Origin of the sequence: Actinoplanes italicus, assembly GCF_003001815.1 — a bacterium.
Classification (GTDB): Bacteria; Actinomycetota; Actinomycetes; order Mycobacteriales; family Micromonosporaceae; genus Actinoplanes; species Actinoplanes italicus.
In genome coordinates this window covers 227,907-310,033 of the sequence record NZ_PVMZ01000013.1, presented here as the reverse complement: position 1 = coordinate 310,033, position 82,127 = coordinate 227,907, and the positions used below count along the sequence as shown (strand labels likewise).

At 69.4% G+C, this 82,127-nt stretch carries 77 protein-coding genes, 3 pseudogenes and 3 riboswitches (1 of these 83 only partly in view); of the genes and pseudogenes, 36 read left to right on the top strand and 44 right to left on the bottom strand.

All coding sequences use genetic code 11. The features are described from left to right. Positions 1-473: 473 nt before the first annotated feature. The 3 genes from CLV67_RS29780 to CLV67_RS54585 form a co-directional block, all read right to left on the bottom strand. The gene (locus CLV67_RS29780; protein ID WP_146169347.1) at positions 474-713 is read right to left on the bottom strand and encodes a hypothetical protein; all 240 of its coding nucleotides are present in this window, start codon (positions 711-713) and stop codon (positions 474-476) included. Positions 714-792: 79 nt separating this feature from the next. After that, entirely contained in the window at positions 793-2,016 is a 1,224-nt protein-coding gene (locus CLV67_RS29775) for a methyl-accepting chemotaxis protein (RefSeq protein ID WP_307833880.1), read from the bottom strand. Beyond that, complete coding sequence (locus CLV67_RS54585; RefSeq protein ID WP_307833879.1) at positions 1,911-2,429, bottom strand: MCP four helix bundle domain-containing protein; 519 nt, start codon at positions 2,427-2,429, stop codon at positions 1,911-1,913. Before CLV67_RS54585 ends, CLV67_RS29775 begins: the two co-directional genes overlap by 106 nt. Positions 2,430-2,702: 273 nt before the next feature. Here CLV67_RS54585 and CLV67_RS29770 point away from each other — a divergent pair, with 273 nt between their 5' ends. Together CLV67_RS29770 and CLV67_RS29765 are read left to right on the top strand one after the other, a co-directional pair. After that, positions 2,703-5,786 carry a hybrid sensor histidine kinase/response regulator gene (locus CLV67_RS29770; RefSeq protein WP_239166573.1) on the top strand — a complete coding sequence of 1,028 codons (3,084 nt, stop codon included), beginning with the start codon at positions 2,703-2,705 and terminating at the stop codon, positions 5,784-5,786. 370 nt (positions 5,787-6,156) lie between these two features. After that, positions 6,157-6,510 (top strand): hypothetical protein, encoded by a 354-nt coding sequence (locus CLV67_RS29765; RefSeq protein WP_106324211.1) that lies wholly within the window; start codon positions 6,157-6,159, stop codon positions 6,508-6,510. Here CLV67_RS29765 and CLV67_RS29760 read toward each other — a convergent pair. The 4 genes and pseudogenes from CLV67_RS29760 to CLV67_RS29745 form a co-directional block, all read right to left on the bottom strand. Beyond that, entirely contained in the window at positions 6,493-7,122 is a 630-nt protein-coding gene (locus CLV67_RS29760) for a hypothetical protein (protein WP_106324209.1), read from the bottom strand. The two genes, CLV67_RS29765 and CLV67_RS29760, sit on opposite strands and share 18 nt — an antisense overlap. Further along, on the bottom strand, positions 7,119-7,631 hold the full coding sequence (locus tag CLV67_RS51245; RefSeq protein WP_146169346.1) for a hypothetical protein: 513 nt from the start codon (positions 7,629-7,631) through the stop codon (positions 7,119-7,121). The genes CLV67_RS29760 and CLV67_RS51245 overlap by 4 nt, the downstream gene beginning before the upstream one ends. A 248-nt stretch (positions 7,632-7,879) precedes the next feature. Further along, positions 7,880-8,239 (bottom strand): AAA family ATPase, encoded by a 360-nt coding sequence (locus CLV67_RS29750; RefSeq protein ID WP_203737371.1) that lies wholly within the window; start codon positions 8,237-8,239, stop codon positions 7,880-7,882. Between the two features lie 512 nt (positions 8,240-8,751). After that, a pseudogene (locus CLV67_RS29745) lies at positions 8,752-9,246 on the bottom strand (transposase); the annotation flags it as partial. A 460-nt stretch (positions 9,247-9,706) separates the two neighbouring features. On the opposite strand from CLV67_RS29745, the gene CLV67_RS29740 reads away from it, so the two are divergent. Both CLV67_RS29740 and CLV67_RS29735 read left to right on the top strand, forming a co-directional pair. Further along, positions 9,707-12,190 (top strand): ATP-binding protein, encoded by a 2,484-nt coding sequence (locus CLV67_RS29740; protein ID WP_106324205.1) that lies wholly within the window; start codon positions 9,707-9,709, stop codon positions 12,188-12,190. Between the two features lie 13 nt (positions 12,191-12,203). Beyond that, a complete protein-coding gene (locus tag CLV67_RS29735) occupies positions 12,204-12,668 on the top strand; it encodes a response regulator (protein WP_106324203.1) in 465 nt (154 codons plus the stop codon). 220 nt (positions 12,669-12,888) lie between these two features. On the opposite strand, the gene CLV67_RS29730 is transcribed toward CLV67_RS29735, so the two are convergent. From CLV67_RS29730 to CLV67_RS54340, 10 genes and pseudogenes are all read right to left on the bottom strand, one after another. Further along, positions 12,889-13,341, bottom strand: coding sequence for a transposase (locus CLV67_RS29730; protein ID WP_170154059.1), 453 nt, complete (start codon positions 13,339-13,341; stop codon positions 12,889-12,891). A 49-nt stretch (positions 13,342-13,390) separates the two neighbouring features. Then, positions 13,391-14,284, bottom strand: coding sequence for an IS5 family transposase (locus CLV67_RS29725; RefSeq protein WP_170154058.1), 894 nt, complete (start codon positions 14,282-14,284; stop codon positions 13,391-13,393). 247 nt (positions 14,285-14,531) lie between these two features. Further along, positions 14,532-14,645, bottom strand: a pseudogene (locus CLV67_RS54810) (IS701 family transposase); the annotation flags it as partial. A gap of 166 nt (positions 14,646-14,811) precedes the next feature. Beyond that, positions 14,812-16,818: a putative bifunctional diguanylate cyclase/phosphodiesterase gene (locus tag CLV67_RS29715; RefSeq protein ID WP_170154057.1), complete on the bottom strand. Its 2,007-nt coding sequence runs from the start codon at positions 16,816-16,818 to the stop codon at positions 14,812-14,814. 331 nt (positions 16,819-17,149) lie between these two features. Then, complete coding sequence (locus CLV67_RS29710; protein WP_106324195.1) at positions 17,150-18,772, bottom strand: S8 family serine peptidase; 1,623 nt, start codon at positions 18,770-18,772, stop codon at positions 17,150-17,152. 470 nt (positions 18,773-19,242) lie between these two features. Next, positions 19,243-19,548: pseudogene (locus CLV67_RS29705) on the bottom strand (transposase); the annotation flags it as partial. After that, positions 19,538-19,738 carry a hypothetical protein gene (locus CLV67_RS29700; RefSeq protein WP_106324191.1) on the bottom strand — a complete coding sequence of 67 codons (201 nt, stop codon included), beginning with the start codon at positions 19,736-19,738 and terminating at the stop codon, positions 19,538-19,540. The pseudogene CLV67_RS29705 and the gene CLV67_RS29700, both read right to left, overlap by 11 nt. Beyond that, positions 19,735-20,007, bottom strand: a complete 273-nt coding sequence (locus CLV67_RS29695) for a hypothetical protein (RefSeq protein WP_203737367.1) — start codon at positions 20,005-20,007, stop codon at positions 19,735-19,737. Before CLV67_RS29695 ends, CLV67_RS29700 begins: the two co-directional genes overlap by 4 nt. Before the next feature lie 79 nt (positions 20,008-20,086). Further along, positions 20,087-20,569: a DUF6192 family protein gene (locus CLV67_RS54345; protein ID WP_146169345.1), complete on the bottom strand. Its 483-nt coding sequence runs from the start codon at positions 20,567-20,569 to the stop codon at positions 20,087-20,089. Continuing rightward, positions 20,544-20,993: a DUF6192 family protein gene (locus CLV67_RS54340; protein WP_146169344.1), complete on the bottom strand. Its 450-nt coding sequence runs from the start codon at positions 20,991-20,993 to the stop codon at positions 20,544-20,546. Before CLV67_RS54340 ends, CLV67_RS54345 begins: the two co-directional genes overlap by 26 nt. Positions 20,994-21,532: 539 nt before the next feature. On the opposite strand from CLV67_RS54340, the gene CLV67_RS29685 reads away from it, so the two are divergent. Then, positions 21,533-22,042, top strand: a complete 510-nt coding sequence (locus CLV67_RS29685; protein WP_239166571.1) for a hypothetical protein — start codon at positions 21,533-21,535, stop codon at positions 22,040-22,042. A 370-nt stretch (positions 22,043-22,412) separates the two neighbouring features. Next, positions 22,413-23,531 (top strand): TetR-like C-terminal domain-containing protein, encoded by a 1,119-nt coding sequence (locus tag CLV67_RS29680; protein ID WP_146169343.1) that lies wholly within the window; start codon positions 22,413-22,415, stop codon positions 23,529-23,531. A gap of 100 nt (positions 23,532-23,631) precedes the next feature. Here CLV67_RS29680 and CLV67_RS29675 read toward each other — a convergent pair whose 3' ends face one another. Further along, positions 23,632-24,318 (bottom strand): SMI1/KNR4 family protein, encoded by a 687-nt coding sequence (locus tag CLV67_RS29675; protein ID WP_239166570.1) that lies wholly within the window; start codon positions 24,316-24,318, stop codon positions 23,632-23,634. A 340-nt stretch (positions 24,319-24,658) separates the two neighbouring features. Between CLV67_RS29675 and CLV67_RS29670 the strand changes: the two genes are divergently transcribed. From CLV67_RS29670 to CLV67_RS51235, 3 genes are all read left to right on the top strand, one after another. After that, entirely contained in the window at positions 24,659-25,222 is a 564-nt protein-coding gene (locus CLV67_RS29670; RefSeq protein ID WP_106324183.1) for a hypothetical protein, read from the top strand. A gap of 250 nt (positions 25,223-25,472) precedes the next feature. Next, complete coding sequence (locus tag CLV67_RS29665; RefSeq protein WP_106324181.1) at positions 25,473-25,715, top strand: hypothetical protein; 243 nt, start codon at positions 25,473-25,475, stop codon at positions 25,713-25,715. A gap of 409 nt (positions 25,716-26,124) precedes the next feature. Further along, on the top strand, positions 26,125-26,463 hold the full coding sequence (locus CLV67_RS51235; RefSeq protein WP_146169342.1) for a hypothetical protein: 339 nt from the start codon (positions 26,125-26,127) through the stop codon (positions 26,461-26,463). A gap of 417 nt (positions 26,464-26,880) precedes the next feature. Here the strand turns inward: CLV67_RS51235 and CLV67_RS29660 are convergent, their stop codons facing one another. Next, positions 26,881-27,594, bottom strand: coding sequence for a hypothetical protein (locus CLV67_RS29660; RefSeq protein ID WP_106324179.1), 714 nt, complete (start codon positions 27,592-27,594; stop codon positions 26,881-26,883). Then, complete coding sequence (locus CLV67_RS29655; RefSeq protein WP_106324177.1) at positions 27,591-28,130, bottom strand: SigE family RNA polymerase sigma factor; 540 nt, start codon at positions 28,128-28,130, stop codon at positions 27,591-27,593. Before CLV67_RS29655 ends, CLV67_RS29660 begins: the two co-directional genes overlap by 4 nt. Before the next feature lie 156 nt (positions 28,131-28,286). On the opposite strand from CLV67_RS29655, the gene CLV67_RS29650 reads away from it, so the two are divergent. Further along, positions 28,287-29,030 (top strand): hypothetical protein, encoded by a 744-nt coding sequence (locus tag CLV67_RS29650; protein ID WP_106324175.1) that lies wholly within the window; start codon positions 28,287-28,289, stop codon positions 29,028-29,030. Between the two features lie 143 nt (positions 29,031-29,173). On the opposite strand, the gene CLV67_RS29645 is transcribed toward CLV67_RS29650, so the two are convergent. Continuing rightward, positions 29,174-29,515, bottom strand: a complete 342-nt coding sequence (locus CLV67_RS29645; RefSeq protein WP_146169341.1) for a hypothetical protein — start codon at positions 29,513-29,515, stop codon at positions 29,174-29,176. Between CLV67_RS29645 and CLV67_RS51230 the strand changes: the two genes are divergently transcribed. From CLV67_RS51230 to CLV67_RS29625, 4 genes are all read left to right on the top strand, one after another. Continuing rightward, positions 29,503-30,021: a hypothetical protein gene (locus CLV67_RS51230; protein ID WP_146169340.1), complete on the top strand. Its 519-nt coding sequence runs from the start codon at positions 29,503-29,505 to the stop codon at positions 30,019-30,021. The genes CLV67_RS29645 and CLV67_RS51230 overlap by 13 nt on opposite strands. A 583-nt stretch (positions 30,022-30,604) precedes the next feature. Further along, the gene (locus CLV67_RS29630; protein ID WP_106324168.1) at positions 30,605-31,261 is read left to right on the top strand and encodes a hypothetical protein; all 657 of its coding nucleotides are present in this window, start codon (positions 30,605-30,607) and stop codon (positions 31,259-31,261) included. Between the two features lie 95 nt (positions 31,262-31,356). Further along, positions 31,357-31,533, top strand: coding sequence for a hypothetical protein (locus CLV67_RS52125; RefSeq protein WP_170154056.1), 177 nt, complete (start codon positions 31,357-31,359; stop codon positions 31,531-31,533). Positions 31,534-31,589: 56 nt separating this feature from the next. Further along, complete coding sequence (locus CLV67_RS29625) at positions 31,590-32,150, top strand: hypothetical protein (protein WP_106324166.1); 561 nt, start codon at positions 31,590-31,592, stop codon at positions 32,148-32,150. Positions 32,151-32,374: 224 nt separating this feature from the next. Here the strand turns inward: CLV67_RS29625 and CLV67_RS29620 are convergent, their stop codons facing one another. The 4 genes from CLV67_RS29620 to CLV67_RS29605 form a co-directional block, all read right to left on the bottom strand. Continuing rightward, on the bottom strand, positions 32,375-32,635 hold the full coding sequence (locus CLV67_RS29620; RefSeq protein ID WP_239166569.1) for a tetratricopeptide repeat protein: 261 nt from the start codon (positions 32,633-32,635) through the stop codon (positions 32,375-32,377). A 27-nt stretch (positions 32,636-32,662) separates the two neighbouring features. Then, on the bottom strand, positions 32,663-32,908 hold the full coding sequence (locus tag CLV67_RS29615) for a hypothetical protein (RefSeq protein ID WP_106324162.1): 246 nt from the start codon (positions 32,906-32,908) through the stop codon (positions 32,663-32,665). Positions 32,909-33,593: 685 nt separating this feature from the next. Further along, on the bottom strand, positions 33,594-35,558 hold the full coding sequence (locus CLV67_RS29610) for a cellulase family glycosylhydrolase (RefSeq protein ID WP_203737365.1): 1,965 nt from the start codon (positions 35,556-35,558) through the stop codon (positions 33,594-33,596). A 314-nt stretch (positions 35,559-35,872) separates the two neighbouring features. Beyond that, the gene (locus CLV67_RS29605) at positions 35,873-37,084 is read right to left on the bottom strand and encodes an FAD-dependent monooxygenase (RefSeq protein ID WP_146169339.1); all 1,212 of its coding nucleotides are present in this window, start codon (positions 37,082-37,084) and stop codon (positions 35,873-35,875) included. 81 nt (positions 37,085-37,165) lie between these two features. On the opposite strand from CLV67_RS29605, the gene CLV67_RS29600 reads away from it, so the two are divergent. Continuing rightward, positions 37,166-37,657, top strand: coding sequence for a MarR family winged helix-turn-helix transcriptional regulator (locus tag CLV67_RS29600; protein ID WP_106324158.1), 492 nt, complete (start codon positions 37,166-37,168; stop codon positions 37,655-37,657). 61 nt (positions 37,658-37,718) lie between these two features. On the opposite strand, the gene CLV67_RS29595 is transcribed toward CLV67_RS29600, so the two are convergent. Continuing rightward, positions 37,719-39,161: a glycoside hydrolase family 76 protein gene (locus CLV67_RS29595; RefSeq protein WP_106324156.1), complete on the bottom strand. Its 1,443-nt coding sequence runs from the start codon at positions 39,159-39,161 to the stop codon at positions 37,719-37,721. Positions 39,162-39,296: 135 nt separating this feature from the next. Between CLV67_RS29595 and CLV67_RS29590 the strand changes: the two genes are divergently transcribed. The 6 genes from CLV67_RS29590 to CLV67_RS29565 all read left to right on the top strand — a co-directional run bounded on the left by CLV67_RS29590 (position 39,297) and on the right by CLV67_RS29565 (position 46,236). Next, positions 39,297-39,620, top strand: coding sequence for a metalloregulator ArsR/SmtB family transcription factor (locus CLV67_RS29590; protein ID WP_106324154.1), 324 nt, complete (start codon positions 39,297-39,299; stop codon positions 39,618-39,620). A 37-nt stretch (positions 39,621-39,657) separates the two neighbouring features. Next, the gene (locus CLV67_RS29585; RefSeq protein WP_106324152.1) at positions 39,658-40,332 is read left to right on the top strand and encodes a hypothetical protein; all 675 of its coding nucleotides are present in this window, start codon (positions 39,658-39,660) and stop codon (positions 40,330-40,332) included. Between the two features lie 97 nt (positions 40,333-40,429). Further along, on the top strand, positions 40,430-41,410 hold the full coding sequence (locus CLV67_RS29580) for a hypothetical protein (protein WP_106324150.1): 981 nt from the start codon (positions 40,430-40,432) through the stop codon (positions 41,408-41,410). A 259-nt stretch (positions 41,411-41,669) separates the two neighbouring features. Beyond that, positions 41,670-44,882, top strand: coding sequence for a fused isobutyryl-CoA mutase/GTPase IcmF (icmF, locus tag CLV67_RS29575; protein WP_106324148.1), 3,213 nt, complete (start codon positions 41,670-41,672; stop codon positions 44,880-44,882). 92 nt (positions 44,883-44,974) lie between these two features. Beyond that, on the top strand, positions 44,975-45,481 hold the full coding sequence (locus CLV67_RS29570) for a MarR family transcriptional regulator (protein WP_106324146.1): 507 nt from the start codon (positions 44,975-44,977) through the stop codon (positions 45,479-45,481). Between the two features lie 29 nt (positions 45,482-45,510). Then, positions 45,511-46,236 carry a helical backbone metal receptor gene (locus CLV67_RS29565; protein ID WP_106324267.1) on the top strand — a complete coding sequence of 242 codons (726 nt, stop codon included), beginning with the start codon at positions 45,511-45,513 and terminating at the stop codon, positions 46,234-46,236. A 39-nt stretch (positions 46,237-46,275) separates the two neighbouring features. Here the strand turns inward: CLV67_RS29565 and CLV67_RS29560 are convergent, their stop codons facing one another. Then, positions 46,276-48,375 carry an MMPL family transporter gene (locus tag CLV67_RS29560; RefSeq protein ID WP_170154055.1) on the bottom strand — a complete coding sequence of 700 codons (2,100 nt, stop codon included), beginning with the start codon at positions 48,373-48,375 and terminating at the stop codon, positions 46,276-46,278. A 453-nt stretch (positions 48,376-48,828) separates the two neighbouring features. On the opposite strand from CLV67_RS29560, the gene CLV67_RS29555 reads away from it, so the two are divergent. Both CLV67_RS29555 and CLV67_RS29550 read left to right on the top strand, forming a co-directional pair. Further along, on the top strand, positions 48,829-49,317 hold the full coding sequence (locus tag CLV67_RS29555) for a MarR family winged helix-turn-helix transcriptional regulator (protein WP_106324142.1): 489 nt from the start codon (positions 48,829-48,831) through the stop codon (positions 49,315-49,317). A 69-nt stretch (positions 49,318-49,386) separates the two neighbouring features. After that, complete coding sequence (locus CLV67_RS29550; protein ID WP_203737362.1) at positions 49,387-50,799, top strand: MFS transporter; 1,413 nt, start codon at positions 49,387-49,389, stop codon at positions 50,797-50,799. 54 nt (positions 50,800-50,853) lie between these two features. On the opposite strand, the gene CLV67_RS29545 is transcribed toward CLV67_RS29550, so the two are convergent. Continuing rightward, positions 50,854-51,408 carry a LysM peptidoglycan-binding domain-containing protein gene (locus CLV67_RS29545; RefSeq protein WP_106324265.1) on the bottom strand — a complete coding sequence of 185 codons (555 nt, stop codon included), beginning with the start codon at positions 51,406-51,408 and terminating at the stop codon, positions 50,854-50,856. 2 nt (positions 51,409-51,410) lie between these two features. Beyond that, positions 51,411-51,584, bottom strand: a riboswitch (cyclic di-AMP (ydaO/yuaA leader). A gap of 110 nt (positions 51,585-51,694) precedes the next feature. Further along, on the bottom strand, positions 51,695-52,672 hold the full coding sequence (locus tag CLV67_RS29540; protein WP_170154054.1) for a CPBP family intramembrane glutamic endopeptidase: 978 nt from the start codon (positions 52,670-52,672) through the stop codon (positions 51,695-51,697). 114 nt (positions 52,673-52,786) lie between these two features. Here CLV67_RS29540 and CLV67_RS29535 point away from each other — a divergent pair, with 114 nt between their 5' ends. The 3 genes from CLV67_RS29535 to CLV67_RS29525 all read left to right on the top strand — a co-directional run bounded on the left by CLV67_RS29535 (position 52,787) and on the right by CLV67_RS29525 (position 54,481). Continuing rightward, a complete protein-coding gene (locus CLV67_RS29535; protein ID WP_106324263.1) occupies positions 52,787-53,290 on the top strand; it encodes a GNAT family N-acetyltransferase in 504 nt (167 codons plus the stop codon). Positions 53,291-53,301: 11 nt separating this feature from the next. Beyond that, positions 53,302-53,589, top strand: a complete 288-nt coding sequence (locus tag CLV67_RS29530) for a hypothetical protein (RefSeq protein ID WP_106324135.1) — start codon at positions 53,302-53,304, stop codon at positions 53,587-53,589. Positions 53,590-53,767: 178 nt separating this feature from the next. Beyond that, on the top strand, positions 53,768-54,481 hold the full coding sequence (locus CLV67_RS29525) for a MerR family transcriptional regulator (RefSeq protein ID WP_106324133.1): 714 nt from the start codon (positions 53,768-53,770) through the stop codon (positions 54,479-54,481). Here the strand turns inward: CLV67_RS29525 and CLV67_RS29520 are convergent. The 5 genes from CLV67_RS29520 to CLV67_RS29495 form a co-directional block, all read right to left on the bottom strand. After that, positions 54,468-57,173 carry a beta-galactosidase gene (locus tag CLV67_RS29520; protein WP_106324131.1) on the bottom strand — a complete coding sequence of 902 codons (2,706 nt, stop codon included), beginning with the start codon at positions 57,171-57,173 and terminating at the stop codon, positions 54,468-54,470. The genes CLV67_RS29525 and CLV67_RS29520 overlap by 14 nt on opposite strands. Positions 57,174-57,199: 26 nt before the next feature. After that, on the bottom strand, positions 57,200-58,246 hold the full coding sequence (locus tag CLV67_RS29515; RefSeq protein WP_170154053.1) for a rhamnogalacturonan acetylesterase: 1,047 nt from the start codon (positions 58,244-58,246) through the stop codon (positions 57,200-57,202). A 68-nt stretch (positions 58,247-58,314) separates the two neighbouring features. After that, positions 58,315-59,136 carry a glycerophosphodiester phosphodiesterase family protein gene (locus CLV67_RS29510; protein ID WP_106324129.1) on the bottom strand — a complete coding sequence of 274 codons (822 nt, stop codon included), beginning with the start codon at positions 59,134-59,136 and terminating at the stop codon, positions 58,315-58,317. A gap of 263 nt (positions 59,137-59,399) precedes the next feature. Next, complete coding sequence (locus CLV67_RS29500) at positions 59,400-60,656, bottom strand: M20 metallopeptidase family protein (protein ID WP_106324127.1); 1,257 nt, start codon at positions 60,654-60,656, stop codon at positions 59,400-59,402. 116 nt (positions 60,657-60,772) lie between these two features. Beyond that, the gene (locus CLV67_RS29495; protein WP_106324125.1) at positions 60,773-61,678 is read right to left on the bottom strand and encodes an NADP-dependent oxidoreductase; all 906 of its coding nucleotides are present in this window, start codon (positions 61,676-61,678) and stop codon (positions 60,773-60,775) included. A 147-nt stretch (positions 61,679-61,825) separates the two neighbouring features. Between CLV67_RS29495 and CLV67_RS29490 the strand changes: the two genes are divergently transcribed. After that, on the top strand, positions 61,826-62,677 hold the full coding sequence (locus tag CLV67_RS29490) for a helix-turn-helix transcriptional regulator (RefSeq protein ID WP_239166568.1): 852 nt from the start codon (positions 61,826-61,828) through the stop codon (positions 62,675-62,677). 629 nt (positions 62,678-63,306) lie between these two features. Here the strand turns inward: CLV67_RS29490 and CLV67_RS29485 are convergent. Both CLV67_RS29485 and CLV67_RS29480 read right to left on the bottom strand, forming a co-directional pair. Next, positions 63,307-64,491, bottom strand: coding sequence for an ROK family transcriptional regulator (locus CLV67_RS29485; RefSeq protein ID WP_106324121.1), 1,185 nt, complete (start codon positions 64,489-64,491; stop codon positions 63,307-63,309). Between the two features lie 47 nt (positions 64,492-64,538). Further along, complete coding sequence (locus tag CLV67_RS29480; RefSeq protein WP_106324119.1) at positions 64,539-66,098, bottom strand: ADP-ribosyltransferase domain-containing protein; 1,560 nt, start codon at positions 66,096-66,098, stop codon at positions 64,539-64,541. 90 nt (positions 66,099-66,188) lie between these two features. On the opposite strand from CLV67_RS29480, the gene CLV67_RS29475 reads away from it, so the two are divergent. Further along, positions 66,189-66,854 (top strand): macro domain-containing protein, encoded by a 666-nt coding sequence (locus tag CLV67_RS29475; protein ID WP_106324117.1) that lies wholly within the window; start codon positions 66,189-66,191, stop codon positions 66,852-66,854. Positions 66,855-66,911: 57 nt separating this feature from the next. Further along, a riboswitch (glycine riboswitch) is annotated at positions 66,912-67,010 on the top strand. A gap of 4 nt (positions 67,011-67,014) precedes the next feature. Further along, a riboswitch (glycine riboswitch) is annotated at positions 67,015-67,101 on the top strand. A gap of 34 nt (positions 67,102-67,135) precedes the next feature. Further along, on the top strand, positions 67,136-67,489 hold the full coding sequence (locus CLV67_RS29470; protein WP_239166567.1) for an aminomethyltransferase family protein: 354 nt from the start codon (positions 67,136-67,138) through the stop codon (positions 67,487-67,489). On the opposite strand, the gene CLV67_RS29465 is transcribed toward CLV67_RS29470, so the two are convergent. Next, the gene (locus CLV67_RS29465) at positions 67,410-67,925 is read right to left on the bottom strand and encodes a MarR family winged helix-turn-helix transcriptional regulator (protein WP_239166566.1); all 516 of its coding nucleotides are present in this window, start codon (positions 67,923-67,925) and stop codon (positions 67,410-67,412) included. The genes CLV67_RS29470 and CLV67_RS29465 overlap by 80 nt on opposite strands. Positions 67,926-68,010: 85 nt before the next feature. On the opposite strand from CLV67_RS29465, the gene CLV67_RS29460 reads away from it, so the two are divergent. After that, positions 68,011-69,669, top strand: coding sequence for an LLM class flavin-dependent oxidoreductase (locus tag CLV67_RS29460; protein WP_106324115.1), 1,659 nt, complete (start codon positions 68,011-68,013; stop codon positions 69,667-69,669). Between the two features lie 50 nt (positions 69,670-69,719). Here CLV67_RS29460 and CLV67_RS29455 read toward each other — a convergent pair whose 3' ends face one another. The 4 genes from CLV67_RS29455 to CLV67_RS29440 all read right to left on the bottom strand — a co-directional run bounded on the left by CLV67_RS29455 (position 69,720) and on the right by CLV67_RS29440 (position 73,911). Then, positions 69,720-70,751 (bottom strand): CobW family GTP-binding protein, encoded by a 1,032-nt coding sequence (locus CLV67_RS29455; RefSeq protein ID WP_106324113.1) that lies wholly within the window; start codon positions 70,749-70,751, stop codon positions 69,720-69,722. 63 nt (positions 70,752-70,814) lie between these two features. Continuing rightward, positions 70,815-71,576 (bottom strand): SAM-dependent methyltransferase, encoded by a 762-nt coding sequence (locus CLV67_RS29450; protein WP_106324111.1) that lies wholly within the window; start codon positions 71,574-71,576, stop codon positions 70,815-70,817. Positions 71,577-71,990: 414 nt separating this feature from the next. After that, entirely contained in the window at positions 71,991-72,977 is a 987-nt protein-coding gene (locus tag CLV67_RS29445; RefSeq protein WP_106324109.1) for a saccharopine dehydrogenase NADP-binding domain-containing protein, read from the bottom strand. A 22-nt stretch (positions 72,978-72,999) separates the two neighbouring features. Next, on the bottom strand, positions 73,000-73,911 hold the full coding sequence (locus CLV67_RS29440; protein ID WP_106324107.1) for a LysR substrate-binding domain-containing protein: 912 nt from the start codon (positions 73,909-73,911) through the stop codon (positions 73,000-73,002). A 78-nt stretch (positions 73,912-73,989) separates the two neighbouring features. On the opposite strand from CLV67_RS29440, the gene CLV67_RS29435 reads away from it, so the two are divergent. From CLV67_RS29435 to CLV67_RS29420, 4 genes are read left to right on the top strand one after another with little or no spacing between them, the layout of a single operon-like run. After that, positions 73,990-75,165: a thiolase family protein gene (locus tag CLV67_RS29435; RefSeq protein ID WP_106324105.1), complete on the top strand. Its 1,176-nt coding sequence runs from the start codon at positions 73,990-73,992 to the stop codon at positions 75,163-75,165. Then, positions 75,162-75,824, top strand: a complete 663-nt coding sequence (locus CLV67_RS29430) for a 3-oxoacid CoA-transferase subunit A (RefSeq protein WP_106324103.1) — start codon at positions 75,162-75,164, stop codon at positions 75,822-75,824. Before CLV67_RS29435 ends, CLV67_RS29430 begins: the two co-directional genes overlap by 4 nt. Then, complete coding sequence (locus CLV67_RS29425) at positions 75,821-76,450, top strand: 3-oxoacid CoA-transferase subunit B (RefSeq protein WP_106324101.1); 630 nt, start codon at positions 75,821-75,823, stop codon at positions 76,448-76,450. The genes CLV67_RS29430 and CLV67_RS29425 overlap by 4 nt, the downstream gene beginning before the upstream one ends. A gap of 46 nt (positions 76,451-76,496) precedes the next feature. Beyond that, complete coding sequence (locus CLV67_RS29420) at positions 76,497-77,006, top strand: GNAT family N-acetyltransferase (RefSeq protein WP_170154052.1); 510 nt, start codon at positions 76,497-76,499, stop codon at positions 77,004-77,006. A 28-nt stretch (positions 77,007-77,034) separates the two neighbouring features. On the opposite strand, the gene CLV67_RS29415 is transcribed toward CLV67_RS29420, so the two are convergent. Both CLV67_RS29415 and CLV67_RS29410 read right to left on the bottom strand, forming a co-directional pair. Then, positions 77,035-77,337 (bottom strand): GNAT family N-acetyltransferase, encoded by a 303-nt coding sequence (locus tag CLV67_RS29415; protein ID WP_106324097.1) that lies wholly within the window; start codon positions 77,335-77,337, stop codon positions 77,035-77,037. A gap of 4 nt (positions 77,338-77,341) precedes the next feature. Continuing rightward, entirely contained in the window at positions 77,342-77,803 is a 462-nt protein-coding gene (locus tag CLV67_RS29410; RefSeq protein ID WP_106324095.1) for a hypothetical protein, read from the bottom strand. 255 nt (positions 77,804-78,058) lie between these two features. Here CLV67_RS29410 and CLV67_RS29405 point away from each other — a divergent pair, with 255 nt between their 5' ends. Continuing rightward, positions 78,059-78,481 (top strand): RpiB/LacA/LacB family sugar-phosphate isomerase, encoded by a 423-nt coding sequence (locus CLV67_RS29405; protein WP_106324093.1) that lies wholly within the window; start codon positions 78,059-78,061, stop codon positions 78,479-78,481. Here CLV67_RS29405 and CLV67_RS29400 read toward each other — a convergent pair. Then, on the bottom strand, positions 78,462-80,876 hold the full coding sequence (locus CLV67_RS29400; protein ID WP_239166565.1) for a putative bifunctional diguanylate cyclase/phosphodiesterase: 2,415 nt from the start codon (positions 80,874-80,876) through the stop codon (positions 78,462-78,464). The genes CLV67_RS29405 and CLV67_RS29400 overlap by 20 nt on opposite strands. Positions 80,877-81,019: 143 nt before the next feature. Here CLV67_RS29400 and CLV67_RS29395 point away from each other — a divergent pair, with 143 nt between their 5' ends. After that, positions 81,020-82,127, top strand: the 5' portion of a protein-coding gene (locus CLV67_RS29395; RefSeq protein ID WP_106324089.1) for a macro domain-containing protein. 197 nt of this gene lie beyond the right edge of the window; 1,108 of the gene's 1,305 nt are visible here — the first part of the coding sequence; it begins with the start codon at positions 81,020-81,022; its stop codon lies beyond the right edge, outside the window.

Genomic DNA, 82,127 nt, shown 5'->3' with positions numbered 1-82,127 from the left:
AAGCGATGCAACGACTCGGCTACACCGCCCAGCTGCCGGTCCACCGGGCGATCGAACGCGACGAGGACACGATCGCCCACTGGCGCCGGTACCGGCACGTGCAGTTCGGCGGACCGCAGCCCTCCAGCGCAGACGACCACCGCCTGCATGGCGCGTGCCGGTTCCGAGATCGGGGAACGATGCAGACCCTCCGTCGTCGGCAGGCCCTCCGGAAGATCGCGGTGCTGCTGGTGTGGTGCCGATACCGGCCAGGTAGCCCGGCCCAAGCCATCGGCGGCCGGACGCTGGGGCAGCAACATGGAAGGAGCCCGCATGTTCGTCAACACACGTGCGCGCCTGCCGGGCCACTTCGACCGGTTCACGTTCCAGACGACGGCGGCTGACCGGCGGCCCGGCAGCGGCCGGGTTCAGCCGACCACCTTCGGAAACCTCGCCCGCCCCACACCGGCGCGCCCATACCTGAGCGCGTGGACCTATCCGCCGGACACGTCGTCGCCGAGACCGGCAGCGCGCAGCAGAGTGTCGTGAACACGGGCCAGCGCGGTGGCGGCGTCGGTGAGGTCGGCGGCCGCTTTCGGCTGGTCGGTAGGGCTGACCGCCACGGCGTGCAGCACGTTCTCGATCGTGGCGCGGGTCTGCAAGGTGGCAGCCAGCAGCTGGATGACGACGTCTTGATGGTCGACAGGGCTGGTCGGTGCTGATGGTCGGTGCATGACTGCCTGCATCCCCTCTGGCACGACTGCTCGGGTGACTTCACTGATCCGCACACCGCCCGGCGGGGCGGTGTGCGGATCAGTGGCGGAAGCTGCCGACCAGGTTGGTGAGGTCGCTGGCCAGGCGGGTCAGCTCGCCGGCGGCCTGCTGGGTGGCCTTGGCGCTGTCGGCTGCGGCGTTGGCGACCTCGGCCACCCCGGACACGGTGCGGGCGACGTCGGCGCTGCTGGTCGCGGCTTCCGCCACGGACCGGCTCATCTCGCCGGTGGTGGCGGTCTGTTCCTCCACTGCGGACGCGATGGTGGTGGTGTAGTCGCCGATCTGCCGGATCACGTCGGTGATCTCCCCGATCGCGGTGGCCGCGGTACTGCTGGAGTTCTGGATGTTGCCGATCCGGGCGGTGATCTCCTCAGTCGCCTTCGCGGTCTGCTGCGCCAGATCCTTGACCTCTCCGGCGACGACCGCGAAGCCTTTGCCGAGTTCCCCGGCGCGGGCGGCCTCGATGGTGGCGTTGAGGGCGAGCAGGTTGGTCTGCTCGGCGATGGTGGTGATCAGCCGGACCACGTCGCCGATCTCCACGCTGGCCGCGCCGAGTGCGGCGACCTGATTGGTGGTGCGCTCGGCAACCCCCATCCCGTTCAGTGACACCTCGGCGGCTTTACTGGCGTTGGAGGCGATCTCGGTGATCGAGGCGCTCATCTGTTCGGCGCCGGCGGCGATCGACTGCACCCCGGCGTTGACCTCTTCGCTCGACGACGTCGCCGTGGTCGCCCGCTGTGCCGCATCAGCGGCACCGGCCTGCAGCTGGGTGCTGACCGCGGACAGTTCCTCCGAAGCGCCGGCCAGCGTCACCGCTGACCCTCCGATGCTCGTAACCAGCTGCCTTAACGCCGTGACGGCGCTGTCCAGGGCTCGGCCCATCTGCCCGGGTTCGTCGCGGGAGGTCAAGCCGGTGGTGCGGGTCAGATCGTTGGCGGCCAGCGCGTCACAGACGGCCTTGACCTTGTTCAGCGACCGCACGATGGAACGGGCGACGAATACCCCCAGCCCAAGAGCGAGTAGCAACCCCACGACGAGGAGAAGGATCGACTGGATCCGGCTGGAGTCGTAGCTCGTCTGCGCCCCGGCGGCGCTACGGGCGGCGTCGGCGTCCTCGGCCGCGGTCAACGCGGCGATGTCTTTGTTCATCTTGACGATCAGCGGCACGATCTCTGTGTTGCGGGTCGCCTCCCAGCCGGTGATGTCGTTACGTTGCCCGGCGGGCAGCTGCTTGGTTCCACCACCTGCACGTAGGCCTGCCATAGCGACTCCAAGTCGGCGATCACCGCGGGGTCACCGCTGGGATTGGTGGCTTTGTAGGCGGCCAGCGCCGTGTTGAACGCTTGCTGGTCGGCGGCGAACGCGTCGGCGTACTTCTGGGTGTCGGCGGGTTTCTGTGAGATGAGTTGGAAGGCGGTGTCCAGCCGGGCCTGGACCACTGTCTTGTCCAGGACCCCGATCGCTTTGACGGAGGCGAGGTTGTTGCGATAGATCTGCTGCGCGGCGGCGCTGGCGTCCCCCAGCGCGGACAGCCCCAGCACGCCGACCACGAGCGCGACCAGCGCGGCGACCGTCACTGCCGCAAGAATTTTGACGTTCACGCTCAGGTCCGCGAACGATCGCCGCCTGGGAGCCACACGGGCCACGGGTACGGCACCAACAGAGGTGGTGTTCATCTGTTCCTCCTCGGCGCGTGACATAAGCTCCATCGATGCTCGGCCGGTCACTGCTACGGGCAGCCCCGCCAGCCGCTCTACTCCCGATCGGCAACCATTGGCACCCTCTGAGGCCACCGTCGGGCCCGACGGGGACACCCTCGTTACGTCGAGGACATCGACAAGTTGCAGGGTAGAGTCGCCTGTTTCCGAACGAGCCCGCGCTTTGGGGCCTAGCCTGATCGGGATCGCCCCTATCGCCGGGCATTCGTGTCCGGCGGGACAGAGGATCCCATGGCGCTGCTTCTGGTCACGTCACTGTTCACGGTGATCTTGTTATGGGTGTCGTGGCGGTATCTGCGCCGACGGGATCCGTTGCTGCGTGACGTGATGTGGATGTTCGCGTCGGTGGCGATGCTGTTCGTGCTGGGCCTGGCTCGTCTGGTGATGGGTGCGCCGCCGCGGCTGGTGGCGATCGTGGCGGTAGGGCTGCTGTTGGCCAAACCGTTGTTCACGTTGCGGTTGGTGAGCCGGTTGCGACCGTTACGGGCCCGGTGGTGGCCGGCGGTGGCGGTCTCGGTGTGGGCGCTGAGCGTAGTGCCGGTGCTGGTGTCATCGGCAGCGACACGGCCGGGCTCGCGACTGGTGGCCTGGCCTGCGGTGATCGTGTTCTTTGTGCTCGAGGCCATCGCGGGGTGTCTGCTGTGGGCGGAGGGCCGGCGGCACGGCGGCGCGGCGCGGGCCAGGCTGTGGTGCGCCGCAGCCGGTACCGGCGTGTTCGGCACCGCGTTGCTGGTCGCCATGACTGGCCATGCTGTGGAGGCCCGGGTGCTCGCCGTGATCTCTGGGGTGCTGTACCTGCTGGCGTTCGTGCCGCCCGCCCGGTTGTGCCGCAGGTGGGCGCAGGAGGCTGCGTATACGGTGACACGCCGGTTGCTGGCCGCGCCGGCCGACGAGCCGGCAGCGTGCACGTGGAAGCGTTACTGCACAGGCGCCACCGAAATCCTCGGGCCGGACGCGGTGGTGGTGCTGATGCCGGCCGGCGGCCAGACGGTCCGGGTGGCCGGCTGCGGCGACGAAACGCTCAACGACCTGGAATGCACACGCCAATTCCTTGATGAGGTCCTGGCTGTGCCGGGCCCTATCGACGCCCTGGCGGGCTGGACTCGTCCGCCGGCAGTGGCGGTCATGTTCGCGGAGGCCACCGGCACCCGGTATGTGACGGTGGCGGCGGTGCCGTGCGCGGGCGGACGCGGTGCGGTGCTGTTGCTGAACCGCTACCGCAGCCTGTTCGCCGAGGACGACGTCGCCGCGTTCACCGAACTGGCGGTGCAGGCCGCCGCGCTCGCCGGGCGGGCGCAGGCACTGGCCGAACGCGAGCGGCTGGCGGTGATCGTGGAGTCGTCGCACGACGCGATCATCGGCAAGACACTCGACGGGGTCATCACCAGCTGGAACGGCGGTGCCGAACGGCTCTACGGCTACCCCGCTGACGAGGTGGTCGGCCGGCACGCGTCCATGCTGTTCCCGCCGGGCCAGGAAGAGACCGAAGCCCGGTTCATGGCCAGCATCGCCCGTGGTGAGCGCATCGACCAGCAGCAGGTGAAACGCCGCCGCAAGGACGGCGCCGTGATCACCGTGTCACTGACCCTGTCACCGATCACCGACGACGACGGCCGGATCGCCGGTGTGGCGTCGGTATCGCGCGACATCAGCGAACGCCAGCGCGCCGAAGCCATGTTCGAAGGACTGCTGGAAGCCGCTCCCGACGCGATCATCGGCGTCACCGGCGACGGCCTCATCACCCTGATCAACGCCCAAGCGGAACGGCTGTTCGGCTACCAGCGCGAGGAACTGCTGGGCCAGTGCGTCGACATCCTGGTCCCCGAGCGGCTGCGGGGCAGGCACCCACACAAACGCGACGGCTACTTCGCCCATCCGCGAATCCGCCCGATGGGCGCCGGGGCCGCGCTGGCCGCGGTGCGTAAGGACGGCAGCGAGTTTCCTGCCGAGATCAGCCTGTCCTCGGTGACCACCGACCGGGGCATGATCGTGACCACGGCGATCCGTGACGTCACCGACCGGCTGATCGCCCAGACCGAACGCGAACGCCTCATCACTCAGGCCGAACGAGACGCCGCCGAACACCGCTTGCAGCACACCCGCCGCCTGGAGAGTCTGGGTCAGCTTGCCGGCGGTGTAGCCCACGACTTCAACAACATCCTCGCCGTGATCAGCAACTACGCCGAGATGATCTCCGAAACCCTCGACATGCCAGCCCCGGGCACCGCCGATCTGGCCGACGCCCGCAAAGACTGCGGTCAGATCAGCCGGGCCGCGGAACGCGCCACCCGACTAACCAAACAACTGCTCGCCTTCGGCCGCCGCGACATCACCCAGGCCGAGATCCTCAGCCTCAACCACGTCATCGGCGACGTCGAACCCATGCTGCGCCGCGCCATCGGTGAACACATCCACCTGGTCACCACCCTGGACCGGGACCTGTGGCCGGTCCACGCCGACCCGGGACAGCTCGAGCAGATCCTGGTCAACCTCGCCGTCAACGCCCGCGACGCGATGCCCGGCGGCGGCACCCTGTCCATCGACACCAGCAACGCCGAGATCGGCGACGACGACCTCAACAGCTCCCCGCTGGTGGTGGGCCGTTACGTGCGGATTCGGGTGAGCGACACCGGCAGCGGCATGCCACCCGAAGTCATCGAACGCGCCTTCGAGCCGTTCTACACCACCAAACCCAAAGGGTCCGGCACCGGCCTAGGCCTCGCCACCGTCTATGGCATCGCCACCGCCGCCGGCGGCGACATACGCCTTTACTCCGAGAACGGCATCGGCACCACCGTCACCGTCATCCTGCCCGCCGTCGACGCCCGCCTCGACAACGCTGACTCCGGCCCAGTGGTGACCGTCGAACCGGCCGCCGGCACAACCCCGCACGAGACGATTCTGATGGTCGAGGACGAGGACGACCTGCGCGTGATCACCGGCCGGATCCTGACCCGCGCCGGCTACCACGTCCTGACCGCCAGCGGCGGTGAACACGCCATCCATCTCGCCCAAACTCATCCCGACCGGATCCACCTCCTGCTCACCGACGTCATCATGCCGAAAATGACCGGCAACGAGGTCGCCGCCCGCGTCCGCGCCCTCCGGCCCGACATCCCGGTGCTGTACATGTCCGGCTACGCCGAACCCGTCCTGACCGAGAACGGCACCCTTCCCGAGGGCGTCACCATCGTCGAGAAGCCCTTCACCAGTCAGGAACTGCTCCACCGCGTCAGGGCCTTCGTCCATCCGTCGGCCGCCGGCGCCCACGCTGCTTCCCGGCCGGCTCCGAAACGGGCCCACCACACCGGCTGACCGGCCGCGCTCTTGCCGCCGCGACACCTGTTGCTTTCTGGGTCGCTGCGTTCCGGGTTCGGCTGCTCGGCGGCAGACGACGGGGCAACAGGCTGGGCTGAACGGTCAGCCCACCGGCATTGCTGGGTATCCGGCTGCCGGCCGCCGTCGGGAACACCGCGGGCCGATGGCGGGCGCGCGGTTCGGGCGCGAGCCGTACGGCGGGGTGCGTCTACCAGGGCACCGCAGTTGTCTTATGTCAGCTTCGTCGCTGCTTGGCCGTTCGCATCGCCGACGCGCACGAGATCTGATCGCTGCCTAACCTTGAACAAAGTGCCCAGCGGCGAATCCGCGGCTCTGTCGTGTTACCAGCTGTAGAGGAATGCATCGCATGATCAGTGTGCAGGAGTTCGCCCGGCGGCTCACCGATCTCGGGCCCGAGGCGGTGACCAGCCACGACGTCGAGGACCTCGCTGATGCGGCGGGTGTGCGCATCGACCCGGGCCGGGGTATCGACGCCGGCCAGGCCCAGCAGCTGCTGGACCGCCTCTCGCGGTCGGTATCCGTCACCGCAGCAGCGATGGTGGCGGCGCCGTGGCCGCCGCCGGAGGCCGTGCGCCCTGCCGTTGCTCCGGTGGTGTTCTCCAGTCCCGGCGCCGTCGACGCCCCCTCTGACCCACCGGCGCGACCCCGCCGATCCGGGCAGACACATCCCGCGCGGCCCCGGTCACGGCGAACCCGGTAAGCACTCGTACTCGTGGGCCGATGTCTGGCGTTCGAGTTGGATCCGGTAGGGCTCCATCAACGGTTCGGTGCGGTACCAGAACCAGTCGGGCATGTCGGGCATCTGCACACCGATCTCGGTCAGCGCCGCGCCAAACAGGCTGTCCCAGTCGGTGCGGGCGTCGTGGACCAGGAACTCCTCGTCAACGGTTTCGTCGTCCTCGTCGTAGTAGGCGGCCTCGATGGCGTCCAGGTCGCTGACGGAGTCTCCCAAGACCAGCACGTATGAGGCGGGTTGCGGCCTGTCGAGATCGAGCAGTGGTGACGAGGCCGGCAGATGCGGTTGGAGGGCGGGTGGAGCGTTCGCTTCGCGGGTCCATCCCTGTGGGGACACGTCGATCACTGACTCGAAGAAGAAGGGCGTCTGGATCTCGTAGGCGATGCGCCGCCGCAGGCTCAACTCGTGATGCAACCCTCGGGCGATTTCGGTGGTGGCCCGGGCCGCGAAGTCATGGGTCGGATTTGTCGCGTCGTACCAGAGAACAACCAGACGTCCTCCGGACTCCACGCCGGTGAAGGCCCAACTGCCCGGACCGCTGAGCTTGAATCCGTAGGCCGCGTAGGTGTGGATCATGGTGGCTCCTCGTCGGTCCCGATGTCGTGCTGGCGACGTGCTGGGCGCGGTTGAACGCGTTCGACCCGGCCTTGCTGGACACACCACAGTTGACCAAAGAGGCAAAGTGCCTGAGCCGCCACGACGGGCCGGCCGATGCACGCGACGACTTCGGCGAGGCCTTGGACGAGGGCGGGACCCGGGACGCTCGCATATCGTCGATTCGGATTCTCCCGCTCGACGAGGTCGGTCCAGACCCGCACCACAGGGTCCTCGTCGCGTACCGGGTCGCCGGGCACGGGAAGCACATGGCCGGCGGCGACCAGAAGGTAGGCCGCGTCCTGCACCACCGCTCTCCGGAGCCGCCCGAAGGATCCGTGCCAGGACCAGAGTGCGATGCGGTCACCGGCGGGCGCGAGGCAGAGATGCTCGACGGACTGTTCCATTGGTTCCAGGCGCAGGTTCGCCCAGGCTGCCAGGGTTGAACCGGTCACGGCGGCCAGGCGCTCGGTGTAGCTGTCGAGAAGCACCTTCCTGCGTTATCAGCAGAGTTTGATGTCGATCAATCACGCTATGGAGTGAGGGCGCCGCTTGTTGAGCCTTTGTCGGACGTGACCCGCCGACATCGCCCGGCCTGGTCTCGGCATCGCGTCAGCGTACGGACGGATCGGCATATCGGCTACCGGTTGCTGCCCAGGGCAGGTCTCATCCCCCGGCCCGCCTACGGGGGCAGGCCGATGAAGCCACCAGGATTGTGAAGACCTGGCGGTCATCCCGGTCAGAACGAACCGGCCGGGATGATCTTCTCGTTCTCTCCGTCGGGGACATCGAACCGGCCATAGAAGTCGTCCAACGCCTCCGCCGTCACCAGCAGCGCGTTCCCGTGGTCCTGAGTGTTGCGGTCGTTCAGCCGGCGCAGCAACTCCTGCTTGGGCACCGAGAAGTACAGCAGCCGCACCTGCCCGCCGGCGGACTCGGCCAGGGCACGCCAGTCGTCGCGGTCCTTGCGCCGCCGCAACCCGTGGTCCACCACCGCGTCACGACCCTGTCGCAGCAGACGCACCAGCTCGCTGCGGACCTCGGCAACGACCGGGCCTTCCTTCTCGAAGTAGGTAATGCTCCGGGTAGTCGACGCCATAGCGGCCGTGCCGGTCGAACGCCAGCTCGTCGACCCCGGCTACGGCTTGTCTGGGGAGGTCGGGGCGGTGCACACGTACAGGCGAGCCGGGGGAACATTGCGCCATACGGTCTGGTGGGTGACGGTGGCGAAGGGTCCGCTGCGCTGCAACTACGATCGCCGAGATCGCGGACCCTGACGAACGGAAATCGGTATTGAGGAATTTGCTCGATCACGATCCCCTGCTGATTCGCCCGATCAGTGCGGAGCATCGTGAGGATCTTGCTTCTGCACTGAGGCAAATCGATCATGCCGTTGCTGCGGAGGCCGTGCTCAGTGGTCGAGACGAGACACTGCTACTCCTCGCTGCATGGGGGCGCTCGCTCAGACTCAGGCGACCATCCGGGCAAGGCTCCCCACGCACTTCCCATAGGGACACCCCCCATATGCGCCGACCTGCTGAATCGATTGATCTCAACCTAAGAGCTATCTAAATGGAGCTCGTCTGATGGCGGCTTCAGGCGCTCAGGTGAGATCCCGATCGCGTTGTCGGTGAAGCTCGCGGCGGTGACCACGACCGCGATGATCAGGCCGAGGGCGTCCACGGCCAGGCCCCGTTTGCGGCATGGCACCTTCTTACCTGCGTCTTTGCCCGTCGTGGCGGCCGGAACACGGTTCGCCGCCCGGATCGACTGGGTGTCGAGCGCAACCGCGGAGGGATCCTCGGTCCGGCCGGCCCTCTGGCGGGCCTGGCAGCGCAGCAGGTTGTGGATCACCTGATCGGTGCCGTCGTCACGCCACAGGGCGAAATAGTAGTAAGTTACCGGTTTCTGGGGCCTGTCGTGCGGCAGGTTCGCCCACTGGTAGCCGGTCCGGTTCTGGTACGGGATCGCGTTGATGATGATCTCCCGCAGGTCCTGTTCGCCCTGACGGCCGGCTATCGAGATCCGTGTGGCTCTCCAGGCGTCCAGGAACGGGCCGAGCAAGGCCCACTGTTCGTCGGTTACGTCGCTGGGGACCGCTACGCGCGCTCATGACCAGCCCATCCGTGCAGCCGACCGGCCTGACGTGACTGATGCTCACCTTTCACGCCATCGAGTGATCACTATTACCGCGGAATCGCAGAACGATCTCCAGACGGGCTCAACGCATAGATCAGCCTAAACAGTCCGCGACCGCCGTCTCAGAGGGTTGCGGACGGTTCAGGTGGGTACCCGGTCGGCCTGGAAGCGGGGTCTCCCCGTAGTTCGGGGCCTTAGAAACAACGATTGCCCAAATCGGCATGGGTGGCGGGGCGCTCGGATTCGATGGCGCGGCTGACCTTGCGGGGGATGGGCCGTGCTGGAAGTCGAGCAGCTGGCAACATCCGCACAAGATCACCTCCGACGGTTTCCTGGGTGATCCTGGCGGTTGGCGCAACACGGTCATAGGTGTAACAAGGCGAGCGATCGGTGAGGGCCGCGGTCGCGGGTTGAGGCGGTGGCGGGAATGCCGGTGGTGGATGAGGCGGTACTGGCCGATCCGGTGAGAGTGGCGGCGGCGCGGCGGGCGCGACGGGTGTTGCCCGGGTTGGCGATGCCGTTGGACGCGATTGCCGGTCTGGCGGCGCGGGTGACGGGTTCGGCGATGGCGATCGTCGCCGTGATGGACGTGCAGGACGAACACTTTGTCGGCCACCACGGCCTGCCAGCGGCGCTGGCTACGCATGCGGCGGTGCCGGTGGCGTACTCGGTGTGTAAGTACGTCGTCAGTGCTGATCATCCGGTCCGAATTTCGGACATGATCGCTGACCCGGATCTGCGTGATCATCGGTTGGCGGTCGAATACGGGGCACGGGCGTTCGCCGGGGTGCCGTTACGCGATGCGGCCGATCAGACCGTCGGGTCGCTGGTGGTCGTCGACGTGGTGGCGCGTGACTTCACCGATGCGCAGATGGCGCTTCTGGTGGAGATCGCGAATCTGCTGGCCGGATTGCCGGCCGAGGGGGTGTATACCGACGCGCCGGCAGTCGACGCGCTGGGCAGCGCGGCGGTGCTGGATGAGGTGCAGGAGGCGTTCATCGCCGCGGACGCCGGTGGGGCGGTGCTCGGATGGAACCCCGCGGCTCAGGGGCTGCTGGGCTGGTCGGCGCCTCAGGTGGAGGGCCTCAGGTTGGAGGAGCTGATCGCGTCGAGCGAGCAGCGTGAGCAGTGGCGGCGGCGTCTGCCGCGCTTGCTGACAGGTTCGGGGCCACGCCGTCGATGGTCCTGGCGGGGGCGGATCCGCCACCGTGACGGACATGAGGTGCCGGTGCAGGCGAGGGTGTGCGTGCTGCGCGGAGCAGGCGGGCCATTGGTGTGCGCATTCCTCACCGATATCACCGGCCAGCAGGAGGCTGAGCGTGACGCCGACGACCAGCGCGGGTTCCTGAACGCGCTGCTCGACAGCCTGCAGAACGGCGTCGTCGCGGTCGACGCCGACGCCCGGGTGACGGTGTTCAACCGGGCAATGCGCGACATGCACGACATCGGCAAGGACTGGACGCCACAACTGGTGGACAGTCTTTTCGTCGAACGTGTCCGGCAGCTCGACGGCACACCGATCCCGCTCGAGCAGGCACCCTCGCTGCGGGCCCTGCGCGGTGAACACGTGCACGCGGAATCCATGATGGTCACAATTCCGGGAAAGCCGACCCGAATCTTGACGGGCAGCGCCCAACCGATCGTCCGTGCCGACGGCAGCCGGTGTGGTGCTGTGGTCACTCTGCACGACGTCACCGACCGCCGCCGGGTCCAGCGGTTCCGCGACTGTCAACTCGCCGTAGAGGCCGCCCTGTCCCACGCCGACGCCCCGGCACATGCCGCCCCGGCGATCACCCGGGCCGTAGCTGCCGCCCTGGGCTGGCCGCATGTGGAGTTGTGGCTGCTCGACGATCTCACCGGAATGTTGTACCTGGCCGGACACCACAGCACCGCGGGCGACCCGTCCGCCCGACCCGTCAACCGCGGCGTCGTCAAAGGCACCGGTGTCACCGGCACCGTGTGGGCCACCGTGCAACCGATGTGGGCCCCGGACACCGCCGCATCACCCTCCCTGCAACAACAAACACCGGCCGAGTTGCACACGGCGCTGGCCGTGCCGATCCCCGACAGCGGGCTGGCCCTCGGAGTACTGACCTGCTACACCGACAGCCCCGACCACGACCGGACCGAGCTGACCACCCTGCTCGCGAGCATCGCCGAACAGATCGGCCAGGACCTCGCCCGCCGCCACGGCGCCGAACTGGCCCTGCAGATCGCCCGAGGCCAGGACGATTTCCTGTCGCTGGCGGGGCACGAGCTGCGCACCCCGCTGACCAGCATCCTGGCCAACATCGACGTACTGCTCGACGACCCCGACCAGCCGGCCTGGCCGCACGACACCCGCCTCATGATGGAAACCGTCGCCCGCAACAGCGACTCCCTGCGCGCGATCATCGACGACCTACTCGATCTCGCTGCCCTGGAATCCGGGCACCTGCACCTGAGCCCTCAACTGGTCGACCTGGCCGCCCTCACCCACCAGTCCCTGACCACCGTGCGGCCGGTGGCCGACGCCAACGCCGTCACCATCACCGCCACCGTGCCCGATGCCCTCGTCGTCACCGGCGATCCCGCCCGCCTGCGCCAGATCCTGGACAACCTGCTGTCCAACGCCGTCAAATACAGCCCCGACGGCGGACACGTCCGACTTACCGCGCGCCGCGACGAACACGGCACCACAGTCACCGTCACCGACACCGGCATCGGCGTCCCCGAACCCGACCGCGGCCACCTCTTCGACCGCTTCTACCGCGCCGCGAACGCCCGCCACACCAACATTCCTGGCGCCGGGCTCGGACTCGCCATTGTGCGCGCCATCGTGCATGCCCACCACGGCACCATCACCATCACCCACCCAACCGACCGCGGAACCGGCGTCACCGTCCGGCTCCCCGACGGCCTGACCCCCTAGCAGGGCTCCTGCCGTGCGGACCGTACCGACGACATCTCCCCCCGACAGGCCCGGCGCCACGCCCCACAGCCGGGGAGCAGCCTGCGCGCCTTACACGGACGCGCGCAGCATCCTGCTTGGCGAGCCCCACCCCGACCTGCGCGCCATCTTCACCCGGCTACTGCGTCGCGCCGGTCACCACGTCGACGACGCCTGCGACGCCGCCGCGATCATCGACACCGCCCGCCGCATGCAACCCGACCTGATCATCATCAACCTGCAAGAACTCGGCGCGCCAACCTGCCGCGCGCTGCGCGCCACCTTCGGTACCGACACCACCCCCGTCATCCTGCTCTCCACCACCCTGCGCCTTGATGCCCGGACCGCTGCCAAGGCCGGCGCCAACACCTATCTCGAACTACCCGCGCACACCCAGACATTGCTGTACCGAGTTCGCATCCTGCTAGAAAAGCCCGACTGGTCCGACCTGCCGCCCTGACAGACATCTGAGTTTGGGACTGTAAATAGCTCCTCTGTCAACCCGTTGGGGAGCAATCGGCATGTAGAGCCTGGAAGACGACGTCGGACAGGCGTCGTTTCAGGACACGGAGAGCTTCCAGGCCGCCATCACCGCCGGCTTTGCGTCGGGTGACAAGGTCTTTAGCCGGCTGGTAGCAGCGGGCCTGGGTCATCGCGATGCGGTGCAACGCGGCGTTGAGCTAGCAATTTCCGGTGCGGCTGAGCCGGTGCCGGGCCCGGTTGGACGACCACACGGGCAGGGGCGCGGTGCCGTTGTGGCGAGCGTATGCGGCCGCGGAGTGGAATCGGGTGATTCCGGCGGTCTCGCCGAGGATCTTCGCGGCCGTCAGAGCGGCGCAGCCAGGCAAACCGATGAGTGCGGGCGCGGCTATCTCAGCCCGTTGCTGGATCTCGGCCTCGATGGTGTTGATCTCCTCGGTGAGGTTGCGGCATCGTTCGGTGATCGCTGTTGCGAGACGGGCGACGAGACTGGTGAGCTCTGCCAGGCGTTGCAGGACGCGGTCGAGGTTGCTGACGCGGTCGAGCGATCGGGCTGTGGGGTCCCATTCCGGGTCGAGTTCGTGCAGGTGCCAGCGGAGGCGGTTGATGGCCCGGGTCCGTTCGGCGATCAGGTCTTCGCGGTGATCGACCAACAAACGTAGGTGACGGTCGGGGCCGTCTAAGGCGTGTTTCATAAGCGGGTCAGAGCCACTCGGTGATGATGGTGATGGTCAGGACGGCTTGGAAGCGGACGGCCAGCTTGTCGTACCGGGTGGCGACGCCCCGGTGGCGTTTGAGCCTGGCGATACCGTTCTCCACGGCGTGACGGAGCCGGTAGAGGTCCCGGTCGAAGGCGGGCGGGCGTCCGCCTCGGGAGCCTTTGGCTTTACGGTGGGCGTCCTGGTCCATCTTGCTCGGGATGCATGCCTTGATCCCGCGGGCGCGCAGGTAGCGGCGGTTGCCGCGAACTGGTGTAGGCCTTGTCGGCCAGCACCGCATCGGGCAGGTCCGGGGCCGTCCCACCCCGAGGCGGGTGACCCGGATACGGCGCAGGACCGGGATGAACTGGGGACTGTCACCACGATGTCCTGCGGTCACGACCATCGACAGAACCTTCTGGCCCTGCTCGCAGGCCAGGTGAGTCTTGGTGGTCAGCCCGCCACGAGAACGGCCCAGCGCGTGATCGGCCGGCTCGTCGTGCACCCCACCCGGCGGTTCCTTCTGCAGATGCCCGTCCTTGCGTGCTCCGGCGGCGTGCTGGTGGGCGCGGCTGGTCATCGAGTCCACACTCACCGTCCAGCCGATCCGGCCGGTCGCGTCACCTTCGGCCCGCAACGCCGACAGGATCTTGTCCCAGGTCCCGTCGCGCTGCCAGCGGCGGAACAGGCCGTAGACGGTTGGCCAGGGTGCGTAGTCGGCGGGAACGTCACGCCAGGGTGCGCCGATCCGGATCCGCCACCGGATCCCGTCGATGAGCTGCCGTTTATCCCACTTCGGCGGACGACCGTTCCCCGACATGGCAGGCAGCAGCGGGGCGAGCCGCTGCCATTGCGCGTCGGTGAGGTCGTGCCGCCTCGTCACCGCTAAGGTGGCCACGAGGTCTCCGGTGCATGGTGCTTCTTGGTCGTTGTACCAAGTACCGGAGACCTCTTCAGTTATCGATCACCGCCACGCCGTGACCTTCACCGGCAACCACCACTTTTGAAACACGCCTTTAGCACCGGTGACCTAACCGAAGACCGGGCATCGTTGAGGGCCGGGGGAATCCTTGCCAGCGCCGGGCGCGCCCACAAAGCGGCATACGGGCCCTCGGGACCTCACCGTTTCCAGAGATGATCTCAGAATCCGGTCGCGTACCAGCAGCCAATAGCCAATGCCCGCGGCCGGGCCGCCGACAGATCCGGACCGGACCCCGGCCCCAGCCGTACTTGCGCGGACCGTGGGCGCCGGGGCCGACGGGCTGAAAGCGCTCGCCGTGCTGGCCAGGGGCCCGGGATGCCGCCACAGGAAGAGATCACCTGGCTACGGCCGCTACCCCCGGGCTGCCCGCGCGGCCGCTCTCCCCTGGTGGTCTCTTGGTCTGTGGATGTCGAAACGACGAACGCCTGCGACGTCGACGCCGGTCAGGGCGCGATGGCGGCCGGTGCGCCCCGCTGGTGACGCAGCCATGTAGCGAAGGCGTCTGCGGTGACGGGCCGGGAGATGTAGTAGCCCTGCAGGGCGTCGCAGCCGGCGGCGTCGAGGACCTGCCAGGTGGCCATGTCCTCGACGCCCTCGGCGATGACGCGCAGGCCGAGGTTGCGGCCGAGTTCGGCGGTGGAGCGCACGATGACGGCGTCACGGTCGCTAGTGGTCATGGAACCGACGAAGGTCCGGTCGATTTTCAGCTCGTGGACGGGCAGGGTTTTGAGGTACGCCATGGACGAGTAGCCGGTGCCGAAGTCGTCGATCGACAGGTGGACGCCAAGGGCGTGCAGCTGCTGCACGACGTGCAGGGCACGGTCGGGGTCGGTCATGATGGCACTTTCGGTGATCTCGACGGTGAGCAGGTGTGCCGGCAGTTGCCAATACTGGAGGCGGTCGGCGACCTCGGCGGGGAAGTCGAGGTCGAGCAGCCGGTGAGTGGACACGTTGACGGCGACGCTGAGCTCGTGGCCGTCGCGCAGCCACTCTTGGCATTGACGCAGCGCGGTGTCGAGGACGAACCGGGTCAGTGGCGTGATCAGACCGGTGTGCTCGGCCAACGGGATGAACTCGGTGGGTGGGATCAGTCCGTGCTCGGGGTGCTGCCAGCGCACAAGGGCCTCCGCACCGAGCACCTTGCCGGTACGGGTGTCGACCTTGGGCTGGTAGTGAAGCACCAGCTGATCCTGCTCGATGCCTTGGCGCAGGTCGCTGGCGAGGGTGAGTTTGCGGGGGTCGGTGCTGTCCTGGCTGTGGTCGAAGACGGTGTAGCCGATGCGTTTGCCCTTAGCGGTGTACATCGCGATGTCGGCGCGTTGCAGCAGCTCGTCGGCGGTGTCGCCGTGGTGGGGGTGTAGGGCTGCCCCGATGCTGCCGGCAACGGTGAGGGTAAGCCCGTCGAGGGTGAACGGGGCGTTCAGGGCTTCGTGCAGGCGGGCGGCGACGGCGGTGACGTCTGGTTCTCCGGCGATGCTGGGCAGCAGTACGGCGAATTCGTCGCCGCCGAGGCGGGCCACGGTCTCGCCGCTGCGTACCGCTTGTTGCATGCGATGGGCTGCCTGCACGAGCAGTTGGTCGCCGTAGTGGTGACCGAGGGTGTCGTTGACCTCTTTGAACCGGTCGAGGTCGATGAGTAGCAGGGCAGTACCTGTTCCGTCCTGCCGGGGACGGTCGATGGCGGCGGCGGTGCGCTCGCGCAGCAGCGTGCGGTTGGGCAGCCCGGTGAGCGCGTCGTGGGTCGCCTGATGGGTGGCGCGGCGCAACGCGCGGGCACGGATCCGCTGCGCCTGCCAGACGAGCCCCATGATGAGCAGCGCCGCGCACGCCAGGATGACCACCGTCCCGGTACGGGCACGGCCGGACGCCTGTTCGGCGAGAGCCTCGTAGTCACCGTCGGCGTCCTCGAGTACCGGCAGCAGCGCGGCGAACGCGGGGTCGGTCTGGGCTGCAGCGGTTTCCTCGGCGCCCTGAAGGTCCTCGTACTTGAGCAACTGGAACTCGCGGTCGGCTGCGGTGTCGTAGGCCAGGTATGCGTCGTGAATCGCCTTGGTGTGGCTGCTGTCCGGGTCCTGCCGATCGAATCGGGCGCCGATGGTGTCGACGGTGTCGTCAATCTCTTCACGCGCGTCAGCCAGCTCTGACGGCAGCCCTCTGGCGAGCATCGCCTCAGAGCGCAGCGCGTCCTGCTGCCAGGCCGCTGCTTTGAACTCGTTGAGCAGTATGCGCAGTTCGCTGCGCTGTTCGGCGACCTGCTGCAGACTTGTGATCGATGCCGCGCTGGCTCCCAGCACCGTGACCGCTGCCAGCCCGGTCAGCCATACCCCGCCGCGCCGCCATGACGTGCCAGCGGACCGCCCAGTGCTCGGCCGGCGACGGTCGACGCCTGGTGCCACCCTCAATTTTCCGAGGTCGGCGGCGCTCGGTGAAGCGGAGCTGAACTTGCGCATACCCGGCTTCATCGGCGCGGCTCACCGTGACCTGAGCAGCCGATCGAAGATCACACCACGGCCCGCGCCGCCCTCGACTGCCGAGTACACCTCGCCCCGGGAATCGACGTCCATAACATCCGTGCTCACTGCTCGGATGCCGCTGGAGACGTTATTGCCGTCATGGAAGCGCAGATCGCCCGGCTGGGCCCCAGCCACTCGCATACCCGTCGCCACGGCCGCCAGCCTTGACATCGCCTAGGTAGGTCTGCTGGGTCGTGCCAGTCTTACTGTGAGCGGCGAGACCACTCCTCAGGGGGTCTCGCCGCTCATCATGGGGCTTACTTGTGTGTCAGGACCAGGCCCGGGAGGCCCAGTAGCTGCCGCTCCAGCTGCGGGCCGACCAGGAGCGGGCCGACCAGGAACGAGCGGACCAGCCGGTGGCGGTCCATCCGGCGGAGCTCCAGGACCGGGCGGTCCAGCTGAGGCCGGACCAGCTTCGTGCCGTCCAGGGGGTGGTGCTCCAGGTTTTCGAAGTCCAGGAGGTGCCGTTCCAGGCCGATCCTGCCCAGACGGCACCGTTGTAGGTGCCGCCGTTCCAGGAGCGGCCGGCCACGGCTGTCACGGTCCAGGTCAGGGGTCGCCAGGGCTGGTTCATGATGTCGCGCTCGCCGGTCAGTTCGACGCCGTTGTCGGGGTCGGCGACGTGTGCGGTGCCGCGAGCTCCCTCGAGGGTGCCGAGGCCGAGGGCGCGGGGGTGCAGCTGTATGGCCAGCGGGGTGGGTGCGGCTATGGCTGCCTGCATGTTGAGCTGGCCGGAGCCCTGAGCGATGCCGTCAACGCCCTTCATCGGTACGGCTGTGCTGGTCAGTATCTTCTTTACCTGGTCGGGTGTGAGGTCCGGGCGCTGCTGCAGCAGGAGCGCGGCGGCGCCGGACACCACCGCGGCGGCCTGGGAGGTGCCGCTGCCCTTGAAGTAGCGGTCGGTGACCAGACCACCGGGGTGGTTGGCGTCGATAAACGAGCCGGGGTCGCGCAGCGACACGATCGAGCGGCCCGGCGCGACGAGGTCGGCGTGGCGCAGGATGTTGCCTCTGGTGCTGAAAGCGCCGATGGTGTCATCGATAGGGGTGACGGTGCCGGCGGTGTCCGAGCCGCCGACCGCGATGACGTACGGGTTGAGTGCCGGGTTGCCGACGCGGGTCGTGGTGGGCCCGTCGTTGCCGACCGAGACGACCACGACGATGCCGGCACGCCAGGCGGCCTCCACCGCGTACGACAGCGGGTCGAGCATCGGGTCCTGCAGGGAGTCGGTGCCGAACGACAGGTTGAGGACCCGGATGTTCACGCCGGGGTCGTTGCGGTGGGTGATGGCCCATTCGATGGCGGCGATGACCTGGGAGACGTCGACCGCTCCGTTGGCGGCGGCGACCCGGAGGTTGACCAGGTGGGCGTCGGGTGCCACGCCGACGAAGTGGCGGGGGTCGTTCTCGGTTCCGCGAAGGACCTCGGGATCGCGGCCGGCGATGATGCCGGCCAGGTGGGTGCCGTGTCCGAAGGTGTCCTGATTACGCAAGTTGGGGGCCTGGGACTCAAAGGACAGGTCCGGGCCGTTGATGACCTTGCCGGGCTGGGCGAGGCCCTTGACCGGGGCGATGCCGGAGTCGATCAGCGCGACGCCGACTCCCTGACCGGTCAGCGGGCGGCCGGCGGCGTCCTTGCGCGCCCACACGGCCGGAGTTCCGATGGTGCTGTTGGCGTCGCGCATCGTGGTCAGCGCGGAGTCGACCAGCCAGGACGGTTTCGAGGAGCCGGTGATCGGCGACGTGGAGGTGGTCGTGACCGGCGCGGCGTGTGCGGGGCCGGTGAGGACTGGGGCGGCGAGGGCTCCGGCGGACGCGGCCAGCGCCGCGGACAGCACGGCCGTCGGCCATCTCCTGTCGAGGATCGTGCGTCGTGGGGCGTTGGGGCTCATCCGGTCTCCTTCGATCACCGCTACGAGGTCATCGATCCTCGTTTCGCGCGGTCTCGTCGTCGGCGGGCGGGCGCCGGATCTGAACTTTTCTGCGGGATCTTTCCGGAACACGACGCGGACGGCGAGCGGTAGGGATGCGCTGGCCGGGACCGCGACCGCCGGCGGAAGTGGGCCGGGTCGTCGCCTATGGGGGCCTTAGGAAACTCGTAGTCGACCGGGTGGACGACGTCGCCGATCCTGGGGCGGAATTGGCCGTCGTCCTCCTCGAACCACTTCACCAGCATCTCCACGTCTTGAGTGTGATCTCCGTTGGGAGGAGTTGGCGTGGGCTATGCCGCAATGCCCGATGTCGGGATCAGTAGAGCAGGTAACCGATGATCGGCGTTCCCGTCAGGTTAGTCGTTCGCTGGCTGATGGCATCCGGCATGGAGTTTCTGCGTGGGCATGCCCTGTGGCAATGGTGGCTGGTGGTCGGCGGTGTGGTCGCGGACGTGGTCGAGTACGCCGTTCTTGGCCCAGCGGGCGAAGAACCCGTAGACGGTTTGCCAGGGCGGGAAGTCCGACGGCACGGCCCGCCACTTGCAGCCGTTGTCGACCACGTAGCGGATCGCGTCCACGATCTCGCGGCGTGGGTGCGCTTCGGGGTGCCCGCCGGTCGGGGTGGTGGAGGCCGGGGCTGGCAGCAGCGGGGCGAGGATCTCCCACTCGGTGTCGGTGGTGTCCGACGGGTAGCGGCGCCGTCGGGGCAGGCCGTGAGCGTGGCGTTCATTCGTCACGAGCCAGCAGGATGAGCGCCGTCTTGACCCCGACGAGTTGGCCGAGCACCAACTGCGCCCACTCGTCGTCGGGGTGGTCCTGGACGTGCGGGATGATCACGGTGTCCAGCAGCCGGGCGATGCGGTTGATCTCCTCGCGCACGAGGCTCCGGTCGTAGGTGACGAGCTCCTCGTCCACGATCGTGGTCATGCGCTGCGCACGAGCAGGCCCAGGGCTGACTTGACCCCGGTGACCTGGCCCAGCACGAGTTGCACCCACTCGTCGTCGGGTAGCTTCTGCGCGTGCGGTATGACCGTGCTGCTCAGGAACCGGGAGATGCGGGTCAGCTCGATGCGCACGCAGGCCCGCTCGTAGGCGATCCAGTCGGCGGGGTCGGTCGACAGCTGGTAGCCGTCGCGGCGGGTCCAGGTCAGCGGAGTCAGGTTCTGCGCGGCCAGGACCTCGCGCAGGAACCACACCCGGACTGGACCTGATAGGCGCTGAGCTCGGTCGCGGTGATCAGCTGTCGGGTGGTCAGCCCGGCCGGGCGGGCCTCCATCAACGCGACCCGGACCAGGTCACCGGAGACGTTTGCGGGCACCCGTCCCATGACGGGCTACTCGCCGGCGAGGAGGCGGGCCAGGCCTCCACCGGGGTGACCTGGCCGGTGGCGACCGCACCCTCGATCCAGTCCGCGGCCGCCCGGACCCGGGCCAGGTTGCGCTGCACCGTGGCCTTCTCGTCCTCGGTGTAGTTCTGCCCCCGTAGCCCCGGGACGATCCGGCCGGCCGAGGCGACGAACTGCGCGCACGCCCCGACCAGGTCGAGGAACTCGCTGGTGTGCTCGATGTGCTGCAACGCGGGCGTGCGCTGCCGTACCAGCTCGGCGCCCTGGCGGGCCTGGTCGGCCTGAGCGCGGTCGACCAGGTGCCGGGCCGTGGTGTCGGTCATCGCCCGCGCGGCGACTTCCGGCCGGCGCAGCAGGCCGGTGGCGACCCGCGAGGCGACCTCGTCGTCACGGACCAGCTCGTGGACCCGCACCGATCCTCTCCTGCTTCGTCGTCTCGCCCGCCGCCTTGAACGCGACCTTGGGCCGGCGCAGCAGATCGGTAGCGACCCGGGTGGCGACCTCATCGTCGTCGACCAGCGCGTGCACCGCGATGAGCTTCTCCTGAACCGTCTCCGGCCGGCTCACCTGCCAGCCCACCCGCCGCTTCGCCTCGTCCTCAGACCAGCGGCGCTCACCGGTCCGGGCCAGCACCGGCGGCTCTCCGATCACCGCGAACCGCTGGTCGGCATCAGCGATCGAGGCCAGCACGCGATGGATGTGGAACGACACGTCGTCACGGCGCCGCCCGGCCGGCCACCGCGACGCCACCCACCGCCAGCTCTTCACCGTGTCCGGCGCCACCCCGATGTCCTCGGCGAACATCCGCAACGCCGCGGTCACACCGAACCCGGGCATCTGGTGAGGTTGCGAGCCGCCGTGCGTGCCCATCGGCTCAATCTCTTTACCGACCGCCTGAGCTGGTGAACCGAATCTGACCTGCGGCGATACATAAATTACATGTCCACGACGGCGCGGTGGGGGCAACAGCTGTCGTCCGTCTGGGTGGTCCTCAGGACGAGGGCTGTCGACAGATGGGACGGGTGGCCCGCGCCTGAAATTCGTCAGCTACACGACGTGACGGTGGGCGGGTCCGCCGACATCCGGAACTGTTTGATATGCAGGTGATCGTGAGGCTCCTCAAACTGGCATGCAGTGCCTCGATCACGCTGCATATCAGGCGTTATGCGGCCCGCCAGGGCGAAGGTGAACGAAGTTCACCCGCATAATGCCGATGAGAGCGCGTTGGAAAGATCGATCATCCTGAGACGGTGTGATGTTCAAAGCCCGGCCCGCATATTTCGGATGCCGTCGCCGGGTCGGAATGTCAGACTGCCGCGGTGGAGACCTTCCGGTGTGTGGAGTGCGGAAGCGCTCTGAGTGTCCCGGTCCGGTTGGTGGAGCTGCCAGCGCAGCCGCACTCGTCGCTTCTGGACTGCCACCATGTGAATCCTCCGCTTCTCGACCCCGGCACCTATGCGATCGACGAGACGGCGTACGGCAGCGATCAAGTGGTCGACACCTTCGTGCTGTCACCCGGCGATGTACGCGGCACCCGAATCGTCCACAGCCTTGTTTTCATCGGCTGCTGGTCGCTGGCCGGCGGTAATCCGTGTGTGGCCTGCGAAAGCTGTGGTGCCTTGGTTGCTTCTCGGACGGACGACTGCCGGGTGGCTCAGGAGACGCGCTTCTACCCTTCCATGGTCGTTCGGGAATCCAACGGCGACGGCGTCGATGACACCGCGGACCCGTTCGCGCTGATCGCCGACTGGGACAACGCTCCGTCCGACACCAGACGGTACGGCTGGGTACCGAAGCCAACGCGTCCGCGACCCGAACTCACCGCGACCCGTTGGGGCGGCCGAGACGTGAAGAAAGACCTCTACCGAGACGATCCCCCAGCTTGATAGAGCACTGTAGTGCCGAGAAGAGTGTATTGATTTCGATCGCGAGGTGACATCTAATAAATGTCGCGGTTCTGCGACTGTCCGCCAATTTACCATTCGCCGATTAAATAGCTCGCTCGGATTTTAAATGTGCCAGGCTGCCGGAACGTGTCCGGCCGGAGACGTATCGGAGGTGGTTACCGGTGTAGCGGTTCCGGCTTTTCGGTGAGTCGCACGCTTGCTTGCATGGAGTCGTTCGATGGGCTTCGCCTCTCGGCTGGGAGATACGGTTCGGCCTTGAAAGCCCGAACCAGCACAGCTTCATCGCCGAGGTCATCAACCCGATTCGCGTAGACTGGATGGTTTGGTGGCCCCCCTCTAGATTGGGGGCGTGATTGATCCACCAGATCTCGATCCGGACACCGAGGCCGCCGTCGTTGCCGCGACCGAGAGGGCCCTGGAGGCGCATCGGTGGGAGGAGCAAGCACTCCTCTCGGCTGTTGCGAAGCGGATGGGCATGGAGCGCGACGATCTCTACCGGATCTGCCCGCGTCCTGATCTGCTCTATGCCGAGGTTGTGGGCCGCGAGCGGCTGGTGAGCGACGGCCCGGATCTCGGCGACACCCGGTCGGAGCTCTACCATGTGCTCGTTCGATTGATCGGCCCCTACTCGGTGCTTTCCGGAGCGACGACCGAGATGGTGCGTCTGGCGTTGAACGCACCCCGGGACGACGACAGCGACGAACGAATCCGGGAACTGATCGAACGCAGATGGCGAAGCGTCGTCACCACCGTCCTCGAGAGGGGGACGGTCCGGGGCGATCTTCCGCCGGACGCCGACATAGAAGCGATGGTCAACATTTTTGCTGGCGCGGTCACCTACCACAGTCTGTTCGGCAAAGGTGAGGCTGAATGGCGCCACGCTGTGCCGATGCTGCTCGACATGGTGCTGTCCGGCGTGGTGCCACTACGGAACCAGCGACATTTCGAGAATCCACCGATTAACGTCTCGGCCGCTGTCGAGCGGGCCTTCAAGTGGATTGGCCATGTTCCGACCGGGACGGTGCTGCCGACCGCTGAGGTGCCACTCATGCTGATGTCGCAGGCGCCCCAGAACAGGGCAGCGATCGGCGACTACCCGGTGACCGTTTCCGTCCGTCTCCACAGTGACCTCATGCCCGGGATCAGGTCCAACGACCCGCTCTTTCGTGACATCGACAGCCGGAATCGGCTGTCAGCCACTGTGCGCGTTGCCACGGACAAGAAGCGGATCCTGCCATCCCATCTACGGGCGGACCGGATCCTCGTGGTGCACGGCGACGAGGTGTGGGTGGCACCGCTGGTCGAGGCCCCGGCAACCCGGACCAGCCGTGAATTCTCGGCGGGGGTGGGCCTGGGGCCGAGGTGGGAGCCCCGATCCCTGGTCGACGTCGTGGTCCGCCTCCGCGCGGCCGACGGGTCGTCCGGCCTGATCCGGCTGATCGACCAAGTCATCGGAACGAGCTCGTGAAGCGCGTGCATCATTCGATTCGACTCATTTGCCGCAGTCCGCATGCAGGTCGCGGAACACGCCAGGCAAGGTGGATGGCACTCCTGGCCCGGTGGGTGGCTCAGTCATAGTCGTAGTCGTCCTCCGGCCGCAGCGCCTGGACGAAGCTGACGAAATCAGGCGCCAGTACGGTGATCCGGTAGCCGGCCTCCTGATCCACGTGGACCACGCGCGGTTCGCCATCGGGGCCGCAGTCACGGTAGTCAAACGCGATCATGTCGTGGCCGGCCGAAGGACAGTCGGCGAAGTACACGCCGATCTCTGGATAGCCCCACTCCTCGACAAACAGCCGACTGCCCATCGGCCCTGCCAGAGATCCTTCCCTCTCTCGGCCGATCCCCATGATCGCGTTAAGTGCGACATGATCCTCAGCCCAAGTCGTTCTGCTCGGCGCCGGACAGCACGTGTTCCGCGGTATTCCGCCGTTACGCATCCGCATCAGAGCCACATACGACGCCGGCAACCGGAACCCGAGTTCTGCCTCGACCGAGGAGACCAGTTGATCAGTGGGGTACCCGCCGTTGTAGGTCTCGTCGGCATACGCGCTGTCCTCCCAGAAGGTGTCCAAGTCCAGACCGGGGAACACCTGTCTCAGCGCCTCGTCGGCCATGAGCCTGCCCTTCGTCAACCGCAACACATGTGCCGGGAATCCCCGGCGCCGGCCAAAGCACAGCGGCGACACCAACTCCCCACTCATAATCTCGTACTCGCCGCTCAAGACAGACTGGCGTCCCGGTTCCGCGGTCACGTCGCAAGATGACATAGAGACCAGAAACAGTCGCGCGAAGTGCGGTCGGCCCGCAACACACTGTCATGCCGCAGAGAATGCGCGCTGGTTCCGGCTCTGCCCGCACCCAGCGCGCTGGCCGGCACGCACTGTAGTCGCCCTTGATGACGCACCGACCTTTTCCGCAGCGATGCCGCGGTGGGGCAGGAGGGTCATCCGCGACCGAAACTCGTCATCGGCGAGGTCATCTTCCGGAAGCCTCGCAGGTACAGTCGGCTGATCCTGCCTTGATTTCCTCAGCTCCGAGCCGACCGTGCCGATCCCACGGCCCATGACATCACGATATCCGTGGGCCCGCGTCTTGACCGCGCTCGCGGGCATCGCAGCGCTTCTTGGCATCCTGATCGTGGCGACGCCCCAACTCACCGACCAGAGGCGGATCGACGCAGACGACGACCGCGATCTTTCCGGCAGCGCATACACTGCGACCAAGAACAAGTTGAATCACGCGGCCATTGACGAACACGTCCGTACGCATTACCCCTGGCTCGCCCCGGTTTACCTTGGGGAAGCCGTGACCATGACTGGTGACCCGGGATTCAGCGCATGGCTCCAAGCCGACCTGGTAAACGGTACCGGCGGGGCAACATACACCCTCCGGATCCAGAACACCGGAACCGAGCCGTTCGACGGATCATTTTCGGAGGGCTGTGCATGGTTGGAAATGGACGACGGTAAGCGGTATTACCCGCCCGACGTGAGCAACTTCAATGGCTGGTTCGTGCCGTCTGCGGTCGATCCAGATACCGAGTCAAAAATCGCTCTCACCTTTAAATTCCCGGCCCACGAACGGCCGGCCTCGCTGATCCTCTGCCTTCGCCTCGGCAAAATACATCCCACCGCGCAATGGTCACTGAATCCCTAATATTCCGAGCCTATACTGACCTACTCACATGCCGCAGTCCGGACGCGTTGACTGCCGAGAGCACGTCACCCGCTGTAGCCGGAGCTTGTCGTCTCCGGCATCCCCTTCTACCGATGTTCGGTCGTCTGATAGTCGGGCCAGGCACGTGCTTGCCAACTTGTTCGGGCCGGGCTCACGGTCTGCGCCTCGGCTTCGCGCTGCCCGCGCAATCGTATGGACACTCAAGCTCGCGCCGGGCACACTCCCGCGGGTGAGTACGACCGATGCCGATCTGACCTTGCGATACCTGGCCGACTGGGGGGTCACGCCGATCGGACCCGACCGGTGGCGGTGGGACGGCACGCCTCCGGAGGAGGTCTCGGGCGAGGACATGGCCTTCGACACCGCGTACGCGATCACCACCGACGAGGACCTGAATCCCGTACAGCGCGTGCGCACGGCGCTCGGGCTGCTGGACTTGGCCGAATCCTTCGAGGATGCGGCAGCACTTTGAAGGAGACGTACGGATCGGCGTGCACCATCGACCTGACCGATCTTGAAGCGGCGGACCGCCCGCGCCAATAGCCGCGTGACGCACTCCTTTTCGCTGTTCGTGTGGGGCCGGTCGCACCGACGAAGGTTCGCCCCGATGCTCTGCGCCCGCCTACCCCTACAACTGGGCCGGGCACTTGTGAAGGCCGCCTCCTGCCTCGCCGCCCAGTTCGCCTACATGGCTTACGACGCCGGAGAACCCGGGTGCCTCGCGGTACTCCACGACCCTGAGTCGGTGGCGAACGGGCGAGGTCCCCTTGAGGGGTGAACGCGCCATCGTTGCACCGGGTGGACGGACTGCAGCCTTTTAGGCTTCGCAGGCAACCGAGCCGAAGCCACAAACGTCTCTCGAATGATGTGGAGATCTCGACGTGACGAAGAGTCTGATCCTGCCGTTCTCAGTCCTCGTTTCCCTGGCGTTTGCTGGCCCGGCAACGGCGGCCCCAGCAGTGCGCGCTGGGGAGAAGCCGCCGCCCACCACTGCAGCGGTCACCGGCACTGGAAGCGACGACACCACTGTCCGGATCAAGAATGGACACGCCATTATCATCGCCCCGACCGGCAGTTCAGTCAGCCTCGACGGTGACAACATCGTCATCGACGTTCAGAACGGGCACGCCATCATCATCGCTCCGACCGGCGCGTCGCGTCTCGACACCGGCGCGACAAGCAAGCCTGCACCCACAGGCCCCGCGTCAAAGAACCAGTAGCCAGAACAAGGCCCGCGCAGCAGGCACTCGTCGGCCATGTCCCGGCGCTCCTGATCCGTATCGGCTCCCGGCTACCGATTGCCGGGCGGTGCGCGCGTTCAACCGGCTTCCGCCGGAAGGATTCCAGTCCTGGCCCCAGTAGCCTGACGGCCGGACCACCGTTGTGGTCCGGCCGATCCTCAGTGGTCTTGCTGGATCACGCCAGGCGACGCGACAGAGTCCGGTCGATTCGCGGCGAAGCGCAGCAACTTTTCATGCTGCGATCCGCTCTTGAGTCAGGGCAAGGGCTATCCGGTCTCGCCGTGGGCAGCCAGGTCTTCGCCGCTCAGAGCGTGGCGGCTGAGGCTGTCGGCACCCGCGCCCCGGCGCCGCTCGTACGTCTACCAGATCAGCCGCGAGCAGTGCCGGCCGCGCTGATCAGCCGACCCCAATCTTCGTATTACCGGTCGGCAGCAATCTGTTCTCCCGGTCGAACGCGGCGAGGTTCGACAGGTGCGACTTCGGGGGGAACCAGAACAGCACCACCGACGGGTCCTCGCTCCAGGCAGCCTGCCCCGCCCGCACGGTCTTGCCCTTCACCGTGGCGGTGATCTTGGCGGCTGTGCCGACGTAGTACCCGAAGGGTGGGATGTCCTCGCCGTCGACGTTCATCGCGCCGGTGACGGCGTGGAACCCGGCGGACCGGTCCGAGCCTTCGGTCTCGTTGCTGGTGGTCCCGTCGACGATCGTGCCGTCGGCCTGCCGTACGCCGAGGGTGATGCCGATGGAGGTATCCGCGAGGTCCGGCGAGTCGATCCGTTTCATCGCGAGTACCCATTCGCCGCCGGACGGGAGGGTCAGGCCGGTCGGGACCACCTCGCCGAGGCGGCCGTCGTCGGGCACCTCGGGCAGTCCCGGCGCGCCGAACTGTACCGAGGGCGCAGTTGCGGTGGGCGTCGGGCTGGTCAGCCGGACGACCTGGCTGCCGCCGATCAGCAGGGCGACGACCGCGAGTCCGCTGGTCGCGCCGACGGCGAGCCGGTGGCGGCGGCGTACCCGCGCGCCTTTGATCATGATTTGTGCGATGTCGAGGGGGCGCTGGTCCGGGTCGGGCTGCCGCAGGATCGTGCGGAAGTCGTTGAGGTCGGTCATCGTCGGGTTCCACCGCTCGTGCTGGTCCGGTCGCTGCTTTTTCGGGGTGCGGTCACCGGCGGGTCGACGGAGACCCGCAGTTTCGCTAGGCCGCGTGCGTTCAGGCTCTTCACGGTGCCGAGCGAGAGGTTCAATTCGCGTGCCACATCGGTCTCCGTCAGGTCGAAGAAGTGCCGCAGCACGATGACCGCCCTTTCCTTGGCTGACAGCGCGTCCAGCGCCCCGACCAGCCACTGCCGTCGAGTGACGTCGTCGGCCAGGTCGCGGGGCAGCGGGCGTTCCGGCATCGTCTCCGTGGCATGCTCCCGAAACGGCCGGCGCCACTGGTCGGTGACCAGGTTCGTCAGCACCGTGCGGGCGTAGGCGTACGCGTCCTTGCGCCGCACCCGTCCCCAGGCCGCGTACGTCTTCACCAGCGCGGACTGGGCTGCGTCCTCGGCCTGATGGCGATTGCCGGTGAGCAGGTACGCCGCGTGCAGCAGCCGCGCCGAACTTGCCTGGGCGAATTCGACGAACTCGTCGTCACCTCGCGCCATGCACCGTGTCCTCATCCACCACGCCAGCAACGTTGTCCACGGCAGCAATGACGGGTGGGTGCCCCGAAAGGTTGCACCCAACATCCGCAACTTTTCGGCCCGGTCACCCGTCTCGGTCTCCGTCATGCATCACAGGCAACCTTGATGGAGGACCGCATGAGGTTCGTTCCGGGTCGCACCACCCGTACCCGCTGGCTGCTCGCCACCGGCACCGCAGCCGCCTGTGCCGCGGTCGTCGCAGCTGGCACGGTCGCCGCCAACGCGGCCGCGGAGAGGGCCCCGAAGCCCAACGCCTCGGCCGGCCAGGCTGCGGCCACCCCGCCTCCGGCAGGGTCCGGCCTGTCGCCGGAAGGTACCGATCTGACCGAGGATGAGATGAGAGCCGCCGTTGATCGCAATACCTCCGCCGCCCCTCGGCCACCGGCCGTCAATCCGAAGGAGCCCGAGGCCACCCCGCTCGGCGAGATCATCCCGTCGGGTTTGAACAGCGCCGACGGCGAGTGGGTGTTCTACGGCGTCGCGGTGACGCAGTCCGCCGAGCCGGACGTCGACTTCGGCATCATGGCCGGTCGCCGCGTCGCCGGTGGCGTGGTCACGGCCGACGTGATGGCGAACGAGGTCGAGGGCTCGGCCACCGCGCCCGGCTTCCACGCGGTCTCCGGCTCGATGAACGTGGACTACCGGGACACCCCCACGTTCGGTTACTACGCGGGCCCGGCGGCGAAGATCACCGCCAAGATCGGCAGCCGTACGGTCACCGCGTCGCAGGCCGCGTGGAGCGAGAACCCGTCGGTGGTCGTCTTCTGGTTCGCCCCGAAGTCCACGATCAAAAACCTGACCGCCTTCGACGCCGCGGGCAAGAAGCTGCCGACCGGCAACTCCGAGGTCAGCGTCGGCTGAACCTCGACCCGGGTGGGCGGGTACCTGCCAAGAGTACATCCGTGCTGTTCAGAGGGCATATCGATGGATTGATCAGCGGCCGAGACGTGCAGCCGACGGCAGGCCCCGCCCTCTCATCCGGCACGAAGCTCAGAGCCGTCCGGTCAGGCGACTAGGTTCTTGTAGGTGGTCCAGAGCCGGTCGGGATTGATGCCGGCGGCGCGGATGTTGGCGTCGAGGAACATGCGGTCCAGGCTGGTCAGCTCCGGGCTGCCGCTCAACGCGATGTACAGGTCGGTGGCCTTCTGCCGGTTGGCGGTCTTCTCCGCGGCATAGAAGAACGCGGCGCCGATCTCGTAGTTGAAGCTGGTTCGGGTGGCGTCGTCGGAGTAGAAGCCGGTGTTCTTCGGGAAGATGCCGTCGGTGGGCCGGTACTTTGCCATGTTGCGGCGCACGAAGGCCGCGCCCTGGTGGCGGAGCCGGGCTGGGTCATGTGGTCGATCCATCGGGCGAAGCCCTCGACGACCCACGACGCCTGGTCCATGCCGACCGTCTCCGGGGTCGGGTCGGTCTGCAGGTTGGCGACGATGTGCGGGCCGAGCGCGTGAGCCATCTCGTGCGCGAAAACCGTCTGAGCCCGCTGCATGGTCGCGATGGTCGACATGCGCACCACGATCCGGGCGCCCGCGGTCAGGTCCGAGTGCACGGGTTTCGTCAGCTCGTCGAGTTTCCTGTTCGGGTCCCGGCGCGGACCGCGCCGACCGTCGGCGTCGGCGGCGATCTGCGGGAACGCAGTGATGCCACCCACGAGCTCTGGGGAGTCGGCGTTGCCGAACCACTTCTTGAACTGCTCGTCATCGGCGAGAAAGACGACGAAACCGGGTGCACCCTTACGTGTATCTCCAGGCGGTATGGGCCGACGGCGACCTCCGACCAGCAGCGTCCCGCCGAGGACCTAGAAATCACCGTCCGTCTGCTCGGTGTGCTGTTTCCGTGCTGCTTCGCCGAATGAAGCCACGGTGACCTCCATTCCAGCAGTCGGGGTGATCATGGCTGCTCTGGTGTCGGCGTCTCCTGGATCCTCGTCGTCGGTGACTGCGCGAGGATGTTGACTCATACTGCTCCGCCTGGCGTACCTGGGTCTCACGAACGCGTTCGCGTTGCTGCGGCTGTTGCCGGGCAGCGACCGCGACAAGGACACCGAGATCCTCGTCCTGCGGCACCAGCTCGCGGTGTTGCAGCGCCAACTCGGTGGGCAGCGGGTCCGTTTCGCACCGGCCAGGCCGAGCAGAAGACCGCCTCCCACCACCACACCGCGCACCTACAGGCCGACCTGGACCTGACCCGCGCGCCGACGCTGCCCGCAGCATCGAAGAACTGACCCGCCGGGTCGGTGACGCCGAACGGCAGCAGGTCGCCGCCGACCGTCGCTACCAGGAACTGGTCAACGCGCTCGCCGGCCGTGGTTACACCCCGGCTGGCGGCCTTCGGGTCGATCGGTGACCAGACCGCTGCCGCGCGGCGCGGTTGGCTTCCGAGGGCGGGTTCTCGGGGAATATCCTGTCCGCCGATTGGACCACACATAGCGTCGGGGAATGTCCAAGACTCTCGCTATCCACGGCGTCGCCGCTGCACTGATCGCTGTCCTGTCCGCCGTCCCGGCCACCGTTGCCGCCGCTGGGCCACCCGAACCCGAGCGCCTCAGGGCCGCGCTCCTGGCTGAGCCGAAGATGCCGCACGGCTACCGCATGGAGCCGATACCCCTGAGCCCCGAGGAAACGCAGATCTACGGCTACTGGGACGAGTGTGCCTATGACCGAGGGGAGCCTTCTCCTGAGGCGGCCACGGTGAGCGCGTTCCCGTTGGGCATCACCAAGGGCGACGCGTACATCAAGGTGTGGATCGGTGCGCCCGGGCCGTACTTCGCCCGCGAGGAGGCCAGAAAACTTGCAGACTGGCCCACGAAGTGCCCGAAGTTCACCAACGACATGGCCGAGGTCGACCATCGGATAAGTCGGCTCCCCATGCCGGCCGTCGGAGACGCCTCCGCCGCAATCATCGATCATTGGAGCGTCCTGACGCACGAGGGCACGCTCGGCGAAGGCCGCGACTTGCGGGCGGCGGTCGCCGTCGGCGGCATTGCCATGACGTTCGAGACGAGCCCTACGGAGGACGACGACAAGATCGCGACGGACGCCGAGTTCGTGACCATCGTCGTTGCCGCAACGCAGAGGCTGGCCGCGATCAAGTGACCTCGCAGGCGTAGACCTCGCTCAGAGCCGCACGGCAGAGGCTCCCACCCTGCGAAGCGCTTCGTTCCACTTCCAAGGAAAGTGGAACGACAGAAATGATCGTTGCCGACGACCGACCGCCGCCGAGCCAACGACCGACACAGGGCACCTGTGGCAAAGACCGTCGGGTCGCTGCCAGCGCGGTCGTCGAGTCCGGCCGTCTGGGCGACGGCCCCGGCTTCGACATCGACGCTTCCGGCGGCATGGGCTGCCTGAAGGTCACCGCCCGCTGACGCCGGCTCTTCTGATATCACGTCATGCCCGGCATTCCACTCCTACGCTCGACGGCATGGCGTTCCTGTCCGCTCTCCTCCTTTTGCCGGTGACGATCGCACCCGGTAGCGCCACGGTCCTGCCGCACCACGGCGATGACCCCTTTCCACGCCAGGTGGAGATCAGCTTCCGGATGGAGGAGAACACCCAGGAACTCACTCGCAGCGACGTCGTGACCTTCACGGCGTCGAAACGGGAGGCGTGTACGACAGGCGGCCAGTGCGGCTACGAGATCGACCAGGAGAGCGCGACGGTGCAGCTGGAGTACGACGACATGAAGTTCCGCTGCCAGGGCACCGCCTCCGCACCTCCCTTCAACTGGATACGGGGCCGGGTCGGATTCGACATGCAGGACGACGACGGCTCCTACCCGTTCAGCTTCACCATTGAACTCGACTACTCGACCACTCATCAGCGCTGCGACGACGGCACCTCGCGCACCGACGTCGGCAACTCCAGCAACGGATCCACCGACGAGGAGATCCCCTGGACGCCGGGGCAGCAGGTCACCATCGCCGCGCCGGTCAGCTCATTCCCGGACGGCACCGGCTACGCCGACATCCGCTACCTGTATTGACCCACTCGGTCGCGACCCCGACGGCCCTTGCCTGGTGATGCCAAAGGTCGAGTCGACGAGCGTGCCTTCTTCGACGCCCTCGTCCACCGCCTCCATGATCGCGTCGAGGGCAGCGGCGGCCTCCTCCCGAACGGCCAACGTCGCCGCGCGGTGGTCACGGCCTGGATAGCCTTCCCAGCGCAGACAGCGCGTTCCGCTTCCTTGGCAGTGAAACGACCGGTCGCTCAGGTGGGGGTCATGGTGCGGGTGTAGGGGTTTCGGGGTTTCTGCCAGTTGGTGGCGTCGTCGAGGTCGGGGTGCTGGACCTGGCGGTCGAGGTCGACGACGTGCTCGAGTTCGCCGATCGCCTGGTCCAGGTCACCGTCCGCCCGGTGGATCATCGCGATGTTGTACCGGGTGACGGCTTGACCGGCCCGGTCCCCGACCTCCCGCCGGATCGGGAGGGCCTGCCGGAAGTAGTCCAGGGCCCGCCCTCGATCCCCCAACCCGGCATCCACCCTGATGGCCGTCATCTACGCCGGCCCGGCCGGCGGCGCGCTGGTCGACGTCGCCGATCCGGGCGCCGCCGTGGTGGAGGCCGAGGCGGTGCTGCGTCCGCAGCGGGTGTGGTGCGCGTCCTGCGACGAGTCGATGGGCGTCGCGCCCGGCAAGCCCGGGTACCAGGCGGCCGTCGGCGACGGCGACGAAGGGCCGTGGATTGGCAGGTCCGCGACGTCCGCAGCCAGTACCGCGCCACCAGGCTGGAGCACATCGTCCATGAGGCCGACGTGGCCGTGGCGAGGCCTTCCGATGGCGGCCGTCGACGGTGGACGGCTTCGGCCGGTGGAAACTGGCGTGCGTTGCGGCGCGGTTCGGCTGCGGGAAGTACCTGCCCTGCCGTCGACTCAACACCACCGCGACTGCCGAGCGACACCGGAGCGACCCAGATCCAATATGGATCGGCACGCGCATCGAATGTGCTGGTCAGCAGCTTACGGAGAGCCCCAAAAAGTGAGAACCGCAGGGATTAAAAGTCCTCAGCTCTGCCATTGAGCTAGCAGCCCGCAGCAGACAGAGTACCGGCGTACGACCTTGAAGCCCACCGGGATACCCCGAAGTGCGTGCTTCTACAGCTCAGAGGTGATTCTCGACGGTACCGGACAGGCTCCACGGAACCCGGGGAAGATCACTCCGTCGAAGCGGGGGGGAACTCAGGCCGTCACTCTCATTCATTCCTGCCTGAGGCTGCGAGTCGGCGTCTATCCTCGCGGGCTGTTGCAGACGAGGGGCTATCCACTACTCAGAGGTCTGTCATCCGGCGGGATCCAGCAGTGCTGACGTGACCCGCCTTGATCCATCGCTTCGACGGCAGGTTGAGTCGCTCGAGCCGCTGAGGGCGACCGGGTCGGTGGCCGGCGGGGAGTATCCGCCGCCGGCACACCAGACCTTTCTGGTACGGGTGGGTCAGGACGCGGAGCAGGTCACGGTGGGTGTCGCCGCCGCGCCGGAACCGATCAGACCGAACGAGGTACTGGCCCCGGCGGCCAAGGCGCCGTTGTGGGCTACGTTGCGCACGGTCACAGCCGGGGTGCCGAGCACGCCGTTCCAGACCGACCCGACGGTGGTTCCGCTCGGATAGGTCCAGTTGACCGACCATCCGGAGCTGGCGGTGGTCCCGGTGTTGCGTACCGTGACCTCGGCCTGGAATCCGCCGGTCCAGGAGCTGATCGTCTTGTAGGTGGCCGAGCAGCCCCGGTCCTCGCCGCCTCCGCCATCTGCGGTGGTGGTGACGGCGCGGCCGGCGGAGGCCACCGAGACGTTGCCGGCGGCATCGCGGGCGCGCACGCTGAAGGTGTATGCCGTGGACGGTGTCAACCCGGTGGCGGCGTAGGTGGTCCCGGAGACCGTGGCCACCACGCTCGCTGCGCCGGAACCGGTGGCCCGCAGCACGTCGTAGGCGGTGACGCCGGTGTTGTCGGTCGACGCCGTCCACGTGAGTGTGGCACCGGTGGAGGTCACGTTGCTCGCGGTGGGCTGACCGGGCGCGCTCGGCGCGGTGGTGTCGCCGCCCGAGCCGCCGTCGCCGTACCGCTGGCCCAGGCTGATGCCCGTGGTGCTGCCGTCGCCGCCGAGCGGGACCTGGTGGTCGAGACCGACGAACTTGCCGGCGTGCTGCCACAGCGCGGGCTTGAGCAGCGCGTACTTCTGCTCGTCCCACGTCTTCCAGTCGTCCAGCAGCAGACCACCGGTGTCACCGGAGTTCGGGTTGAGCACCCAGAACGTCTGGTGCAACTTGTGCTCGACGATCAGGTCACGCAGCGCCGTCATCCACCGGTCCTGGCGCTCGTCCTGACCGAGCCGCCCGCCCCACTCACCGATCAGCAGCGGCGCGGTGCCGTTCTCGTGCAGGTAGAACCAGTTCGGCCGCCACACGTCGTCGGTCAGGCTGGCCTTGTCGAACGGCTTGTCGAACCACGGCTGGTTGAACACCAGCGGCCCGTAGTCGTGCGGCGAGTAGACGAGCTGGTCCTGGTTGGCACCCAGGTTGATCGGATGGTCCTTCGCACCGCGCAGGTTGCCGCCCCACCAGTTGTAGTAGTAGTTCGGCGACCGGTCCGGGTCGGTGTTCGGCGAGTTCCAGGTCTCGCCCTCACGCGGGTAGATCTCGTTGCCCTCGACCAGGATCAGCACGTTCGGGTTGATCGCCAGGATGCGCTTGGCGGCCGTCTCGGCGGTGTTCTTCCAGTTGTCGACGTCGGTGGAGTTGTCCCACTTGGCCCGGACGGTGTCGTTGGGCGTGCCGTGCGGCTCGTTCTTGAGGTCGAACGCGACGATCGTGTCGTTCGTCTTCCAGCGGGTCGCCGCCCACTCCCAGGCCTGGTAGTACAGCTCCGGAGTCACCGTGCCCTTGTACCAGACCGGGTGGACGTGACCGGAGTTGTCGGCCTCGGCGGAGTGGACGTCGAGCAGCACCTTGACGCCGAAGCGCTCGCACAGCTGCACCCAGTACTCGAAGATCTGCAGGCTGTTCATGCCGGTCAGTTCCGGGTTGGCGTAGGTGTTCACGTTCGGCACCGTCGCCTGCCCTGCCTTCCACTCCAGCAGCAGCTGGGTGGAGATCGGCACCCGGACGAGGTTGATGCCACGCTGCGCCATCGACGCTGTGACCTCGGTGATGTTGGCCGACCACAGGCCGTGGAACACCCGTTCCGTGGCGTTGAAGCCGAACCAGTTGGCGCCGGTGAGCCACACCGGATTGCCGGCGGCGTCGACGATCTGGTTGCCGGAGACGTGCAGCCAGTCAGTGGCCGGTGGAGCGGCGGACGACGCGCCGGGCGCCACGGTGACGGCGGCGGCCGTGCCACCGGTGACCGCCAGGGCCGCGCCGAGGACAGCGGCTATGACCCTGCGTTTGGGTTTGGCAAACACTCGAACTCCCCACGAGGACAGGCATGATCAAAAACTGGGAGCGCTCCCAGCGCCAGTATTTAATCTCGTCGAAACAGGAAGCAAGACTTTTCGAGAATGTCTTCGTCGCCGCACCCTCGATCCAGGGCCCTCAATACAAGATCAGCTTTTCTGGACGGACCGAACGCCCCGGTCACCCGGCCTTGAACGACCACACCCCGGCTTCCAGAAGCGGCCCTCCAGATTGACCGGCCCCTACCCCGCGATGTGCTTCGTGGACCGCTGTCGGCAGATGCAGAATCAGTTTCACCTCTGGGGGAACGGCGATCACGGGGTCAACCGCCGACGGTCCCGGCCAGCCGCGGCAGTTCCTGCTGCGCCCTGGGCCCGGCGGTCAGCCGGGTGGTGACCCCGCGCAGTACCGAGGAGGCCGCCACCTTCGTACCCCAGCGCAACACGCGCACCCCCGCACCGGATCGGGGCGCGGCGATCCGGGGCACCCCCGGCGGCAGCTTCTGGGCGGCGTCGATCAGAGGCCGCATCCACCCGTCGTACCGCGTGAACGCCTCCGAATGCCCGCCGTCACCGGCCCGCGAGAGGAACGCCGCCAGCACATACGCACCGGTCAGAGCCAGCGAGGTGCCACCACCACCGATCGGCGTGACACACCAGGCGGCGTCGCCGAGCAGGCAGACGCGGCCCCGGTGCCAGACCGGGGTGCGCACCTGCCGTAGCCAGTCGACGTACAGGTCGTCGGCGTACTCGAAGCCGTCCAGGATGCGCGGCACCTCCCAGCCCAGATCGGCGAAGCGCCGGCACAGCTCACGGCGAATCCCGTACGCGTCCAGGCCGTCGAGCACCGGCTCGCCGACCCGGACGCTCAGCGTCGCCCGGAGGCTGCCGACATTGTCGGGACGTACGGTGATCTGCCGCCCTCCCCTGGTGACCAGGCACCGCCACCAGTCGTCGTCGTGCGGTTCGCGGCTGATCGTGCCGTAGGCGATGTACATGCCGAGCGCACGCTCAGCCGGCTCGCCGCCGAACACCAGCCGCCGGGTGGGTGACCCGACGCCCTCGGCTATCACGAGGAGGTCGAAGCGCTCGCGCGTACCGCCCGCGAAGTCCACGTCCACGCCCTCGTCGTCCTGTGTCACCGCGGTGACGTGATCGCCGTACCGCCAGTCGACCGATGACGGACAGGCGTCCACGAGCAACCGCGCCAGCGTTCCACGCAGGATCTCCAGCTCGGCGGTGGGCCCGTCCCTCTCGCCGTCACCCCGGAGCGGGAACTCGGAGACCACCGCTCCGGCCTCGTCGACGAAGCGGGTCCCGACCTCGCCGGTGTTCTGGGCGCGCACCGCCTCTTCCAGGCCCATCCGCTGGACGACGTCGCGTGCCGTGGAGCGGATGTCGATGTTCTGCCCGCCGTCACGCAGCTCCGGTGCGCGTTCGACGACGGTGACCGCGAAGCCGACCTCGGCCAGCCAGTACGCCACAGCCGGTCCGGCCACACTCGCGCCGGTGACCAGGACTCGCCGAGGTGTCATCACGCCCGCCTCCCGCAGTTAGTTACACGGTCAAACTATCATGCGATCGAACAGTTTGACCGACCGTGATATTTTTCGCGAGTGATCGATGATGCCCAGCGCGACCGTCTTCTCGAGGGCCTGCGAGACCACGGGGTGGTGTTCAGCGAGCTGGGCAGGCAGTTCGGCGCGGCGGTCGGACTACACGTGACCGACGCCAAGGCGCTGGTGGAGATCCTCAGCGCGCAGGATCGGGGCACACCGCTGACCGCGCGCGAGTTGAGCCAGCGCGTCGGCCTGACGCCCGGAGCGACGTCGTCCCTGCTCAACCGCCTGGAGGCGGTGGGTCACATCCAGCGTGTGCGCGACAGCGCGGACCGCCGGGTCGTCACGCTGCACGTCGGCGAGGACGTCGACAGGATGCTCGACGAGTTCTTCGCGCCGCTGGCCGGCCGGATGGGCGCGGTGATGGCGGCCTACTCGCCGGACACGCTGCGCGATTTCGAACGGTTCCTCGCCGACGTCACCGGGACGATGAACGCCTTCGTCGGCGAGGTCGTCGGCCGCGGCCGCGCAGGCCACGCACCACCGTGACGGCCGGACCCCGCGCGGCCACGTCGACGCGGAGGCGCCCACTCCGGTCAGCCCCTCACCGTCAGGGCGCCGCGTTGAGCAGGTCGAGGACGCTGTGCTGGCAGCTGTGGTTGGTGGCGACATAGGGACCGGCCCAGTGGCTGCCGTACTGGTCGAGGGTGTCGCGGTTGCGGGCGTACGCGCTGTCCGCCTGCCTCTGCAGGTACGCGGTGTACGCACCGCCGGTGGCCGAGTTCAGCACACCGAGACCCCGGACGGCCGGGCCCTTGAACGAGACGCCGTCACCGGCACACGTGTTGCTCTCGTTGGGCTCCCGCATGATCCCGCTCGAGTTCAGGTAGGTGCTGGAGGTCAGCGCGTCCCCGATCCGCCGCGCGGCGGCCAGCGTGTTCGGGTCGCCGGTCAGCCCATGCAGCTTCACCAGGGCGTTGATCAGCACGCCCTGGTTGTAGGTCCACGTCACGTCACCGTTGTTGCGGCAGGTCGTGAGGTTGACGCCGTCGTTGACCAGGTTGCCGGCGTTGATCATGCCGGTGCCCTGGAACCACGCCCAGCCGGCCTGGGCCCGCTGCCGGTACACGGTGTCGCCGGGGAGGCGGCGGGACAGTTCGGCGTTCAGCTGGATGTAGAGACTGTTGGAGATGGCGTTCTTGACGGTGCGATCGGTACGCCAGTAGACCCCGCCGCCGCAGCGGGTGTCCCAGTAGGCGTGCATGTGGTCGGCGTCCGCGCGAGCCGTCGCCAGGTAGCGACTCTCACCGGTCAGGTCGTACGCGGCCACCCAGGCCAGACCCCACCAGCCGGTGTCGTCGAGGTACTCGTTGCGGAACTGGCCCTGGCGGCTGTTGATGTTGCGGTCGTAGGTCTCGCTGATCGCATACCGGTAGCTCTGCATGCCGCTGACCCGGATGCTGTCGATCAGGGCGGTCAGTGCGTTGGCGCCGGTCCACCAGCCGTTGGTGTCGAACAGGCCGGTGGAGCGGTCGAAGCGCATCATCAGCGCGGTGGAGGCGGCGGTCCGCCGGTTCGCGGCGTTCCAGGTGGTACGGGCCCAGGCCGTACAGGCGATCTCCGGCCGGTCGTTCGCCTTGCCGCACGCCCGCAGCGCGCCGACGCCCCGCGTGGCCCAGTCGTCGACGTTGACCATGCCGGTACGCCATCCGGTGCTGCCCGCCGGGACCCGGGTATCGCTGACACGGCTGCCGTCCGCCCAGCTGCGCCCGCCGTCCATCGAGCGGTCGAGCCATACCTCGTCCCCGGCCGTTCCGCCGCCGACCGAGGCCCAGCCCATCGCGTCGGTGTCGTTGATGTGCAGGCGGAAGGTCCGCCCGTACAGGGCCGCGGTGACCGGGACGCGCTCGCCCGGCGCCAGCGCCGGGTCGCGGCCGTCGCAGTAGCGGTTGCAGATGACGGCGGCGGCCTCGGCCGGCCGGGCGCCCGGAACCGGCGCCAGCGCGGCAACCGCGATCAAGATGAGGCCTGCGGACAGTCGACGCTTCGTCATACCTGTTAACAAACCTGAAAAATAGCCGAACGTCAATGCACAGATGGCGAAGGGCGGGCCGGCCCCGGCCGGTGACAATCCATCGGTATTTTGCTATCTTGGAAAAAACCGAAATACGGAGGCGGTGAGGCGGTCATGTCGGACGGCGTGTTCGCGGCACTGGCGCATCCCACCCGGCGTTCCGTGCTGACGTTGCTGCAGCGCAACGGCCCCATGGCCGTCGGTGACATCGCCACGGCCCTGGGCGTCGCGGGCCCCACCCTGTCCGGTCACCTGAAGGTGCTCCGCAGTGCGGATCTCGTCGACACGCAGCGGCAGGGCACCACGATCCGGTACGTGACCAAGCTGTCCGTACTGGAGGGCGCCATCGCGGACCTGATGGAAGGCATGCGTCTCGGCCTCAAGAGCAGCGGCGCCGAAGCATCGGCCGGAAGGGAGAACGCCAATGGAAACAGCTGACGAGGCGCGGGAGCGGAGGGCACCCACGGTGGGGCTCATGGTGCTGGTCATCGGCATCGCGCTCATGGCGGTTCTCTCCTGGCAGGCCGCCGGGCGCCTTCCCGACCCGGTCACGCTGGCCGGCACCGGGAAGCACGGCGCAGACCAGCATGCCCCGAAGCTGCTTGTCCTGATCGGGATACCACTGCTGACCCTGATGCTCTCCGTGGTACTGCTGGCCTCGCAGCGACTACGCCGCTTGACGGCCGGCATGTTCAAGGTTCCGCTGTGGCGAGACGATCACAGCCATCGCCGGGCTGTCGGCCTGGCCCTCGGCGTCCTGACACCCACCCTGCTCAGCCTTCACCTGATGGTGCTGCGCGCGGCCGAGGGCCGGGTCGAGACCACAGCCGGCTACATCGCTGCCGCCGTGGCGATCGTCGTTGTCGTCGCCGGCAATTTCTGGCCCAAACAGGTTCCGGCCATCCCCGAAACCCTCGTGGAGCAGCTTCCACCCGGGACGCGGCCACGATGGGACCAGGCGCTGGAAGCACAGCGACGCGCCCTGCGCCCTACCGGCATCATCATGGTCGCCCTGGGGCTGGTGGCGCTCGCATGCTCCTGGTCAGTGCCGACGGTGTCGCTGGGCATCTCGCTGTCAGCCGTCGTCGCCATGGCGGGCGTGCCGTTGGGCACGGCGTGGCGCACCGTGGCATCCACGCGCTCGCGCTGAGACGCCACTCCGTTCACCGTCTGGGCGTACCGAAAAGGGGTGAATTTTGGTTTTTGATGCCCCCTATCGGCTGATCTCGCGCGAAAATGACCCGACGATGAAGTCTTTCGCGCTCAACCTCGTGGCCGTTCTCACGGCATGCCTGCCGCTCGCCGTCGCCACTCCCGCGTCGGCGCAACCTCCGCCCGACGGCCGCATCACGCTTGCCGCCCTGGGTGAGGCCACGCTCGACGTGCCGCGCTGGCCCGCCGACGGGCTCCGCTGCCCGTCCGGCCCGGTGCGTTTCCATGACGGTGGAGCCGCCCTCACGCCGAAGACCACGCCCGACGGCCGGCCGCCGTCCGGGCAGTCGCTGCTGATCCTGTCCGCCACCTACGGCGACATCGACCGCGACGGCGCCGACGAGACCGTCGCCGTGCTGGGCTGCCTGATCGAGGGCGGCACCAAGCAGATCGTCGCCTACGACCGCGGTCCTGACGGCGGCATCGTGTCCCGGGGGCGGGTGACGGCGACGACCGGCCAGGTCCGCGAGATCCGCGACACCAGTGTCCGGGTGGACCAGGCCGGGGTGGTGACCGCGCGGCTCGCCGACTACCAGCGCTGCTGCGACGACCGGACACCACAGAAATGGCAGACCCGCGGGTACGCCCTCCGAGCCGGCCGTTTCACGCAGGTCAGCGGCCCGACCCGGATGCCGTTCAACCCGAAGGTGACCGCGACCCGTCTCACCGTCGGTGACCTGGTGCTCGGCCCACCGACCGGCGGGTACCGGCACGGCAGCGTCACCGTGACGGTCGCCCACCGCTGGGGCGCCCACCCCGGCAAGGTCACCCTGCTGTTCTCCCCGCCCGCCGGCCTGCGGCGCTCCGGCGACCGGTGGCCGCCGGTGACCACCGAGGGGGACTCGTTCAGCGTGCGCGTCACCGCTCCCCCGCCGGGCCGCAGCGTCAGCTACCGCTTCGCCTTCCGGCAGCCGGCCGCCGCCTCCGGCGGTGAGCTGCCCGTCGAGCTGGTCACCGTGCCGCAGGCGAACCAGGCGATCCCCTGGTACGGCTACGCCACCGCACGCATCCGCTGACTCAGCCCTCCTCCGGGCCACTGCCCGGCTCGGCATGGTGCGGCTCGGGTCGCTCGTTGCGAGGATCAAGCCCTTCCAGACGATGCGGTACGGAACCCGCCCACCCATCCGAGCCACGGAGAACAGCCGTGTCCCGTTCGAAGGGCTCGGTGTTTCAAGATACTTGGACTTCCTAGTATCTCCGGCCTAAGGTACAAGGACGTCCACGTATCCCGTCGTGCCGGGCCACAAGCCCGTAGCCGAGAGGTCAGGAACAGCAATGGCTGCCGAGTTGCACGTCCCCGTTCACCCGGTTCGGTTCGTGACCGCCGCGAGTCTCTTCGACGGCCACGACGCGGCCATCAACGTCATGCGGCGGCTGCTGCAGGCGCAGGGTGCGGAGGTCATCCACCTCGGCCACGACCGCAGCGTCGACACGGTGGTGCGAGCCGTGCTCGAGGAGGACGCGCAGGGCGTCGCGATCTCCTCCTACCAGGGCGGACACGTCGAGTACTTCGGCTATCTGGTGGACCGGCTCGCCGAGGCCGGCGCCGGTCACGTCCAGGTCTTCGGCGGCGGTGGCGGCGTCATCGTGCCGGCCGAGATCGCGTTGCTGCGCGAGCGCGGCGTCACCATCTTCTCCCCCGAAGACGGCCAGCGGCTCGGACTGCCCGGCATGATCAACCAGCTGATCCGGGCCTGTGACGTCGACCTGACCGGCACCGGCCCCGACGTCGAGGAGCTGCTGGCCGGCGACCCGGCCGCGCTGGCCCGGGCCATCACCGTGCTCGAGGCGGGCCGATCGGCCGAGCTCGCCGACCGGCTGCGCGCCGAAGCGGCCGGCCGTGTCGTGCCCGTCCTGGGGATCACCGGCACCGGCGGGTCCGGCAAGTCGTCACTGACCGACGAACTGCTGCGCCGCCTGCGCCTGGACCAGGAGGACAAGCTGCGGGTCGCGATCCTGGCGATCGACCCGACCCGCAGGCGAGGCGGCGGTGCGCTGCTCGGCGACCGGATCCGGATGAACGCGCTGGAGACCGGGCAGGGCGGCCGCACGTTCTTCCGGTCTCTGGCCACCCGGACCGCCGGATCCCAGCTGCCCGAGCGCATCGACGACATCCTGCTGGCCGTCCGGGCGGCCGGGTTCGACCTGGTGATCGTCGAGACGCCGGGGATCGGCCAGGGCGACGCCGGCATCGTGCCGTACTCGGATGTGTCGCTCTACGTGATGACGCCCGAGTTCGGCGCGGCCTCACAGCTGGAGAAGATCGACATGCTCGACTTCGCCGACGTCGTCGCGATCAACAAGTACGAACGGCGCGGAGCCGAGGACGCCCGCCGCGACGTCGCCCGGCAGCTGGTGCGCAACCGGCAGGCGTTCGGTACCGGCTGGGATCGGATGCCGGTGTACGGCACGAGCGCCGCCCGCTTCAACGACGACGGCGTCACCGCGCTCTACCTGGAGCTGCGTGAACTGCTGGCCGCCAAGGGACTCCCGGTCCGGGCCGGGACGCTGCCCGCCGTCGACGTGCGCGCCTCCTCCGGGCTGACCAGCGTGGTGCCGTCCGCCCGCGCCCGCTACCTCGCCGAGATCACCGAGACCGTCCGCGGCTACCACCGCACCACCGCCGAGCAGGCCGATGTCGTCCGCCGCCGGCAGGCCCTGCGGACGACCGCGGAGATGCTCGGCGACGACCCCGCCGCCGCACGGGTGCGCGAGCTCTCCGCCGACACCGAACGGCGTGTGCTGCCCGAGGTCGGCGAGCTGCTGGACTCCTGGCCGCAGCGGGTCGCGGACTACTCCGGCGACGAGTACGTCTACCGCGTCCGGGACCGCGAGATCCGTACCCCCCTGACCCGGGAGACCCTCTCCGGCTCCCTCGTGCGGCGCGTGGCGCTGCCCCGCACCCGCGACGAGGCGGAACTGCTGTCGTTCCTGCGCCGCGAGAACCTGCCCGGGTTCTTCCCGTTCACCGCCGGCGTGTTCCCGTTCAAGCGGGAGGGCGAGGCCCCGGCCCGCATGTTCGCCGGGGAGGGCGACGCGTTCCGTACCAACCGGCGTTTCAAGCTGTTGAGCCGCGGCGGCGACGCGACCCGCCTGTCGACGGCGTTCGACTCGGTCACCCTGTACGGCCGCGATCCCGACCCGCGTCCGGACATCTACGGCAAGGTCGGCACGTCAGGTGTCTCGATCGCCACGCTCGACGACATGAAGGCGCTGTACGACGGTTTCGACCTCTGCTCGCCGACGACCTCGGTGTCGATGACCATCAACGGCCCGGCCCCGGCGATCCTGGCGATGTTCCTCAACACCGCCATCGACCAGCAGATCGAGGCCCACCCCGGCGAGCCGCGCGAGGAGGTGATCGCCCGCACGCTGGCGACCGTGCGCGGGACCGTGCAGGCCGACATCCTCAAGGAGGACCAGGGCCAGAACACCTGCATCTTCTCCACCGAGTTCGCGCTGCGCTGCATGGGCGACATCCAGCAGTGGTTCATCGACCACCGGGTCCGCAACTTCTACTCGGTGTCGATCTCGGGCTACCACATCGCGGAGGCCGGGGCGAACCCGATCAGCCAACTGGCGTTCACCCTGGCCAACGGCTTCACGTACGTCGAGTCGTACCTGGCCCGGGGTATGAAGATCGATGATTTCGCGCCGAACCTGTCGTTCTTCTTCTCCAACGGTATGGACGCCGAGTACTCGGTCATCGGACGGGTCGCCCGCCGCATCTGGGCCGTGGCGATGCGCGACCGCTACGGCGCGGCCGAACGCTCCCAGAAACTCAAGTACCACGTGCAGACCTCCGGCCGGTCACTGCACGCCCAGGAGATGGACTTCAACGACATCCGCACCACCCTGCAAGCGTTGTGCGCCATCTACGACAACGCCAACAGCCTGCACACCAACGCGTACGACGAAGCCGTCACCACCCCCAGCGAACAGTCGGTACGCCGTGCCCTCGCCATCCAGATGATCATCGACAAGGAATGGGGCCTGGCCGGCAACGAGAACCCGCTGCAGGGCTCGTTCATCATCGACGAACTCACCGACCTGGTCGAGGAGGCCGTGCTGCAGGAGTTCGACCGCATCGCCGAACGCGGCGGCGTGCTGGGCGCCATGGAGACCGGCTACCAGCGCGGCCGCATCCAGGACGAGTCGATGCTCTACGAGCACCGCAAGCACGAGGGCACCCTGCCGATCGTCGGCGTCAACACCTTCCTCGACCCGCACCGCGACGACACCACGCCGCAGACCGTCGAACTGGCCCGCGCCACCGAGGGAGAGAAACAGTCCCAGCTGGCCCGGCTCGCCGACTTCCACGCCCGGCACGCCACCGAGGCGCCCTCCGCTCTCGGCCGGCTCCAGGCCGCGGCGATGAGCGGCGAGAACGTGTTCGCGGCCCTGATGGACGCCGTGCGGTGCTGCTCGCTGGGCCAGATCTCCGACGCCTTCTTCGAGGTGGGCGGCCAGTACCGGCGCAACGTATGACGACCGCGACAGGCGCGACGCCGGCCCGGCGTCGCGCCCGCGACCGCGCGGTAACCTCCTCCGGGATGCCCGACGATCCCAGGAGGAATCCGGTGCAAGCACGGCTCCCGTTCGATCCCGTCGGGGAGGCTGCCCGGCTCTGGCGTGAACACGGCTGGGAGAACGCCGCCGACGGCATGGCCGCGGTCACGTCGCTCATGCGTGCCCAGGCCATCGTCCAGTCCTGGGTCGACGACGTGCTGCGGCCGCTGCAGCTCAGCTTCGCCCGCTACGAGCTGCTCATGCTGCTGTCCTTCACCAGGCACGGCCGGCTGCCGATGGCCAAGGCGGGCGCCCGCCTGCAGGTGCATCCGACCAGCGTCACCAACGCCGCCGCGCGCCTGGAGGCCGCCGGACTCGTCGAACGCCACCAGGATCCCAACGACGGCCGCGGTGTGCTCGTGACCATCACCGAGGCCGGCCGCGCCGCCGCGGCACAGGCCACGAGCCTGCTCAACGAGCGGGTCTTCAGCAGGCCCGAGCTCACCTCGGAGAACATGCGCGACCTGTTCGGCACCCTGCGTGACCTCAGGCGGTCGGCGGGAGACTTCGACGGGTGACCCGTTCGTATGACGGCCTCGGCCACCCGATGCGGTTCGAACGGCCGCCGACCCGGGTGATCTCGCTGGTTCCATCGCTGAGCGAGGCCCTTGCCGAGACCGTTCCGGAGCGACTCGTCGCGGTCACCGACTGGTGCACCCACACGGCAGGATCAGATCTTCCGCGGGTACGGGGGACGAAGAACCCCGATCGGAAGGCGATCGCCGCGTTGAAGCCGGACCTGGTGATCGCCAACCAGGAGGAGAACCGTCAGCTGGACGTGCAACGCCTCCGCGACGCCGGGGTGCCCGTCTGGGTCACTGTCATCGAATCCCTCGACGACGCCCTCCGCTCGATGCGCCAGCTGTTCACCGAGGTCCTCGCTGTCGACGAGCCCGAGTGGCTGCGCCGGGCCGCGTCGCAGTGGGGCCTGCCCGCGCCCCGGCCGGAGCTGCGCGTGATCGTGCCGATCTGGCGCGACCCGTGGATGGTGGTCGGCGCCCGCACCTTCACGGGCGACATCCTGGCACGGCTCGGACTGGTCAACGTGTTCGGCGATGCGGACGGCCGCTATCCCCACACCGGCCTCGCCGAACTGCGGGCGGCCGGCGCGGACCTGATCCTGCTGCCCGACGAGCCGTACCTCTTCACCCCCGACGACGGCCCGGAGGCGTTCCCGGACGTCCGGACCGTGCTGGTCTCGGGACGGCATCTCACCTGGTACGGGCCGTCGCTGGCCACCGCCCGCACCGCTCTGCTGGATCAGATCCGCTGAAAACGGAACGGCGCCGTCTCCTCCGGAGGTCTCGCCCGGTCAGCCCACGGGGACCCGCGGCTCGGACGCGGCGGAGGCCAGCCCCGGCCGCCACCAGTTCCACCGTCCGAGCAGTGACATCGTCGACGGGAGCAGCAGACCGCGCACCACCGTGACGTCCAGCAGTACCGCCACGGTCATCCCGACGCCGATCTCCTTCACCGCGACCAGTTCGCCGAGGACGAAGCCGAGGAAGACGATGCCGATCGCCAGGGCCGCCGTGGTGACGACCGGACCGGCGGCGGTGATCCCGGCCAGGACGGCGCGGTCGTTGGCCGCCGCGTCGGTGGCCGTCCGGCGGTCCCATTCCTCCCTGATCCGGGCGAGCAGGAACACCTCGTAGTCCATGGACAGCCCGAAGGCGAAGACGAACAGCAGCAGCGGTGTCGTCAGGTCGAGCGCACCCCAGGGCTCGAAACCGAGCACGCCGGCGCCCCAGCCCCACTGGAAGACCGCGACCAGCACACCCATGGTCGCCAGCAGCGTCAGCAGGTTCATCACGATGGCCTTGACCGGCACGACCACCGAGCGGGTGAGCGCGAACAGCAGCGCTCCGGTGGCCACCACGATGATCGCCAGGGCGACGGGCAGGCGGTCGGCGACGGATCGTTTCGCGTCGGTCAGCTCCGCCGCGGGGCCGGCCACCAGTACGGGGGCGGGTGCGTCGAGTGCGCGCAGGCCGGCCACCAGCTGCTGGGCCTGCCGGCCGTCCGAGGCTCCGGTGGGCACGACGTCGGCGACGCTCACCCCGGCCGGCAGGCCGGACCGCACGTAGACGCCGTCGACGCCCGGCAGCTTCTCCATGGTGTCGAACAGCTGCTTGACCTCCGGGCGGTCCGGACCCGCCTCGACCACGACGGTCAGCGGCTGCTTCGGCGGGTCGGTGAACCTCTCCTGTGCCGCCTCGTACGCCTGACGTGCCTCACTGCTCCTGGGCAGCACGCGGACGTCGGAGTTGGCGAACTCCACGAAGAGCAGCGGGGCGCTCAGCACCAGCAGCCCGGCGACCACCGCCAGCGCCACCGGACCCGGCCGCCGCTGAGCCAGCCCGGCCAGCCGCACGAGAAGACCGGGGCCTCGCGTTCGGCTGCGTGCCGGGATCCGCCTGTGGGCGACCGCGATCAGCGCGGGCACGAGTGTCGTCCCGGCAGCGGTCGCCAGGACGACGACCAGCGCTCCGCCCATCGCCATCGCGGACAGCATGGGGTCGCCGAAGGCGAACAGCCCTGCCAGCGCCGCGGCGACCGCTGAGCCGGACACCAGCACCGCACGGCCGGCGGTGACCACCGTACGTTCGACGAGCTCGGCCATCGGCGCGCGCGGATCCGCGGCTCGTTCCTCCTGGAACCGGGCGATCATGAGCAGGCTGTAGTCGACCGCCAGCCCGATGCCGAGCAGGGTCACCACGTTGACGGTGTACTCGCTGACCGGCATCAGGCGGGCCAGCCCGGTCAGCGTCAGCAGCGTCGCGGTGACCGCGCCCACGGCTGCGCCCAGCGGCAGCAGGCCGGCCACGAGGCCGCCCAGCAGCACGATCAGCAGGATCCCGACGCAGACCAGGGCAACCGATTCACCGACGGCGGCGTCCCGGACTGCCTGGTCGCCGAACTCCCGCTCGGCGAGCAACCCACCGCCGATCAGGATCTCGGGGGCGTCGATGCGGCGCAGGGCGGCGCTCACCTGATCGGCGACGCGCAGCGCCTCGTCGTCGCTCAGGCCCGGTTTCAGCTCCACAGTGATCAGAGAGCCCTGGTTGTCGGTGGCGATCTGCCGCGCGCCCGTGGTGTAGGAGTCCTCGACCTCGGCCACGCCGGGGATCTCGCGGATCTCGAACGCGATCCGGCTGACGCTGTCGACGAGCGCGATGGCGCCGACGTCACGTCCGGAGATCACCGCGACCACTCGTTCGCCCTCGGGCGACAGCGCGTCCAGGCGATCCTGCGCGACGGCCGCCGGAGCTCCGGCCGGCAGGGAATCGATCGACTGCGTGCGATCGTAGACGGAGCCACCGAACACCGCGCCGGCCAACGCGACCACGAGCCACACGACGATGACGATGCGACGTCGGGCATGGATGAATCGACCCAGCCCAGCCGGCATGACGGCCTCCTGACCGGTGCTGGAAGGGCAGCCCCGGCACATGAGATCATCGCGGCCCGGCGACGCGCAACCATGTGGACGACGCAAGGTCCACTGAGGTCGGCCGCGACACCTCAAATCCGCTTTTCGGTACGGGCTGGGCAGTACCGCCGAATCGGGGCAGTCCCGGACCACAACGCGACGCCGGCGATCCACACGGCCGCCAACGCGCCTTTCGGGCTGAGGCGATGGGTCACCGGCCGTGTCGTACCGCTGCCTCGGGCGCTGGTGGGACCGCGGTACGACACCGCCGGTGGGGTTCGCCTTCGGCCCGGCGCGGGCCCTGGGGGCCGGGACGGGCCGCCCGCGTCGCGGCGGAGGTCCGGGTACGTGCTCGTGCGTCTGGGCCGGCCGTAGCCGTACCGTAGATTTTTGGATTATCTGTTGCGGAACTATCGTGGCTACGCTGGGGATATGACTGCGATGGCGCCCACCCGGACCGAGACGGACCTCTCGTTTCTGCTGGATCACACCAGCCACGTGCTGCGTTCGCGGATCGCGGCGGCGCTCGCCGAGATCGGCCTGACGGCTCGGATGCACTGCGTCCTGGTGCACGCGCTCGAGGAGGAGCGCACGCAGATCCAGCTGGCCGAGCTCGGCGACATGGACAAGACGACCATGGTGGTGACCGTGGACGCGCTGGAGAGGGCGGGGTATGCCGAGCGGCGGCCGTCGGCCACGGATCGGCGCGCGCGGATCATCGCGGTGACCGAGACCGGCGAGGCAATCGCGAAACGGAGCCAGGAGATCGTCGACGGCGTGCACCGCGACGCGCTCCAGTCGGTGCCGCAGGACGAGCGCGAGGTTCTGGTACGGGCTCTGAACCGGCTGGCCACCGGACATCTGGCGACACCCGCGGAGAGCGCGCAGCCGGCACGGCGGGCACGGGAGCGCGCCAAGTAGATCCGTCGAGGATCGTCTACAACAAAACTATCTGCTAGGGTCCTTCCCATGAACTCCTGGGGAGGATCCATGCAACGCTGGACCGCGCTCGGTGTGCTCTCCGCCGCCGGGCTGATGACCATCCTCGACGGCAGCATCGTCACCGTGGCGATGCCCGCCATCCAGCAGGACGTGGGCTTCTCCCCCGCCGGGCTGAGCTGGATGGTCAACGCGTACCTGATCCCGTTCGGCGGCCTGCTGCTGCTCGCCGGACGGCTCGGTGACCTGATCGGCCGCCGAGCGATGTTCCTGGCCGGGACCGCGGTGTTCACCGTCGCCTCGCTGCTCGCCGGGCTGGCCACCGGACCGGGAACGCTGATCGCCGCCCGGTTCCTGCAGGGCGCCGGCAGCGCCATGGCGTCCGCCGTGGTGCTCGGCATCCTGGTCACGCTCTTCACCGAACCCGGCGAACGTGCCAAGGCCATCGCGGTCTTCAGCTTCACCGGCGCCGCCGGGGCGTCGATAGGCCAGGTGCTCGGCGGGGTTCTCACCGACCTGCTGAGCTGGCCGTGGATCTTCTTCATCAACGTGCCGATCGGGGCGGCCACCATCGCCCTGGCCCTGCGCGCCCTGCCGCGCGATCGAGGCGCCGGGTTGTCCGCGGGCGCCGACCTGATCGGGGCGGTCCTGGTCACGGCCGGCTTGATGCTCGGGATCTACGGAATCGTCAAGGTCGAGGAGTACGGCTGGACGGCCGCGCACACCCTCGGTCTCGCCGCGGTGTCGCTGGCCCTGCTCGCCGGGTTCGTGGCCCGTCAGGCGACCGCGGCCCAGCCGCTGATGCCGCTGCGCATCCTGCGCTCGCGCAACGTCGTCGGCGCCAACCTGGCCCAGATGCTGTCACTGTCCGCGATGTTCGCCTTCCAGGTGCTGGTGGCGCTGCACATGCAGAAGGTGCTCGGCTACAGCGCCCTCGAAACCGGCCTCGCGATGCTCCCGGCGGCGGTCGGCATCGGCACGATCTCGCTGTTCGCGTCGGCACGGCTGAGCGCCCGGTTCGGTGCCCGGACCGTGCTGCTCGCCGGCCTGGTGCTGCTCATCTCCGCGATGGCCCTGCTCAGCCGGATCCCGGTGGACGCCGCATACGTCACCGACATGCTGCCCGTCATGCTGCTGATCTCCGGCGGCGGGCTGGTCCTGCCGGCCCTGGCGACTCTGGGCATGTCCGGCGCCCGGGAGAGCGACGCGGGGCTCGCCTCCGGCCTGTTCAACACCACCCAGCAGGTCGGGATGGCGGCCGGTGTCGCGGTCCTGTCCACGCTGGCCGCTGCCCGCACCGAGAATCTGCTGGCTGCGGGCAGTGCCCCGGCTGAGGCCCTGACCTCGGGATACCGGCTGGCCTTCACCACGTCGGCCGGTCTGCTGCTCGCTGCCCTGCTGGTCAGCGTCCTCGTGCTGCGCCGCAGCCCGGCCGCGGTGCCCGCCCCCGCCACAACGGCCTGAACCCGGCCGCCCGCCCCGGCAGGCCGGCTGAGGGGCGGGCGGACCGGACGAGCGTCAGAGGCGGATGCGCTGGCCCGCGAAGATCAGGTTGGGGCTCTTGAGCGTGCCCTTGTTGAGCGCGTAGAGCGTACGCCAGCCTCCCTTGACCTTGAATTTCCTGGCGATGGACGCCAGCGTGTCGCCGGAGCGGATCACGTAGGTCTTGCCCGTGGCCTTGGCGGTGCTCTTCTTCTTGGCCGTGGTGGTCGTCTTCTTGTAGACGCCGGCCTTCTTTCCGCAGGTCGGCCAGGGCTTCAGGCCACGCTTGGCGTAGAGCTTGTTGGCGATGGCGATCTGCTCGGCCTTGGTGGCCCTGTCGGCGGTGGGCGCGTACCTGGCGCCGCCGTTGGACTTCCACGTGCTGCGGCTGAACTGCAGGCCGCCGTAGTACCCGTTGCCGGTGTTGATGTGCCATCGTCCGCCGGACTCGCACTTGGCGACGACGTCCCAGTTGACCTGGCGGGCGGCCTGGGCGGGCGTTGCCGGGCCGAGCAGGATGCCGGCTCCGGTCACCGACGCCGTGGCCAGAACCAGGGCAAGGCGCACTCGTCTACTACCGATCCGAGACATGGAGATCCTCCACGCCTGCGAGGTGAGCTGTCGGGTTCGGGCAGAGACGGCCCGGCCGTTTTCGATCACGGCTTCACCCCGAGGCGCGTCACACCCGCGCCGTGAAAAGTGGGTCCCCCGCTCCTGCCGTCTGAATCGCGTCTGTGGCCGGCGGCAGGATTCGGCGGTCCGTCCACAGTGCCCGCGTCGCGGGACGGCCCGACGGTAACCACGTCGATGGGCCGGGAACCAAGCGCAGAGCCCTGGATAGTGACGTTCTTCTCAGTATTTGCCCGCTTTGATCTTGTTAGTGCCCTGAAATGCCGGACACTGCGCTTATTCCGTTCTGATCCGAATAATGCGCATTCAACGGGGCAGAGACCGGGGTGACGGTGGCGAGTCCGCGGCGTCGGGCCAGCCACAGGATCACGGCGGCGAATCCGATCAGGACCGGCGCGTCCACGACGACCGCCTGCCACGGCATGTCGGCCGCCGTCTCGTCGATGGTGAGGTCCCCGAACGCGGCCGCGAGCACGCTGCCGATCAGGTTGTTCATGACATGCAGGGCGATCGCCGCCTCGAGGCCGCCGGTGCGTACGGTCAGCCAGCCGGTCACGACGCCGAAGACGACCAGGTCGGCGAAGCCCCATGGGGTGCCCCAGCCGTGCAGAGCCGCGAACACCGTCCCCTGGACCACGATCGGCAGCCACGGGCTGCGCAACCCCGCGCCGAGCCCCTGCAGCAGCCAGCCGCGGCACACGTACTCCTCGGCCGCGGCCTGCACCGGAACCACCAGCAGCAGCACGGCCGTCGAGATGAGGAACGGGCCCCAGCCGGCCAGCGGATCGTCCAGTCCGGCGTCCTCACCGCCGGTGACCACGGACAGCGCGGTAGCACCGGCGATGAAGACCACGATGGTGACGGCCGCGACCGGCAGGCAGATCATCAGCCACCGCCAGCGGAGCCGCCCGGCCACCGATGACAGGGTCCCGGCCGGCCGTTCCTGGATCCAGCGGGCCGCGAGCAGCGTGAACGGCAGGAACACGGCGATCGTCAGAAATCCGACCGTCAGGTCCGGCAGCGCACCGAAGCTCGCCATGCCGTCCGGTCCGTCGGGACGCCCGGCGATCTCCGCGGCGACGGTGTACGCCCCGTACACGATGATCATCGCGAGGAACCCGAGCAGGACGATGAAGACGGTGCCCAGCGCGGTGCGCCACCAGCGGTGGCCGGCGGTGCGGGCGAGGCGGTGGTACGGCGTGCCCGGCGGCGGAGGAGTCAGCATGCGGAGAATTCTCGTCATCGGTGGCCTTCGGCGGATCTGGCCGGAGCCGGATTCGCATCCCTAACCTCAGATATAGACGTGCCCCGCCACCTGCCCGCGGGCAGAATGCCGATCATGGAACCACCCGAGATGATCAACGCCGGTGAGCTCGTCCTCAAGCGCTGGGAACCGGAGTGGTCCGGCGAACTCGCCGCGGCCGTCCAGGAGTCGGTGCCCGAGCTGCAGCCGTTCCTGCCGTTCGCGACCGACGACTACGGGCTCGCCGAGGCACGGTCCTTCACCGAACGCTCGGTGACGAGCTGGGCGGAGGGCACCGAGTTCAACTACGCGGTCTTCACCACGGTCGGCGACCTCATCGGCTCGATGGGCCTGATGACCCGCCCCGGTCCGGGAACGCTGGAGATCGGTTACTGGCTGCGCACCCCGTGGACCGGCCGCGGCCTGATGACCGCGGCGGTGCGGGTGATGACCCGGGTCGCACTGACACTGCCCGGCGTCGAGCGGGTTGTCATCCGGCACGACCCCGCCAACGGTGCCTCGGCCGCGGTGGCCACGAAGGCCGGTTTCGTCGAGGCCGGCCGCGACGGGGACGACGTCGTCCGCGAGTTCCGCCCGTAGGGTCTGTTCGTATGGAATCCACCGACGACGGGCGCTATGTCGTGATCGACGGGCGGCGGTGGCGCGCCACCGACCCGGAGATCCCGGAGGAGGCGGCCGCACGCCTGCGCAAGGCCTTGATGGCGGCCCGCCGCGACGTCGGCGCGGCGCTGCGGGCCGACCGTGACCCGGCTCCCGCCCGAGCCCGGGTGCAGGCCGCGAAGGTGGCGCTCGGCGAGCGTGGCACACCGTGGTGGGAGCAGTCCCCGGACGAGCGGCGCGAGCGCTGGGAGCGGGGCCTGCGCGACCTCGAGGCCTGACCCGGCCTGTTTTCAAGGCGGCCCGGCCTGTTTTCAAGGCGGCCCGGCCTGTTTTCAAGGCGGCCCGGCCTGTTTTCAAGGCGGCCCGCCCGCCCCGGTTTTCATGGCGGCCCTGCCGGTTTTCAAGGCGGCCCGGCCCGCTTGACTCTCAGGTGGCCTGAGGCTCGAAGCTTGCCGGGTGAACGGTGATGATCTGCTCAACATCGGCGCGTTCGCTGCGGCGACCGGCCTGACCGTCCCCGCGCTGCGCCACTACGACGAGATCGAGCTGCTCAAGCCGGCCCGGGTCGACCCGGGCACCGGCTACCGGCGATACCACCGGGACCAGCTCGACGATGCCCGCCTGATCTGCGGCCTGCGGGCCGTGGGCGTGCCGCTCGACGAGGTCCGGGCCGTGGTGGGCAAGCCCGCCGGACGGGTACGGCCGGCGCTGGACGCGCATCGGGAACGGCTGGTCGCCCAGATCCGTGACGTGTCACAACGGATCGTCGCCGTCGACGAATTCCTCGAGAAGGGAATGCCGATGCCGACATTGCAGACCATCCGCCCGGTGCAGATCCGCGTCAGGGTCGCCGACGTCCGGAGGGCGGCCGCGTTCTACACGGCCGCGTTCGACGTCGTGTTCAACGAGGCGATCTCGTCGGTGCAGTTCGGGACGTACCGCACCGACCGCTTCTTCCTGATCACGCTGGAGGAACACGGCCTGGAGGAGCACGACGTCACCACGCCAGGGCGGTTCGGGCTGCTCGTCGGCGACGTGGACACGGTTCACCAGCGCGCGATCGGGGCCGGCGGCGCCGAGGTGCATCCACCGGCCGACTTCGCGTGGAAGCCCCGAACCTCCTGTGTCAGCGACCCGGACGGCAACCTCATCGACCTCACACAGGGATGACGGCGACACCGCGGCCCGGCAAGGACTCCGGAGCGCCGGGCAGATCGGACAGGCCGACGGGCTCGTCGGTGCGGTTGATCAGGAACCGGACCGGGCCGCGGATCGCCAGTTCCACCTTGCCGCGCAGGCCGGGTGGCAGTTCACTGACGACACCGGCCGGCGTGAGCAGGTCCTCCAGGATCAACCGCAGGCCTTGCGGCCCCAACCGGGTGGAGACGTACGCCGCGGAGCCGCCGCCCACCTCACGCCGGGTCACCGCCGCTCCCCCGTCGGCGTAGGCGGCCAGGACCTTCGCGGCCGGATCGGTGACCTCCACCCGCTCCGACCAGAGGGACCCGGCCGCGCCGTTGGTCAACGGCACCGACACGCCGTCGGGCAGCGGCGCGAACTCCTCGACCCGGACGCCGAGCAGATCTCGCAGCGCCCCCGGATAGCCGCCGAGCCACGCGTGGTCGTTCTCGTCGACGATCCCCGAGAAGTACGTCGTCACGAGGTGGCCACCGCCGCCGGTGTACTCCTCGAGGCGCTCTCGCAGCGGAGCCGGGACCACGTGCAGGATCGGGGCCACGACCAGCCGATATCCGGTCAGGTCGGCGGCGACCGGCACCACGTCGGCACGGATGCCCAGGTCGAGCAGGGCCGTGTACCAGTCGAGCGCCTCCTGGCGGTACCGCAGCCGGTCGGTCGGGTGCGAGTCGAGCTCGGAGGCCCACCAGGATTCGTAGTCGACGACCACGGCGACCTGCGCCGGCGTACGGGAAAGGCCCGCAACGCCCGACAGCGACCGCAACCGCCCGCCGAGTTCGGTGACCGCCTGGAAGATCGCGGACTGCTCCCCCGCGTGCGGCACCATCGCCGAGTGGTACTTCTCGGCCCCCGCCCGGGACGCACGCCACTGGAAGAAGCAGACCCCGTCGGCGCCGTGCGCCACGTGCGTGAGCGAGTCGCGGGCCAGGTCGCCGGGCAGCTTCGGCGGGTTGACCGGCCGCCAGTTGACCGCGCTGGTGGAGTGCTCCATCAGGAACCAGGGCCGCCCGGCTATCAGGTTGCCGCACAGATTGGCCGAGAACGACAGCTCGTCGAGGGCCTGCGTGCCGTGTCCGATGTAGTGATCGTTGGCGACGAAGTCCACCTCGGCGGCCCAGTCCGGGTAGTTCATGCCGTTGATGTCGCCGGCGACCATGAAGTTCGTGGTAACCGGCACGTCCGGGGTGATCTCGCGCAGGATCCGCCGCTCGGCGAGGTAGTGATCCTTGAGCGCGTCGGAGGAGAACCGCTTGAAGTCCAGCTGCTGGGTCGGGTTGACGGGCCCGTTGGCGTGCCGCGGCGGCAGGATCTGCTCCCACTCGCCGTACCGCTGCGACCAGAAGTCGGTGCCCCAGGCCGCGTTCAGCATGTCCAGCGTGACGTAGCGTTCGCGCAGCCAGACGCGGAAGGCGCGGGCCGCGTCGTCGGAGTAGTCGTGAACGTTGTGGCAGCCCAGCTCGTTGCTGACGTGCCAGGCGGCGAGTGCGGGGTGACCCGCGTACCGGTTGGCGATCGCCCGGACCAGTCGCAGCGCGTGCTCGCGGAACACCGGCGAGGTGGGCCGCCAGTGCTGGCGGGCGCCCGGCCACACGGTGCGGCCCTCCCGGTCGACCGGCAGGATCTCCGGGTGCTTCGTGGTGAGCCACGGTGGCAGGGACGCGGTCGGGGTGGCCAGGTCGACGAGGACCCCGTTGGCGTGCAACAGGTCGACGACCTCGTCGAGCCAGCCGAAGTCGTAGCGGCCCTCGGCCGGTTCGAGGCGCGCCCAGGAGAAGATGCCGAGCGAGACGATGGTGACGCCGGCCTCGCGCATCGCCCGCACGTCCTCGGCCCACACCTCGCGCGGCCACTGCTCGGGGTTGTAGTCGGCGCCGAACTCGATGCGGGCCTCGCCGTCCCGCCGCAACCATTCAGGAGCCTTCCGCGGTACGCGCAACGCGCTTGCGAAGAACCCGAGTGAGGCGTCGTCCGCGGCCGGGGCGTCGTGCGGCCGGTTCAGGTGCCCGTGCGTGGTGCCCGGGGCCACGAAGGTCTCGGACGGCACCCCGGCCTCACGCAGCTGGCGTTCCAGCAGCTCGCCGGAGGGCCGCAGGTCGTCATCCTCGGAGAGGAGGATATGTACCGCCGGCAGCCCGTCGAATCGCGCCGAACCGGGCAGCGCGTCGGCGGGGATGTCACTGATCCGGCCCACATAGTTGCGGACCATGTCCTCGATGCCCTCCAGGCTGCGGCCATGACCGAGCGTGGGCGTCGGGAAGTGCAGGAACGGATAAGCCAGCAGGATCAGGTCGGGAACCACGTGCTCACGGGAGCGCAATGCCGTGGCCAGTGCCAGCGAGGCTCCCGCACTGGCGCCGCCGATGGCCTTGCGGGCCGGGAGGTCCTCGCGCCCGGTGACCCAGGTCCACACGGCGTGCACGTCGTCGACCGGCACCGGGTAGCGGACGCCGCCGACCGCGAGCCGGTAGCCGACCGACACGACGATCGCGTCGGCACGGCGGGCCAGCTCGGCGGCCACGTGGTCGGCCTCCGGCATGTCGAGGTCACCGTGCCGGAAGGCGCCGCCGTGAGCCCAGACGAGCACCGCCCCGGCGGGCCCAGCAGGCTCGTAGATCCGCACCGCGACGGGACCGTGCGGTCCCGCGATCTCCTGATCAGTGGCCACTGAACCCCCCTCAGCTCTGAAACGATTTATACACGGAACCGGACAGCCGGCAGCATCCCCAGCTCCCTGAGACGGTCCAGGACCAGCCGGCCGATCTGATCCGCGCCGTACTCGGAGAAGTGGGTGTTGTCGCGCTTCTCGTCATACAGGTAGATCGGCTTGGACGCCTCGGTACCCAGCGACTCGACCAGGGCGGCGCTGTCGGCGGTCAGGTTCACGTACGGGACGTCCAGCTCGGTCGCGACCGCCTCCATCTCGGCGGGCAGGTCCACGCCCAGCCCGTTGACGTGCCGGGCCACCGGGGTCAGCCGCCCGGTGCCGTCGAAGAGGCGGCGCACCGGCGGGCTGACCGGCACCGGCCTGGCATGCGCCGCCCGCAGCCCGGTGATCATCCGGGTCAGGTTGGCCCGGTAGTCCCCGGCGGTCGTCGCCTTGTCGTTGTGACCGAACTGGAGCAGCACCACGTCACCTCTGCCGACCCGGGGAGCCATGGCGCCCCAGAGACGCGGGTCGGCCAGGAACGAGCCCGTGCTCTCGCCCGAGTCGGCGTAGTTGGCGACCGTGACTCCGCGCCGCAGATGCTGCGGGACGGCCTGTCCCCAGCCGGTGTAGGGCGCGATGCCCTGGTCGCAGACGGTCGAGTCGCCGGCCAGGAACAGGTGCGGGGCCCGGCGCGACGCTGGCCGGACCGTGATCCGGCCGACCTGCGGCGCCGCACCGCTGAAAGTCAGCGTGAGGCCCGGAGTCCCGAGGGTGTCCAGCGTCGGCTCACCCTCCGGCTCCCGGACGTCGACGCTGAAGCCGCCACGGGCGAATCGGCCCGCCTCGGTGACCGTCTCAGCGAGCATCATCCGGCGGGCCTCGGCCCGCACCGCGGTGCTGCCGGGCACATCGGGGCTGCCCAGGACGAGCGAGACGTCATAATCCCCCGGCGGCACGTCGTAATGGCAGACGATCGGGGCGACACCGCTGCACTCCCCCGGAACCGGGGTGTGGCCGGGGCTCGCGAGCGCCGGAGCCGGCACGGCGACCACGGCGGCCGCACCCAGGGTGATCAACCGAGACCTCTTCATCGCATCCTCCTCGTCACGCCTCCCGCCTTGAAACGTTTACATTGATGGAAACCGATTGGTCAAGCGCGTCACGCCGAACAGCCGACGCCGGCCTGCGAGGTCAGCCAGACGCGATACTCCCGGGGATAGCTGGTGAACACCCGGCTCGGGCCGGTCGCCAGCACCGAAGCCCACTTGGCCTCATTCCCGAAGGCGGGCAGGGGCGGCTCCTGCCAGGCGACGCTGTCGGTCCACTTCGGGCGGTTTACGAGAACCGACGACAGCCCGAGCGCGGCCGCCCGCGTGTTCAGCTCGGCCGCGACCGCCGTGTCGTTCGAATACATCGTGATGGCCTGACCCGCATACCGCTCCTGCACGGGCGCGAGCAGCTCCGACCAGGCCCGCGCCTTGATCGCGGCGTCGCTGTGCAGCAGGGACTGCCGCGCATCACCCTTCACCTCGAGGTAGGCGTTGAGCCCGTTGGCCTTCGCCGAGTTCAGCCACTCGCGCAACGTGTAGACGGTCTCCCCGGCATAGGGGCCGACCTCGATGGTGCGCCCGGAGAGCATGGTGCCGCCGGTCGCCCACCACAGCTCGGTGATCTTGTTATTGGAGCCGGTCAGCTTGCCGGTGGTGGTGTTGTGCCACATGACCGCCTTGGTGCCGTCCCGGGTGAGCTGGACGTCCGCCTCCACGCCGTCTGCACCCCAGCCACTCTGCGCCTGCAGTCCTCGCGGATGGTGGGGCTGGCGCACCTGGTCGAGGGCGACGGTGTCACCGCTCGCCGGGTAGCCACCGTGGCCGTAGACCTCGGGACAGGCCGGCAACGCGGCGACGGCGGGCCCGGACAACGGAACCATCCCAGCAGTGACCAGCAGGGCGGCGACGACTCCGGCAGACTTCGGGCGCATCCTCAAGATTCACTCCCCGTAATTGATCGACGCATGGACACTAATCGACTCCCAGCGTCGCGAAGGGGTTCGTTGGAGCAGGCCAGCCAACCTGCGTGCCGACCCACGGGTCTCGGCCGGTGTCCTCTCCCCGCTCGTCGGCCGGGCCAGCGTCGCGGATCCCAGCGCGCGAGGGACGGATCAGGTGCAGACAGCCGGCCAACCCGCCATCGCCCGGCCCTTTCCCGATCCCCGATCGTGGGCGCCCGGCCAGCGGGAGGGGATCAGGTGCGGCTGGCAAGCCAACCGGCCATCGCGCGGACACCGTGGCCGATGGCTCGCTCGTCCGGCCTGAAGGTGCCGAAGTGCGGGTAGCTCGACTCGATGGCCGCACGGGGTGAGCGGACACCGAGGAGCGTGTAGGTGCCCGGGATCTCGTTGAGGAACAGCGAGTAGTCCTCACCGCTGAACGGAACCGCGGCGTGCAGCGCCGAGACCCGGTCGCGGCCGATCGTGCGCTTCAGGTGGCGTTCGAGGGCACGCCCCTCCTTCACCGGGCTGATCATCGCGGGGAACGGCTCGGGCGGGAACTCGACGGACTCCGCACCGGCGGCGAGCGCGCGCCGGCGCACCTCGGCACGGACCTCGGTATAGCGCGGCTCGGGCCAGCAGCGGTAGACGACCTGGACCTGAGCACCGGCCGGCCGGGCTTGGAGGAACACGAACCTGGTCAGCGGACCGTTCGGCGTCTGCAGGTCGGTGACCAGTTGCTCCAGTGCGGCCGGGGTGGCCGGGCGGGTGACCGTGCTCAGGGTCGCCAGGTCGGCGGCGAGCAGCTCGGCCCGGGCCGTGGCGTCCGGGCCGGTCAGGGTGATCACGCCGCGATCCTGGCCGGGCATGCCGAAACCGGTGGTCACCCGGAACTCGCCGACCGGGAACGGGAAGCAGTGCAGGGCGTGGATCTCGGCGGGCCGCCGGATGTCGAACACCCCGTCGGCCAGCATGTCGCGAGCACCGGACAGCGACTCCTCGGCCGGCTGGAACACGAACATGACGCGGCCGGACAGGCGCTCGCGCAGACGGGCGAGCACGAGGGCCACACCGACGCCGATCGTCGTGTGCAGATCGTGTCCGCACAGGTGGGCCGCGGTGGCGTTGCCGCCGATCTGGTCGCTGGGCGGGACGGCGTCCATGTCGGCGCGGTAGGCGACGGTCCGGCCGGGCCGCGCGCCGGTCAGGACCGCGACCACCCCGTGGCCACCGACCCCGGTGGTGACGTCGAGACCGGCCGCACGCAGCGACCGCGCCACCACCTCGGCGGTACGCCGCTCCTGGCCGGGACCCTCCGGATGGGCGTGGAGGTCCCGGCGCAGGGCGATGAGCCGGTCGTCGAACCGGGCGGCGACCCGGTCGATGGGCAGCGGCGCCGATGACGCCGCTGAGGCGGGCCCGGCCGATGCCAGCCAGGCACCGGCGACCCCGGCGGCGGCCCCGCCGAGAACGGTTCGCCGGCTGAAGACACGACCCTGTGAGCGCGACACGATTCCCCCCGTTTTCCACGATCAAGCTGTCTGGATCCCAGCCTGCCGGGAACCGGCCCGCACCACAGTGGAGCTGGCACGCGGCTGATGGTGGGGCTGGCACTACCCCCGGACCGCTACGGATGCAGCAGCAGCTTGCCGCGGGTGTGGCCGGTCGCGCTCTGTTCCTGGGCCTTCGCCGCCTCGGCCAGCGGGTACGTGTCCGCCACCTCGACGTGCAGGCGGCCGGCGACGGCCAGGTCCGCCAGCGCCGCCAACGCCTCCGCGGTGCGTTCGCCACCGGCGGAGAACGGGACGCCCGCCTCCTGCGCGGCGACCGCGTCGGCAATCGTGATGATCCGGTCGGTGGTGCCCCGCAGTTCGACGGAGACCTGCACCGCCCCCTGCCCGGCCGCGTCGAACACGGCGTCGACGCCCCGCGGTGCCAGGGCCCGGACCCGGTCGGCCAGGCCGTCGCCGTACGTCACCGGGATCACGCCGAGCGACCGCAGATGGTCGTGGTTCGCCGCCGACGCGGTGCCGATGACGGTCGCCCCGCGGGCCACGGCCAGCTGCACCGCCAGACCGCCCACAGCGCCGGCCGCGCCGTGCACCAGCACGGTCTCACCACCGGTGACCGCCAGCAGGTCGAGCACCCGCTGCGCGGTCTCGCCGGCGACCGGCAGGGCCGCCGCCTCGTCCCAGCTCAGGGCCGCGGGCTTGCGGGCGACGACGGTGGCGAGGGCGTATCCGGCGTACGACCCGGTGTCGGTGAATCCGAACACCTCGTCACCGGACGCCAGACCGGTCACGCCCTCGCCGACCTCGTCGACCACGCCGGCCGCCTCCCAGCCGGGGACGGCCGGGAACACGGTCGGGAAGACGGCCTCCAGCCAGCCGTTGCGGATCTTGTGGTCGACCGGGTTGACGGCCGCGGACACCACCCGCAGCCGTACCTGGCCGGGACCTGGTTCCGGCAGGCCGACCTCGGTCATCCGCAGCACCTCGGGTCCGCCGAACCGGTCGAAGACGATCGCCTCCATGATTGCCACCTCTCCTGGGACGTCTGTTGCTCGTGGATCGCTGTGAAACCCACGCTGCAGCCAGGGAAGCCGGTTGTGGAGCGGACCTCTCTGCCTAGGATCGGCGGTCCTTGGCTAGGTCCGGAGATCTGCGGGACGATGGCAGCCATGGATCGACGAGAGCTGGCCGACTTCGTCCGGCGGTGCCGGGAGCGCCTGCGGCCGGCCGAGGTCGGGCTCGCGACCGGTCCGAGACGGCGTACCCCCGGTCTGCGCCGGGAGGAGCTGGCGATGCTCGCCGGCATGTCGGCCGACTATCTGATGCGGCTGGAACAGGCCCGCAGCCCGCAACCGTCGCCGCAGGTGCTGCGCTCGCTCGGGCAGGCGCTGCGGCTCAGCGACGACGAACGCGACCATCTGTACCTGCTGGCCGGGCACCGTCCGCCGGCCGGGCGGCTCGCCGGCGCTCACGTACGGCCGGGGCTTCTCTATCTCCTCGATCAGCTGACCGGTGTGCCGGCGCAGGTGCTCAGCGACCTCGGCGACGTGCTGGCGCAGAACGCGCTGGCCGAGACGCTGTTCGGCGACATCTGCCCGCCGGTGCTGCACGACCATGAGAAGGACCACAACGTCGTGTGGCGGTGGTTCAACGATCCCCGGATCCGGGCGGCGCATCCGGTAGAGGACCACGACTACTGGAGTCGGCTGCAGGTGGCCGATCTGCGCGCGGCGGTGGCCCGTCGTGGCACGGATCCGGTGGCTACGTCAATGGTCCGGCGGTTACGTGCCGGGAGTACGGAGTTCGCCGAGCTCTGGGACCGGCACGAGGTGGCGGTGCGGCGCACCAGCCGGATGCGGGTGCAGCACCCGACGGTCGGCATGCTGGAACTGGATTTCGAGACGCTGCTGACACCCGCCGAGGATCAGCGGCTCATGATGCTCACCGCTCCACCGGGCAGCGCGACGGCCGGTTACCTGGATCTGCTCCGGGTCGTCGGCCAGGAGTCCTTCACGGGTTGACGCTCGCCGTTCAGCACACCGAGTGGCTGGAACGTTCTGTCCACTGAGAGCTTTCGCCGTCGGGGTTCCCGGCCCGTCAGCCGCATCCGTCTGAGCCGTGATGGCGCTCGGTCGGCTGACGGCCTGGCGTTACCGTCGTGGGCTCCGGGGTCGTGGGGGTCGGTTACCGCCGCGACCCGGTGCTGGACGATCAACTACGGCCGTTTTCGGAGCCGGGCTCCGGGATATCGCTGCCTCCGGACCGGTAAAGGGTTCGCCGCCCACGGCTGGGCGATCAGGCGGCCTGGGGAAGGGTTCACCGGCCACGGCTGGACGATCAACAGCCCGGGGAAGGGTTCGCCGGCCACGGCTGGGCGATCAAGCGGCCCCGGGAAGGGTTCGCCGACCACGGCTGGGCGATCAAGCGGCCCGGGGAAGGGTTCACCGGCCACGGCTGAGCGACCAACAGCCCGGGGAAGGGTTCGCCGACCACGGCTGGGCGATCAAGCGGCCCCGGGAAGGATTCGCCGACCACGGCTGGGCGATCAAGCGGCCCGGGACAGGACTGTCCCCACCAGCCCCAACCAGACCCTGACCGTAAAAGGTGTCTAGAAGGTGGCTGGAACGTTCTGTCTACCGGGAGAAGGTGGCTAGAACGTTCTGTCTACCAGGAGACCGCCCAGCGGATCCGACAACAGGGCGGCGAACCCCTTCTCGGCGGCGCCGATCAGGGTGGCGTCGTCGCCGAGGCCGGACGGCAGCAACCGCGCACGCTCCCGCGACACCCGCATGCTGTGCTGGGCGATCCGGGCGCCGACCTGAGGAGCGGCGGCCGCGTACAGCTCGCGCAGGGTGCCGCCGAACACGACGACGCCCGGGTTGAACAGGTTGATCAGGTTGGCGACGCCGATGCCCAGCCAGTCCCCGATCGAGGCGACCGCGGCAGCGGCGGCCGGATCACCGGCGGCGGCGGCGCGCACCACCGAGCGGACCGCCTCCCGGCCGAACTCGTCGCCCCGGCCGACGGCCTCGAGCAACGCGTACTCCCCGGTCTCGGCCTCCAGACAGCCGCGCGAGCCGCACAGGCACTCCCGGCCACCGTGCGGGTTGACCAGCATGTGCCCGACCTCGCAGCCGTAGCCGCTCTCGCCGCCGAGCAGGGTGCCTCCGACCAGGATGCCGCCGCCCACACCGACGTCGCCGTGCAGGTAGATCAGGTCGGGTGAGCCGATCCCGGCACCACGCACGAACTCGGCGTGCGCACCCAGGTGGGCCTCATTGCCGACGGCGACCGGCAGGCCGACGCCGAGCGCGGCCGCGAGTTCGGTGCCGAACGCCTGGTCGACCCAGCCCAGCTCGGGGCCGTAGCGGACCATGCCGTCACCGGGCCGGATCATGCCGCAGTACGAGGCGCCGATCCCGGCGCAGACCGTGCCGGGCGGGGCCGCGTCGTGGAGTTCCCGGCCGAGCGCGGCGAGGTTGCTGACCACGGCGTCCAGGTCCACACCGGTACGCGGACGCGTCGTCTCCCGCCGGTCGAGAACCGTCCCGCCGAGCCCGACGCGGGCCGCCACCAGCCGGTCGACGGCCACGTCGAAGGCCAGCACGAACACCCGCTCGGTCTCCGGGCGCACCACCAGCGAGGGGCGCCCCGCACCGGCCGGTGCCGCCGGGTTCTCCTCACGAACCAGGCCGGCGGCGACGAGCTCGCTGGTCAGCGCCAGGATGGTGCTGCGGTTGACGTCCATCCGCTCGGCCAGGGCGGCGCGCGACAGCGGACCGCTGACGTGGACGTGACGCAGCAGCGTGCTCAGGCTCGCACGATGCTTGCTCACTGCCGGTGTCCTTGCGGGGTGTAAATGCCGGGGGAACTCCCACTCTCTCACACGACCATCGGCTGCTCCTCGGACTCGGTCAGCCGGACCGTGCACAGGCCGCCACGCTCGGCTTTGACCTCGGTCACCTCGAGCTGGGTGCCGGGCGCCAGGATGAACTCCTCCTCACCGGTGAACGCCGAGAACGCCTTGATACCGACGGCCCGCCTGGGGCGTACCTCGAAAAGGGTCCGCTTTCCGCGCCCGCCGAGGAAGCTCTGGGCCACGCTGAGTTTCGAGGTGCACGACGAGACACCCCACCACGTCACGGTACGGCCGAGCGGGTACTGCGCACGCAGGTCGAGGTTGACGCCGCGCCACAGCGGCTCGGTGCGCACCGGCAGCCGTCCGACCGCGGAGAAGAGCAGGCGCAGGTACGGAAGGTACGGCTCGAGGCGGCTCCGGTCGGGGTGCCGCAGCGTCGCGTTGATCTGCCGGTAGAACGCGGACTCACAGGTGTAGAGATAGAGCGCGGCGACCTCGTCGGCGGTCAGGGCCGCGCCGGACTTCGTCATGCCGAACTCGTGGGAACGCTGCACGTCCCAGTCGAGGCCCGCGAGCAGCTTGGCGACCGGCGTGACGGCCGTGCGGAAGTCCTGCAGCGGGGTGTCGAAGACACCGGTGATCGCCGGGAGCGCCAGGCCCTCGTCCTTGACGCTGGCGAGACGCTCCAGGTAGAGCTGGTGCAGCTCCATGGTGGACGCGATGAAGGCGCCCATCCGCTCGGCGTTGGTCTCGCCCGCGTTCCAGCCGCGGCTGGGCAGCCAGTCGACCGGGCTCTGACCGAGCGACTGCAGCGCGTCGTTGACGACCGTGAAGTGCTCGTTGTCGCAGAAGATGTCGCCCTGGGCCGCCGGGTTCGGATGGTCGATGTGCCGGACCTCGACCTCGGGGTATTTGCGCTCCAGTCGCTGGACCAGGCTCTTGAGTGTGCGGGCGTGCGCGCCCCACCAGGCGAAGACGACACCGCGGTCCTCCGGGCCGGCCTGCTGCTTGGACCGCAGGATCTCCTCGACGATCGTCTCCACGACCGGCCGCCAGAAGGCGGTGTGCCGGTCGGCACCCAGAGCGCCGTCGGCGCTGGCGGTGAGCGAAGCGTTGAGCAGCAGGACGCCCTGGGTGAGCATCGCCTGGAACCACTCCGGCGGCTGCACGGTGTCCTGCTTCTTGAGCAGCGCGCGGATGTCGGCGATCGGGGTCTTCTTGGGAATGCCGTACTTCCACATGGCGGCCGCTTTGATGATGCAGCGGATGCTGACGACCCGGCCGAACTGGCTGTCGGCCCAGTCGTGGAAGGTGTTGTCGAACATCGCGATGCCGGTGGCGCTCTCGGCACGCGGATAGGGGTTCTGTCCGAAGACGACGACCTTCCACCTGTGCGCCGGATTCGGCTTGAGCGCCTGGAAGGTCAGCTCCCGCACCGGGACCGTCTGTGGACCGCGGCCGGGCCCGATGAACGTCTCGGCCGCGGGCTGGGCCTCGATGACGGGCTTGAGCAGCGGCAGCCAGGGCTCGCCCCCGCCGCTGAACAGCTCGGTGAGTGACAGCGGGTCATTCGTGTCGGTCATCGGCGCATCATGGCAGCCGCCCGGCGCCGGATTTCTTGTCGGACCCCCGCGATATGGTCGCCGCCTTCCGTCTTCACAGTGGAGTGTGCGATGTCCGTTGAGCCCGTGATTCCCCAGCTCAAGGTTGTGCTGACCGACGTCAACGCGCGGGTCGTCGAGGCCTGGCGATCGGCGTTCGCCGACACCCCGGGCGTCGAGATCGTGAAGGGGTCGATCCTCACCCAGCGGGTCGACGCGTGGGTCACCCCGACCAACTCGCACGGCGAGATGAACGGCGGAGTCGACGCGGTGATCAAGCGCCATCTGGGCGCCGGCATCCAGCTGCGCGTGCAGAAGGCGATCAAGGCCGGGTTCGGTGGGCACCTGCCGATCGGCAGCGCGGTGTGCGTGCCGTCCGGCGCGGCCAACCCGGACTTCCTGATCTCGGCGCCGACGATGCACCAGTCGGCGGAGAACGTCCGCGAGACGCTCAATGTGGCTCTCGCCTGCGCGGCCGCGTTCCAGGCCATTCACCGGCAGAACGCGGCCCACCCCGGCAGCATCACCTCGGTGGCGCTGGTCGGCATGGGCGCGGCGACCGGCAAGGTGCCGCCGCGGGTCTGCGCCAATCTGATGTGGGCCGGTTACACGTTGTTCCACGACTACGCGTTCGGCGACTACGACGAGCTGCGCGCCACCGTGACCGCGCAGCTCGGTGACATCGAGACCCGGCCTGCTCAGGAGCGGGTGCGGATCACCCCACCGGTTCGCCGCTGAGGTCCGTGCCGGGCCTGCGTGCGGTATGGTCCGAGCCACAAGTGAAGACTTCGCCGCGACGCCACCGCGGGAGAGTCCCCGCCCCTGCCGGGGCGGGGCGCCGAAGGAGCAACTTCTCCCTCAGAATCTCTCAGGCCCCAGTACCGCGACGGTCAGGCGACTCTGGAAAGACAGCTCTGCGACAGGGGCTGCGCCCACGGTGCAAGCCGCCCTCCGGCGGTGAACCTCTCAGGCAGAGATGACAGAGCGAGGGAGGCCCCGACCCGACGAAGGAGCCTCCGTTGCGACGCACCGCACTGCATCACGTCCATCAGCGTCTCGGCGCGGCCATGACCGGCTTTGCCGGCTGGTCGATGCCGCTGCGCTACGGCAGTGACATCGCCGAGCACCACATCGTCCGCACCGGCGCCGGCCTGTTCGACCTCGGTCACATGGGCCAGCTCGAGGTTGCCGGCCCGGACGCCGCCGCCTTCCTGGACTACGCGCTGGTCGGCCGGTTGTCGGCGGTGGCGGTGGGCCGCGCCAAGTACACGATGCTGTGTCATCGAGTGTTGATCACGACCGGCGGGGCCTGCGGGTGGGACGCGCCGGTGCTTTGTCCTGAGCGGCGGTCACGGCCTCGCACAGGTCGGTGAGCGGGTCGAGGCTCTGGGCGTTGCAGGCGATCGTCTGCAACAGACCCCGGAAACGCTCGGCGTCCTCCGGGGCGAGGACGCCGAGGACGTGCGCCTCGACATGCCGCAGCGCGTCACGCCGCGCCTGCCAGGTCTCGTGCCCCTTCACGGTGGCGACGACGAGCCGGCTGCGGCGGTCGGCCGGGTCGGGGCGGCGCGCGACGAGGTCGGCCCGCTCCAGGTCGTCGATGAGATACGTCAGGATGGTCCGGTCGATGCCCAGGTCCTGGCCGATCGCGCCCTGGTTGCGGGGCGGCTCACCGACCGCGGCGGAGAGAACCTGATAGCCGCGGGGCCCGCCGGGCAGGTCACTCAGAGCGTGGTCGGCGGCCTTGGCGTAGGCACGGAAGACCACGCCCAGCATCCAGCCGAGGTCACCTTCGAGGGGGGTCGTCACCGCACCACCATAGCCAGCACCACAGAAGTTCTGCCACACAAATGTTCTGTTTGACAGAACATCTTTTCCGCGTCACAGTTGCCGCATGTCCGACTACGGCCACCCACTCCAGTTCGGGTCCTTCATCACGCCCACCGCCGGCGACCCCACCCGGGTCGTCGCGCTCACCGTGCTCGCCGAACAGGCCGGCCTGGACCTGGTCACCTACCAGGACCACCCCTACCAGCCCGGCTTCCTCGACACCTGGACCCTGCTCAGCTACGCCGCGGCCCGCACCGACCGGGTGCACCTGGCAGCCAACGTCACGAACCTCCCGCTGCGCCCACCGGCCGTGCTGGCGCGCAGCGTCGCCAGCCTCGACCTGCTCAGCGGAGGCCGCATCGAGCTGGGCCTCGGCGCCGGCGCGTTCTGGGACGCGATCGAGGCCATGGGCACGACACGACTCACCGCCGGCCAGGCCGTGCGGGCCCTCGAGGAGGGCATCGACGTCATCCGCCAGCTGTGGGACACCGGCGCCCGTGGCGGCGTCCGGGTCGACGGCGAGTTCCACCGGGTCGTCGGCGCCAAGCGCGGCCCGGCCCCGGCTCACGATGTCGGCATCTGGCTCGGCGCCTACAAACCCAGGATGCTCGCCCTGACCGGCCGCCGCGCCGACGGCTGGCTGCCGTCGCTCGCCTACCTGCAGGACGGTGACCTGGCCGCCGGCAACCGGATCATCGACGAGGCCACCCTGGAGGCCGGCCGCAAGCCTGCCGACGTGCGCCGCCTGCTCAACATCGGCGGCCGCTTCACCGACATCGGGCGAGGCCCCCTGCAGGGCCCGGCCGAACAGTGGGCCGAGGAACTCACCGACCTGGCCCTAACCGACGGCATAGGCACGTTCATCCTGGCCACCGACGACCCGGACGACCTGCGCCGATTCGCGGCCGAGGTGGCCCCCGCGGTCCGCGAGGCGGTCGCCGCCGAACGCTCGGGCTCCACCGCGACGCGGCAGGAACGCGAAGGCACCACCGCGACGCGACAGGAACGCGAAGGCACCACCGCGACGCGACAGGAACGCGAGAGCACCACCGCGACGCGACAGGAACGGCCCGGGTCGATCAACACCGGGCCGACGTCCGCGCCGGTCCGGGTGGCGGGCCGGTCACCGTTCACCGTCGCACCGACCAAGGACGATGGCGTACGCCGAAGCAGCACCGTTGTCTGGGACGAGCAGGCCCGCCCCACCGGGCCCACACCGGATCCGGAGCGCACCTACACCCCTCGCGAACTCGCCAACGGCCGGCACCTGATCGAGGTGCACGACGGGCTGCGCGGAGAACTCGCCCAGATCCACGACCTGATCGACCAGGTCGAGGCGGGACGGATCGACGTCGGCACCGCGCGTTCCCACATCAACACGATGACGATGCGGCAGAACAACTGGACGCTCGGCACGTACTGCGAGTCGTACTGCCGGATCGTCACCACCCACCACACCATCGAGGACCGGTCGCTCTTCCCGCACCTGCGCCGCAGCGACCCGCGCCTGGCCCCGGTCGTCGACCGCCTCGAACAGGAGCACCACGTCATCCACGAGGTCCTCGAGGGAGTCGACAAGGCCCTGGTCGAGATGGTCTCCGGCCCCGGCGGCACAGCCGGCCTGCGCGCCGCCGTGGATCTGCTGACCGACACCCTGCTGTCCCACCTGGCCTACGAGGAACGCGAACTGATCGAGCCCCTGGCCCGCCTCGGCGCCCAGTAGGCGGACCGCGTGCGCGTCCACGGCCGCCGGCCGCTCCCCCGAGGCCGGCCTCAGGTGCTGAGCGTGCGGTAACGACGCAATCGCCGGAGTCCACCGGTGTCGGGGCGGTCCGCCGGCGTGCTCGCGACAGCTTCCAGGCGCTGCTGTGCGGCCGGCTGGTCCAGGTGCATCCCGATCGCGACGAGCTCGCCGGCCGAAGGCGGCTCCCGTAGCGGTGCGACATGGATCAGAGTTCCCACGACGTTGACGACGAAGCCCTGCTCGCTCCGCGATCCACGCACCCGTACCCGGCCCTTGAGCCGGTACGCGCCGGCCGGTGGATCCTCGAGAAGGTCGACCAGCATGCTCGGCGAGACCGGCCCCGCCAGCTCCACAGAGGCCGCCCGCGCATGCTGGTGGTCGTCGTGGTCCCGGCTCTGGTCCCGCATGAGCTTGGCGAACGGAAGCTCGTCCGGCGGATCCTCGTCGGCGGCGGTGTCGAAGACGAGTGCCGGATCGACCCGGCCGTGACTGGCGGTGACGATCTGCACCTGCGGGTGGCGTCGCCGTACCCGTTCCCGGATCAGGTCGAGCACCCGGTCGCGGTCTGTGGCCGGCAGCAGGTCCGCCTTGTTGATGACGACGAGAGTCGCCGCCGCATAACGCGCGGGCGGCTCCGGCCAGAGGTCCACGGTGCTGAAGTGCTCGGCGGCGTCGATCACCTCGACGAGGCCACCGAGCCGGATCCCGCTGACGCCGCTGAGGGCGACGAGGCGAGCGAGCGCGACCGGCTCGGCGGCACCGCTGGCCTCCACCAGGATCGCGTCCAGCCGGAGCCGAGGCCGCGAAAGACGATGGAGCGCGTCGTCCAGGCCGCCGGCGTCCGGCAGGCAGCAGACACAGCCGCCCGAGATCGCCTCGGCGTCGTCGATCTGCCCGGCGACGAGCGCCGCGTCCACGTTCAGCGCACCGAAGTCGTTGACGACGACGCCCAGCCGGGCTCCCGGCCGGCGCAGCAGGTGGTTGAGCAGGCTGGTCTTGCCGGCACCGAGGTGGCCGGTCAGTGCGATGACCGGTATCCGGCCCGGCTTCACAGCGTTCACATCGTCATCCCTAGGAGAGACTGGACCAGCTCGGAGAACCCGGACCCATCCGGGCCCCCGACGCTAACCCGGCGTCCCGAGCCCGGCCCGGCGCAGCACCAGGGTCACGAAGCCGAGCACACCCCGGTAACCCCGCAGCCAGCCGTCCCGGTGCTCCCGGGCGACCGCCAGCACCTCCGCGGCATCCGGATGACCCGGATTGTCCAGAGCCCATCCGGTCAGCGAACCGGTCCACGACCACTCGTAGTCGTCCCACTCGCCGGCCGCGCTGACGTGCGCGTACACAGGCGCCCAACCGGCCGTGGCAGCCACGTCGACCAGGCCCGCCAGGTCGGTGTGATCGGCCGGGGCCGCGTCCAGCGCGGCCAGTGCCGCCGGGGTCGGCGGCACCGCCCAGAACATCTCACCGACCATCAGCACGCCGTCTGCGTTCACGTGCCGTCCGGCCACGTCGAGAGCCTCCTCGAAACCGCCGAACGCATGCGTCGAGCCGATGCACAGGACCAGGTCGTAGTCGCCGTCCGCCGGGTACTCCCGTGCGTCCCGTTCGTGCAGCGTGAGCCGGTCGGCGAGCCCGCGTTCCGCGGCTGCCGTCGCGGCGCGCTCCAAAGCGTACGGGCTGAGGTCGAGCCCGTCGGCGATCCCGTCGGGGTGGTGCGCCAATGCCTGCAGCGCCCATGCCGCCTCCCCGCATCCGAGATCGAGGATCCGGGCGGACGGCTCACGGCCGGCCCGGCGCAGCAGGTGATTGACGCTCACGCCGGAGACCGGCGCCGCGATCGGGTGGTGGGTGTGCGCGATGCTGCTGAGTCGTTGCCGATCCACCGGTACAACCCTATGTGACGGCAGAAGCTGACTGCGAGTGACGCCTCGGACGGGGAGGTCCGGCGGGCGGCGGCACGGTTCAGCCGGGAGGCGGGGTGCCACCCGCCGATCAGCGGGTGGCCCGGGCGGCAGCGCCACGCTGAGATCGTGAGGGGCCTGAACTCAGCGCCGCGGACCGATCGTCGTCCACCGACGCCGACGCCGCGGAGTCCCTGGTGTTGTCTCCGGAGGAGTTCGAGGCGCCGTCGGCGGATCGCTTCCGGAGACCCCGGCGGGAGACGCCGACGGGCTGCCCAGGTGCGGGTGTGCCGACTGACCCGCTCGCCTGGGGGTGCTCGCGGGCAGTCGCCGACCGGCGGGGTGGGGGGAAAGCTCCCCGCCGGTCGGCCTGGCCCCGCCCCGGAATACGACCCGTCAGGCGACCGTCAGCCCGTCGGACAGTGCGGCCAGGAAGTCGGGAGCGTCGAAGAGGCGGCCGGCGGACGCCACGCCGGTGGTGGTGCGGGTTCGGCCGTCGAGGATGCGCTGGACCGCCTCGACCGCGAGCGGCGCGCTGACCGCGTAGATGTCGCGGCCAGAGGCGGTCAGGCGGCGTTGGGCGGTGCCGTTACGGACGATCACGTCGACGGTGAACGTCTCGGCGGCCCGCCCGCCGGGATCGGTCGTGCCCGCGGCCAGGTCGCTCGCCGCCGTCATCGTCATGTAGGTGCTGACCTCGGGGATCACCAGATGGCTCGGGACGGTGACGACGTCAGCCATGGTGAACCCTGCGAGGACCGTACGGCGGCCCATCGGTGCCGGGAAGTCCCAATCGAGAGCCGGCAGCTCCGAGGCGTCCGTGTAGTAGTCGAGGCGTCCGCCGGTGAAGCGGACCCGCTGCCCGGCGCGCCGGTCACGGGAGACGGCGCCGGCGGCGAGGGTCCCGGCGGTGGGCTGCCAGCTGCTCAGACCGTAGGCGACATGCGCCTCGTCGGCGGTCGTCCAGTCGCCCATCGCGGCGGTCACGAGCAGGTCGCCGAGCCCGCCGAAGAAGGCCATCGCGGGCAGCACCGTGATGTCCACGTCGCTGAAGTGCGTGAACGTGTCGGCGTTCGCCTCGATCTCGGCGGCCACGTCGACGTACGGGATACCGGCGCGCAGAGCCGCCTCGATCACCGGCGCCGCGGTGGTGGCGAACGGCCCGGCCGTGTTGATGACCGCGTCGGCGCCCTTCAGTGCCGAGTCGAGCGAAGCCGGGTCGCCGGCCGAGGCCACGCGAGTCTGGTGATCAGGGCCGAACTCCGCGAGCCGGGCGGCGTCGCGGCCTATCGGGATCGGGGTCAGCCCGCGTCGCCGCAGTTCGGCCACCACGAATCGACCGGTGTGTCCGTATGCCCCGAAGACCGCGACTGTGTTGTTCATGCCGAGAATGCTGTCAGCGCCGTCAGGGCTGAAACAGTGTCCGTAGTGCCAACCCCCGAACAGTTTCGGACAGCACCCGGGTCGCCTGGTCGATCACCGGTGAGTCGTCGCCGGCACGGACCGCGACGGCCAGATCGATGCGGGCGTCCTGTTCGGCGAGCGGCCGGTAGGTCGCGCCGGGCACGCCGAGCTGCGCCACCGGTTCCGGGACGATCGCCACGCCCAGTCCCGCGGCCACGAACGTGACCAGCGTCGACGTCTCGACCACCTCGTGCCGGATCCTCGGCTCGAACCCGGCCCGGTCGCAGAGCCGCCGGACAGTGCCGTGCATCGCCGAGTCCCGGATCGCGTGGACCACGAAGTCCTCGTCGCGCAGATCGGCGACGCTCAGCCGGTCACGGCTCGCGAGCCGGTGACCGTCGGGCAGCACGACGATCAGGGCGTCACTGCGCAGCACCCGCACCAGGATGCCGGGGTCGTCGACGGGCGGGCGCAGCAGCGCCAGGTCGATGTCACGTCGCTGCAGGGCGGCGACCTGCTGCGCACCGAGCATCTCGCCACGGAACGCCACCTCCACGCCGGGCAGTTCCTCGCGCAGGCGGCGGGCGACCGCGGGCAGCAGGCTGTAGGTGGCCGAGCCGACACAGCCCACCGACAGCCGGCCCTGCAGACCTGCCGCGACCCGGCGGGCCACCTCGCCGGCCTCGTCGACGGCGGCCAGCACCAGCCGGATCCGGTCCAGGTAGGCGGCTCCGGCCTCGGTCAGCTCGACGCGGCGGGTGTTGCGATCGAGCAGGCGTACGCCCAACTCTGTTTCGAGTTGCCGGATCTGCTGGGAGAGCGGCGGCTGGGCGATGTGCAGCCGCGCGGCGGCCCGGCCGAAGTGCCGTTCCTCGGCGACCGCGAGGAAGTAGCGCAGGTGACGCAGCTCCATTCCATTGATACTTGCAGAGTCATGGTCGGGCCGAAAAGAGTATTTCTGGATATCAGAGCTGCTTACTAGCCTGGGGTCATGGCTGACTCATATGTGTACGCCGCCGTGCGCACCCCCTTCGGCCGCTACTCGGGGGCGCTCGCCGAGGTACGCCCGGACGACCTGGCCGCCACCGCGCTGAGCGGTCTGCTGGCGAAGGCGCCGGACCTCGACCCGGCCCGGATCGACGATGTGTACTGGGGCAACGCCAACGGCGCCGGCGAGGACAACCGCAACGTGGGCCGGATGGCCGTGCTGCTCGCCGGTCTGCCGACCTCGGTCCCGGCGGCCACCGTCAACCGGCTCTGCGGGTCCAGCCTCGACGCGGCCATCATCGGCTCCCGGGCGATCGCGGCCGGTGACGCCGAGGTGGTCGTGATCGGCGGTGTCGAGTCGATGACCCGCGCGCCCTGGGTGCTGCCGAAGCCGTCGCGTGCCTTCCCCGCCGGCAACGTCGAGGCGGTCTCCACCACGCTCGGCTGGCGGCTGACCAACCCGAGGATGCCCGCCGAGTGGACGGCGTCACTGGGTGAGTGCAACGAGCAGCTCGGCGACAAGTTCGGCATCTCCCGCGAGCGGCAGGACGCCTTCGCGGCCCGGTCTCACACGCTCGCGGCCAGGGCCTGGGACGAGGGCTTCTACGACGACCTGACCGTGCCGGTCGCCGACCTGACCCGCGACGAGGGCATCCGCGCCGACAGCAACGCCGAGAAGCTGGCCCGGCTCAAGCCGTCGTTCCGGCCCGACGGCACGATCACGGCCGGGAACGCCTCGCCCCTCAACGACGGCGCGGCGGCCGTGCTGCTCGGATCCGCGCGGGCGGCCGGCGCGATCGGCCTCGAGCCGCTGGCGAGAATCGCGGGACGTGCCGCACACGCCGTCGACCCGCAGGAGTTCGGGTTCGCCCCGGTCGAGGCCGCGGAGAAGGCGTTGCGGCAGGCCGGTATCGGCTGGTCCGACGTGGGCGCGGTCGAGCTGAACGAGGCGTTCGCGGTCCAGTCGCTGGCCTGCGTCGACGCGTGGGACGTCGACCCGGAGATCGTCAACACCCGTGGCGGGGCGATCGCGATCGGTCATCCGCTGGGCGCTTCCGGTGCCCGGATCCTGGGCACTCTCGCCCACGTGCTGCGCGAACGCCGTCATCGCTGGGGCGTGGCGGCCATCTGCATCGGTGTCGGCCAGGCCCTGGCCGTGGTCCTGGAGAACAACGCATGAAGACACTGACGACCGACGCGCTGACCGCGGTCAAGGAGGTCAGGGACGGCGACACGGTGCTCGTCGGCGGGTTCGGCATGGCAGGGATGCCGGTCGAGCTGATCGACGCCCTGATCGAGCACGGCGCCGGCGACCTGACCATCGTGAGCAACAACGCCGGCAACGGTGACACCGGGCTGGCGGCACTGCTGGCCGCGGGTCGCGTACGTAAGATGGTCTGTTCTTTTCCCCGGCAGTCCGACTCGTGGGTCTTCGACGGCCTCTACCGCGCCGGGAAGATCGAACTCGAACTGGTGCCACAGGGCAATCTCGCCGAACGGATGCGCGCCGCGGGTGCCGGGATCGGGGCGTTCTTCTGCCCCACCGGTGTCGGGACGCCCATCGCCGAAGGCCGGGAGACCAGACAGATCAACGGACGGGAGTACGTCCTGGAGTACCCGATCCACGGCGACGTCGCCCTGATCCGCGCCCACCACGCGGACCGGCTCGGCAACCTCGTCTACCGCAAGACCGCGCGCAACTTCGGACCCGTCATGGCGACCGCCGCACGCACCACGATCGCCCAGGTGTCGCAGATCGTCGAGACCGGCGAACTCGACCCGGAGGCCATCGTGACCCCGTCCATCTACGTTGACCGGCTCGTCGAGGTGACCCCATGAGCAGCAAGGACGACCTGGCCAGGCGGGTCGCCGCCGACATCCCGGACGGCTCCTACGTCAACCTGGGCATCGGGCAGCCGACGGCGATCGCCCGCTATCTCACCGCCGGCAGCGGCGTCATCCTGCACACCGAGAACGGCATGCTCGGCATGGGCGAGGTCGTCGCGGACGAGGACGCCGACTGGGACCTGACGAACGCGGGCAAGCAACCGGTCACCGAGCTGCCCGGCGCCGCCTACTTCCACCACGCCGACAGTTTCGCCATGATGCGCGGCGGCCACCTCGACGTCTGCGTCATGGGCGCCTTCCAGGTGTCGGCCACGGGCGACCTGGCGAACTGGCACACCGGCGCGCCGGACGCCATCCCGGCCGTCGGCGGAGCCATGGACCTCGCGGCCGGCGCCAAGCAGGTGTGGGTGATGATGACCCTCTTCACCAAGTCCGGCGAGCCGAAACTCGTGCCGTCCTGCACCTACCCGCTGACCGGGAAGACGTGCGTGACGAGGGTCTACACCGACGTGGCGACATTTCAGATCACCCCCGATGGCGTACGGGTGACCGAGCTGCACGGCATCGGCTTCGAGGAACTGGCATCGCGTCTGGACGTACCGCTCATGCAGGTTTGAGGTCCTGAAGATCGGCATTACTGTTGGCGCTGTGCCAGGAACATCGTTGACCGCCGTCGTCCGTCAAGCCGTCGTCGCCGATGCGGCCGCCATCGCCGGGATCTGCTCGACGGCCTACCGCAACGCCTACCGCGAGTTGCTGCCCGAGGGGTACATCAGCCGCAGTGTCGCGGAGTTCTACAGCGAGCCGCGGATCACCGCCGACATCGCCCCTGCCCCGCCGGAGTGGTTCGGCTACCAGGTCGTCGAGGAGGGCGGCCGGGTCCTCGGCGCGGCGGGCGGCGGACTCTCCGGCCCGGCGGCAGGTGAACTGTCCCTGGTCTACCTGGAGTCGGCCGAACGCGGCCGGGGCCTGGGCACCCTGCTGCTCGACCGGGTCACCGAGCAGATCCGTGAGGCCGGCGGCACCGAGATGTGGGTGTCGGTGTTCCTGGGCGACAGCGCGGGCATCGGCTTCTATCGGGCGCGCGGTTTCCAGCCGATGGACACGGTCCGGGCCACCCTGTCCCGCGAGGACGACCACATCCGCAGCCTGCGTATGCGCCGCCCGCTCTGACCTACGTCACGCGCCGGGTGTCACGGGCCTACTTCACCCGGCGGGTGTTGCGGGCGACGATCGCGTTGTACTCGGGGTGCTTGTCCAGCCACTCGGCCAGGAACGGGCACATCGGCACCACCGTGCGGCCGCGGGCCTTCGCGTCGTCCATCACCGCGCGGGCCAGCGCCGAGCCGACGCCCTGCCCCTCGAACTCGGGCGTCACCTGCGTGTGGGTGTAGATGATGATCGGGCCGGTCATCTGGTAGGTGACCACCCCGGCGAGGGTGCCCGCCCCGTCGCGCGCCTCGAATCGCTCCCGTTCGGGCAGCTCGGTAACCGTGTACGTCACGAGGTCATCCAACCACGGCGACCCACGGCGCCTCGTCGGGCAGGGTGACATCGAAGCCGACCCACCCGTTGCCGAACAGCCTGGGGTCACGGCCGCCGAGGATGTTCATGACGACGCCGACCCAGTACGCGGCGTCGGTGCCCTTCAGGTCCACGAGCGTGATGGGCGGGAAGCCGGCGGGCTGGTCCTCGAACCGCGGCACCGCCGGACGCAGGCCGTCCCGGTTGTGGGCCACCGCGTTGAAGCCGACCCCGACGAAGACCACCGGACGCACGGTGGCTCCGGCCGTCTCGGACCAGACCGGCGCCTCCGGGAGCACGATGATCCGCCACAGCCCGTCACCGTCGTCCCAGCCCTCGTAGATCTCCCAGTCGATCCTGCCCTCGAACCGTCCCGCGCCGTCCTCGAACCTCGCACGGATCCTGTCCAGCAGCTCCGCGGCGGCCGCTTCCGGTTGTGTGAACATCTGACACCCCTGTCCGAAGACGACCGACCGCTCCGATCCTCGCCGACGCGTCAAGGCGCCTTGCGGGAGCCTGCAGGCGCAAGTCACCACGCGAGAAGGCATGCAGTCGTGCGTGGTGACCTGCGCCCGCATACGGACCGCAGATCACCACGCAACAGGAGGGGTGACCTGTCTGCGTGGTGGCCGACGCCGGCACACGCCCGGGATGATCTACAGCGGCGGTCCGTGGCATGGCACCGTGGCTAGGGTGGAGGCATGCGCATCGCCTTCGCCAGCGACGACGAGAACGAGACGACACGGGCGGTCGTCGAGGCCCTGGACTCGGCCGGGCACGTGATCGTCCGGCCGGACGGGTCGCCGAGCTGGCCGGACCTGGGCCGGTTCGTCGGGAAGGCGGTCGTCGACGGCCGGGCCGACTACGGCGTGGTGATGTGCTGGACCGGCACCGGGACGGCGATCGCCGCCAACAAGGTTCCCGGCGTGCGGGCGGCGCTCGCCTGGGACCCGTGGATCGCCCGCGGCGCCCGGCTCTGGAACGACGCGAACGTGCTGGCCATGAGCTTGAAGCGGCTCGCCCCGGACGTCGCTGTCGAGGTGTTGCAGGCGTTCCTGGACACGTCCGAATCCGATCCCGGCGAGGCGGAGAACATCGCCGCTCTCAGGACGATCGAGCCCTGATCTCCCTGGTCACGCGGGTCTCGACGGCCCGCTGGCGGGCCAGCAGCCGGGACACGCCGGCGGCCGGCATCGGCTCGGCCAGGTAGAAACCCTGACCGCGGGTGTAACCGAGCTCGAGCAACGCGGCCACCTGCTCGGCGCTCTCGATCCCCTCGGCGACGGTGTCCAGGCCGAGCGCGTGCGCCAGCTGGATCACCGCGCGGGCGACGGCCTGCCGGGCGTCGGCGGCGGCCGGGCGACCGTCGTCGATCTCGATGCCGTCCACGAACGACTTGTCCAGCTTCACGATCGCCGCCGGGACGGCACGCAGCAGGCTCAGCGACGACTCGCCGGTGCCGAAGTCGTCCAGGGCGAGACGGATGCCCATCCGGTCGAGCTCGCACAGCGCCCGGGAGATCTGCTGCCCCCGCAGCACCCCGGACTCGGTCACCTCGAGGACCAGCCGCTCGCAGGGAAGCCCGCTGTCGGTGAGCGCGTCGGCCACGTCGGACACGAAATCGGGGTCGTGCAGCTGGCGGGCGGACACGTTGAGACCGGCCTCCTTCAGCGCGTCCGGGCCGAACTCGGCCAGCCACGCGGCCGCCTGGCGACAGGTCTCGCGCAGCACGAAACGGCCCAAGGGCACGATCAGGCCGGTACGCTCCGCGGCCGGGATGAACTCGGCGGGGCTGACCACGCCACGGGTCGGGTGGTGCCACCGGACCAGGGCTTCCACGCCGATCACCCAGTTGCGGTCGAGCCGCACGATGGGCTGGTAGACCACCCGGAACTCGCCGTCGTCCAGGGCCCGGCGCAACTCGCCACCGAGCCGCATGTGCGCCAGGACGGGCTCGCCCATCCCCTCCGCGTAGCGCACGAAACCGGCCTTGCCGCCCTGCTTGGCCGTGATGAGGGCGACGTCGGCGTCCCTCACCACCGTGTCGGTGGTCGCGCCGGGCGGGGCCGTCGCGATGCCGATACTCGCGCGCATCAGCAGCCGGTGCTCACTGATCGGGTCCCCGAGCGCGGCCAGCAGCCGCCCGGCCAGTTCCTCCGGATCGGCGTGGCCGCCGGTCATCAGCACCGCGAACTCGTCGCCGCCCACCCGTACCGGCAGATGGTCGTCGCCCGTCTCGGTCCGCAACAGGTCCGCCATCGATATCAGCAGCCGGTCGCCGACCTCCTGTCCGAGCAGATCGTTGACCGCTTTGAAGTCGTCAAGGTCGATCAGCAGCACGGACACCGGATCGGTGGTCAGCGCGGCGGTGAGGCGCTCGCGGAACAGTGCCCGGTTGGCGAGCCCGGTGAGGCCGTCGTGGGTCACCTCGTACCGCAGCCGTTCCTCCTGCAGGCGCGCGGTCCGCAGCAGGCGTGCGTTCTCCCGGTACGCCAGGTACTGCCGGACCATCACCAGCGCGGTCACCAGGACCGCGGCGATCAGGGTCACCCGGGCCGGCCAGCGCAGCGGCGCCCCGAGCGCGACGGCCACCAGCGGCACGCCGACCAGGATCGTGGCCAGGTACGGCAGCATCATGCCCACCCGGGCGGGCTCACGCCGGGGCCCGTGAACGGCACGGCTCTGCGCCGCGACACCGAGCGTGATCAGCACCGGAGCCAGCGGCATCACGATCGCCTGGGCCGGAACACCGGCGATGTAGCCGAACTGCACCGCGAGCACCGACACGGCACCGGCCGGGACACCGCCGCCGGCCGCGACGAACCGCATCGCGACGGGGTCGACCGGGCCGCCCGCGAGATACGACACCTTCGTGAGGGCACCGACCGCGACCAGGAGACCGAGCCCGACCAGCAGCATCGCCTGCGGGCTCCACGGCTCGCGGGCGGACAGCATCGGGGCGAGCCCGAGGTACCACAGCAGGGAGGCGCAGCCGAGGAACGCGATCGTCCGGTCCAGCAGCATGCGCCACCGGTCCTCACCGCGGGACGCGACGACCGGCACCCGGGTCAGCGCCCCGATGGCGGCCAGGAAACCGATCGCCACCAGGGCGGCCGCCGGTGCCGGCATGCTGCGAGTACGGGCCTCGGCCGGGTGCGTGAGCATGTCGGCGGCCAGCCAGGCGTAGCCGATGGTGATGAGCACGACGGCTACGAGGACCGTGCGCCAGAACCGCAGGGCGACCGGGTCCAGGCCGGGCCTGTCGCCGCCTGTCGGGGAGAACGTTCTGTTCTCCGGGCGGGAGGCCGGGCGGGAGGCGGGGCGGGAGGCCGGGCGGACCAGGTGGTGAACCGACGCGGCCGCGATCGCCCCTCCGATCGGGACGAAGATGTATGCGAGCGCTTCGATGCCCAGGCCGGCGCCCAGATGAGCGGCGCACCAGACGCCGCCGAGCACAACCACGGCGACCGTCGCCCACACGTACCACCGGGCGGTCGTCTCAGCCAGATCCCGCGTCACGGCCCCGACCTTAACGGTACGCATGTGCGGACGATCTCCCCCGAACGTTCGACGTTCACCAATATCGGGACAGCATGACAGTCCTATGTGGGCACCCGTGCGAGTGAGGGGGAATCACGCTCCGCGTGCCTACATTGGGAGGCATGGGCACTTCCGGTACGTCCTTCGCCGCCGCCGTCCGTATGGGATTCGTGATCGACGTCGCCGGATACGGGCAACGGTCCGCGCAGGAGAAGTTCGACCTCCAGCGACGGGTGTCCGAATTCGTCGACGATGTTCTCCAGGACCTGGGCCTGCGGCTCGAGGACACCCACCACCACGGCACCGGGGACGGCATGGTGGTCTTCCTCCCGAGCGAGGTGGAGGTGAACCGCAGCCTGGTCCGGCTGCTCCGCTCCGCCGTCGAGACGCTGGCCGACGACAACCGGCGCTACCGGGACCGGATGCGGCTGCGGATGGCGGTGGTGATCGGCCCGCTCGGCCCCGCCGCGATCGGTTTCTCCGGCGACGTCATCGTCGAGGCCGCCCGCATGGTCGACAGCGAGGAACTGCGCGCGGTCCTCGCCGAACGCCGGGACACCGACCTGGTGGCGGTCATCTCCGAGCAGCTGTACGGCTACGCCGTCGGCCAGCGCCACACCGGCCTGCACGCCGCGGACTTCCAGCCGCTCACCATCGAGGTCAAGGAACTCAGCACCCGCGCCTGGCTCTGGAACGGCCCGGTCGCCGCCACCACCACCGCGCGGCAGGGGCCGCCGCCCGAGACGTTCGTTCTGGCCGCGCCGCGGGCGGGCGGGTGTGTGCTCGGTATCCGGCCGGGCGCCATCGAGCGGGTCCGCGACATCGACATCTGGGTCAACAGCGAGAACACCGACATGACGATGGCCCGCATCAACGAGTTCGCGATCTCCAGTGTCATCCGCTACCACGGCGCGGTCCGCGACACGGCCGGTCACGTCGTCGACGACGTGATCGCGAACGAGCTCGAGGAGCTGGTCGCGGGCCAGCGGCCGGTCGCACCGGGCGCCGCGTTCGTGACCGGCTCGGGGCTGCTGGCCGAGACCAACGGGGTCCGGCGGATCATCCACGTGGCCGCCGTCCACGGCGAGCCCGGCGCGGGATTCCGGCAGGTGCGGCACCTGCCCGCGGGCGTCTCCAACGCGCTGCGGCAGGCGGAGCGACTCGCGGCCGAGGACGCGTCCCTGCGTACGATCATCTTCCCGATGATGGGAGCCGGGGTGGCCGGCGCGC

Bases quoted from the DNA above. Each gene is read 5' to 3' on its own strand.
- CLV67_RS29530 (WP_106324135.1), top strand. From the start codon at position 53,302: ATGGAATCCACCGACGACGGGCGCTATGTCGTGATCGACGGGCGGCGG.
- CLV67_RS29605 (WP_146169339.1), bottom strand. From the start codon at position 37,084: ATGACACCTCGGCGAGTCCTGGTCACCGGCGCGAGTGTGGCCGGACCG.
- CLV67_RS29655 (WP_106324177.1), bottom strand. From the start codon at position 28,130: ATGGCGCGAGGTGACGACGAGTTCGTCGAATTCGCCCAGGCAAGTTCG.
- CLV67_RS29615 (WP_106324162.1), bottom strand. From the start codon at position 32,908: ATGGACGATGTGCTCCAGCCTGGTGGCGCGGTACTGGCTGCGGACGTC.
- CLV67_RS29765 (WP_106324211.1), top strand. From the start codon at position 6,157: ATGATCAGTGTGCAGGAGTTCGCCCGGCGGCTCACCGATCTCGGGCCC.
- CLV67_RS29715 (WP_170154057.1), bottom strand. From the start codon at position 16,818: ATGCGCAAGTTCAGCTCCGCTTCACCGAGCGCCGCCGACCTCGGAAAA.
- CLV67_RS29425 (WP_106324101.1), top strand. From the start codon at position 75,821: ATGAGCAGCAAGGACGACCTGGCCAGGCGGGTCGCCGCCGACATCCCG.
- CLV67_RS29535 (WP_106324263.1), top strand. From the start codon at position 52,787: ATGGAACCACCCGAGATGATCAACGCCGGTGAGCTCGTCCTCAAGCGC.
- CLV67_RS29660 (WP_106324179.1), bottom strand. From the start codon at position 27,594: ATGACCGACCTCAACGACTTCCGCACGATCCTGCGGCAGCCCGACCCG.
- CLV67_RS54340 (WP_146169344.1), bottom strand. From the start codon at position 20,993: ATGCCCGGGTTCGGTGTGACCGCGGCGTTGCGGATGTTCGCCGAGGAC.
- CLV67_RS29700 (WP_106324191.1), bottom strand. From the start codon at position 19,738: ATGACCACGATCGTGGACGAGGAGCTCGTCACCTACGACCGGAGCCTC.
- CLV67_RS29555 (WP_106324142.1), top strand. From the start codon at position 48,829: ATGACTGCGATGGCGCCCACCCGGACCGAGACGGACCTCTCGTTTCTG.
- CLV67_RS29495 (WP_106324125.1), bottom strand. From the start codon at position 61,678: ATGGAGGCGATCGTCTTCGACCGGTTCGGCGGACCCGAGGTGCTGCGG.
- CLV67_RS29515 (WP_170154053.1), bottom strand. From the start codon at position 58,246: ATGAAGAGGTCTCGGTTGATCACCCTGGGTGCGGCCGCCGTGGTCGCC.
- CLV67_RS29630 (WP_106324168.1), top strand. From the start codon at position 30,605: ATGTCCAAGACTCTCGCTATCCACGGCGTCGCCGCTGCACTGATCGCT.
- CLV67_RS29480 (WP_106324119.1), bottom strand. From the start codon at position 66,098: ATGACCGACACGAATGACCCGCTGTCACTCACCGAGCTGTTCAGCGGC.
- CLV67_RS29580 (WP_106324150.1), top strand. From the start codon at position 40,430: ATGAAGTCTTTCGCGCTCAACCTCGTGGCCGTTCTCACGGCATGCCTG.
- CLV67_RS54585 (WP_307833879.1), bottom strand. From the start codon at position 2,429: ATGAACACCACCTCTGTTGGTGCCGTACCCGTGGCCCGTGTGGCTCCC.
- CLV67_RS29590 (WP_106324154.1), top strand. From the start codon at position 39,297: ATGTCGGACGGCGTGTTCGCGGCACTGGCGCATCCCACCCGGCGTTCC.
- CLV67_RS52125 (WP_170154056.1), top strand. From the start codon at position 31,357: ATGATCGTTGCCGACGACCGACCGCCGCCGAGCCAACGACCGACACAG.
- icmF (WP_106324148.1), top strand. From the start codon at position 41,670: ATGGCTGCCGAGTTGCACGTCCCCGTTCACCCGGTTCGGTTCGTGACC.
- CLV67_RS29550 (WP_203737362.1), top strand. From the start codon at position 49,387: ATGCAACGCTGGACCGCGCTCGGTGTGCTCTCCGCCGCCGGGCTGATG.
- CLV67_RS29440 (WP_106324107.1), bottom strand. From the start codon at position 73,911: ATGGAGCTGCGTCACCTGCGCTACTTCCTCGCGGTCGCCGAGGAACGG.
- CLV67_RS29625 (WP_106324166.1), top strand. From the start codon at position 31,590: ATGGCGTTCCTGTCCGCTCTCCTCCTTTTGCCGGTGACGATCGCACCC.
- CLV67_RS29560 (WP_170154055.1), bottom strand. From the start codon at position 48,375: ATGCCGGCTGGGCTGGGTCGATTCATCCATGCCCGACGTCGCATCGTC.
- CLV67_RS29510 (WP_106324129.1), bottom strand. From the start codon at position 59,136: ATGCGCCCGAAGTCTGCCGGAGTCGTCGCCGCCCTGCTGGTCACTGCT.
- CLV67_RS29565 (WP_106324267.1), top strand. From the start codon at position 45,511: ATGCGGTTCGAACGGCCGCCGACCCGGGTGATCTCGCTGGTTCCATCG.
- CLV67_RS29490 (WP_239166568.1), top strand. From the start codon at position 61,826: ATGGATCGACGAGAGCTGGCCGACTTCGTCCGGCGGTGCCGGGAGCGC.
- CLV67_RS29770 (WP_239166573.1), top strand. From the start codon at position 2,703: ATGGCGCTGCTTCTGGTCACGTCACTGTTCACGGTGATCTTGTTATGG.
- CLV67_RS29645 (WP_146169341.1), bottom strand. From the start codon at position 29,515: ATGGATCGACCACATGACCCAGCCCGGCTCCGCCACCAGGGCGCGGCC.
- CLV67_RS29410 (WP_106324095.1), bottom strand. From the start codon at position 77,803: ATGTTCACACAACCGGAAGCGGCCGCCGCGGAGCTGCTGGACAGGATC.
- CLV67_RS29445 (WP_106324109.1), bottom strand. From the start codon at position 72,977: ATGAACAACACAGTCGCGGTCTTCGGGGCATACGGACACACCGGTCGA.
- CLV67_RS29545 (WP_106324265.1), bottom strand. From the start codon at position 51,408: ATGTCTCGGATCGGTAGTAGACGAGTGCGCCTTGCCCTGGTTCTGGCC.
- CLV67_RS29710 (WP_106324195.1), bottom strand. From the start codon at position 18,772: ATGAGCCCCAACGCCCCACGACGCACGATCCTCGACAGGAGATGGCCG.
- CLV67_RS29760 (WP_106324209.1), bottom strand. From the start codon at position 7,122: ATGATCCACACCTACGCGGCCTACGGATTCAAGCTCAGCGGTCCGGGC.
- CLV67_RS29650 (WP_106324175.1), top strand. From the start codon at position 28,287: ATGAGGTTCGTTCCGGGTCGCACCACCCGTACCCGCTGGCTGCTCGCC.
- CLV67_RS29740 (WP_106324205.1), top strand. From the start codon at position 9,707: ATGCCGGTGGTGGATGAGGCGGTACTGGCCGATCCGGTGAGAGTGGCG.
- CLV67_RS29750 (WP_203737371.1), bottom strand. From the start codon at position 8,239: ATGGCGTCGACTACCCGGAGCATTACCTACTTCGAGAAGGAAGGCCCG.
- CLV67_RS29475 (WP_106324117.1), top strand. From the start codon at position 66,189: ATGTCCGTTGAGCCCGTGATTCCCCAGCTCAAGGTTGTGCTGACCGAC.
- CLV67_RS29405 (WP_106324093.1), top strand. From the start codon at position 78,059: ATGCGCATCGCCTTCGCCAGCGACGACGAGAACGAGACGACACGGGCG.
- CLV67_RS29460 (WP_106324115.1), top strand. From the start codon at position 68,011: ATGTCCGACTACGGCCACCCACTCCAGTTCGGGTCCTTCATCACGCCC.
- CLV67_RS29430 (WP_106324103.1), top strand. From the start codon at position 75,162: ATGAAGACACTGACGACCGACGCGCTGACCGCGGTCAAGGAGGTCAGG.
- CLV67_RS29595 (WP_106324156.1), bottom strand. From the start codon at position 39,161: ATGACGAAGCGTCGACTGTCCGCAGGCCTCATCTTGATCGCGGTTGCC.
- CLV67_RS29435 (WP_106324105.1), top strand. From the start codon at position 73,990: ATGGCTGACTCATATGTGTACGCCGCCGTGCGCACCCCCTTCGGCCGC.
- CLV67_RS29780 (WP_146169347.1), bottom strand. From the start codon at position 713: ATGCACCGACCATCAGCACCGACCAGCCCTGTCGACCATCAAGACGTC.
- CLV67_RS29585 (WP_106324152.1), top strand. From the start codon at position 39,658: ATGGTGCTGGTCATCGGCATCGCGCTCATGGCGGTTCTCTCCTGGCAG.
- CLV67_RS29775 (WP_307833880.1), bottom strand. From the start codon at position 2,016: ATGGCAGGCCTACGTGCAGGTGGTGGAACCAAGCAGCTGCCCGCCGGG.
- CLV67_RS29540 (WP_170154054.1), bottom strand. From the start codon at position 52,672: ATGCTGACTCCTCCGCCGCCGGGCACGCCGTACCACCGCCTCGCCCGC.